Source organism: Pseudomonas sp. AIG, assembly GCF_977020205.1.
Window position 1 is genome coordinate 1 of sequence record NZ_CDROCK010000021.1, and the last position, 100,505, is coordinate 100,505.

Below are 100,505 nucleotides of genomic sequence, written 5' to 3' on the forward strand. Positions count from 1 at the left end.
TTTGGTTACTTTTTCGGCGTCTGGAAAAAGTGACCCGCCGTAAGGGCGGAACCCTGAGCGGCCGTTACCGCAGCAACGGATATGCACTCAGATCGAAAAATGTGTCGCGTTCAAGATCTACCCCCTCACCCCAGCCTTCTCCCCCAAGGGGGCGAGGGGGAAGGGAGCCGATCTCCATGCAGTTCAAAATCCAATTCAACTCGATCTACCCCGAAGAAACCCGCTCACACGCTCGGCGGCGCTGGCCAAATGCTGTTCATGGGTAAACCCGGAAACCTTTAATGGCTTGAGGTCATGATCGCCAGCAGCTAACCACGCCACCTCAATACTCGGTGACAAGGTGTAAGCCTCAACCGCCTCCCGATTGCCCAGCGCATCCCGCTCGCCTTGCACAATCAACGTCCGAGCCTGCAAAGAAGCCAAATGCTCAACCCGTGGTTTCTCCGGCTTCCCCACCGCATAAAACGGATAACCCAAACACACCAACGCATCAGCGCCCAATTCGTCAGCCAAAAGACTGGCCATCCGCCCGCCCATGGACTTCCCGCCAATGGCCAAAACCCCAGTGACATGACGTCGCACTTCAGCAAACACCTCACGCCAACATTCCTGCAATTTCGCAGCAGTATTCGGCGGCCGCTTCACGCCATCCACCCGCCGCTGCGCCATATACGGAAACTCAAACCGCAACACGTTCACACCCAGTGCAGCAAGGCGCCCAGCCATATCGTTCATCCAGTCACTGTCCATCGGCGCACCAGCACCGTGGGCAAGGATCAACGTCGCCGAAGCCTCACCACTGGCGGCGTCCCAAAGCCACCCATGATCACGCACGCACTGCGCCCATTGATCCCCGTCAATACTGGCCTTGTGCTGTTTGTCCATGCTTGCCTCGCTTTTAGTCTGCCTATAACTCCAGACGAAGGATTCGCCGCGTGTCTTGCGCGCGCTCACTTCGGCTGAACCGTGGATGGGGAACCATGAACACTTCTATCAGTACCGCCTACAACTACAAGGTGGTCCGCCAATTCGCCATTATGACGGTGGTGTGGGGCATCGTCGGCATGGGCCTCGGGGTTTTTCTCGCGGCCCAATTGGTCTGGCCCGAACTCAACTTCAATTTGCCCTGGACCAGTTTCGGCCGTCTGCGCCCGCTGCACACCAACGCGGTGATCTTCGCGTTCGGTGGCTGTGCACTATTCGCCAGTTCGTTCTACTCGGTGCAACGCACCTGCCAGACCCAATTGTTTGCGCCAAAAATCGCCGCGTTCTGCTTCTGGGGCTGGCAACTGGTGATCCTGCTGGCGGCGATCAGCCTGCCACTGGGTTACACCAGCTCCAAGGAATACGCGGAGCTGGAATGGCCGATCGACATCCTGATCACCATCGTCTGGGTCGCTTACGCCGTCGTGTTCTTCGGCACGATCATGCAGCGCAAGACCAAGCACATTTATGTGGGCAACTGGTTCTTCGGCGCGTTCATCATCACCGTGGCGATTCTGCACATCGTCAACAACCTTGAGTTGCCGGTGAGTTTCACCAAGTCGTACTCGGTGTACGCCGGTGCAACCGACGCAATGGTGCAATGGTGGTACGGCCACAACGCCGTGGGCTTTTTCCTCACCGCCGGTTTCCTCGGGATGATGTACTACTTCGTGCCGAAACAGGCCGAGCGTCCGGTGTATTCGTATCGCCTGTCGATCGTGCACTTCTGGGCGTTGATCACCCTGTACATCTGGGCCGGCCCGCACCACTTGCACTACACCGCGCTGCCGGACTGGGCGCAGTCGCTGGGCATGGTGATGTCGCTGATTCTGCTGGCACCGAGCTGGGGCGGCATGATCAACGGCATGATGACCCTCTCGGGCGCCTGGCATAAATTGCGCAGCGACCCGATCCTGCGCTTCCTCGTGGTGTCGCTGGCGTTCTACGGCATGTCGACCTTCGAAGGTCCGATGATGGCGATCAAAACGGTCAACGCCCTCTCCCACTACACCGACTGGACCATTGGTCACGTACACGCTGGCGCCCTGGGTTGGGTGGCGATGATTTCCATCGGCGCGCTGTACCACATGATCCCGAAAATCTTCGGCAAAGCGCAGATGCACAGCGTCGGTTTGATCAACGCGCACTTCTGGCTCGCAACCATCGGCACCGTGCTCTACATCGCTTCGATGTGGGTCAACGGCATCGCCCAGGGCCTGATGTGGCGCGCAGTCAACGAGGACGGCACGCTGACCTACTCCTTCGTCGAAACCCTGGTGGCCAGCCATCCAGGCTTCGTCGTGCGGCTGATTGGTGGGGCGATCTTCCTCAGCGGCATGTTCCTGATGGCTTACAACACCTGGCGCACCGTGCGGGCCTCGCAGCCTGCTGACGTCGTTGCTGCCGCGCAGATGGCCTGAGGAGTCCGCCATGAAACACGAAACGATTGAAAAGAACGTCGGCCTGTTGATGTTGCTCATGGTGTTTGCCGTGAGCATCGGTGGCCTGACCCAGATCGTCCCGCTGTTCTTCCAGGACGTCACCAACAAACCGGTGGAAGGCATGAAGCCCTACACCGCGCTGCAACTGGAAGGCCGTGACATCTATATCCGCGAGGGCTGCGTCGGTTGCCACTCGCAGATGATCCGTCCGTTTCGCGCCGAAACCGAGCGTTACGGGCACTACTCGGTCGCCGGCGAAAGCGTCTGGGATCACCCGTTCCTGTGGGGCTCGAAACGCACCGGGCCGGACCTCGCCCGGGTCGGCGCGCGTTACTCGGATGACTGGCACCGCGCGCACTTGTACAACCCGCGCAACGTCGTACCGGAATCGAAAATGCCGGCCTACCCGTGGCTGGTCACGCAAGCGGTCGACAGCAGCCACACCGAAACCAAGCTCAAGACCATGCGCACCCTCGGCGTGCCGTACACCGACGACGACATCAGCGGCGCGGTGGCCAGCCTCAAAGGCAAGACCGAAATGGACGCCCTCGTCTCCTACCTGCAAGTGCTCGGCACTGCGATCAAGAGCAAGAGGTGAGCACGATGATCATTGAAATGAGTGCAGGCCTGATTCGCGGCCTCGGCACGGTCGTGGTGTTCGTCGCCTTCGTCGGTTTGACCTTGTGGGTGTTCAACCGCAAGCGCACCCCGGAGTTTGCCGAAGCACGTCTGCTGCCGTTCGCCGACGAACCGCAAGCCGAAATAACCCAAGCAAATGAAACAAGGAGTACCCGGCCATGACCACCTTCTGGAGTACGTGGATCTGCGTACTGACCATCGGCAGCCTGATCGGCCTGACGTGGCTGCTGATCGGCACCCGCCGGGGCGAAACCAAGGGCAGCGTCGACCAGACCATGGGCCACAGCTTCGACGGCATCGAGGAGTACGACAACCCGCTGCCGCAGTGGTGGTTCATGCTGTTCGCCGGCACGCTGGTGTTTTCCGTGGGCTATCTGATCCTCTATCCGGGCCTGGGCAACTGGAAAGGCATCCTGCCGGGTTACGAGGATGGCTGGACCGGCGTGCACGAGTGGGAAAAGGAAATGAACAAGGCTGATGCCAAGTTCGGCCCGATCTTCGCCAAGTTCGCCGCCATGCCGGTGGAAGAAGTGGCGAAGGATCCACAGGCGCTGAAAATGGGTGGCCGCCTGTTCGCTTCAAACTGCTCGGTGTGCCACGGCTCGGACGCCAAGGGCGCGTTCGGTTTCCCTAACCTCGCCGACAGTGACTGGCGCTGGGGCGGCGATGCCGAGACCATCAAGACCACCATCATGGGTGGCCGGATGGCGGCGATGCCAGCATGGGGCGAAGTGTTGGGCGAGGCCGGGGTGAAAAACGTGGCCGCTTATGTGCGTCATGAACTGGCCGGTCTGCCATTGCCCGCCGACAGCAAGGCTGACCTGCAAGCCGGACAGCAGGCGTTCAGCACCACGTGCGTAGCCTGTCATGGGGCAACCGGCCAGGGCACTGAAGCCATGGGGGCGCCGAATTTGACGCACCCGGCCGGGTTTATCTATGGCACCAGCCTGACCCAACTTGAACAGACCATCCGCCATGGTCGTCAGGGTCACATGCCAGCGCAGAACGAGTTGCTGGGTAACGATAAAGTGCAATTGCTCGCCGCTTATGTGTACAGCCTGTCACATGGATTGAATACAGAAAAACTGATTACTGAAGACAACAAGAAATAAGCATTGCGTACACATCTGCCGCACCATTCTCGGTGCGGCAGCATCCAGCCCCTTTGCGACGCATTGTCGCACCCCTTCACACCCTCTCCTTTCGGTTCCCCTGATTCGGGTCTACGCTTGCTCGATGCGGACTGGCTTGTGCCGGTTCCAGGTCAACGCTGACTGCTGTGTTCTGCGAACCGGCTGACTGATGTGGCCGCAAACGCCGGTAGATACCGGCTGTCGTGCCATTTACCGTCCGTCACCCGAACCGAGCGTTTGAACACACCTCGTTACAAGCGACCTGAACCCCTCGCTTTTTTCGTCCGCTGCGACATTTTGTCCGAGGCTGATTTTGTCCTTACGCGGCGCATGGAAAGGCCGCAGAATCAGCCTTGGAAAGCATTGACCCAGGTCATGGCGCGTTGCAATGACCCCCTGCTCTCTGCATACTTGCGGCCGATTTTAATCCTAATAAAACACCCAAACCGTGGAACCTTAGAATGAGCACAGCAATCAGTCCGACTGCTTATAACTATAAGGTAGTCCGCCAGTTCGCCATCATGACGGTGGTCTGGGGGATCCTTGGCATGGGGCTCGGTGTCTTCATCGCCTCGCAACTGGTCTGGCCGGAATTGAACTTCGGTCTGCCGTGGACGAGCTTTGGACGCCTGCGCCCGTTGCACACAAACCTGGTGATTTTCGCCTTCGGTGGTTGTGCACTGTTTGCCACTTCCTACTATGTCGTGCAGCGAACCTGCCAGACGCGACTGATTTCCGACAGCCTCGCGGCCTTCACCTTCTGGGGCTGGCAAGCGGTGATCGTCGGCGCGATCATTACCTTGCCGCTGGGTTACACCACCACCAAGGAATACGCGGAACTGGAATGGCCCCTCGCCATTTTGCTGGCCATTGTCTGGGTCACCTACGGTCTGGTGTTCTTCGGCACCATTACCAAGCGCAAAACCAAGCACATCTACGTGGGTAACTGGTTCTACGGCGCGTTCATCGTGGTCACGGCGATGCTACACATCGTCAACCACGCGTCCTTGCCGGTGAGCTTCTTCAAGTCCTACTCTGCCTACTCGGGCGCGACCGACGCGATGATCCAGTGGTGGTACGGCCACAACGCGGTGGGCTTCTTCCTCACCACCGGTTTCCTCGGGATGATGTACTACTTCGTGCCGAAACAGGCCGAACGCCCGATCTATTCCTATCGCCTGTCGATCGTGCACTTTTGGGCACTGATCACCCTGTACATCTGGGCCGGCCCGCACCACTTGCACTACACCGCCCTGCCGGATTGGGCACAATCGCTGGGCATGGCGATGTCGATCATTCTTCTGGCGCCAAGCTGGGGCGGCATGATCAACGGCATGATGACCCTGTCGGGCGCCTGGCATAAGCTGCGCACCGACCCGATTCTGCGTTTCCTCGTGGTCTCCCTGGCGTTCTACGGCATGTCGACCTTCGAAGGGCCGATGATGGCGATCAAGACCGTCAACTCGCTCTCGCACTACACCGACTGGACCATCGGCCACGTACACGCCGGCGCGCTCGGCTGGGTGGCGATGATCTCGATCGGCGCGATCTACCACATGATCCCGAAACTGTTCGGTCGTGCGCAGATGCACAGTGTCGGCCTGATCAACGCGCACTTCTGGCTCGCGACGATCGGCACCGTGCTGTACATCGCTTCGATGTGGGTCAACGGCATCACTCAAGGCCTGATGTGGCGTGCAATCAACGACGACGGCACCCTCACCTACTCGTTCGTTGAAGCGCTGCAAGCCAGCCACCCGGGCTACATCGTCCGCGCCCTGGGCGGTGCTTTCTTCGCCAGCGGCATGTTCCTGATGGCTTACAACGTCTGGCGCATCGTGCGCGCCTCGAACCCGGCCGAAGCCGAAGCCGCTGCCCAGATCGCTGTCGTTGGAGCTCACTGATGAAGCATGAAGCTGTCGAGAAGAATATTGGCCTGCTGGCCTTCTTCATGGTCATCGCCGTCAGCGTTGGCGGCCTGACCCAAATCGTTCCGCTGTTTTTCCAGGACGTCACCAACAAGCCGGTCGAAGGCATGAAGCCTCGTTCGGCGCTGGAACTGGAAGGCCGCGACGTCTACATCGCCAACGGCTGTGTCGGCTGCCACTCGCAGATGATCCGGCCGTTCCGTGCTGAAACCGAACGTTACGGCCACTACTCGGTCGCCGGTGAAAGCGTCTGGGACCACCCGTTCCTGTGGGGTTCCAAACGTACCGGTCCGGACCTGGCCCGTGTCGGCGGTCGTTACTCGGATGACTGGCAACGTGCGCACTTGTACAACCCGCGCAACGTGGTGCCTGAGTCGAAAATGCCGGCTTACCCGTTCCTCGTGGAAAACAAGCTCGACGGCAAAGACACCGCCAAGAAAATGGAAGTGTTGCGCACGCTCGGCGTTCCTTACACCGACGAAGACATCGCCGGGGCCAAGGATGCCGTGAAGGGCAAAACCGAAATGGACGCGCTGGTGGCCTATCTGCAAGGCCTGGGCACCATCATCAAAAGCAAACGGTGAATTAGATGGATATCGGGATGATTCGTGGCCTGGGCACCGTTGTCGTGATGGTGGCCTTCATCGGTCTGGCGCTGTGGGTGTTCAGCCCCAAGCGCAAGTCGGAGTTTGAAGACGCGACCTTGTTGCCTTTTGCGGATGATCCCGAAGCCATCAAGCACGTCGAGCAAGCTTCTAGGAGTAACAAAGAATGACTACATTCTGGAGTCTGTACGTCACAGTCCTCAGTCTCGGTACGATCTTCGCCCTGACCTGGCTGCTGCTGTCGACCCGCAAGGGCCAGCGCAGCGAACAGACGGACGAGACAGTCGGGCACTCCTTCGACGGGATCGAGGAGTACGACAACCCACTGCCGAAATGGTGGTTCATGCTGTTTGTCGGCACCATCGTGTTTGCCTTGGGTTACCTGGTGCTGTACCCGGGCCTGGGCAACTGGAAAGGCCTGCTGCCGGGTTACAACTACCTCGATAACGACAAGCAGACTGCGTTCGCCAACGGCCAGACCGGCTGGACCGGCGTGCACGAGTGGGAAAAGGAAATGGCCCGTTCGGACGCCAGGTTCGGTCCGATCTTCGCCAAGTTCGCCGCGATGCCGATCGAAGAAGTCGCCAAGGATCCGCAAGCACTGAAAATGGGGGGCCGCCTGTTCGCCTCCAACTGCTCGGTGTGCCACGGCTCCGACGCCAAGGGTGCTTATGGTTTCCCTAACCTGACCGATGCCGACTGGCGCTGGGGCGGCGAGCCGGAAACCATCAAGACCACCATCATGGGCGGTCGCCACGCGGTGATGCCGGCCTGGGCTGAAGTGATCGGGGAGCAAGGCGTTGCCGACGTCGCAGCGTTCGTCGTGACCAAACTCGATGGCCGCAAATTGCCGGAAGATACCAAGGCTGACCCGGAAAACGGCGGCAAACTGTTCGCCGCCAACTGCGTGGCCTGCCACGGTCCGGAAGGCAAAGGCACCCCCGCCATGGGCGCGCCGAACCTGACCCACCCGGGCGCGTTCATCTACGGTTCGAGCTTCGCGCAACTGCAGCAGACCATCCGTTACGGCCGTCAAGGCCAGATGCCTGCGCAGGAACAACTGCAAGGCAACGACAAGGTGCACCTGCTGGCGGCTTACGTTTACAGCCTGTCCCACGGTGAGAAAGCACCGCAAGCGAACGCCGAATAAGGCCATCGCTTGAAACAAAAAAAGGCCCCGCCAATGTTGATTGGCGGGGCCTTTTTTCATGCTGGCATTCATGACATGAAACGTCACCCGATCTCCTGCGCCCCTGCTCTTTGGCAGGAGCGCTTTCGCCGGTGCCGTTATTCCATGGGTTGATCAGATGAACGCCGCTGAGTTGTGAGAACCCCGGATTAGCCGCCACGCCAAAACCGTCCATACTCAACAAGTCAATTGACCTGCATCAGGCTTTGCTGCATTCGCTACACCATTCAGGTTTTTTCCCCAACGCGACCAAAGGTCGCACCCTTGAGCCAGGGCGACCGGCGTATCATTGCGCCACTGCAACAGCCCTTTTTGACCTTGGTTGGCACGTATCGACCGAGGCATTTTTCCACTGCCGTGGGATGCAATGATGAGCAACCAGATTCCGGTACACGACGTCACACCACCGAGCAAAAACGCGAACAACAGCGTTGATCTTTACGCCTCTCGAGAAAAAATCTACACCCGCGCTTTCACTGGCCTGTTCCGCAATCTGCGGATGATGGGTGGGGCTGCATTGTTCCTGCTGTATTTCGGCACGGTGTGGCTGAACTGGGGCGGCCATCAGGCCGTATGGTGGAACCTGCCGGAGCGCAAGTTCTTCATCTTCGGCGCCACCTTCTGGCCGCAGGATTTCATCCTGCTCTCCGGCCTGTTGATCATTGCTGCATTCGGCCTGTTCTTCATCACCGTGTATGCCGGCCGTGTCTGGTGCGGTTACACCTGCCCGCAAAGTGTCTGGACGTGGATTTTCATGTGGTGCGAGAAGGTCACCGAAGGCGACCGCAACCAGCGCATCAAGCTCGACAAGGCGCCGATGAGCGCCAACAAGTTGCTGCGCAAAGCCGCCAAACACTCGATGTGGCTGCTGATCGGTTTTGTCACCGGCATGACCTTCGTCGGCTACTTCTCGCCGATTCGCGAACTGGTTTTCGAATTCTTTACCGGCCAGGCTGATGGCTGGTCGTATTTCTGGGTCGGTTTCTTCACCCTCGCCACCTACGGCAACGCCGGTTGGCTGCGCGAGCAGGTGTGCATCTACATGTGCCCGTATGCGCGCTTCCAGAGCGTGATGTTCGACAAAGACACACTGATCGTTTCCTACGACCCGCGTCGCGGCGAAAGCCGTGGCCCGCGCAAGAAAGGCGTCGATTACAAGGCCCAGGGCTTGGGCGATTGCATCGACTGCACGATGTGCGTACAGGTCTGCCCGACTGGCATCGACATCCGCGACGGCCTGCAGATCGAGTGCATCGGCTGCGCCGCGTGCATCGACGCCTGCGACAGCATCATGGACAAGATGGATTACCCGCGCGGGCTGATCAGCTATACCACCGAACACAACCTGTCCGGGCAGAAAACCCATAAACTGCGGCCACGCCTGATCGGCTATGCGGTGGTGCTGCTGGCGATGATCAGCCTGTTGGTCACTGCATTCGTGATGCGCTCGCTGGTCGGTTTCGACGTCAGCAAGGACCGTGTGCTGTACCGCGAAAACGCCGAAGGCCGGATCGAAAACGTCTACAGCCTGAAGATCATGAACAAGGACCAGCGCGACCACACTTATGTGCTGGAAGCCGCCGGGTTGCCCGACCTGCGCCTGCAAGGCAAACGCGAGATCAAGGTCGCGGCCGGCGACATCGTCAGCATGCCGGTCGAATTGTCGAGCGCACCGGAACAACTGCCATCGAGCACCAACGAGGTGAAATTCATCCTCAAGGATGCTGATGACGACAGCGTCCACGTTGAAGCCAAGAGCCGATTCATCGGCCCACAAATCCGTTGAGAGAACTGAACATGCCCGCAGCAAACGCCGCAAGTCCTTGGTACAAGCACCTTTGGCCATGGATCATCATCGGGATTCTGGCCTGTTCGGTGACCCTGACCCTGTCGATGGTGACCATCGCGGTGAACAACCCGGATAACCTGGTCAACGACAACTATTACGAGGCGGGCAAAGGCATCAACCGTTCGCTGGACCGTGAACTGTTGGCGCAGAATCTGAAGATGCGTGCGGCTGTGCATCTGGATGATGTTACTGGTGAAGTTGATTTGCGTTTGAGCGGTGAGAGTCAGCCGAAGACGCTGGAATTGAATCTGATCTCGCCGACGCAGCCGGAGAAGGATCGCAAGATTGTTCTGACTCGCAGCGAGACTGAAATCGGCCGTTATATCGGTCAACTGGGCGACAAGGTTGAAGGTCGTCGCTTTGTCGAGTTGCTCGGTAGTCAGGATGATCACGTCTGGCGGATGTTCGAAGAAGAGTTGGTCAGCCATGACAAGGATTTGCTGCTCGGTGACGAGCCGCTGCAAGGTGCGGAAGACCTGAAGAAGTAAGCCTGACTCTGATCGTTCCCACGCTCTGCGTGGGAACGCAGCCAGGGGCGCTCCGCGTCCCAGCCGAAGCGGACGCGGAGCGTCCGGGGAGGCATTCCCACGCGGAGCGTGGGAACGATCATCGGAACACGTGCCATGACCAGCCCACTCCCCTGCTACCACTGCGCCCTGCCCGTCCCGTCCGGCAGCCGCTTCACCGCTGTCGTACTCGGGCAATCCCGCGAGTTCTGCTGCCCCGGCTGTCAGGCCGTGGCTGAAGCCATCGTCGCTGGCGGCCTGGAAAGCTATTACCAACACCGCAGCGAAGCCTCGGCCAACCCCGAAGCGCTGCCGGTGCAACTGACCGACGAACTGGCGCTGTACGACCGCGCCGATGTCCAGCAGCCCTTCGTCCGCCATGAAGGCGAACTGGCCGAAACCACCCTGCTGATGGAAGGCATCAGTTGCGCCGCCTGCGGCTGGCTGATCGAAAAACACCTGCGCACGCTGCCGGCCGTGGCCGAGGCGCGCCTGAACCTGTCCAACCATCGCCTGCACGTGCGCTGGGCCGACGCGCAACTGCCGCTGAGTCAGATCCTCGCCGAACTGCGCCACATCGGCTACGCCGCCCACCCATATCAGGCCGACCGCGCCAGTGAACAACTGGCCAGCGAAAACCGTCTGGCCCTGCGCCAACTCGGCGTGGCTGGATTGCTGTGGTTCCAGGCGATGATGGCGACCATGGCGACATGGCCGGAATTCAACATCGACCTCAGCCCCGAGCTGCACACGATCCTGCGCTGGGTCGCGCTGTTCCTGACCACGCCGATCGTGTTCTACAGCTGCGCGCCGTTTTTCAAAGGGGCGATGCGCGATCTGCGCACGCGCCACCTGACCATGGACGTCTCGGTGTCGCTGGCGATCGGCAGCGCCTACATTGCCGGGATCTGGACCTCGATCACCGGCGTCGGCGAGTTGTACTTCGACGCGGTGGGGATGTTTGCGCTGTTCCTGCTGGCCGGGCGCTATCTGGAACGTCGCGCCCGCGAGCGCACCGCCGCCGCGACGGCGCAACTGGTCAATCTGTTGCCTGCCTCGTGTCTGCGGCTGGACAACAACGGCCAGAGCGAACGCATCCTGCTCAGCGAGCTACGTCTCGGCGAGCGGATTCTGGTGCAGGCCGGCTCGATTCTGCCGGCGGATGGCAAAATCATCGACGGCCAGTCGAGCATCGACGAATCGCTGCTGACCGGCGAATACCTGCCGCAACCGCGCGTACCGGGCGATGCGGTCACCGCCGGCACGCTCAACGTCGAAGGCGCGTTGACCGTGGAAGTGCAGGCGCTGGGACACGACACGCGCCTGTCGGCCATCGTTCGTTTGCTCGACCGCGCCCAGGCGGAGAAACCGCGACTGGCGGAAATCGCCGACCGCGCCGCGCAATGGTTCCTGCTGTTATCACTGATCGCAGCGGCGGCCATCGGCTTGCTCTGGTGGGAACTGGATTCATCCCGGGCATTCTGGATCGTCCTCGCCATGCTCGTCGCGACCTGCCCGTGCGCGCTGTCGCTGGCGACGCCGACCGCGCTGACGGCGGCCACCGGCACCCTGCACAAACTCGGTCTGTTGCTGACCCGCGGCCATGTGCTGGAAGGCTTGAATCAAATCGACACGGTGATCTTCGACAAGACCGGCACCCTCACCGAAGGTCGACTGGTGCTGCGCTCGATTCGCCCGCTCGGCGCACTCGACAGCGAACAATGCCTGAGCCTCGCCGCTGCGCTGGAAAACCGTTCGGAGCATCCGATTGCCCGCGCGTTCGGCCGTGCGCCGCTGGCGGCGGAAGAAGTCCACAGCACGCCGGGACTTGGCCTTGAAGGTCTGGTTGGCGAGCAGCGTTTGCGCATCGGCCAGGCAGAGTTTGTCTGCGCCCTCAGCGGCGCTGCGGCACCGTCAATGCCGGACGAGGCCGGCCAATGGTTGCTGCTTGGCGACGCTCAGGGGCCGCTGGCGTGGTTCGTCCTCGACGATCGCTTGCGTGATGACGCCCCCGCCCTGCTCGCTGCGTGCAAGGCGCGTGGCTGGCGTACGCTGTTGTTGTCCGGCGACAGCTCGCCGATGGTCGCCAGCGTCGCCGCCGAACTCGGTATCGACGAAGCCCGTGGCGGCTTGCGCCCGGACGACAAGCTGCAAGTTCTGCAGCAACTGCACAAGGAAGGCCGCAAAGTGCTGGTGCTCGGCGACGGCGTCAATGACGTGCCGGTACTGGCAGCGGCCGACATCAGCGTGGCCATGGGTTCGGCCACCGATCTGGCGAAAACCAGTGCCGACGCCGTGCTGCTGTCCAACCGCCTCGACGCTTTGGTCCAAGCCTTCACTCTGGCGCGGCGGACCCGCCGGGTAATCATCGAGAACCTGCTGTGGGCGGCGCTGTACAATGGCCTCATGTTGCCGTTCGCCGCCCTCGGCTGGATCACTCCGGTGTGGGCTGCCGTCGGCATGTCGATCAGTTCGTTGACGGTGGTGCTCAATGCCTTGCGCCTGACTCGCTTGCCGAGTCCGCCGCCCGCCAGCACCCGCTCGCAAACCCGCCCGCTGCCGGCCTAAGCCGCACGGGCGTCTGGAGTACAGATGCCAGCTCTCTATGTGATGATCCCGGCCGCGCTGCTGATCGTGGCCATCGCCGTGTACATCTTTTTCTGGGCGGTGGACAGCGGTCAGTACGACGACCTTGACGGCCCGGCGCACAGCATCCTGTTCGACGATCAGGATCCGAACCACACCGCAGCGGTGGACGAAGCCCGCGCCAACAAACCGGACGACAAGGCGCCCCCTCATGCTTGAACTGGCGCCATTGCTGGTCTCGGCATTGATCCTCGGGCTGCTCGGTGGCGGTCATTGCCTGGGCATGTGCGGCGGGTTGATGGGCGCGCTGACCCTGGCGATTCCCAAGGAGCAACGCAGTCGGCGCTTTCGTTTGCTGCTGGCGTATAACCTTGGGCGAATTCTCAGTTATGCCACGGCGGGATTGCTGATTGGCCTCGCAGGCTGGGCGGTCGCGAACAGCCCAGCCGCATTGTTCATGCGCGTGCTGGCCGGGTTGTTGCTGATCGCCATGGGTTTGTATCTGGCCGGTTGGTGGAGCGGACTGACACGCATTGAAAGTCTCGGACGCGGTTTGTGGCGCTACATCCAACCCGTCGCCAACCGCTTGTTGCCGGTGTCGAGTTTGCCTCGTGCGTTATTGCTGGGTGCGTTGTGGGGCTGGCTGCCCTGCGGACTGGTTTACAGCACGTTGCTGTGGTCGGCGAGTCAGGGCAATGCGCTGGACAGTGCGTTGTTGATGCTCGCCTTTGGCCTCGGCACCTGGCCGGTATTGCTGGCGACGGGGCTTGCGGCGGAACGCGTCACGGCCATTTTGCGCAAACGCAGCGTGCGCATGGCTGGTGGATTACTGGTAATTCTGTTTGGCATCTGGACATTGCCGGGGCCGCATCAACATTGGTTGATGGGCCATTAGATCGGCGGCGCGGCCTTCGCGAGCAGGCTCGCTCCCACAGGGGATTTGAGGCGTACAGAAAATCTGTGGGAGCGAGCTTGCTCGCGAAGAGGCCTGCATGATCAACACACCTCCTCCCCCGTTGATGCAAATCAACAGCCCCATCGCCGCCCCCCGATAGACTCGCTCACACTGCCAGCCTATCCGGGGGAATGCCCGCATGCTCGATGCCATTCGTTGGGACTCTGATCTGATCCGCCGCTACGACCTGGCGGGGCCGCGCTACACCTCTTATCCGACGGCCGTGCAATTTCACGGTCAGGTCGGCACCTTCGACCTGTTTCATGCCCTGCGCGACAGCCGCAAGGCCCTGCGCCCCTTGTCGCTGTACGTGCACGTGCCGTTCTGCGCGAACATTTGCTACTACTGCGCCTGCAACAAGGTCATCACCAAGGATCGTGGTCGCGCCCTGCCCTACCTGCAGCGGCTGGAGCAGGAAATTCAGTTGATCGCCTGCCACCTCGACCCGGCCCAGAAAGTCGAGCAACTGCACTTTGGCGGCGGCACCCCGACCTTTCTCAGCCACGACGAACTGCGTCAGTTGATGGCGCACCTGCGCAAGCATTTCAATCTGCTGGATGACGACTCCGGTGATTACGGCATCGAGATCGACCCGCGTGAAGCCGACTGGTCGACCATGGGCCTGCTGCGCGAACTGGGTTTCAACCGGGTCAGCATAGGCCTGCAAGACCTCGACCCGGCGGTGCAGCGTGCGGTCAATCGCCTGCAAAGTCTGGAAGAAACCCGCGCGGTGATCGATGCGGCGCGCACCCTGCAATTTCGCTCGATCAATATCGACCTGATTTACGGCTTGCCCAAGCAGACGCCGGACAACTTCGCCCGCACCGTCGAGGAAGTGATCAGCCTGCAACCGGACCGGCTCTCGGTGTTCAACTATGCGCACCTGCCCGAGCGTTTCATGCCGCAGCGACGGATCAATGGCAATGAGTTACCGGCGCCCGCGCAGAAACTGGAAATGCTCGAACACACCATCGAACAGCTCACCGCCGCCGGCTATCGCTACATCGGCATGGATCACTTCGCCCTGCCCGACGATGAGCTGGCCATTGCTCAGGAAGAAGAAACCCTGCAACGCAACTTCCAGGGTTACACCACTCACGGCCACTGCGATCTGATTGGTCTGGGGGTTTCCGCGATCAGCCAGATTGGCGATCTGTACTGCCAGAACAGCAGCGACCTCAACGAGTACCAGAACACCCTCGCCGCCGCCCAACTGGCGACCAGCCGGGGCTTGGTGTGCAACGCCGATGATCGCTTGCGCCGTGCGGTGATTCAGCAACTGATCTGCAATTTCAGCCTGGAATTCGCCGAGATCGAGCAGCAGTTCAACATCGATTTTCAGGGCTATTTCGGCGCGCTGTGGCCGCAGCTGCAAGGCATGGCCAGTGATGGCCTGATCGAGCTGGATCGCGAGCGGATCGAAGTGTTGCCAGCGGGACGTCTGCTGGTGCGCTCGGTGTGCATGGTGTTCGATGCCTACCTGGAACAGCAGAACCGCCAGCGTTTTTCGCGGGTGATTTAGTTTTTCATCAGCAGCGAGCCGACTTTCATATTCTGATCCGCGGTCAGGCCCGACTGCCCCACCACTTTCGATAAAGCAAGATTGGCCGTGATCAGACCGGTATTCAACGCGGCGATGGCGCCGCGCAGCGCGGCGGTTTTGATGATCTTTTCTTCGTTGGAGAGGCGCTTGTCGGCCATGAGCGCTTCGATGAGCGCCTTTTTCTCGGCGATTTCTTTTTGCAGTTTGCGGATCATCTTCAGCAATTGCTGGATGTTCTCGGGCAAGCCGCTGCTCTCGATGTCGCTGTTCTCGCCACCGGCACTGGCGGACTTTTCGATCGATGCACCGGACAGCGACACTTTGACGCCCTCGACCAAGGTCGGGGTTGCCTCTTCGGTCGAGCCTGGGTCGCGTGCATTGCCAGACGCCGTTTTAAACGTCTCCGGCACTGCCGCAACATCGCTGTTACCCGGGCCCAGCGTGCCAATGGCGGCCATCGAATCGTTCCTTGTATGCACTTTGATACCTGTTTATCGGCTGCTGGCCCTGTGGCTTTATGGCTGTAGGGCAAAGTCGCCCCAGACTGGCCTGAATGTCCTCCCGTGGGTTACCCTTACTGCTTATGTGTGTTTTCCCACAAGGATTTAAGAAATGTCCGAGCCAGTCAAACTGCGCGCTCACAACCAGGCCCATTGCAAGGATTGCAGCCTGGCCCCTCTCTGCCTGCCACTTTCTCTGAATCTGGAAGACATGGATGCGCTGGACGAAATCGTTAAACGCGGCCGCCCGTTGAAAAAGGGCGAGTTCCTGTTCCGCCAGGGCGACACGTTCGATTCCGTTTATGCAGTACGCTCCGGCGCCCTGAAGACCTTCAGCCTGAGCGACAGCGGCGAAGAACAGCTCACCGGTTTCCACCTGCCGAGCGAACTGGTCGGTCTGTCCGGCATGGACACCGAGAAACACCCGGTGTCGGCCCAGGCGCTGGAAACCACCTCGGTCTGCGAAATTCCCTTTGAACGCCTCGACGAACTGGCCCTGCAACTGCCGCAGTTGCGCCGCCAGTTGATGCGCGTCATGAGCCGGGAAATCCGTGACGACCAGCAAATGATGTTGCTGCTGTCGAAGAAAACCGCGGACGAGCGCATCGCCACGTTCCTGGTCAACCTGTCCGCACGCTTCCGCGCTCGCGGTTTCTCGGCCAACCAGTTCCGTCTGAGCATGTCGCGCAATGAAATCGGCAACTACCTCGGTCTGGCGGTGGAAACCGTGTCCCGCGTGTTCACGCGCTTCCAGCAGAACGAGCTGATCGCCGCCGAGGGCAAGGAGATTCATATCCTCGACCCGATCCAGCTCTGCGCGCTGGCCGGTGGCTCGCTCGAAGGTTAATGTCGATCCGCGGTTGAGCGAAGCGTTTCAGCCGCGGGTATACTGCGCCGTTTGCAGCCCTGCCAGGACACCTCGACGATGGTCTTCGACTCCTTCGACATCAAATCGCTTATCCGCCCAGTGATCGACTTCCCGAAACCGGGCGTGATCTTTCGCGACATCACCCCGCTGTTTCAGTCGCCGACGGCCCTGCGCCTGGTGATGGACAGCTTCGCCCACCGCTATGTGGAAGCCGATTTCACCCACATCGGCGCGATGGATGCCCGTGGCTTCCTGATCGGCTCGGTACTGGCCTATCAGTTGAACAAGCCGCTGGTGCTGTTCCGCAAGCAAGGCAAACTGCCGGCGGACGTGCTGGCCGAGGGTTACGCGACCGAGTACGGCGAAGCGTTCCTGGAAGTGCACGCCGACAGCCTGTGTGAAGGCGATTCGGTGGTGATGTTCGATGATTTGATCGCCACGGGCGGCACGCTGATTGCGGCGGCCAACCTGATTCGCCGCATGGGCGCGCGGGTGCATGAGGCGGCGGCGATTATTGACTTGCCGGAGCTGGGTGGCTCGCAGCGTCTTGGGGACATGGGCATTCCTACCTTCTGCCTGACGCAGTTTGCGTTGACTGATAAATAATCAAGATCAAAAGATCGCAGCCTTCGGCAGCTCCTACATTGGGATGTGCGTTTCCCTGTAGGAGCTGCCGAAGGCTGCGATCTTTTGACTTTAAAGCCCCATCTGCTTGCTGATGATCTCGTTCATCACCTCCCGCGTCCCGCCGCCAATCGACAAGATGCGGTTATCCCGATACAGCCGTTCCACCAGACTCTCGCGCATGTAACCGAGCCCGCTAAGAATCTGCACCGCCTCGGTGGTGATCCGGTCCGACGTGTCCGTGGCAAAGTTCTTCGCCATGGAGATTTCCTTGATGACACTCTGCCCCGCCGCTATCTTCGCCGCTTGCCGGTAAGTGAATTCCCGCGAGACCTCCAGCGCCGTGGCCATCTCGGCGAGGCGATGCTTGATCACCTGAAACTTGCCGATCGGCTTGCCGAACGCCTCACGCTCGCGCGCCCATTTCAGGCTCTGCTCCAACGCCAGCTGCGAAGTCATGTTGGCCATCAACGCCAACGCCAGCCGTTCGCTCTGAAAATTGCCCATGATGCAGGCGAAGCCCATATTCTCGGCGCCGATCAGATTGCCCACAGGTACACGGCAGTCATCGAAGAACAACTCAGCCGTGTCCGACGCCCACCAGCCCATTTTCTTGAGCTGACGGCCAACGGTGAAGCCCGGCGTGCCCTTCTCGATCAGCAACAGGCTGATGCCGCCGAAACCCGGCGCACCGGTGCGCACCGCGACGGTGTAGAAATCCGCGCGCACGCCACTGGTGATAAAGGTTTTGCTGCCGCTGACGCGATAGAAATCGCCGTCACGCACCGCGCGGGTTTGCAGGTTGGCGACGTCGGAGCCGCCGCCCGGCTCGGTGACGGCCAATGCGCTGATCTTTTCGCCGCCAAGCACTTGTGGCACGACGCGGTCACGCACGTCGGGACGCGCCCATTTGACGATCGGCGGCAGACCGATGTCCAGCGATCCCAGCCCCGCTACCAGGCCGCCAGAGCCGCAGCGCATCAATTCCTCACTGGCGGCGACCTTGGCGAACAGATCGCCTGCATGGCTGCCTCCCAGCGCTTCGGGATAGCCGATGCCAAGAATGCCCGCCGCGCCCGCCTTCAGGTACAGCTCACGGGGGAAATTTTCGGCTTCTTCCCACTGATCGATGTCCGGCAGGATCTCGCGTTCGACGAAACGTCGGACACTGTCACGGACCAATTGGTGGCTGGGGTCGAAGTATTCCTGAAAGGCAGGCATGGGCGAGCTCCACGGAAGGGTTCGCCGAACTTAACCGAGCGCTTGCTTGGTTTTCAATAAGATTGTGGATGTGAAGCTCGGAAACCGAGTCGCATCGATCGCGAGCAGGCTCACTCCTACAGGGGAACGCATTCCAAATGTAGGAGTGAGCCTGCTCGCGATGGGGCCAGAACAGGCATTACAGTATTAGAGGGAAATCGGTTTACGCCCGGCAAACGAATGCGCCAGCGTGCCGCCATCGACCAGTTCCAGCTCACCACCCAGCGGCACGCCGTGAGCGATCCGCGAAGCGATCAGGCCTTTGTTGCTCAGCAGCTGCGCGATGTAATGCGCCGTCGCCTCACCTTCCACCGTCGGGTTGGTCGCAAGGATGACTTCAGTAAAAGTCCCCGCCTCCTCAATCCGCGTCATCAACTGCGGAATGCCGATCGCTTCAGGCCCGAGACCATCGAGCGGCGACAAATGCCCCTTGAGCACAAAGTAGCGCCCACGGAAGCCGGTCTGCTCGACCGCATACACATCCATTGGCCCCTCGACCACGCAGAGCAACGTGTCGTCACGGCGGGTATCGGCGCATTGCGGGCACAGATCGTCTTCGGTCAGCGTGCGGCACTGGCGGCAGTGACCGACCCCTTCCATGGCTTGGCTGAGTGCCTGAGCCAGACGCAAGCCGCCGCTGCGGTCACGCTCGAGCAACTGCAACGCCATGCGCTGGGCGGTTTTCTGACCCACGCCCGGCAAAGTGCGCAAGGCGTCGATCAGTTGGCGAATCAAAGGGCTGAAGCTCATGGGTAAAAAGTCCGACAAAACAACGAGACGCGGTTTATACCCGCGCCTCTGGCCAGCGTCAAATACTCAGTCCTGGGCAACCCGCACCACCAGTTTGCCGAAGTTGCGCCCCTCCAGCAGACCGATAAACGCCTCGGGCGCCTGCTCCAGGCCATCGACCACGTCCTCGCGGAATTTCACCTTGCCGTCGCGCACCCACGGCACCATGTGGCTGATAAATTCCGGCTGACGGTCGCCGTAGTCGTCGAACACGATAAAGCCCTGAATCCGCACGCGCTTGGTCAGCAGTGTGCGTTGCAGCATTGGCAGACGATCCGGGCCTTGCGGCGCTTCGGAGGCGTTGTACCCGGCGATCAGACCGCACAACGGAATGCGCGCCTTGGCGTTGAGCAGCGGCACCACGGCGTCGAATACATGACCGCCGACGTTCTCGTAATAGATGTCGATGCCATTCGGGCAGGCTTTGGCCAGTTGCTCGGCGAAATCGGGCGCCTTGTGATCGATGCAGGCATCAAACCCCAGCTCCTCGACGACGTATTTGCATTTATCGGCACCACCGGCCACGCCGACCGCGCGCAGGCCTTTGATCTTCGCCACTTGACCGACCACCGAGCCGACCGCACCGGACGCCGCAGCGACCACGAGGGTTTCGCCTTCTTTCGGCTGGCCGATGTCCATCAGGCCCATGTACGCGGTCATGCCGGGCATGCCCAGCACACCGAGGGCCATGGACGGGCTCGGCAACCCGGCCGGGATCGGGATGATATTGCGGCCGTCGCTGATGCTGTGGCTCTGCCAACCGGTGGCGCCGACCACCAGATCGCCTTTATGGAATTTCGGATGACGCGAATCCTCGACACGGCTGACAGCACCGCCAGTCATTACTTCGCCGATTTGTACCGGGGCGGCGTAGGACGGCGCGTCACTCATGCGTCCGCGCATGTAGGGGTCGAGGGACAGATAGAGGGTTTTCAGCAGTACCTCGCCGTCCGCAAGATCGGGCAGCGCTTCGCGTTCGAGGCGGAAGTTTTCCGGGGTCGGCGCACCGACCGGGCGTGAGGCGAGGACAAAGCGCTGGTTGAGGGTGAGAGGGTCGGACATGTCAGCGTCTCCTGTGAAGGGTGAATTCAGCGGGTATAGGGAGCAGACCGTTGAGGCTTTTGCGCGTTCGATGTTTATTCAGTTGGCCGTGATTGATCGTTCCCATGCTCCGCGTGGGAATGCCGCAACGGACGCTCCGCGTTCGGCTCTGGACTTGGAACGCGGAGCGTCCCGGGCTGCATTCCCACGCAGAGCGTGGGAACGATCAGTCAGAAACAAAAATGCCAGGCACAAGGCCTGGCATTTTTGTGTAGCTCATCTGCCGCCGAATGGCGAATCAGAATGGCAGTTTCATACCCGCTGGCAGGTTCATGCCGGCGGTCATGTTGCCCATTTTGTCCTGGCTGTTCTTTTCAATCTTGCGCACTGCGTCGTTGACGGCGGAAGCGATGACCGCTTCCAGCATTTCTTTGTCGTCTTCGCTCATGCCTTCAACCAGGCTTGGGTCGATGCTCACGCTTTTGACGTCGTGACGACCGGTCATCACCACGGTGACCATGTCGCCGCCGGCCTTACCGGTGACTTCGGCGTTGGCCAGTTCTTCCTGCATCTTGGCCATTTTTTCCTGCATCTGCTGCGCCTGCTTCATCAGGCCGGCCATGCCACCTTTCATCATGGGAATCACCTCAAAAGTACTTGGATCAAAACAGCGCCCGGCGAAGATTAGCCGAGCACCTTCAGTTATTAGCCTTGGGCGACCAAGGCATCGACAGGTTCAATAGTATCGTGTCGCACCACCGCGCCGAACTGCTGAACCATCTGCTGGATGAACGGATCGCCGTGAATCGACTCCTCCGCCTCGCGCTGACGGTTGGCACGCCGACGGGACGCGGCCTGGGCCGGGGTTTCTTGCTCGGGCTTGATCAGCTCGATGGTAAGGCCCAGTGTACGACCGTGGAACTGGTTCAACGCATCGTTCAGACGTCGCTGCTGCGTGGCGTTGAACAGAGCGCTGTGCGCCGGGTCGAGGTGCATCAGCCAGTGGTCGCCATCGACCGCGATCAGCGTGCAGTTGGCGGCAATGCTGCCGGTCATGCCGGAGATCGGCAGTTTCGGGAACAGCTCCAGCCATTGCAACGCCAAGCCAGTGGCCGGTGCCGCAGCCGGCTCTGGCTCGGGTTCCGGTTCGGGATCAGCGGCGTGTTCACTGGCCAGTTCATCGAGGTAGCTGTACGCCGAATCCATGTCCGGCTCGATGTAATCCTCGTCCAGCGGCGGTTCGTCGTCCATGTCCATGCCCGGGGTAGCGGCATCGACGTCGGCGACCGACGGCTCGGGAATCGGTGCGGCGGCCCACTCTGGCGCCTCCGGAACGACGCTGTCCGGGGTCGGCAACGGCATCGGCGGCAAATCAGGTTGCTCGGCGGTGGTTTCCAGCACCGGTTCGACGGCAGGTTGCTGCGCGGGTTCGGGCTCTGGCTCCGCCTCGGGCTCTACCGGGTCATTCCACGGCAGGTCGACGACGGCGTCGGCGACGACGGGCGCAGGCTCAGGTTCTGGCGCGGCAACAGGAGCGACCGGCGCGGGCTCGGGAGCCGGTGCTGCCACGGGTGCCGGAGCTGGAGCCGGCGCAACCGCCGCAGCGACTACCGGCGCAGGTTTAGGCGCGGCAGCCACTGAGTTTGCGGAATCAACTGTGGCCTGGCTGATCCCCACTGGCTTTAGCGGTTGCCTCGGGGCGTCCGCCGTATCTGCCGGCCGGAAGGCCAGCATCCGCAGCAAGACCATTTCGAAACCACCGCGCGGGTCCGGCGCCAGCGGCAAATCACGGCGGCCGATCAGGCCCATCTGGTAATAGAACTGCACGTCTTCGGCCGGCAAGGCTTGCGCCAGTGCCAACACGCGATCACGGTCGCCATGCCCGTTGTCGACACCTTCGGGCAGCGCCTGAGCGATGGCCACGCGGTGCAGCACGTTGAGAATTTCCGAGAGCACGCCGTTCCAGTCCGGGCCTTGCTCGGCCAGATGACGCACGGCCTCAAGCAACGCCTTGGCGTCGCCTTCGATCAACGAATGCAACACGTCATAGACCTGACCGTGATCCAGCGTACCGAGCATCGCCCGCACGTCGGTGGCGAGAACCTTGCCCTCACCGAAGGCAATCGCCTGGTCGGTCAGGCTCATGGCATCTCGCATCGAGCCGTCAGCGGCGCGACCGAGCAGCCACAGCGCATCGTCTTCGAACGGCACGTTTTCGGCAGTGAGGACGTGGGTCAAATGCTCGACCACACGCTCGGGCGTCATGTTCTTCAGCGAGAACTGCAGGCAGCGTGACAAAATCGTTGCCGGAAGTTTCTGCGGGTCAGTGGTCGCCAGGATGAACTTGACGTAAGGAGGCGGCTCTTCGAGGGTTTTCAACAGCGCATTGAAGGAATGGCTGGAAAGCATGTGCACTTCGTCGATCAGGTAGACCTTGAAGCGCCCACGGCTCGGGGCGTACTGCACGTTGTCGAGCAGTTCGCGGGTATCTTCGACCTTGGTGCGGCTCGCGGCGTCGATCTCGATCAGGTCGACGAAGCGACCCTCGTCGATTTCCCGACACACCGAGCACTCGCCGCACGGGCTGGAAGTGATACCTGTCTCACAGTTCAGGCATTTGGCAATGATCCGCGCAATCGTGGTTTTACCCACCCCGCGCGTACCGGTGAACAGGTACGCGTGGTGCAGCCGCTGGCTGTCCAAGGCATTGATCAGAGCTTTGAGCACATGGGTCTGGCCGACCATTTCGCGGAACGAGCGCGGACGCCATTTACGTGCAAGAACCTGATAACTCATCGAAAACCGTCGCAGCGAAGGAAGCAGAAGCGGCTAATGCTAGCGGAGCAAGGGCAAAATTGCATCCGGTGTCCTCGTCTAATATGGCTAAGCTGCATCAGCAGAGGCTTTTATCGGCTCGGGATCGGGAATTACCGGAGCGTTTATGCGTTGGGCCTTGGGGGCGTTGCTGGGAATCAGCCTGAATGTGACGGCAGCGGAAACCCCGTTGCGCTTCGCCATGCCTGACAGCTGGGCGATGCCGATGGTGCAATATGAACGCGGGCGACCGACGCAGGGCATTCTTTACGACCTGATGCTCAGCCTGGCCACGCAGGTCGGCGTACCGGCCGAGTTTCACGTGCTGCCCCGCGCACGCGTGCAGAGCGCCATGGAACACGGCGAAATAGATGTGCGCTGCTATGCCGCACAGTCGTGGCTGCCGAATCAGTCGGGGGATTACATCTGGAGTCTGCCGTTGTTCTTCCAGCGCGATCTGTTGATCAGCCGCAAGGATCAACCCGCCAGCGCCGACCCCGCGCTTCTGCCCCGCCAATCCATCGGCACCGTTCTGGGCTACACCTACCCTACCCTGCAACCGCTGTTTGATGCTGATCGACTGCAACGTGAAGATGCGCGCAATCAGGAGCAGGTGTTGGAGAAACTGCTGGCCGGGCGTTATCGCTATGCGGTGAGTAATCAGTGGACGCTGGACTGGTTTAACCAGCGATTGATGCCCGCGCAGCAACTGCAAGGGGTGGCGGTGTTGCAGGAGCAGAAGGTCGGTTGTTATGTGAGGAGTGACCCGAAGGTGCCGGTGCAGCGGATTTTGCGCACGTTGTTGCGGATGAAAATGTCGGGGGAGATTGATGAGATTATCCGGCTATATACCGGGTCCTCCGAAGCCACCCCATAACCCCTGTAGGAGCGAGCCTGCTCGCGATGGCGTCCTGTCCCCAAAAATGAGCTGACTGACACACCGCCATCGCGAGCAGGCTCACTCCTACAGGGGATTTGTGTCGATTTGGCAAATCGCAGGCACAAAAAAACCGCAGTGGGCGAAACCCATGCAGTTCTGGTTGAAGCGTTCGATTGTTCGTTAAGGTGGTAACCCCACCAGCCACACCCCGGCACACAATGTTCCCGCTGTGGCTGCTGCCTTCCGGCTCTGACCAGGTTCACGGGTAATCGTTGCGGGGGGACCGATGGGGTCACCATAACGACGCTTGCCTGTCGGCGAGCCGCGCCATTGTACCTATCTGAGACGAAGTTACAACCGTTGGTTGCAGATTAAAAATATGAACAAGGTCAAAGACATAAAGATCGCAGCCTGCGGCATCGCCTATAGGGCCAACACCTCGTCCGCCCTGCCGCCCGCCTGCTGGATCACCAGATGAATGAAATGCAGTTTGGCAATCGCCGGTGCCGGCAGCACGAACGGGTAGAAATCCGGCTGGCCCATGCTGCGTGACAGCTCATTGAGCATCCCGGCCAGTTCGATCCACGCGTTGACGAACGACAGGAACGCCTCGCCGCCGGGATGCTCGGGGTCATACAACGTGCTGGTCGGAAACGGCTGGTAATCGAAATCCATTTCCCGCGCGCTCATGCCAAAACCCAGCGCTGTGTCCACGGCGTCCATCATGTGCAGGTAATGCGCCCAGGTTTCCGCCCAATCCTCCCAAGGGTGCATCGTCGCGTAAGCGCTGACGTAGTATTGCGGCCAGTCCAGCGGTGCGCCTTGCTGGTAGTGACGGTCCAGCGCCTCGGCATAACTGGCGCGTTCGTCGCCGAACAGGCTGCGGAATGAATCTAGCCAGGGGCCGTTGGCGATCAGGCGATCCCAGTAATAGTGGCCGACCTCGTGGCGAAAATGCCCGAGCAACGTGCGATAGGGTTCATGCATCGCCGCCCGCACCTGCTCGCGGTGGGCGTCGTCGGCTTCTTTGATGTCGAGGGTGATCAGGCCGTTGGCGTGGCCGGTCATCGGCGCATTGCCTTCGAGGTCGACGCCAATGAAATCGAAGGCCAGACCGGTGTCTTCATCCACGGTTTTCGGAATCACCGGCAAGCCGAGGGTGATCAGTTGCGCGACCAGTCGACGCTTGGCGATTTCGACTTTGCGCCAGCGTTCGGGGTTGTCCGGGGCGGACAGGTCGGGAATGGTCCGGTTGAGGCTGCAAGCGATGCACAAGCTGTCGTGGTCATTGGCCGGCAACAGCCAATTGCACGCGGCAGGCGTATCAAGGTTGGCGCAGCGGCGGAACAATCCCGAGTCGGGATCGGCATCGAGCGCCCAGGTGCCTTCGTACGGCCCCGGTTGCAGTGACGTCAGCCGACTTTCTTCCGGCTGATAACCGAGCAAGGCATTGCACGCCAGACACTGGCTGTTGCGAAAGAACAGCGATTGGCCGCAGCGGCACGGCCAGACTTTGCTATTGCGTGAGGATTCGCCCATGAACGGCGCGATGATGCGGGAACTGAGCTGCTCGAAAAAGCGGTGCATGGCGATCTCTCCCTGGGGCTTGCCAAGACTAGATCATTCTTGCAGGTTGATCGTTCCAACGCTCTGCGTGGGAATGCATCCAGTGACGCTCTGCGTCACAGCGGACGCGGAGCGTCCGGCGCGGCATTCCCACGCGGGAGCGTGGGAACGATCATCTTAAACGGCGACGCCGTGAGTTTTGAGGAAGGCGATGAAAGCTTCTTCGTCCATCACTTTCACGCCCAGCTCATTGGCTTTGGTCAGTTTGGAGCCGGCACCGGGGCCTGCGACTACGCAATGAGTCTTCGCCGACACCGAACCCGCGACCTTGGCGCCGAGGCTTTCCAGGTGTTCCTTGGCGACATCCCGGCTCATCAACTCAACCTTGCCCGTCAGCACCCAAGTCTCGCCGGACAGCGGCAAGCCTTCGACGACTTTCTTCTCGCTCTGCCAATGCATGCCAAAATCGCGCAGTTGTTTTTCGGACTCTTCAGCTAACTGACGATGCTCAGGAACAGCAAAAAACTCGCGAACCGAATTGGCCTGCTTCTCCGGCAAAGCCTGACGCATGTCCAGCCAGTCAGCATTCATTACCGCTTCCAGCGAGCCAAACTTGTCCGCCAGTTTCTGCGCGCCACCGGGGCCGACCGAAGGAATGTGCAACTTGTCGAGGAAACCACCGAGCGTGGTGCTGGCGGCAAACTCGGCGCCCAACTCGCCCTGATCCTGAATCTGCAAGCCATGGCCAAGCAACTCGGTAATCACCTGCTGGTTATGCGCATCTTCAAAGAAGCTGTGAATCTCGTGCGCCACTTCCAGACCCACGTCCGGCAGGTAGGTCAGCACTTGCGGCAGCGCCTGCTGCACACGCTCCAGCGAACCCAGCGAGCGCGCCAGCACCTTGGCCGTCTCCTCGCCGACATCGGGAATGCCCAGCGCATAAATGAAGCGCGCCAGCCCCGGTTTCTTGCTGTCCTCGATGGCCGCGAGCAGCTTGTTGCTCGACACCTCGGCGAAACCTTCCAGATCGACAATTTCTTCAAATTTCAGTGCGTACAGATCGGCCGGCGAACTGACCAGACCTTCATCGACCAGTTGCTCGACGCTCTTGTCGCCCAGGCCTTCGATGTCCATCGCGCGGCGCGAGACGAAGTGAATGATTGCCTGCTTCAGTTGCGCGCCACAGGCCAGACGGCCGACGCAGCGGTACACTGCGCCTTCGCTGACGGTTTCCTTGCCTTTGCTGCGCTTGATCAATTGCGTGCGTTCGACATGCGAACCGCACACCGGGCAGTTCTCTGGAATCTGCACCGCGCGCGCGTTTTCCGGGCGGCGATCCATGACCACTTGCACCACTTGCGGAATCACATCACCGGCGCGACGGATGATCACGGTGTCGCCGATCATCAGGCCCAGACGTGCGACTTCATCCATGTTGTGCAACGTGGCGTTGGCCACAGTGACGCCGGCCACCTTGACCGGTTTCAGCCGTGCGACCGGGGTAACAGCGCCGGTGCGACCCACCTGAAATTCAACATCGAGCAGCTCGGTGAGCTCTTCCATCGCCGGGAATTTATGCGCGATCGCCCAACGCGGTTCGCGGGCGCGGAAGCCCAGCTCGCGCTGATCGGCAATGCTGTTGACTTTGAATACCACGCCGTCGATTTCGTAGGTCAGCGAGTTACGCCGCTCGCCGATGTCGCGGTAGTAATCCAGGCACTCGTCGATGCCTTTGGCCAGCTTCAGTTCGTGACTGATCGGCATGCCCCACTTCTGCAACTGCTTGAGGTTGCCGATGTGGGTGTCGGAAATGTCGTGGGAGACCTGACCGATGCCGTAGCAGCAGAATTCCAGCGGACGGTTAGCCGTGATCTTCGAATCGAGCTGACGCAAGCTGCCGGCCGCGGCGTTGCGCGGGTTGGCGAAGGTCTTGCCGCCGATTTCCAGTTGCGAGGCATTAAGGCGCTCGAAACCGGCCTTGGACATGAACACTTCACCGCGAACTTCCAGGGTCGCCGGCCAGCCTTCGCCGTGCAGCTTCAGCGGAATGTTGCGCACGGTGCGCACGTTGACGCTGATGTCTTCGCCAGTAGTGCCGTCGCCGCGTGTGGCGCCGCGTACCAGCACACCGTCCTGATACAGCAGGCTGACCGCCAGGCCATCGAGTTTCGGTTCGCAGCTGTATTCCACCGCCGCACTGCCGCCGAACAGATCGCCGACCGGCATGTCCAGACCTTCGGTGACGCGGCGATCGAACTCGCGCATGTCGCTTTCTTCGAAGGCATTGCCGAGGCTGAGCATCGGCACTTCGTGACGTACCTGAGTGAATGCGGTCAGTGCCACGCTGCCGACGCGCTGGGTCGGCGAGTCGCTGGTGATCAGTTCCGGGTTGGCCGCTTCCAGTGCCTTGAGCTCATGGAACAACCGGTCGTACTCGGCGTCCGGAATGCTCGGCTCGTCGAGGACGTGGTAACGGTAGTTGTGCTGATCGAGTTCAGCGCGTAGCTCAAGAATGCGGTTTTTCGCGGCGGTCATGGGTGTTCTCTCATAAAGCAAAAGAGCAGCCGAGGCTGCTCCAGTTTCATCCTTAAAAGATCGCAGCCTCGTTGCACTCGACAGCTCCTACAGGATCGCGATCCTCTGTAGGAGCTGCCGAAGGTTGCGATCTTTTGATCTTGGCCTTAGCGCTTCTGGGTCAGGGCGCGACGTTCGAACTCGACGATGCGCTGACGGTAGTGCTCGATGGTCTGCGCGGTCAGAACACTGCGCTGGTCATCTTTCAGTTCGCCGTTGAGTTCCTGCGACAGCTTGCGGGCTGCGGCCACCATCACGTCGAAGGCTTGCTTCGGATGACGCGGGCCTGGCAGGCCGAGGAAGAAGCTCACCGCCGGGGTGCTGAAATGGTCGATGTCGTCCAGATCAAAGATGCCCGGCTTGACCGCATTGGCCATGGAGAACAGCACTTCACCGTTGCCGGCCATGCTTTCGTGGCGGTGGAAAATATCCATCTCGCCAAAACGCAGACCGCTTTCGAGAATGTTCTGCAACAGCGCCGGGCCTTTGAAGCCGGCAGCGTCGCGGCAGATCACGCTGATCACCAGCACTTCTTCAGCTTGCGGCTGGTCTTTGTCGACCACCGCCGGCGAAGGCTTGGTGTCTTCGGCGAAATCGTCGTCACGGCTGCTGAAGCTCGGGCCGCCATCCAGATCCAGGTCGAGGTTCAGGTCGCCCTGCGCCGGACCGTTGCTGCCACGCTTGCCACGTTTCGAGCCGGATTCGCGAGGCTCGCGTGCTTCGCGGGCCGGCATGCTCACCGACGGCAGATCGTGTTCGTCCAGCTGTGGTTCTTTATGGTTGTCCAGAACACGGGCCGGGCCCAACAGCTCAGCGCTGGTGTCCTCGTCCGGCAGGTTGGACAGACTTCGGTCAAGACGGAATTTCAGTTTTCCCTTGCCGCCGCGCATACGGCGCCAGCCATCGAAAAGAATACCGGCTATCACAATGATGCCGATGACGATCAGCCACTCGCGCAGACCGATTTCCATGTAATCCCGTGCCTCTATAAAAAATGCTGATAAATAAGGGGTTTACATTGTGCAAACCGCTTTAAAACGTGGCGCCAACTCTATGTTCTGACAGGCGTTTTGCCCACGTATACGAAAAATTGACATTAAACTAGCACGACCAAAGACAACTTTACACCGTCTGTCTCATTTGGCTTGCGCGAATATGTCGATTGGCCAGCAAGTCGCAGTTGGTAAAAAAGTCCTACAACCCTTAATTACCTTTTCCGACACCACGCTGACTCAGGCGTCCACCATCGCCATCGCCTCCTCGACATCCACGGCCACCAGTCGCGAACAACCCGGTTCATGCATCGTTACGCCCATCAACTGCTCGGCCATTTCCATGGCGATCTTGTTGTGGGTGATATAGATGAACTGCACGGTCTGCGACATCTCTTTGACCAAGCGTGCGTAGCGTCCAACGTTAGCGTCATCCAGTGGCGCGTCAACCTCATCGAGCATGCAGAACGGCGCCGGGTTCAATTTGAAGATGGCAAAAACCAGTGCCAGTGCGGTCAGGGCTTTCTCCCCGCCGGAAAGCAAATGGATGGTGCTGTTCTTCTTCCCTGGCGGTTGCGCCATGATCGTTACCCCTGTATCGAGTAGATCTTCGCCCGTCAGTTCCAAATACGCGCGCCCGCCACCGAAAACTTTTGGAAAAAGTGCCTGTAAACCGCCATTGATCTGATCAAAGGTATCTTTGAAGCGATTACGCGTTTCCTTGTCGATCTTGCGGATTACGTTTTCAAGCGTTTCCAGTGCCTCGACCAGATCGGCGTCCTGCGCATCCAGATAACGCTTGCGCTCGGACTGTTGCGTGTATTCGTCGATGGCCGCGAGGTTGATCGCGCCCAGACGCTGAATCCGCGCGTTGATGCGTTCAAGTTCTTCTTCGGCTTCGCGTTCACTGGCTTGCGCCGTCAATGTCGCGAGCACGCCGTTGAGATCGTAGCCGTCTTCCAGCAACTGATCCTGCAAAGCCTTGCGGCGCACGGTCAGGGCTTGCCATTCCATGCGCTGCTGTTCGAGCTGGCCACGAATCAATTGTGATTGCTGCTCGGCCTGGGTCCGGCGTTTTTCTGCATCGCGCAGTTCGCGGTCGGCATCTTCCAAAGCGATCTGCGCGGTCTTGAGTTCTTCGTCGACGGTCATGCGCTTGTCGAGCAGTTCTTCGAGTTTCAGGCGCAGCTCTTCCAGCGGTGCCTCGCCCTCCTCCAGGTTCAGACTCAACTGTTCGCGTTTTTCGGTGAGGCGCTCGGCCTGCATTTCCAGACGTTCCAGCGCCTGGCGCGTGGAGTCGTGCTGCGCACGCAACGAGCCGAGACGCACGGCCAATTGATGCGCGTGATCCTTGTGTTGGCGCGCTTCCTGACGCACGCGATCGAGGCGTTCGCGCAGGCTGTCGCGCTGGGCCAGCAGCAACTCGCGCTGTTCGGTGTCCAGCGCCATGGCATCCAGCGCTTCCTGCAATTGCATGCGCGCTTCGCCGACTTGTTCGTGCTCGAGTTCGCGCTGTTCGCCGAGTTCAACCAGCTCTTCGTCGAGACGTGTGCGGCGCAAAGTCAGCTGTTCGGCCTTGGCTTTACCGGCGGACAGCTGTGCTTTCAATTCGCCTTGCTGACGCGCTTCGTCTTGCAGCAAACGGCGCAAATGTTCGCGGCCGTTTTCCTGCTGACGCTGTTGTGCGCGCAGGGTTTGCAAGCGGGTTTCCATGGCCTCGACCGTGGCTTCTTTTTCTTCGCGCTCAAGGTGCAGCGCTTCGATTTCCTGACCCCGGGCGAGCATGCCGCTTTCTGCTTCGCTGGCGCGTCGTACACGTAAAAAGTGCCTACCGACCCAGTAACCGTCGCGACTGATCAGGCTCTCGCCAGCGCTCAACTGCCCGCGCAAGGCCAAGGCCTGCTCAAGGCTGTCGACCGGTTTGACCTGACCGAGCCACGGCGACAGATCGATCTGCGCGTCGACTTTATCCAGCAAGCTGCCGGCGACGCGCACGCCATCGCTGGCCGGGCTGAGCAGACGCAGATCGCCCTGAGTAAAACCGGACAAATCAAAGCCGCTGAAATCGTCGACCAGCACCGCTTGCAGATCGGCGCCAAGGACGGTCTCTACCGCCAGCTCCCAACCGGCCTGGACCTTCAGGCCTTCGGCCAGACGCGGGCGCTCGGCGAGGTGGTGTTCCTTCAGCCATTCGGCGGTGCCGGTGCCTGGGTCGAGCGCGGCTTGCTGCAAGGCTTCGAGGGACGCAAGGCGACCGTTGAGGCGCTGCAAATCGCCCTGCGCCTGTTGCTGCGCGGTCAGCGCTTGCTGCAATTCCTGGCGCAGTTGTTCAAGCTTTTCGACCTGCGCTTCTTCGCTGGTCTGCAAATCTTCAAGCGTCGCTTCGGACTCGGCGAGCTGCTCGTTGAGTTCCATGATCGCCGCGTCTTCCGGGTCAGCCGAGAGCAACGCGCGCTCTTCGCCGAGGCGCTTTTGCCGGTCAGCGAGGCGCTCCATGCTGGTTTCCAGCTGCTGAATACGCGACTGCTGCACTTCGGCCTGACGGCGCGGTTCGGCGGCGGTCAGGTTGAAGGCGTCCCACTGTTCCTGCCAGCCGTGCATGACCGACTCAGAATCTTCCAGCGCCGCAGCGGCCTCTTCGGCAGCAGCGCTGGTGACTTCCTGCTCGGGGGTGAGCATGTCCAGCTCTTCGCCGAGGGTCAGCAGCAAGGTGCGGTCGTGACCCAGGTGCGATTCGGTTTCCAGACGCGCGCGTTCGGCTTCTTTCAGATCGTCCTGCAACTGCCGCAGACGTTGCTGGCCATGCTGGATACTTTGCTCGACCCGGGCGATGTCGCCGCCGACCGAATAGAAGCGCCCCTGCACCAGATTGAAGCGTTCGGACAGGTCATGGTGACCGTCGCGCAGGCGTTCGATGGCCGCGTCAGCATTTCGCTGCTCGGCGACCAGTGCTTCGAAACTGACTTCCTGAGTGCCGATGATCGACTCGCGCTGGCCGACCTGATCATTCAGATCCTGCCAGCGCAGGGCCGACAGTTGCGCCTTGAGCTGACGTTCTTCGGCTTTGAATTCCTGATATTTCTTGGCGGCCTCGGCCTGGCGGTGCAGGCGTTCGAGCTGACGTTCCAGCTCATCGCGCAGGTCAGTCAGACGCGCGAGGTTTTCGTGGGTGCGGCGGATACGGTTTTCGGTTTCGCGGCGGCGCTCTTTATATTTCGAGATGCCGGCCGCTTCTTCGATGAAGTTACGCAGGTCTTCGGGCTTGGACTCGATCAGCTTGGAGATCATCCCCTGCTCGATGATCGAATAGCTGCGCGGGCCGAGACCGGTGCCGAGGAAGATATCGGTGATGTCGCGGCGACGGCATTTGGTGCCGTTGAGGTAATACGTGGTCTGGCTGTCGCGGGTGACTTTGCGGCGAATGGAAATTTCCGCGTAGGCCGCGTATTCGCCCAGCAGCGTGCCGTCGGAGTTATCGAAGACCAGCTCGATGCTGGCCTGACTCACCGGTTTGCGGCTGGTCGAGCCGTTGAAGATGACGTCGGTCATCGACTCGCCACGCAGGTTCTTCGCCGAACTTTCGCCCATCACCCAGCGGACGGCGTCGATGATGTTCGACTTGCCGCAACCGTTCGGCCCGACGACCGCCGCCATGTTACTGGGGAAGTTCACCGTGGTCGGGTCGACGAAGGATTTGAATCCCGCCAGTTTGATGCACTTGAGCCGCACGCTTAGGCAACCGTCAGGGCGGAAACCACCAGATCGCAGCTGCGCTGGGCGTAAGCCGTCAGCACGATGCGGATCTGCGGCAAATCACGGGCGAGCACAGCGGCCAGCAAGCGTTCGAACAGTTCGAGGAACTCGCTCATTGAGGCCTTGCGCTGTTCGAGGGCGAGGAAATACGCACGGCTCATCGCCGGCTGCAGGTTCTCGACGGTTTCTTGCAGGTACGGGTTGTTGGCGAACGGATAGGCGGCGCGCATCACGCTGAAGCTGTCGTCGACGAAGCTGCGGATGTCCTGACGCTCGTAGCTGGCGGTCAGGCGCTGCTGAATCTGCACGAACGGCGCCATGTCCGACTGCACTTGCCAGCCGTTGGCCACCGAATTGCCGAGCAGGATGTACAGCTCGCTCATCAGCGTGCACAGGCTCTGCACCTTGTGCGGCGTCAGCTCGGTGACGTGCGCGCCACGGCGCGGCAGGATCGCGATCAGGTGACGGCGTTCGAGGATCAGCAAGGCTTCGCGGACCGAGCCGCGGCTGACATTGAGGGCCAGCGTGACCTTCTGTTCCTGGATGCGCTCTCCCGGCTTCATTTCGCCACGAATGATGCGTTCGGCGAGGTGGTGAGCGATTTGCTCGGCGAGGCTGTCCGGCGCCTTGAACGTCATGGTTGTCCTTCAAACTCTATCGATCTGCACAAGCGGCGCAGTGTAGCGCAAATGCACGGTCATGGCGGAGTGCCCACTCAGCGGTTTTTGGCACGAATCCCGCAGTTTTCTTTAGAAAACCAAACAAAAAACCAGGGCGACCGATGAGGGTCAATACTGAATAGACACGTTGTTGATCGACGAAATGCTTTTTCCTGACCTTTAAGTCAGAAAACCATTGACCGAAAAGTCAGACCTGCTAAATTCGGCTCAAGTCGGTTAACAACAATAATGAGTCTGCGAGGCCTTCCGTGATCCAGTTTTTACTTAACCAGGAACTCCGTAGCGAGCACGCCCTGGACCCGAATCTGACTGTGCTCAATTACCTGCGTGAACACGTCGGTAAATCGGGCACCAAAGAAGGTTGCGCCAGCGGTGACTGCGGCGCCTGCACCGTAGTGGTCGGTGAGTTGCAAACGGATGACGCTGGCCGCGAACACATTCGCTATCGCAGCCTCAACTCGTGCCTGACCTTTGTTTCGTCGCTGCACGGCAAACAATTGATCAGCGTCGAAGACCTCAAGCACAAAGGCGAACTGCACAGCGTGCAGAAAGCCATGGTCGAGTGCCACGGCTCGCAATGCGGTTTCTGCACCCCCGGTTTCGTCATGTCGCTGTTCGCCCTGCAAAAGAACAGCGATGCACCGGATCACGCCAAGGCTCACGAAGCACTGGCCGGTAACCTCTGCCGCTGCACCGGCTACCGCCCTATTCTGGCGGCTGCCGAGCAATCGTGCTGCGGCAAGCAACCGGATCAGTTCGATGCCCGCGAAGCGCAAACCATCGCGCGCCTCAAAGCCATCGCACCGACCGATATCGGCGAACTCAATAGCGGCGACAAGCGCTGCCTGGTACCGCTGACCGTCGCCGATCTGGCCGACCTCTACGATGCTTATCCACAAGCACGTCTGCTCGCCGGCGGTACCGATCTGGCGCTGGAAGTCACTCAATTCCACCGCACCCTGCCGGTGATGATTTACGTCGGCAACGTCGCGGAAATGAAGCGCATCGAAACCTTCGATGACCGCATCGAAATCGGCGCCGCCACCGCCCTCTCCGACTGCTATGAAGCGTTGAACGCCGAGTACCCGGACTTCGGCGAACTGCTGCACCGCTTCGCCTCGCTGCAAATCCGCAACCAGGGCACCCTCGGCGGCAACATCGGCAACGCCTCGCCGATCGGTGACTCGCCGCCGCTGCTGATCGCCCTCGGCGCGCAGGTGGTGCTGTGCAAAGGCGAAACCCGCCGCACCCTGAACCTCGACGATTACTTCATCGATTACAAAGTCACGGCCCGTCAGGAAAGTGAATTCATCGAGAAGATCATCGTGCCGCGCGCCACGGCAGAACAGCTGTTCCGTGCCTACAAAGTCTCCAAGCGTCTGGACGACGACATCTCCGCCGTCTGCGCCGCGTTCAATCTGCGTGTGGAAAACGGCGTGATCACCGATGCGCGCATGGCGTTCGGCGGCATGGCTGCGATCCCGAAACGCGCCGCCCACTGTGAAGCTGCGCTGATCGGCGCTCCGTTCAGCAACGCCGTGGTCGAACGCGCCTGCGCCGCCCTGGCGGAAGATTTCACCCCACTCTCGGACTTCCGCGCCAGCAAGGAATATCGCCTGCTCAGCGCGCAGAACCTGCTGCGCAAATACTTCATCGAACTGCAAACACCGCACATCGAGACTCGGGTGACCGCTTATGTCTAACCATCACGGCGTAGAAAAAACCCAGGCTGAACTGGCTGAACTGTTCGCCAAGGACCTGACCTCCGGTGTCGGTCGCAGCGTCAAGCACGACAGCGCCGCCAAGCATGTGTCCGGTGAAGCGCAGTACATCGATGACCGCCTGGAATTTCCGAATCAGCTGCACCTGTATGCACGCATGTCGGACCGTGCCCACGCGAAGATCATCAGCATCGACACTTCGCCGTGCTACGCCTTCGAAGGCGTGCGCATCGCGATCACACACGAAGACGTGCCGGGCCTGAAAGACATCGGCCCGTTGATGCCGGGCGATCCGCTGCTGGCCATCGATGACGTGCAGTTCGTCGGTCAACCGGTGCTAGCCGTGGCCGCGAAGGATCTGGAAACCGCGCGCAAAGCGGCGATGGCCGCGATCATCGAATACGAAGATCTCGAGCCGGTGCTCGACGTGGTCGAAGCCCTGCGCAAACGCCACTTCGTCCTCGACAGCCACACCCACCAGCGCGGCGATTCGGTTTCTGCGCTGGCAACCGCTGAACACCGCATCCAAGGCACGCTGCACATCGGCGGCCAAGAGCACTTCTACCTGGAGACGCAAATCTCCTCGGTAATGCCCACCGAAGACGGCGGCATGATCGTTTACTGCTCGACGCAGAACCCGACCGAAGTGCAAAAACTGGTCGCCGAAGTGCTCGACGTGTCGATGAACAAAATCGTCGTCGACATGCGCCGCATGGGCGGTGGTTTCGGTGGCAAGGAAACTCAGGCCGCCAGCCCGGCATGCCTGTGCGCCGTGGTTGCGCACCTCACCGGTCAGCCGACCAAGATGCGCCTGCCGCGCGTCGAAGACATGCTGATGACCGGCAAGCGCCACCCGTTCTACGTCGAATACGACGTCGGCTTCGACAGCACCGGGCGCCTGCACGGGATCAATATGGATCTGGCCGGCAACTGCGGCTGCTCGCCGGACTTGTCCGCGTCGATCGTTGACCGCGCGATGTTCCACTCGGACAACTCGTACTACCTGGGCGACGCGACCATCAACGGTCACCGCTGCAAGACCAACACCGCGTCGAACACCGCTTACCGTGGTTTCGGTGGCCCGCAAGGCATGGTCGCTATCGAAGAAGTGATGGACGCGATAGCCCGTCACCTGCACCTCGATCCGCTGGCTGTGCGCAAGGCCAACTACTACGGCAAGACCGAGCGCAACGTCACCCATTACTACCAGACCGTCGAGCACAACATGCTCGAGGAAATGACCGCCGAACTGGAACAAAGCAGTCAGTATCACGAACGTCGCGAAGCGATCCGTCGCTACAACGCCAACAGCCCGATCCTGAAAAAAGGCCTGGCGCTGACCCCGGTGAAATTCGGTATTTCCTTCACCGCGAGCTTCTTGAACCAGGCAGGCGCCTTGATCCACATCTACACCGACGGCAGCATCCACCTGAACCACGGCGGCACGGAAATGGGTCAGGGCCTGAACACCAAAGTTGCGCAGGTCGTGGCCGAAGTGTTCCAGGTGGAAATCGATCGCGTACAGATCACCGCGACCAACACCGATAAGGTGCCGAACACCTCGCCGACCGCGGCGTCCAGCGGCGCTGACCTGAACGGTAAAGCGGCGCAGAACGCGGCGGAAATCATCAAGAAACGTCTGGTCGAATTCGCTGCGCGTCACTTCAAAGTCACTGAAGAAGACGTCGAATTCCACAACGGCCACGTGCGTGTTCGCGACCACATCCTGACCTTTGAAGCGCTGATCCAGCAGGCGTATTTCAATCAGGTGTCGCTGTCGAGCACCGGCTTCTACAAGACCCCGAAAATCTACTACGACCGCAGCCAGGCCCGTGGCCGTCCGTTCTACTACTTTGCCTTCGGCGCGGCGTGCTGCGAAGTCATCGTCGACACCCTGACCGGCGAGTACAAGATGCTGCGTACCGACATTCTTCACGACGTCGGCGCCTCGCTGAACCCGTCCATCGACATCGGTCAGGTCGAGGGTGGGTTTATTCAGGGCATGGGCTGGCTGACCATGGAAGAGCTGGTCTGGAACAACAAGGGCAAGCTGATGACCAACGGCCCGGCCAGCTACAAGATCCCGGCGGTGGCGGACATGCCGCTCGACCTGCGGGTGAAGCTGGTGGAAAACCGCAAGAACCCGGAAGACACGGTGTTCCATTCCAAGGCGGTCGGTGAACCGCCGTTCATGCTCGGGATTGCGTCGTGGTGTGCGATCAAGGATGCGGTGGCGAGCCTCGGTGATTACAAGCATCAGCCGCAGATCGATGCGCCGGCAACGCCGGAGCGGGTGTTGTGGGGTTGTGAGCAGATGCGTCAGTTGAAAGCGGTGAAAGCCGTCGAAGCTGAAACCGCGGTTGTTTGATGATCGTTCCCACGCTCTGCGTGGGAATGCAGCCCGCGACGCTCTGCGTCGCATCCTGAACAGCGGACGCGGAGCGTCCAGTGATGCATTCCCACGCAGAGCGTGGGAACGATCTGAGAGGTGTGTATGTACAACTGGATCGACGCCCTCGCCGACCTGCAGAATCAGGGCGAACCCTGTGTGCTGGTGACGATCATCGAAGAACTCGGCTCGACGCCACGCAACGCCGGCTCGAAAATGGTCATCAGTGCCCACCAGAGTTTCGACACCATCGGTGGCGGGCATCTGGAATACAAAGCCATGCAGATCGCCCGCGAGATGCTCGCCAGCGGTAAGCAGGACACCCATCTGGAGCGCTTCAGCCTCGGCGCCAGCCTGGGCCAGTGCTGCGGCGGCGCCACCGTGTTGCTGTTCGAACCGATGGGCCAGGTGCAGGCGCAGATCGCTGTGTTCGGTGCCGGTCACGTCGGCCGCGCCTTGGTGCCGCTGCTCGCCAGCCTGCCCTGCCGGGTGCGCTGGATCGACTCGCGCGAGGCCGAATTCCCCGAACAGATCCCCCACGGCGTGCGTAAAATCGTCGCCGAAGAGCCTGTGGACGAAATCGATGAGCTGCCCGCCGGCAGTTATTGCATCGTCATGACCCACAACCATCAGCTCGATCTGGAACTCACTGCCGCGATCCTCAAGCGCAACGACTTCGCCTACTTCGGCCTGATCGGTTCGAAGACCAAACGCGCGAAGTTCGAACACCGTCTGCGTGATCGCGGCTTCGACAGCGGCGTCGTGCAACGCATGCGCTGCCCGATGGGCATCGGCGAAGTCAAAGGCAAACTGCCTGTGGAAATCGCCATCTCCATCGCCGGCGAAATCATCGCCACCTATAACGCCAACTTCGGCCAGCAGACTGCCAGCGCCGAACCGATTGCCAAACTGCTGCCGGTTTCGCGGCGCAGTCAGGCGACCAAACTCAAAGCCTCAAACTGATTAGAGAACCCTCATGCCTCTGACTCGCAAAGCCTACCGCGCCGCCATCCTGCACAGCATCGCCGATCCCGCCGAAGTCGGGATCGAAGCCTCCTACGAATATTTCGAGGATGGCCTGCTGGTGGTCGATGGCGGCAAGATCAGCGCCCTTGGCCACGCCAGTGATTTGCTGCCGACCCTGCCGGCGGACATCGAAATCGAGCACTACAAAGACGCGCTGATCACCCCGGGCTTCATCGACACGCACATTCACCTGCCGCAAACCGGCATGGTCGGCGCCTACGGCGAACAACTGCTCGACTGGCTGAACACCTACACCTTCCCGTGCGAAAGCCAGTTCGGTGACAAGGCCCACGCTGACGACGTCGCTGATATCTTCATCAAGGAACTGCTGCGCAACGGCACCACCACCGCGCTGGTGTTCGGCAGCGTGCACCCGCAGTCGGTGAACTCGTTCTTCGAAGCGGCCGAGAAGCTCGACCTGCGGATGATCGCCGGCAAGGTGATGATGGACCGCAACGCGCCGGACTATCTGACCGACACCGCCGAATCCAGCTACGTCGACAGCAAAGCGCTGATCGAGCGCTGGCACGGCAAGGGCCGCCTGCACTACGCGGTCACCCCGCGTTTCGCACCGACCAGTACGCCGGAACAACTGACCCTCGCCGGGCAACTGCTGACCGAATACCCGGATCTGTACATGCAGACCCACATCAGCGAGAACCTCAAGGAAATCGAGTGGGTCAAGGAACTGTTCCCGGAGCGCAAAGGCTACCTCGACGTTTACGATCACTACAAATTGCTCGGCGAGCGCTCGGTGTTTGCTCACGGCGTGCATCTGTGCGACGACGAATGCGCGCGTCTGGCAGAAACCGGTTCGGCGATCTCGTTCTGCCCGACCTCGAACTTCTTCCTCGGTAGCGGCTTGTTCAATTTGCCGATGGCCGAGAAGCACAAACTCAATGTCGGCCTGGGCACTGACGTCGGTGGCGGCACCAGTTTCTCGCTGCTGCAGACGCTGAACGAAGCGTACAAAGTGATGCAACTGCAAGGGGCACGACTGAGCCCGTTCAAGTCGCTGTACCTGGCGACACTGGGTGGCTCACGCGCGCTGCGCCTGGAGGACAAGATCGGTAACCTGCAACCGGGTTCTGATGCTGACTTCCTGGTGCTGGATTACAACGCTACGCCGCTGTTGAGTTATCGCCTGAAGCAGGCCAACAACATTGCCGAGACGCTGTTTGTGTTGATGACGCTGGGGGATGACCGCACGGTGCAGCAGACGTATGCGGCGGGTGCGCTGGTGCATCAGCGCTAATTTCCCCCCGCCCTATGATCGTTCCCACGCTCTGCGTGGGAATGCAGCCCGTGACGCTCCGCGTCACTGGACGCGGAGCGTCACCAGAGGCATTACCACGCAGAGCGTGGGAACGATCAGGCATAAAAAATCCCCCGGTGGTGTTCAGCCCCGGGGGATTTTTTGTTGCCTGTCAGATCGTCTTCGCGAGCAGGTCGAATCGTCGCACCGTCGCTCCCACATGGGAATGCATTTCAAATGTGGGAGCGAGCCTGCTCGCGAAGGCCGCGACTCGGTATCAGCTCAGAGCTTGGCCGCAGGACGCCCAGGCTTCTTGGTCTGCAACAAATGCGAAAACACTGCGTGCAGATCATCCGACGCGCCTTCCTCGTCGAGGTTGAGCTTGCTGTCGATGTGATCCATGTGATGCATCATCAGATTCACCGCCAACTCACCGTCGCGTTTCTCGATCGCGTCGATCAACTGGGTGTGTTCGTCGTACGAACAGTGCGAACGGTTGCCGCTTTCGTACTGGGCGATGATCAGCGATGTCTGCGAAACCAGACTGCGCTGGAAGCTGATCAACGGTGCGTTCATCGCCGCTTCCGCCAGTTTCAGGTGGAATTCGCCCGACAGACGAATACCGGCGCCGCGATCGCCACGGGAGAAGCTGTCGCGTTCGTCGTTGACCATCTGGCGCAATTCGGCGATCTGCTCGGCAGTGGCGTGTTGCACCGCCAGCTCAGTGATCGCACGCTCCACCAGACGACGGGCGAGGAACACCTGACGCGCCTCTTCCACACTCGGGCTGGCGACGACCGCGCCACGGTTCGGCCGCAACAGCACCACACCTTCATGGGCCAGACGCGACAGCGCGCGGCGAATGATGGTGCGGCTGACCCCAAAGATTTCCCCCAGCGCTTCTTCGCTCAACTTGGTGCCGGGCGCCAGACGCTGTTCGAGGATGGCCTCGAAGATATGCGCGTAGACAATATCGTCCTGGGTTCCGCTGCGGCCGGCTTTGCCTGCTCGCGGTTGTTTCTTGAGGGGTTGCAACTGTTCGTTCATGGGCACTCGAGTCGGGAGAACTGCGGCGAATAGACCGTGACTGTAATACGGCACAGTAGGTCGCTGGCAAGTATCGCGTAAAAAACAGCGCGATTGTACACAATGAAAGGTGGCAACACGACTGTACGGCTGTTTGTGACTTCGGCTGTATTGCAACGATCCGTTACGATTGAGTTTAGGCTTGATCGCAGAATCCGCCGCCAGAACACCACCTCCCCTGTAGGAGCTGCCGAAGGCTGCGATCTTTTGACTTTGATTTTAAGAAGCAAGATCAACAGATCGCAGCCTTCGGCAGCTCCTACAAGGGTTTGCGTCATGGCGGACATCTTCATTGGTATAAGGAACACCGCCGTCATGAACGACGCCACCCAAACTCGACTCCGCCCACTGACCGACACGTCGCCGTCGGCGATAGTCGCCGGTTTCATCGCGATGATGACCGGTTACACCAGCTCGCTGGTGCTGATGTTTCAGGCCGGGCAAGCGGCAGGCCTGACCAGCGGGCAGATTTCTTCGTGGATCTGGGCGATTTCCATCGGTATGGCGGTGTGTTCGATCGGCCTGTCGCTGCGTTATCGCACACCCATCACCATCGCCTGGTCGACGCCCGGCGCAGCATTGCTGATCACCAGTCTGGGCGGTGTGAGTTATGGTGAAGCCATTGGCGCCTACATCACCTGCGCAGTGCTGGTGACGATCTGCGGGCTGACCGGAAGCTTTGAACGGCTGGTGAAAAAGATTCCGGCGTCACTGGCGGCGGCTTTGCTGGCAGGGATTCTGTTCAAGATCGGCAGTGAAATCTTCGTCGCCGCGCAGCATCGCACCGGTCTGGTGCTGGGGATGTTCTTCACTTATTTAGTGGTCAAGCGCCTGTCGCCGCGTTATGCCGTGCTCGCCGCGCTGCTGATCGGCACCGCCCTGTCGGGCTTCATGGGTCTGCTGGACTTCAGCGGTTTTCATCTGGAAGTGGCGACGCCGGTGTGGACCACGCCGCACTTTTCGCTCGCCGCGACCATCAGCATCGGCATTCCACTGTTCGTCGTGGCGATGACCTCGCAGAACATGCCGGGCATTGCCGTGTTGCGCGCCGATGGCTACAACGTCCCGGCCTCGCCGCTGATCACCACCACCGGTATCGCTTCACTATTGCTGGCGCCGTTCGGCTCCCACGGCATCAACCTCGCGGCCATCAGCGCAGCGATCTGCACCGGGCCGCATGCCCATGAGGATCGCAACAAGCGCTACACGGCAGCGGTCTGGTGCGGGATTTTCTACGGGATTGCCGGGGTGTTCGGCGCCACGTTGGCCGCATTATTTGCCGCGTTGCCGAAGGAACTGGTGCTGTCGATTGCCGCGCTGGCGCTGTTCGGTTCGATCATCAATGGTTTGAGCATTGCCATGACCGAGGTGAAGGAACGGGAAGCGGCGCTGATTACCTTTATGGTCACGGCGTCGGGGCTGACGCTGTTTTCCATTGGTTCGGCGTTTTGGGGGATTGTGGCGGGGGTTTTGACGCTGGTGATTTTGAATTGGCGCAAAGCTTAAGGTCAAAAGCCCCTCACCCTAGCCCTCTCCCGGAGGGAGAGGGGACTGACCGTGTTGGACGCGCGAGCTATACCAAGACGAGATCCCGAGTCGAACTCAAATTTTGAAAAGCCCATAAATCGGCTCCCTCTCCAGGGGGAGAGGGCTGGGGTGAGGGGCAGGCCCAGCGTACAACTCGAGCCGAACACCCAAACCCCAGACGAAAAAAAACGGCGACCCTCAGGTCGCCGTTTTTTTCAGTATCACTTAGCCGCGTTGATCGGCTTTTCCGGATACCAAACGTCCAGCAACGGGCTGACTTCATACTTGGTCAGCTCGGAGCGGGTTTTCAGCCAGGCTTCAACGGCAGCGCGCTGCTCTTCGTTGACCGAGCCACGCTTCTGCAGGCAAACCAGACCGAAGTCGTCGCCGCCAACATAACCCAGACCATTGGCTTCCATGGCTTCTTTGATGAAGGCTTCGAGGAAAGCGTCAATGGCTTCTTCGGACAAGTCTTCTTTGAAGTCCAGGTTCAGTTCGAAACCCAGCTCTTGAAATTCATCAACGCACAGTTTTTTGCGCAGACGCTGGGAACGGTTAGTCGCCATTGGAACAATCCTCATAAGTATTAACGGCCGGCACTTTACCAGTTTAAGCCGCCGATTGCCCGCCTCTCTGGCCCCTGAAGCCGACCGCCTGTAAAAAAATAACGTATTGGCCGGCCCCGACAAGGCACAAGCTGTAACACCTTGGGGCATAATGCCGACACTTTCATGACCGCTGAGGGCTTTTTCATCCATGTCCTCGTTATTTTCCCCTCGACTGTAGGGTTTTATTTCATATGATCAAATCGTTGCGTCCTCTGCTTCTCGCCGGCCTTCTTCTGCCGCTGGCCCTGCCTGTTTCTGCTGCCACCATCAACACCGCCCTCACCCCCAACGTCGAAAAAGCCCTCAAGGCCAGTAAACTGCAGCCCAGCGCCCTGTCGCTGGTGATGGTGCCGCTCGACGGCCCGGGCACGCCGACCGTGTTCAACGCCGACGTGTCGGTCAACCCGGCTTCGACGATGAAACTGGTGACCACTTACGCGGCGCTGGAAATGCTCGGGCCCAATCATCAGTGGAAAACCGAGTTCTACACCGACGGCGACCTCAGTGGCGGCATCCTCAACGGCAACCTCTACCTCAAGGGTGGCGGCGATCCAAAGCTGAACATGGAAAAACTCTGGCTGCTGATGCGCGACCTGCGTGCCAACGGCGTGACGCAAATCACCGGTGATCTGATCCTCGACCGCAACTTCTTCGTGCCGCCGGTGCTGCCGGAATTCAACGATGACGGCAACGACGAGAACAAGCCGTTCCTGGTCAAACCGGATTCGCTGCTGGTCAACCTCAAGGCTCTGCGCTTTGTCGCGCGCAATGATGGTGGCCGCGTGCTGATCTCGGTCGAACCACCGATTGCCAGCATCCACATCGAAAACACCGTCAAGGCGCTGCCGTCCAAGCAATGCACCGGCGGCGTGCGTTACAACCCGGTGCCGCAGGCCGATGGCAGCGTCAACGTGACCGTGGCCGGCCAGTTGGGTGAAGGATGCAGTTCGCAGACCTATCTGTCGCTGCTCGACCACGCGACCTACACCGCCGGCGCCGTGCGCGCGATCTGGAAAGAACTGGGTGGCAGCATTCAGGGCAAGGATCGCCTGGCCTCGACGCCGGGCAACGCCAAACTGCTCGCTCGCGCCTATTCGCCGGACCTGGCGGAAATCATCCGCGACATCAACAAATACAGTAACAACACCATGGCCCAGCAGCTGTTCCTCAGCCTGGGGCAAAAATTCCGCAACGATGCCGACGGTGATGATGCGAAAGCCGCGCAACGCGTCGTGCGCCAGTGGCTGGCGAAGAAAGGCATCACCGCGCCGCATCTGGTGATGGAGAACGGCTCCGGCCTGTCCCGCGCCGAACGTGTCAGCGCCCGGGAGATGGCCGCCATGCTGCAAGCCGCGTGGCACAGCCCGTATGCCGCCGAGTACATCAGCTCGCTGCCGATTGCCGGCACCGACGGCACCATGCGCAAGCGTCTGAAGACCACGGCAATGCGCGGCGAAGCGCACGTCAAGACAGGTACTTTGAACACTGTGCGGGCGATTGCCGGTTTCAGCCGTGATATCAATGGCAATACTTGGGCGGTGGTGGCGATCCTCAACGACAAGGCACCGTTTGGCGCATCGTCGGTGCTGGATCAGGTGCTGCTGGATCTGTACAAGCAGCCGAAACTGCCGCAGACCGCTTCGGTCCTGTAACGCAGTTCAAGCAACACCTCAGACCCCCTGTGGGAGCGAGCTTGCTCGCGAAGGCGTCAGTACAGTCGATATCTTCCTTGACTGTTCGGGCCCCTTCGCGAGCAAGCTCGCTCCCACAGGGGGAATCGCGTCGCGGCTTAGCTCATCTGCTCGACACGATCACGCCCGCGCTGCTTTGCCATATACACACCCGAATCCGCCCGCAACAACAGCGCATCCGCGCCCTCCCCCGGTCGCCAACTGGCGATACCGAAACTCGCCGTCACCACGCCGACCACATCCACCGGCGCACTGCGCAAACCCTGCCACAACTCAACCGCCAACGTGTGTGCATGCTCACCGTCGATGTCCGGGCACAACACCATGAACTCCTCGCCGCCCAATCGACAGAACACATCGGTACGGCGCAAACGATGGCCGATGCGCTCGCACACCGCTTGCAGCACCCGGTCACCGACAGCATGACCATACTGATCGTTGATGCGTTTGAAGTGGTCGATGTCGAGCATGATTACCGACAACTCGCCGCCGCCGCGCTCGACCCGGGCCATTTCGGTGGTCAGGCGCTCCTGAAAGTAGCGGCGGTTATGGATGCCGGTCAGCGAGTCGGTCACCGACAGCGCGCGCAGTTCTTCTTCCACGCGTTTCAAATCGGAAATGTCCGAGATATAGCCATGCCACAGCACACCGCCGCCCGGCAGTTCTTCCGGTGTCGCCTCGCCGCGCACCCAGCGCAGGCCGCGCTCGGGCAGTTGCACACGGTATTCCTCGCGCCATGGGCTGAGGCTGTCTGCCGATGCACGAATTGAGGAACGCACACGGATAACGTCCAGTGGATGAATGCGCGTGAAGATCGCCTCGGCGTTGAACAGCAGCACGTCCGGCTCCAGCTCGTAGATCTCGCGGATGCCGTCGCTGGCGTAGATCACACTGAAGCGCCCGTCGAATTCCATCTTGAATTGATAGATGCCGCCGGGCACGTGGGCGCTGAGCTTTTTCAGCAAGACATCGCGCGCCGCCAGCACCTCGTGCACCCGCTTGCGCTCGGTGATGTCGATGCAGATTGCCAGATGCCCGACCCACAGCCCTTGTTCATCGAGTACCGGCGTGGCGAGCATGTTCACTGGCAAATGACTGCCATCGCTGCGCACCAGCGTCCACTCCCGGGCTTCGTGGCCGCCGACTTCGCCGCCCTCGACCAGCATCGCGTGGCACGTCGGGATGGTCTTGCCGTAGCGCGCACTCAACTCCGCAGCGCGGGTTGTCAGCTCACGAGGCAGATGGAGGTTTTCCAGGGTCATGTGGCCAACGACATCGGCGTTGCTATAGCCAAGCATTTGTTCGGCGCCCGGATTGAAAGTATTGATCACCCCGCGCAAGTCTGTGGCGATGATTGCCACTTGCGTCGCCGCATTCAGCACGCCGCGCAACTGACCGTGGGTGCCGCGCAACTCCTGCTCGCTGGCGTGCAGTTCCTGCGTGCGCTGCTCAACCATACGCAAGGCGCGCTGACGCTGACTGACCAACACGTAGAGCAAGGCGCTGAGCAGCAGACTGAGCAAGCCGCCCAGAATGATCACGCTGCCGACCGACGAATGGTTGGCCTGAACGAACGCGTCGCTCGGCAGAATATCGACCTGATAATCATGATCGGCCATGCGCACCAGGCGCGTCGCGGACAGGTCGCTCGGTGCCGGCTCATTGGTCGACTCGAACAACACTTCGTGCTGATCATTGGTCGACAGGTCGAGAATGCGTACCGACAGGTAGTCATGGAAGGCGTCCGGTAAACCGTCGGCCAGTAACTGACGCATGCTGATCACCGCCATCACGTAACCAAACGACTGCCGCTCGCCATTACGACTCACGGGCGCCACCAGCAGCACACCGCGTGCATAAGACGGCTCGATACTGACCAGATGCATCGGTTGCGACACCGCCAGCCCGCCAAGCTTGTCGGCACGTTGCAGGGTGTCACGCCGCAGCGGTTGCGCCAGCAAGTCATACCCCAACGGTGAACCGAGCCGACTTTGCGTCTGACTGTAGAGCACTGGCACGTAGGCATCGCGCACGCCGGCCAGTTGCAACTCGCCCTGTGCATTCAGCTCACGGATCGTGAAGTTGCTCAGGCCTTCGTCGCGTACGCGCTGCTCGAATGCGGCGCGCTCGACCCCATTGACCTTGAGGGCAAACGAATAGGCCTGGGTACGCATCAATAAGGGGTGGGTGTAACCGTCGAATTCGGCGCGGGATACCGATTCGGAGTTGGCGAAGAAGCGGCGCAGGCCGTCGAGGCGTTGTTCCTGATCCTGAAAGCGTTCTTCGATGCGGGTGTAACGTTCGTTGGCCAGCAGTTGAAAACGCTGACGGGTTTGTTGCTGAAACTGATTGAGGGTGGCCCAGGCGAGCAGCCCCGTGAGAATCCCGCCGGCGAGCAATACCAGCAGCGCGACCAGCCAGGCCGAGACGTCTTCACTGATGAAACCCAGAATCTTTGGGCGCACGGGGTGCAACGACATAAAGACAACTCACACTACGCCAGCATTTACGGGAAAACCCCATTGACCGTGTGTGAGTTATAGCTATTAGCCACTAATTTAGCTAGCGCGGGCAGATCCACGGAGCCTTTAAAAATCAAGGCTCTGTGGATCCAATTGCGCAAAGCGTCAACGAGCCGTGATTTTCCAGGCGCGGTGGATCTTGGTGTTACGGGCGAAATCCGGATCAATGGTCTGCGCGCTGATTTCCTCGACCGCGTAACGCTCAGCGAGGTTTTCTTCCAACTGGAACTTGCGGAAGTTGTTGGAGAAATAAAGCACACCGCCCGGCGCCAGACGCGCCATGGCCAGGTCAATCAACTGTACCTGGTCACGCTGCACGTCGAAGATGCCTTCCATGCGCTTGGAGTTGGAGAAGGTCGGCGGATCGATAAAGATCAGGTCGTACTCGTCGCGGCTGCTTTCCAGCCACGCCATTACATCACCCTGTTCCAGACGGTTCTTGTCCGAGAAGCCGTTCAGCGACAGGTTGCGGCGTGCCCAATCAAGGTAGGTCTTCGACAGGTCGACGCTGGTGGTGCTGCGCGCGCCGCCCTTGGCCGCGTGCACGCTGGCGGTCGCGGTGTAGCAGAACAGATTGAGGAAGCGCTTGCCGGCGGCCTCTTTCTGAATGCGCATGCGCATTGGCCGGTGATCGAGGAACAGGCCGGTGTCGAGGTAGTCGGTGAGGTTGACCAGCAACTTCACGCCGCCCTCGCTGACTTCATTGAACTTGCCTTGCGCAGCCTGACGCTCGTACTGCTTGGTGCCGCTCTGGCGCTCGCGGCGTTTGACCACCACGCGGCTCTTGTCGACATTCAACGCCTGCGGAATCGCCGCCAGGGCGTCAAACATGCGCGCCGAGGCTTTTTCCGGATCAATGGACTTCGGCGCGGCGTATTCCTGCACGTGCACCCAATCGTGGTACAGGTCGATCGCCATCGCGTACTCAGGCATGTCGGCATCGTAGACACGGTAGCAATCGATGCCTTCGCGCTTGACCCACTTGCCCATCGCCTTGAGGTTCTTTTGCAGGCGGTTGGCAAACATCTGCCCGCCTTCGCTCAAGCGCGGCTGCTCGATCACTGGCGCCGGGGCTGGCGTCGGCTTGATCGGGTTGCCGTTCTTGTTGAACTTGCGCTCTTGCGGCTCGTCCGGGGTTTGATCGTAAGCCGCTTGCTCGCGCTCGGCCTGACGCTGTTCCGGGGTACGACGCTCGCCAGTGACGAACTGATCCGGCAGCACTTTGATCAACAGCAGTTTGCACGGCAGCGCGCCGTTCCAGAACGAATACTGTTTGTGGCTGCGGATGCCCATGCGCTTGCCCAGATCCGGCGCGCCGGTGAACACCGCCGCCTCCCAGTTCAGGCAGGCCTGACGCAGACGTTCGCCGAGGTTCTGGTAGAGGTAGAGCAGACTGGCTTCGTCACCAAGACGCTCGCCGTACGGCGGGTTGCAGATGACCAGACCTTTCTGGTTCTGATCCGGACGCGGCTCGAAGGTCGCGACTTCGCCTTGGTAGATCTTGATCCACTCGCTCAGGCCGGCGCGCTCAACGTTGTTGCGGCCTGGCTGAATCAGACGAGGGTCAGCTTCATAACCGCGAATCCACAGCGGTGGTTTGGCCAGACCGGCAGCGGCACGTTCAACGGCTTCTTCGTGAAGTTTTTTCCACAACGCCGGAACGTGACCGAGCCAGGCGGTAAAGCCCCACTGCTCACGACGCAGGTTCGGCGCCATATCAGCGGCGATCATCGCGGCTTCGACGAGGAACGTACCGACACCGCACATCGGGTCAGCCAGCGCGCCGCCTTCGGCAGCAATGCGCGGCCAGCCGGAACGGATCAGGATCGCCGCCGCAAGGTTTTCCTTCAGCGGCGCCGCGCCCTGCTGCAAGCGATAGCCGCGCTGGTGCAGGCTGTGGCCGGAGAGGTCGAGGGAGAGAATCGCTTCGCCGCGATCCAGACGTAGGTGAATGCGCAGGTCCGGGTTGAGCTTGTCGATCGACGGACGGTCGCCCTGCGGCGTGCGCAGTTTGTCGACGATGGCGTCTTTGACTTTCAGGGCACCGAAGTGGGTGTTGTCGATGCCGGAACCGTGGCCGCTGAATTCAACGGCCAGGGTGCCGTCGCTGAGCATGTGATCCTGCCACTCGATGTCGAGCACGCCGTGGTACAGGTCTTCGGCGTCCTTCATCGGGAAGCGCTTGAGCACCAGCAACACGCGGTTGGCCAGACGCGACCAGAGGCACAGGCGATAAGCGGTTTCCATGGTCGCCATGCCACGCACGGCGGAAGTGTGCTCGCGCGCTTCTTCAAGGCCAAGCCCGACGGCTTCCTCGATGAGCAGGCCTTCAAGGCCTTTAGGGCAAGTGAGGAAGAGTTCGAAACGGTCGGACATGGTATTTCCAGAGCCTTTGGCTAGTGAATCGGCAACGCATTGCCGATCCGGTTTTCAATCAGGCGCTTTTCTAAAAGAACGCCCGCGTGGCACGAAGGTGTGCCGTTCCATCCCCGCTGCTCGGGTTAAAAGAGCTTAGATGCCGGGACAGATAAAAAAGTTGATGCAACAAAAAGTCTTAAAGCGACCCTTCGTCGCTTTATACCCCAGCGCAAACGTGGGTCATTCTCACTAAAGAATTAACCCCATCATGCAGCGCGGGGCCGATCATACCGGGGTTTGCTGAAAAACCGTGCATGAAACCCGTCGTTACTTATGGCTGTAGCACTAATTTCGTTACGTCCTTATGACAAAACGATCATTCCCTCGGTGTGACTCATTGGTTAGAACTGAGCACAGGTTGACGTCGCAACGGCGTCAACACCTTGGCTCGCCACGCCGGCAGCGAGCCGCACCATGGCAGGTTTCTTCTGCCAGACCTCAGTTGAGGTCAACGCGACACAAAACAGTCAACAAGTGAGGGAAACACCCTATGAGAAGACTTAAGCGTGATCCGTTGGAAAGAGCATTTTTGCGCGGATATCAATATGGCGTTGGTGGCAAATCCCGTGAGCTTTGCCCATTTACTCTACCGTCGGTACGTCAAGCCTGGATTAACGGCTGGCGAGAAGGACGCGGCGACAACTGGGACGGTATGACCGGCACTGCGGGAATCCACAGACTCAACGAACTTCACGCCGTCGGCTGACACAGGGCATTAATTCCGACACGACAATCTGAATTTGTAACGACTTACCATGCACGTCCTTCCCGGACGGCGGGCTGCGGCCCAGGGGCTCCTTCGAGGAGCCCTTTTTTATGCCTGTCACATTATCTGTGCCATACACAAAACCTGTAGGAGTGAGCCTGCTCGCGATAGCGGTCTGTCAGTCGCTGATGAAGTGACCGAAAGAAAGCTATCGCGAGCAGGCTCACTCCTACAAGGGAACAGTGGTGTCTATGGATCAGCGCAAGGCGGCGATTGCGTCGACCGACTCACGAATCAGCGCCGGGCCCTTATAGATGAAGCCGGAATAGATCTGCACCAGGCTCGCACCCGCCAGAATCTTCTCAGCCGCATGCTTGCCTTCAGTAATCCCGCCGGCCGCAATGATCGGCAAACGCCCCGCCAACTCACCGGCCAGCACCTTCACGGTATTGGTGCTCTTCTCCCGCACCGGCGCACCCGACAAACCGCCCGCCTCGTCGCCATGCTCCATGCCTTCGACACCCACGCGGCTGAGGGTGGTGTTGGTCGCGATCACCGCGTCCATGCCGGTTTCGATCAGCGCTTGAGCCACCTGCGCGGTTTCTTCATCGGTCATGTCCGGCGCAATCTTGATCGCCAGTGGCACATGTTTGCCATGACGCAGGGCCAGTTCGGCGCGACGTGTGGCCAGATCAGCGAGCAATTGCTTGAGCGAATCACCGAACTGCAGGCTGCGCAGGCCTGGGGTGTTTGGCGAGCTGACGTTGACCGTCACATAGCTGGCGTGGGCGTAAACCTTGTCGAGGCAGATCAGGTAATCGTCGACCGCGCGCTCGACCGGCGTATCGAAGTTCTTGCCGATGTTGATGCCCAGCACGCCTTTGTACTTAGCGGCGGCAACGCGCGCCAAAAGGTTATCGACACCGAGATTGTTGAAACCCATGCGGTTGATGATTGCTTCGGCTTCCGGCAGGCGGAAGATCCGTGGCTTTGGATTGCCCGGCTGTGGACGCGGGGTCACGGTGCCGATTTCGACAAAACCAAAACCCAGTTGCGCGAAGCCGTCGATGGCCGCGCCGTTTTTGTCCAGACCCGCGGCCAGACCCACCGGGTTCGGGAACTCCAGGCCCATGACCGTCACCGGCTTCTTCGCCGGCGCCTTGCACAGCAAGCCGTTGAGGCCCAAACGCCCACCCGCGCCGATCAGATCCAGCGACAGATCGTGGGAGGTTTCCGGGGAAAGTTTGAACAACAGCTGACGGGCCAGGGTGTACATGGGCGGCGATGACTCGGGCGGCGAAAAGAGGCGGCGATTATAGCCGGGCATCGACCTGCGGCGCGAGGCACATGCGCAAATCGAGGTGGCTGGCATATGCCTTGCACTTTCATCGCTATCAGCTTGCGGGCCAATGACGGCTTGCAGGCAAGGACAATGGCGTCGTCCCGGGTTTTGCCTGCGCAAAGTCCGCGGCGGCGCTTTTTTTCGAGGTAGCGTTGGATGAATGAATCTTCGGCAGGGCCGCTGGCCTGGGTCAACGGCAGCGATGCCCCGGAAAAGACCGCGATCACCCTCGGTTTCATGGCGCTGAGCGACTGCGCCTCGGTGGTCGTCGCCGCCACGCAGGGCTTTGCCCAGCCTTACGGGTTGACCCTGAATCTCAAGCGCCAGAGTTCATGGGCGAATCTGCGCGACAACCTGGTCAGCGGCGAACTCGATGCCGCGCACAGTCTGTACGGACTGATTTACGCCGTGCATCTGGGCATCGGCGGCGTTGCTCCGACCGATATGGCCGTGCTGATGGGCCTGAATCAGAACGGTCAGAGCCTCAATCTCTCTCACGGCCTGCAGAACCTCGGCGTGACCAGTCCTGAAGCGCTGGATCGGCACGTGCACCAAAGCCGCGCAAAACTCACCTTCGCCCAGACCTTTCCAACCGGCACTCACGCCATGTGGCTGTATTACTGGCTGGCGAGCCAGGGCATTCATCCATTGCAGGACGTCGACAGCGTGGTGGTGCCGCCGCCGCAAATGGTCGCGCACCTGCAAGCCGGGCGTATCGACGGTTTTTGCGTCGGCGAACCGTGGGCGGCCAGCGCGGTGCGGCAGGATCTTGGCTTCACGCTGGCCACCAGCCAGACCATCTGGCCCGATCACCCGGAAAAAGTCCTTGGCTGCACCCGCGAATTTGTCGAGCAGTATCCGAACACCGCACGGGCGTTGGTGATGGCAATTCTCGAGGCCAGCCGTTTCATCGAAGCCAACCCGGAAAACCGCCGCAGCACCGCGCAGTTGCTTAGCGCGCCGGAATATCTCGATGCGCCACTGGCGTGCATCGAACCGCGTTTTCTCGGTGATTACGCCGATGGCCTCGGCAATCGCTGGCAGGATCCGCACGCCTTGCGCTTTCACGGCAACGGCGAGGTGAATCTGCCGTACCTGTCCGATGGCATGTGGTTCATGACCCAGTTCCGCCGCTGGGGTTTGCTGCGCGAAGACCCGGATTACCTCGCCGTCGCCCGCCAGGTTCAGCAGCTTGATCTGTATCGCAACGCCGCTACTGAGGTCGGTGTTGCCGCGTGGGGCACCGACATGCGCAGCAGCCAGTTGCTCGACGGCAAAGTCTGGGACGGCAGCGATCCCGCCGCTTACGCGCGCAGTTTCAAGCTGCACGCGTTGAACGACGACACTCCCCTTCTCGCCCGCCGCTGACAGGAGACCGCGAACATGTTGCGCATTCTGTTGATCAACGACACAGCGAAAAAAGTCGGACGCCTGAAAGCGGCACTGACTGAAGCCGGTTTCGAAGTCATCGACGAATCCGGTCTGACCATCGACCTGCCCGCGCGCGTCGAAACGGTGCGCCCGGACGTGATCCTGATCGATACCGAGTCACCGAGCCGCGATGTCATGGAACAAGTTGTGCTGGTCAGCCGCGACCAGCCACGGCCAATCGTGATGTTTACCGACGAACATGACCCGGGGGTGATGCGTCAGGCGATCAAGTCCGGGGTCAGTGCGTACATCGTTGAAGGCATTCACGCACAGCGTTTACAGCCGATTCTCGATGTGGCGATGGCGCGATTCGAGAGTGATCAGGCGTTGCGTGCGCAGTTGCAGGCCCGTGATCAGCAGTTGGCCGAGCGCAAGCGCATCGAACTGGCCAAAGGGTTGCTGATGAAGATGAAGGACTGCAATGAGGAAGAGGCTTACACCCTGATGCGGCGCCAGGCGATGAGCCGGCAGCAGAAATTGATTCAGGTGGCGGAGCAGATTATTGCCATGAGTGAGTTGCTGGGCTGAAAAGCTCTGGCTGCTTGAAAAGCCCCTCACCCTAGCCCTCTCCCAGAGGGAGAGGGGACTGATTGGGGGATGCTCGCGATGTACGCCGACCTGCAATTTCTGCTGTGAATCCATAATCGACTAGGTCTTTCAGGTCGATGTTTGGCGCAAGACACCTCGGTCAGTCCCCTCTCCCTCCGGGAGAGGGTTAGGGTGAGGGGCTTTTGATTTTCCGGCTGTTGGCACAAATCTCGCTAAGTAAACGCACAGGTAACCAACGGCGGTTGCCCCACCCACGACAAAGACGTCGCTCACCCGTTCGCCCAACCGGCGAATCAGGTAGCGGCGTTTTTGCGTTTTGGCCCCACAGCTCGGGGCCGGTGGTGCGGCCGTGGCGGCGCCCCACCTGCTGTTGCATGACTCCTTTCGAGACTCTTTTCAGCTGAGGTGCGCGATGAATTCAAGCTTCTGGAAATCCGGCCACACCCCGACCCTGTTCGCGGCCTTCCTCTATTTCGATCTGAGCTTCATGGTCTGGTACCTGCTCGGCCCGCTGGCGGTGCAGATCGCTGCTGACCTGCACCTGACCACGCAACAACGCGGCCTCGTCGTCGCCACGCCGATCCTTGCTGGCGCGGTACTGCGTTTCATCATGGGCATGCTCGCCGATCGGCTGTCGCCGAAAACCGCCGGGCTGATCGGTCAGGTCATTGTGATTTGCGCGCTGTTCGGCGCCTGGAAAATCGGCATTCATAGCTACGAGCAGGCGTTGATACTCGGCCTGTTCCTCGGCATGGCCGGCGCATCGTTTGCGGTCGCCCTGCCCTTGGCCTCGCAATGGTATCCACCGCAGCATCAGGGCAAAGCCATGGGCATTGCCGGTGCGGGCAACTCCGGCACCGTATTCGCCGCGCTGCTCGCGCCGGTGCTCGCCGCCGCGTTCGGTTGGAGCAATGTCTTCGGTTTCGCCCTGATCCCACTGATCCTGACCCTGATGCTGTTCGCCTGGCTGGCGAAAAACGCGCCTGAACGGCCGAAAGCCAAAGCCATGACCGACTACTTCAAAGCCTTGGGCGACCGTGACAGTTGGTGGTTCATGTTTTTCTACAGCGTGACTTTCGGCGGCTTCATCGGTCTGGCCAGCGCCCTGCCCGGCTACTTCAACGATCAGTACGGCTTGAGCCCGGTGACCGCTGGCTACTACACCGCAGCCTGCGTGTTCGGCGGCAGTTTGATGCGGCCATTGGGTGGCGCCCTGGCTGATCGCTTCGGCGGCATCCGCGCGCTGCTGGTGATGTACACCGTCGCTGCCGTCTGCATCGCTGCGGTCGGTTTCAACCTGCCAAGTTCCTACGCCGCGCTGGCACTTTTCGTCTGCACCATGCTCGGTCTGGGCGCTGGCAACGGTGCGGTTTTTCAACTGGTGCCGCAGCGTTTTCGTCTGGAGATCGGCGTGATGACCGGGCTGATCGGCATGGCCGGCGGCATCGGTGGTTTTGCCTTGGCGGCCGGCATGGGCGCGATCAAACAAAGCACCGGCAGCTATCAACTGGCGTTGTGGTTGTTCGCCAGCCTTGGCGTGTTGGCATGGTTTGGCCTGCACGGCGTCAAGCGTCGCTGGAGAACCACCTGGGGTTCGGCAGCCGTGACGGCGGCGCGGGTCTGAGGCGTCGATGGCCCTGCATCTGAGTTTCGCCGAAGCCAGCGCCACCGGCCCGCGCGCGGAGAATCAGGACGCTTTGCGTTCGGTGACACCGGCTCCGGCGCTGGCGGCGAGCAAGGGTTATCTGTTCGCTATCGCCGATGGCGTCAGCCAGTGTGCCGATGGTGGACTGGCTGCGCGTTCGACCTTGCAGGCCCTCGCGCTCGACTACTACGCCACGCCAGAAACCTGGAGCGTGGCCCAGGCGCTGGATCGCCTGCTGCTCGCGCAAAATCGCTGGTTGCAGGCCAATGGCGGTGGTCAGCCGCTGCTCACCACGGTCAGTGCCTTGGTCATGCGCGGTCGGCGCTTTACCCTCGCCCACGTAGGCGATTGCCGGGTGTATCGTTGGCACGCCGACAGTTTGCAACGGATCTCTGAAGACCACGTCTGGGAGCAGCCGGGCATGCAACATGTGCTCAAGCGTGCGCTGGGGCTGGATCAGCATCTGGTGCTGGATTTTCTCGACGGTGAACTGCGTGATGGCGAAAGCTTTGTGCTGCTCAGTGACGGCGTCTGGTCGATGCTGGGTGATACCGCGATTGCCGCGATTTTGCGTGATCAGCGGGATCTGCACAGTGCTGCGCAGACGCTCGTTAACGCGGCACATCTGGCGGGCAGTCAGGACAATGCCAGCGCTTTGCTGGTGCGCGTCGATGCGGTGGGTGAAGCGAATATCGGCGATGCATTGATTCATTTGCAGCAGTGGCCGTTGCCGCCAACGCTGAAGCCCGGCCAATCCTTCGAGGGCTGGCAGGTTCAGGGGATTGTCGCTCAGAGTCAGCAATCACTGCTTTATCGGGTGGTCGACGGACAAGGCCAGACGTGGTTGCTGAAAACCTTGCCCTCGCGTTCCAACGACGATTCCCACGCCGGACAGGCGTTGCTGTCCGAGGAATGGTTCCTGAAACGCGTGGCCGGCCGCCACTTTCCTGAAGTCCATGCCTGCCAACAGCGTCAGCATTTGTACTACGTGATGCGCGAATATTCCGGGACGACACTGGCGCAACTCGGGCATCTCCCCTTGGCTCAATGGCGAGACATCGCCGAGCGTCTGCTTCGCGCCGTAGGGCTGCTGCATCGGCGGCAGATCTTGCACAGGGACATCAAACCGGAAAACCTGCACATGGGCGACGACGGCGAATTGCGTCTGCTGGATTTTGGCTTGGCGTACTGTCCCGGCCTGTCCGAAGACGCGCCGTCGACGCTGCCCGGAACCCCGAGTCACATCGCCCCGGAAGCATTTCGCGGCGATCCGCCGAGTGCGCAACAGGATTTGTATGCAGTCGGCGTGACCCTGTACTTCCTGCTGACCGGGCATTTTCCCTATGGCGAGATTGAAGCGTTTCAACGGCCGCGCTTTGGCCTGCCAGTGAATGCCAGTCGCTATCGGCCGGATTTGCCGGAATGGTTGGCGCAGAGTCTGGAGCGTGGCGTGGCGGCTGATCCGCAACAACGGTTTGAGACGGCTGAGGAATGGCTGCTGGTGCTGGAACAGGGCGAGCGGCGCAGTTTGAGCGTGCGGCCTCGGCCGTTACTGGAGCGTGAGCCGTTGAAGGTCTGGCGGACGATGGCGTTGGTGGCTCTGTTGGGGAATCTGTTGCTGCTGATTTTGTTGTTTCACAGTTGAACCGCATCGCGTCATTCGCGAGCAAGCTCGCTCCCACAGGGGATTCGTGTCGTTCGCTAACCCCCTGTGGGAGCGAGCTTGCTCGCGAAGGCGCCCGCCTGATCACCACAAACCTTCCTGTTTGAACGCTCCACGAACGGGCAGTCCGCTTCGATACGGTGCAGAAAAACCTTAATTAGCACTGACGAAACCCAGTAAAACCGCGCTTCTCGTAGTTGGCACAACCACTGCATTACCCCACTCAACACACACATAAAGCCCAACCTTCAACGACGAAGGCTGCGCTTCCCGAGAGAACGGGACCAGGACAAAGGCGTCCTCGCTAGGCAACTAGCGGGACGCCTTTTTTTGTTTGCGCAAAATTTCTCGAGCAAGGCCTGACTGCCCACAAGAGGCCAGCCGCAGCTCCCCGGAGAACCTGATGAAAAAACTCAAACTGGTGATGATCGGCAATGGCATGGCCGGAGTCCGCACCCTCGAAGAACTGCTCAAGCTGAGCAACGAGCTGTACGACATCACCGTCTTCGGCGCCGAACCGCACACCAACTACAACCGTATTCTGCTGTCGCCGGTGCTGGCTGGTGAGCAGACCTTCGAAGAGATCGTGCTCAACGACCTCGACTGGTACCTGCAAAACAACATCAAGTTGCTGCTCAATCGCAAAGTGGTGGAGATCGACCGGGTCAGACGCCGAGTCATCGCCGAGGACGGCACCGAAGCCGAATACGATCGCCTGCTGATCGCCACCGGATCGACGCCGTTCATTCTGCCGATACCCGGCAACACCTTGCACGGCGTGATCGGCTACCGCGACATCGCCGACACCCAGGCGATGATCGACACCGCAAAAACCCACAAGCACGCGGTGGTCATCGGCGGCGGTCTGCTCGGCCTCGAAGCCGCCAACGGCCTGATGCTGCGCGGCATGCACGTCACTGTAGTGCACATCGGCGAATGGCTGCTGGAACGGCAACTGGACAAAACCAGCGGCCAACTGCTGCAAACGGCGCTCGAATCCCGTGGTTTGCACTTTCGTCTGTGCGAACAGACCCAGGCCCTGCACGACGCCGGCAATGGTCGGGTCGGCTCGGTGCAATTCAAGAACGGCGACATCATCCCGGCCGATCTGGTGGTGATGGCGGCCGGCATTCGCCCCAACACCGAACTCGCGGAAAAGGCCGGCATCCCGTGCAATCGCGGGATTCTGGTCAACGACACCCTGCAAACTTACGACCCTCGTGTTTATGCCATCGGCGAGTGCGCCAGCCATCGCGGCATCGCCTACGGCTTGGTCGCACCATTGTTTGAACAGGCCAAGGTCTGCGCCAACCACCTCGCACAATTGGGTTTCGCCCGTTATCAGGGTTCGGTGACCTCGACCAAACTCAAAGTCACCGGCATCGACCTGTTTTCCGCCGGCGACTTCATGGGCGGCGAAGGCACCGAGACCATCACCCTCTCCGACCCGATCGGCGGCGTGTACAAAAAACTGGTGATCAAGGATGACGTGTTGGTCGGCGCCTGTCTGTACGGCGATACGGCAGATGGCGGTTGGTATTTCCGGCAGATTCGTGAGAATCACGCCATCGGCGAGATCCGCGATCACTTGATGTTTGGCGAAAACGCTTTGGGCGACGTAGGACATCAGGGCCAGGACAAAGCCATGGTCATGGCCGACACCGCCGAAGTCTGCGGCTGCAACGGCGTGTGCAAAGGCACCATCGTCAAAGCCATTCAGGAACACGGCCTGTTCAGCGTCGATGAGGTGAAGAAACACACCAAAGCGGCCAGCTCCTGCGGCTCCTGCGCCGGGCTGGTCGAACAGATCCTGATCAACACCGTCGGTGGCGCAGCGGACGTCAAACCGAAAAGCGAAAAAGCCATCTGCGGTTGCAGCGACCTCAACCACGGCCAGATCCGTCAGGCCATCCGCGAACAGCACCTGCTGACCATCGCCGGGACCATGAGCTATCTCAACTGGCGCACGCCGAACGGCTGCGCAACCTGCCGCCCGGCGCTCAACTATTACCTGATTTCCACTTGGCCGGGCGAAGCCAAGGACGATCCGCAATCGCGCCTGATCAACGAACGTGCGCACGCCAACATCCAGAAGGACGGCACTTACTCGGTGGTACCACGGATGTGGGGCGGCGTGACCAATCCTTCGGAACTGCGGCGGATTGCCGACGTCGCCGACAAGTACGACGTGCCAATGGTCAAGGTTACCGGCGGTCAGCGCATCGACTTGCTCGGTATCAAGAAGCAGGACTTGCCCGGCGTCTGGAAAGACCTCGACATGCCGTCCGGCCACGCTTACGGCAAATCCATCCGCACCGTGAAGACCTGCGTTGGTAGCGAGTTCTGCCGCTTCGGCACACAGAACTCGACACAACTGGGCATCGAGCTTGAGCACGACCTGTTCAACATGTGGTCGCCGCACAAAGTGAAACTCGCGGTGTCCGGATGCCCACGCAACTGCTCGGAAGCGGGGATCAAGGATGTAGGAATCATCGGCGTCGACTCCGGTTGGGAGATGTACATCGGCGGCAACGGCGGGATCAAAACCGAGGTCGCCGAGTTCTTCGTCAAGCTGAAAACCGCCGAAGAGGTGCGCGAATACAACGGCGCCTTCCTGCAGCTGTATCGCGAAGAAGCCTTCTACCTCGAACGCACCGTGCACTACCTGCAACGGGTCGGCATGGAGCACATCAAGAAAGCCGTGCTTGAGGACCCGGAGCGCCGCAAAGCGCTGAACGAGCGCCTGCAATTCTCCCTGTCGTTCGAGCAAGACCCGTGGAAAGAACGCATGGCGCAGCCGCAACTGAAAAAAGAATTCGACGTGATCCCTGTGAAAAATCTGGAGGTGCCGGCATGAACTGGCTGGATATCTGTGCCCTCGACGAGATCAACGCCCTCGGCTCGCGGATCATTGCCGGGCCAAAAGGTGACATCGCGATTTTTCGTACAAGTGACGATGAGGTTTTCGCCCTCGACGACCGCTGCCCGCACAAGGGCGGGCCACTGTCGCAAGGACTGATCTACGGCAAACGCGTGGCCTGTCCGCTGCACAACTGGCAGATTGACCTCGAATCCGGCGAAGCTCAGGCGCCTGACATCGGTTGCGCGCACCATCACCCGGCGCGGGTCGAGAATGGTCGTGTGCAACTGGCCCTGCGGGACGCCATCTGATGAACCGCCAGACGACCGCCTCGACCTGCTGTTATTGCGGGGTCGGCTGCGGCGTGCTGATCGAGCATGACGGCGAGCGCATCCTCGGCGTCAGCGGCGATCCGGCGCACCCGGCCAACTTCGGCAAACTGTGCAGCAAAGGCTCGAGCCTGCACCTGACCGGCGACCTCGCGGCCCGCGCGCTGTACCCGGAACTGCGTCTGGGCAAGGGGTTGGCGCGCAGCCGCACCGATTGGGACACGGCGCAGGAACATGCCGCCAACGTGTTCGCCGAAACCATCGCCGAACACGGCCCGGACAGCGTGGCGTTCTATATCTCCGGACAGTTGCTGACCGAGGACTACTACGCCTTCAACAAACTCGCGCGGGCGTTGGTCGGCACCAACAACATCGACAGTAATTCACGCCTGTGCATGTCGTCAGCCGTGGTCGGCTACAAGCGCAGCCTTGGCGCCGACGCCCCGCCGTGCAGCTATGAGGATCTGGAACTCAGCGATTGCGTAATGATCGTCGGCAGTAACATGGCCTACGCCCATCCGGTACTTTTCCGTCGACTGGAAGAGGCAAAGTCCCGTCGCCCACAGATGAAAGTCATAGTTATTGATCCTCGGCGCACCGACACTTGCGACCTCGCCGATCTGCACCTGGCGATTCTGCCCGGTACCGATGTCGCTTTGTTCCATGGGATTTTGCATCTGTTGTTGTGGGAAGACTGGATCGACCGCGACTTCGTCAAGGCGCACACCGATGGTCTCGCCGAACTGAAGAATCTGGTGCGCGACTACACCCCGCAAATGGTTTCGCAGTTATGCGGGATCAGTGTCGAGCAATTGCAGCAGTGCGCCCAATGGGTCGGCACTTCGCCGAGTTTTCTGTCGCTGTGGTGCATGGGTTTGAACCAGTCCACGGCCGGTAGCGCGAAGAACAGCGCGCTGATCAATCTGCATTTGGCCACCGGTCAAATTGGTCGTCCAGGTGCAGGACCTTTCTCCCTCACCGGTCAGCCGAATGCCATGGGCGGGCGCGAAACCGGCAGTTTGTCGAATCTGTTGCCGGGCCATCGAGACGCCGCCAACCCTGAACACCGCGCTGAAGTGGCAGCTTATTGGGGCGTTGATCGGTTGCCGGAAAGTACCGGTCTCAGCGCCATCGAACTGTTCGAGCAAGTGCGCAGCGGCAAGATCAAGGCGTTGTGGATCGCCTGCACCAACCCCGCGCAATCGATGCCGGATCAGAGCGCGGTGCGCGCGGCGCTGGAAGTTTGCCCGTTTGTGGTTCTGCAAGAAGCCTTTCGCACCACCGAAACCGCCGCGTTCGCCGATCTCCTGCTGCCTGCCGCCAGTTGGGGCGAGAAGGAAGGCTCGGTGACCAACTCCGAGCGACGCATTTCCCACGTACGCAAAGCCATCCTCCCACCGGGCGAAGCGCGGCCCGACTGGGCGATCACGGTAGATTTCGCACAACGACTGGAGAAACGTCTGCGCCCCGCTGCACCGAGCCTGTTTACGTTTAACCAACCTGCGCAGTTGTTCGATGAATTCAAAGGGCTGACACATGGTCGCGATCTGGACCTGTCCGGGATCAGTCATGCGCTGATCGATGAGATCGGGCCGCAGCAATGGCCCTTCCCTGTCGGCGCGCGGCAAGGTACGCCACGCCTGTACGAGGACGGGATTTTCCCTACGCCAAATGGACGCGCACAGTTCATTGCCGACCCGTATCGCGCCGCCAAAGAACAGCGTGATGCGCGTTTTCCACTGACGTTGCTCACTGGACGTCTGCGTGATCAATGGCACGGTATGAGCCGCACAGGTACGGCGGCGCAGTTGTTTGGGCATGTCAGCGAAGCGGTGTTGAGTCTGCACCCGGACGAATTGCGCCGGCATCGCTTGCAGCCAGGAGATCTGGTCAACCTCAAAAGTCGTCGCGGTGCGGTGATCGTCGCGGTCGGCAGTGATGACAGCGTGCGCCCGGGACAAGCGTTTCTGCCGATGCACTGGGGCGACCGCTTTCTCAAGGGTGGTGTGAACAGCCTGACCCTCCCGGCCTTTGATCCGCTGTCGAAACAACCGGAGCTGAAACACAGCGGGGTTCGCCTGGAACCGGTCAATCTGCCTTGGCAACTTTTCGCACTGATCGAGGGCGATGTTCAACGGCATTTCGAGGCCCTGAGACCGCTCTGTGAGGCATTTTCCTACGTGAGTCTCAGCCTTGTCGGACGTGAACGATCGGCATTGCTGATACGCGCTGCCAGCAGCGAAGCACCGGATGCGCCTTTGCTCGCTGAAATCGACCGATGCCTGTCACTGATCGACGGCCCGGTGTTGGCCTATGACGATCCACGCCGGGCCATTGGCAAACGCGTGCGCATTGAAAACGGCCGGATCACCGCGATCCGACTGGCCGGCGAAACCCTCGCTCGGCATTGGCTGCAAGGGTTGTGGCTGGAAGGCCGCGCGGACGAACAACTGCGGCGCTGGTTGCTGGCCCCGATGAGTGCGCCACCAGGCAGTGTCGGGACGCAAATTGCTGCGGATAAAACCCTGTGCAACTGCAAGAACGTCAGCCTCAACGCGGTCTGCGCCGGTATTCGCCAAGGTCTGGATCTGCAGGGTTTGAAAAACAATTTGGGCTGCGGCACGCAATGTGGCTCGTGTGTCCCGGAAATAAAACGCTTGCTGGCTGCCGACGTACAGCCAGCCGCCGTCATCTGATGAGGAAAACACCATGAATGCAAAAGTCTGGCTGGTGGGTGCAGGCCCTGGTGATCCGGAACTGCTGACCCTAAAAGCGGTGCGTGCGTTGCGCGAAGCCGATGTGGTGCTGATCGATGATCTGGTCAACGACGCCGTGCTGGAACACTGCCCTGGCGCCCGCATCATTGCGGTGGGTAAGCGCGGTGGTTGCCGCTCGACCCCGCAGGCGTTCATCCATCGACTGATGCTGCGCTATGCCCGCCATGGCAAGTGTGTGGTGCGACTCAAGGGCGGCGATCCATGCATTTTCGGCCGTGGCGGTGAAGAAGCGCAGTGGCTACGTGAGCGTGGCGTCGAGGTGGAGTTGGTCAATGGCATCACCGCCGGGCTGGCCGGGGCGACGCAGTGTGATATTCCGCTGACGTTACGCGGGGTGGCGCGCGGGGTGACGCTGGTGACTGCACACACCCAGGACGACAGCCAATTGAACTGGCATGCGCTAGCGCAGGGCGGTACGACGCTGGTGGTTTATATGGGCGTTGCCAAGCTGGGCGAGATTCGCGATCAGTTGTTGGCGGGCGGGATGGCGGCGGATACGCCGGTGGCGATGATCGAGAATGCGTCGTTGCCAGAGCAGCGCGAATGCCGTAGTGATCTGATGAGCATGAGCGATGACGCAGGAATTTTCGGATTGAAGAGCCCGGCGATTCTGGTGATTGGTGCGGTGGCGGCGGCTGGTGAAGATCAAAAGATCGCAGCCTGCGGCAGCTCCTACAGGACGTATGCAGATTTCATGTAGGAGCTGCCGAAGGCTGCGATCTTTTAAAGCTGCAAAGCCAAATCGCAGGCAAAGAAAAGCCCGGCCTAAGCCGGGCTTTTCTCGGAGCGGCAGCTAATTACTTAGCTTGAGCTTCAACCTGCGCTTCTACGCGACGGTTAACAGCGCGGCCAGCTTCAGTTTTGTTGTCAGCAACTGGGCGGGATTCGCCGTAGCCAACAGACTGAACGCGGGACGATTCAACACCGTACTGGTTGGTCAGAACTTGCTTAACGGCGTTTGCACGACGCTCGGACAGTTTCTGGTTGTAAGCGTCAGGACCGACGGAGTCAGTGTGACCTTCAACAGTAGTGGTGGTGGATGGGTACTGCTTCATGAAGTCAGCCAGGTTCTTGATGTCGCCGTAGCTGTTTGGCTTCACAACCGACTTGTCGAAGTCGAACTTAACGTCCAGCTCAACACGAACAACTTCAGCAACTGCTGGGCAGCCATCAGCGTCAACAGTTACGTTGGCTGGGGTGTCCGGGCACTTGTCAACGTTGTCGCAAACGCCGTCGTTGTCGCTGTCGGAGCAGACTTCAGCTGGTGCTGGAACTGGAGCAGCAGCAGGCTTGGAGCCGCCACCGAAGTTCACACCGATACCAACGCTAGGAGCCCACTCGGTGTCGCCCTGGTCGATGTTGTACTGAGCTTCAACGCCGGCACGGGCGTAGAAGTTCTCGGTGAAGTACAGCTTGGCACCAGCGCCAACGTTGGCGAAGGTGGAGCGGTCACGACCACCGGAACCGTTCTGACCGATGCTCTGATCGGAGAAACCGGCCGATACGTACGGACGCAGCATGTCGCCTGGGTTGTTGAAGTGGTACAGAGCGTCCAGAGCGGTGTTAGCGCCCTTGATGTTACGACCGTCGTCGGAACGCACGTTGTGCACTTCGTCGTAGCCCAGACGCAGTTCAACGTCGTCGGTCAGGAAGTAACCGATCGAGCCGCCGAACAGGTTGCCGTTGTTCTTGAAGTTACGAGCGCTGTCGAATTGTTCTTTCTTTGCGAAGCCTTCGATTTCAACTGCGCCTTGGCCTTGTGCCAGAGCGCCGAACGAAGTGGCGGCAATCAGAGAACCAATGGCCAAGCCCAAGGTGTTTTTCAGTTTCATCCGTTAAATCCCCATCTGGTGATTGTGAAGCAGTCCCGCAAACCGGGGGACAACTCGGCGGCAAGTCTATCAGAACTTGCCTACACGTAAGAGATATTTGCGCTGAACTAAGTTTCAGCAATGCCTGCAAATTTCTCACGCAATTTATCTAGAGCACGTTTGTAACGCATTTTTGTCGCACTCAAACCCATGTGCATGATGTCTGCGATCTCCTGAAATTCCAGCTCTGCGACAAATCGTAGCACCAGAATTTCGCGGTCGATCGGGTTCACATACACCAGCCAGCGATCAAGCCCGCCCTTCTCCTCGGGTTTCGGCGCCTTTTCTTCGGACGCTTCCTCAAGGGGGTCAAGACTCAATGCGTCCATCAAGCGACGCTTTCGCCGTTCCTTCCGATACTGCGTAATACATTCGTTGTACGTGATGCTGTAGAGCCACGTTTTGAACTTCGATTTCCCCTCGAAGTTCTTCAGGCCATACAGCACCTTCAACATGACTTCCTGACAGACATCGTCTGCGTCGCGATCGTTCCCAAGATATCTCGCACAAACGTTAAATAATGTTCGCTGGTAACGCCGCATCAGTTCTTCATAGGCGCGCGTTACGTGAAACAGCTCGGTATGCGAGCGCGCGACCAACTCCTCATCAGAGAGCTCGCGGGGGTCGTAGCGCGTGGATAGCGTTTGGGTTTTATTCAAAACAAGTCGTGCCGACAGTCAGGTCAATGTCCACCGCAACCGGCATCAGCTGGCATTTTGCGGCGGCATACATTAGCAGGGTTTGCCGGATTAGCGGCTACTCACATGCTGTTCCAGCAGGATCCGATTGGAAAGAGAGACTAGCTCACCCTCATCGGTCAGCAATGTGGTTTTAACCGTGCCGATCTCCTCGATCTGCCCTTCGACCTCGCCAACACGCACTTGTTGCCCAACCTGATACAACTCACGCACATAGATTCCCGCAAGAATCTGACCGGCAATTTCCCGGCTTCCCAAACCCATGGCCAGCGCAACGGCCAGACCAACGGTAATCAAAACGATGACGATCACATGGTTCAGCAGGTCGGTCTTGACCTCAAGCTGACTGATCGCGACCGAAATACTGATGATAATCACCAGCCCCTGAGCAATTCGCCCAAGCCCCGAAGCGTAGTCCAGGCCTACGCCTTCTGCCGCCCCGCGCACCAGCCCGTTGGCCAGTTGCGCGAGCAAAACACCTACCAGCAACACCAGCGCCGCACCGAATACTTTCGGCAAATAGAGCGCCAACATATCCAGCGTAGCTGAAACTCGCTCAAGGCCAAGGGATTCTGCTGCAGAAACCAGGAAAATCAGCAGGACGAACCAGTAAACGATTTTACCAATCAGCGTTGAAATCGGAACCTGCAGCCCGGCACGCGACATCAACTTGGTCAGCCCGGTGCCGCCCATCAGGCGATCGAGGCCGAGTTTGGCGAGCAATTTGGACAGCAAGGTATCGAGCAGCTTGGCCACGACGAACCCCAACAGCAGCACGACCAGTGCGCCGAACAGGTTCGGGATGAAATTGGCCACTTTGGTCCACAACGCAGTCATTGCAGTGACGAGGCTCTGAGTCCAGAGGTCGAGTTCCATATTCAATCAGCCTTATCAGCAGTGCGAGCGGTAGGTTTACGAAGACGGGAAACCGGCGAGACATGGGCCGATCCGTTATTCAGGGCGATCATCAGCGCGGGCAGCCAGCGGCCCAGCAGGCTGAACAGATCACCGGCGCCGACCTGGCGGTTGGCGGTTTTGAGTACGCGGCCCAGGCACGCATCGTCGTCGCGGCTGGACGGCGAAGCGTTGAGCATGTCGCGCAAAGACTGTTCAAACGGATCGTGCATACGCACCTCTCGTGATGTCTGTGAAAGACGCGGGCAGATTTGGTCGGGTCACATGCGCCATGTTCAGACCCAGCGCAAACGACGGAATAACCACCACTGACCGAAGGCCAGGGCGAGCACCGTCAAACAGGCAATGAGGAATCCATAGGGGCTGCTGGAGAACGGAATTCCACCAACGTTTATACCCAGCAGACCGGTGATGAAACTCATTGGCAAAAAGATGCAGGTGATGATCCCGAAGCGGTACATCGTGCGATTCATGCGTTCGCTCAAACGCCGGTCTTCAGCCTCAAGCACAAGCCCCACGCGCTCTCGGGTCAATTCGAGCTCTTCCAGATAACGGGTCAGACTGTTGTTCAGCTCGTTCCAGTAATCGGCATCGTCATCGACAAACCAAGGCAGTTTTATCCGCGTCAGTTGTCCGAAAATATCCCGCTGCGGCGCAAGAAAACGCTTCAGCCCGGCCGCCCTGCGACGGATGTGCAAAATGGCGCCATGCTCGGGGGTATACCGTTCGTCGGCATCCATTTTCTCTTCTTCCTCATCGGCGATTTCCGAGAGGCAAGTGACCAGATCCTGCACCTTGTTGGTGAGGAACTGCGCCAGATAAAGGATGAGTTCAGAGGCCGTTTTCGGGCCCTTGCCGTCCGCCAGTTGCACCAACAGTTCATCAGTGGCGCGCAATGGACGCAGACGCAGGGAAATCACCCGCTGGGCGGAAGCGAAAATCCGTACCGAAACCATGTCTTCCGGCTCGGCGCCCGGATTGAGATTGACCCCGCGCAGAAACAGCAGCAGCTCGGAATCAGGCAACGGCAACAGACGCGGTCGAGTGTTCTCTTCCAGCAGCAGGTCGCAGGTGAATTCATTCAGGCCGCTGGATTTACGCAGCCAGGTCTGGGTCTGCGGATGGCTGCGATCCCAATGCAGCCACAGGCTTTCATGGGCCTGCAGCTGCAAATCGTCGAGCTCAGTCCGGGCTATCGAACGCGCACCGCCTTTTCCGTCCAGCACCAGGGCATGCACCAGCCCCCATTGCGCGTTTTCTTCCTCGAACATCCGCATCCCTTTGTCGAAACTATTATTCAGGCATTTTCAGCGGACTCGGCGAAACGATCACGCCGTTGTTGTCCGCATAAATGTAGTGGCCCGGGTGGAACGTCACACCGGCGAAAGTCACCGGGACGTTGAGGTCGCCGATACCACGTTTTTCAGTCTTCATCGGATGGCTGGCCAGCGCCTGCACGCCCAGATCGGTCTGCGCGATGACGTCAACGTCGCGGATGCAGCCGTAAATCACCAGCCCTTCCCAGCCGTTTTTAGCGGCCTTCTCGGCAATCATGTCACCCAGCAAGGCACGGCGCAGCGAACCACCACCATCGACGACCAGCACTTTGCCGTTGCCTTTCAGTTCAGCCTGTTCCTTGACCAGCGAGTTGTCTTCGAAGCATTTGATGGTCACGATTTCGCCGCCGAACGAATCACGGCCACCGAAATTGCTGAACATCGGTTCCAGCACCTGCACCAGCTCCGGATAGGCGTCGCACAGGTCAGGCGTAAGGTAATGGTTCATCGAAAAACTCCTGTAACTAGGAAGACGATCAAGGATGCCGCGTTCTGAAGAGACGAGTTCCGCTGGTCGCTGTTTACCTTAGCTCATTGAATGTTCGCTGAATGAACCTGAACAAACCCTGAAACGTAATCGCTAAACAGCCACCGAATATGACCAGAACCGCACAATTCGTCATATCTTAGCCGCAAGACGACCTGAACGAAATGCTCTTGACCCAGGCCTCATTTCAGACCGCCGTCGCCAGATCCGGCTTGTCACCCATCAACGGCGTGTGCTGATCGTTCAACCAGCGCGCCACCAACGGCCACACCTCAGTCTGCGCCGCTTTGCTCACCAACATCTCGACATGGCCGAAATTATCGTTGAAACCCTGCTCGCGGCCCAGATTGATGAACTGCTTATGCTCGGAACCGATCTGCTCGAACAGTTTGCGACAGGCCCAGGCCGGATCCTGATGATCGCCTGCGGCACTCACCGCCAGCACTGGCACCTGAACATCGGCCAGGCCTGCCCACCAGTCCTTGTCCTTGTCACCGAAACGACCGAACAATCCATACCAGCGCATGCTTTCCAGCGCCAGACCGATCGGTTCGTCTTCCGGGCCCCGTTTTAGGCGTGAGCCCGACAGTTGCGCGAAGCGCTTGAGAATAAAGCGGCTGCTCCACTCCACCGGCGGAATTTTCAGCGGCCAATACGTACGGCTGACCTGCGTACCGAAAAACGCCGCCGAAGCCACGGCAGGTTCGCCGAGGTATTCGCCACCGAGCGCAGCCGCCAGGGTGATGCCACCCAGCGAATGGCCGATCCAGTGCGGAACCTGCCGGCTCTGCTCACGCACGAACGCGGCAATCGCCGGCAAGTCGTAACGGGCATAGTCGGCGACACGGTTGCGACGGTATTCCTCGTTACGCTGCGACAAGCCATGGCCGCGCATCTCCGGAATCCACACATCGAAACCCAGACGCGTCAGATACGCGCCCAAGCCCAGGCCTTTCGGTGAAAACCAGAAGCGCCGATTGGAAAAACTGCCGTGCAGCAGAATCACCGGCACACCGCGAGGCGCCGAGGCATCGGCCATGCCCAACCGGGTCACAGCGATTTCCACGGACCAGTCGGGACTGTTGCCGGGTTTCAGTCGATACACGTCTTCGCTCAGATCGCCGCGCCGCTCGGCGCTGATCAGGGCGACAGGAAACAGGTTGCTACTGCTTTGCATAATGCTCTTGCACAAAAAAGGGCGGCATCCGGAGACCCCCGCCCTGTTTGAATCATAAGGAGCCGAATCGTGTAGGAGTGAGCCTGCTCGCGACGGCGGTGTGTCATTCGAATCAATGCTGACTGTCATGACGCTATCGCGAGCAGGCTCACTCCTACAGGGAGACGCGGCCCGTTCACCTCTTGATCAAGCCGGGGCTTGGCCTTCGGCGAGGAAGAACCAGGTTTCCAGCACGGTGTCCGGGTTCAGCGACACGCTTTCGATGCCCTGCTCCATCAGCCACTTGGCCAGATCCGGGTGGTCCGAAGGACCCTGACCGCAGATCCCGATGTACTTGCCGGCCTTGTTGCACGCGGCAATCGCGTTGGCCAAGAGCTTCTTGACCGCCGGATTACGCTCGTCGAACAGGTGCGCGATGATACCGGAATCGCGGTCCAGGCCCAGCGTCAGCTGAGTCAGGTCGTTGGAACCAATCGAGAAACCGTCGAAGAATTCGAGGAACTCTTCAGCGAGGATCGCGTTGGAAGGCAATTCGCACATCATGATCACGCGCAGACCGTTCTCGCCGCGCTTCAAGCCGTTTTCGGCCAACAGATCAACCACCTGGCTGGCTTCGCCCAGAGTACGGACGAACGGCACCATGATTTCGACGTTGGTCAGGCCCATCTCGTTGCGCACACGTTTCAGCGCGCGGCATTCGAGTTCGAAGCAGTCACGGAACGATTCGCTGATGTAACGCGACGCGCCACGGAAGCCCAGCATCGGGTTTTCTTCTTCCGGCTCGTAGAGTTTGCCGCCGATCAGGTTGGCGTATTCGTTGGACTTGAAGTCCGACAGACGCACGATGACTTTTTTCGGCGTGAACGCTGCAGCCAGGGTGCTGATGCCTTCCACCAGTTTGTCGACGTAGAAGTCGACCGGGTCGTTGTAACCGGCGATGCGCTTGTCGACGCTGTCCTTGATTTCCTGTGGCAGACCGTCGTAGTTCAACAGCGCTTTCGGGTGGACGCCGATCATGCGGTTGATGATGAACTCAAGACGGGCCAGGCCGACACCAGCGTTCGGCAGCTGTGCGAAGTCGAAGGCGCGGTCCGGGTTGCCGACGTTCATCATGATCTTGAACGGCAGCTCCGGCATGGCGTCGACGGAGTTCTTCTTGATGTCGAAACCCAGCTCGCCTTCGAAGATGTAACCGGTGTCGCCTTCGGCGCAGGACACGGTCACGCCTTGGCCATCCTTCAGCAACTGGGTGGCGTTGCCGCAACCGACCACTGCCGGAATGCCCAGTTCGCGAGCGATGATCGCCGCGTGGCAAGTACGCCCGCCACGGTTGGTGACGATGGCGCTGGCGCGCTTCATCACCGGTTCCCAGTCCGGGTCGGTCATGTCGGATACGAGCACGTCGCCCGGCTGGACCTTGTCCATCTCGGACACGTCTTTGATGATCCGCACTTTGCCGGCGCCGATGCGCTGGCCAATCGCGCGACCTTCAACCAGCACGGTGCCGGTTTCTTTCAACAGGTAACGTTCCATGACGTTGGCCTGGGTGCGGCTTTTCACGGTTTCCGGACGCGCCTGCACGATGTACAGCTTGCCGTCGTCACCGTCCTTGGCCCACTCGATGTCCATCGGGCAGCCGTAGTGCTTCTCGATGATCATCGCTTGCTTGGCCAGCTCGCTGACTTCAGCGTCGCTCAAACAGAAACGTGCACGATCAGCCTTGTCGACATCGACGGTCTTGACCGAACGACCGGCCTTGGCCTCGTCGCCGTAGATCATCTTGATCGCTTTGCTGCCCAGGTTGCGACGCAGGATCGCCGGACGACCGGCCTCCAGCGTGCCCTTGTGCACGTAGAACTCATCCGGGTTGACCGCGCCTTGTACGACGGTTTCGCCCAGACCGTAAGCGCCGGTGATGAACACCACGTCACGGAAACCGGATTCGGTGTCGAGGGTGAACATCACGCCGGCAGTGCCGGTTTCCGAACGCACCATGCGCTGCACACCCGCCGACAGGGCGACCAGTTTATGGTCGAAGCCCTGGTGTACGCGGTAGGAGATCGCACGGTCGTTGAACAGCGAAGCGAACACCTCTTTGGCGGCGCGGATAACGTTTTCCACACCACGGATGTTCAGGAAGGTTTCCTGCTGACCGGCGAACGAGGCGTCCGGCAAGTCTTCGGCGGTGGCGGAAGAACGCACGGCCACGGCCACATCAGGGTTGCCGGCCGACAGCGCGGCGAACGCGGTGCGGATTTCGGCATTCAGTTTTTCGGGGAATTCGGCTTCCATGATCCATTGACGGATCTGTGCGCCGGTTTTGGCCAGGGCGTTGACGTCGTCGACGTCGAGCGCATCGAGGGCCGCGTGGATCTGGTCGTTGAGACCGCTCAGTTCGAGGAAATCACGATAAGCCTGAGCCGTCGTGGCGAAGCCGCCGGGGACCGAAACACCGGCGCCTGCCAGGTTACTGATCATCTCGCCCAGGGATGCGTTCTTGCCCCCCACATGCTCAACATCGTGTTTGCCGAGCTTATCGAGGGAAACTACGTACTCTACCAAGGTGATCTCTCCACTAACTGTGTTGGAAAAGCTCAGAAACCGGCGGCCCGGGGGAGCCTTGGCCGGTTGTATGGCCTGGACCTGGAAAATAAGTGAGAATGCGGGCCAATCGCGGCCAACAAATCGCGCCTATCATATCCAGAAATGCTCATTAGCTTAAGGCCCAAGGTGCAAATGAAACGATCTGCTTTCTTCATCTCCGATGGCACCGGCATTACCGCCGAAACCCTGGGTCAAAGCCTTCTGGCGCAGTTCGAAAACATTACCTTCAGCAAATTCACGCGACCGTACATCGACAGCGTGGATAAAGCGCGGGCCATGGTACAACAAATCAACAAAGCCGCTGAAACCGACGGCTTTCGCCCGATCATCTTCGACACCATCGTCAATCAGGACATCCGTGAGATTCTCGCAACGTCCAATGGTTTCATGATCGACATTTTCTCGACCTTCCTCGCCCCACTTGAGCAGGAACTGACTGAGCATTCTTCCTACACCGTTGGCAAGTCCCACTCAATCGGGCACAACTCCAATTACATGGAGCGCATCGAGGCGGTGAACTTCGCCCTCGACAATGACGACGGCGCGCGAACGCACTATTACGACAAAGCTGATTTGATACTAGTGGGCGTGTCGCGATGCGGTAAAACGCCGACGTGTCTGTACATGGCCATGCAGTTCGGCATCCGCGCGGCCAACTACCCGCTGACCGAAGACGACATGGAACGCCTGACCCTGCCGACAGCCCTGCGCGCCCATCAGCACAAGCTGTTCGGCCTGACCATCGACCCGGACCGCCTCACCGCGATCCGCAATGAGCGCAAGCCCAACAGCCGTTATTCGAGTTATGCGCAGTGCGAATTTGAAGTGCGTGAGGTGGAGAACCTGTTCCGCCGCGAGAACATCCCGAACATCAACTCGACGCATTTTTCAGTGGAAGAGATTTCGGCGAAAATTCTGGTGGAGAAAGGTGTGGAGCGGCGGTTCAAATAGGTCTGTATTGCCTGTGCGACCGCTATCGCGAGCAGGCTCACTCCTACAGTTGATCTTCAGCGGGCACAGATCATGTGGACGACAGAGATTCATTGTAGGAGTGAGCCTGCTCGCGATGAACGATTACACGGTGTCTGTTAATGCCCTGGCCAGAGCTTCAAAACCTGCCAGCAACAACCGATCATCCCCCACCGCATTACACACGCTCACCCGAATAAACTGCGGCACCGCCGCATGCCCCACCGCAAACGCCTCAGCGGTGGCGACCAGATAATTGTTTTCCTTCAACTCCGCGGCAATCTGCGACGCCCGCCACAGCTCAGGCACTTCCACCCAGAAATGCGGACTGTAAGGGTGAGTCTTGTAGTTCAAACCCCGCAGAACAGGCGCCACCAAGGCCTTGCGCCGAGCGATCTCGCTGATCTGCTCGTCCAGCAAACGCTCGGCCATGCCGCTTTCGATCCACAGACTGGCCACTTCCATCGATAGCGGATTGGCCATCCAGCACGTTGCACGGATGGCTGAACTCAAACGCCCGATGAGCGCTTGCGGCGCGTGCAGATAACCGACGCGCAATCCGGCGGAAACAGCCTTGCTCAGACTGCCGATCAACACCGAACGCTCCGGCGCGAAATAGCTGAGCGGCAACGGGCGCTGGCGATCCAGAACCGCATGGGCTTCGTCTTCGATAATCAGCAAATTGTGCTGGCGGCAGATATCGGCTATCGCCTCGCGCCGTGGGATCGACATCACGGCGGCTGTAGGATTCTGGATCGTCGGCGTGCAATACACTGCCGACACTCGGTGCTGACGGCAGATTTCCTCCAGTGCCGACGGCACAAGTCCTTCGTCATCCATCGCCGCGCCAATGAGTTTTATCCCAAGCTGGCGTGCGACGCTGATCAATCCCGGGTAGGACAAATGCTCGGTGACCACTGTATCGCCGGCCTTGAGCAAGCCCATCAGCGCGCACAACAAGCCATGCTGCCCCCCGTTGACGCACAACCCCTGATCGGCATGCGGCACGACCGCTTCGTGCTGAAGCCAGACCGCCCCCGCCAATCGGTGCCGTGCCAGCCCACCTTCAGCGGTGTACCCGGTCAGCTGCTGTAACACCCGCGGATCGCTGGCCAGTTCCTGCAGACTCTGGCTCATGAACGTCGCTTCCTGCCCCGGCATTGGCTGATTGCGGCTCATGTCGAAGCAGGCTGACGGCTCATCGCTGACATTGCGAAAGCCTTTGTCCTGCGGTCGTTCCATCCCGCGCTGACAGACATAGGTGCCATCTCCGACGCGGGCGACGACCAATCCCACGCGTTCCAACTCACCGTAGGCACGACTGATCGTACCGATGGTCACCCCGAGGTTGTCGGCCAGCAATCGATGCGGCGGCAACTTGCCTCCCGCGTCGATCACGCCTTCCTCGACGGCCTGCGCGACTGCATCCGCCAAGCGTTTGTACTTCACGCCCACGCCATTGGCGAGGCCGTCACGGAGGATTGACACCATGGCAATACTTACTTTGACAGTCATTCTCGCCCCGAATAGCGTGCTGAAAACAGGTTCAATCAGAAATAGACCGTTTCCGCGATCAGGTCAATTCCACCGTTCGGAGTACCCCCTATGTCGACCGCCGTCAGCACACCGATGCATATCAGCAAACCCTGGCTAGCCTGCGTGATTACCAGCACGCTGTTTCTGATCGTCTGCCTGAGCTGGGGCACGACGTGGCTGGGAATCAAGATTGCGGTGGAAAGCGTGCCGCCGCTGACGGCCGCCGGGCTGCGTTTTCTGATTGCCTTTCCGCTGTTCCTGAGCTTCGCGCTGTTGCGCAAGGAACCGCTGTTGTTTCCCCGGCAAAGTCGCTGGTTTTTTGTGTTCGTCACGCTGTCGTATTTCAGCCTGCCTTACTACCTGCTCAACTACGGCGAAATGCACGTGTCATCGGGTCTGACAGCACTGCTGTTCAGTTGCATGCCGGTGTTTATCCTGTTGTTCTCCGCGCTGTTTCTGCGCGAGAAAATCTACCCGTCACAAATGCTCGGCATCGCCATCGGCTTTGGCAGTCTGTTCATGATCATTCGTAGTCAGGGTCTGCATCTGGATCAGGCCGAATGGCTGGGGGTGCTGGCGATTCTGTGTGCGGCGGTGATGCATGCGCTGTGTTATGTGGTGACGAAAAAACATGGCAGCGCGATCAGCGTGATCACCTACAACACACTGCCGATCGGCATTGCCGGGGCGATGTTATTTATTGTCGGATTGAGCGTCGAAACACCGGTGTTTGCGCAAGTGACAGCACGCTCGTGGGGCGCCCTGTTCTATCTCGGACTGGTGGCGTCGGTCGGCGGATTCATCGTTTACTTTTTACTGCTTAAACGCTTGAGCCCGATCATTCTGTCGTTCGTGTTTATCATTTTCCCGGTGTTCGCCGTGATCATCGGCGCCTGGTACGAGGGGCAAACCCTGTCTCGGGAGCTGATGATCTATTCGGCGATTTTGCTGAGCGGTTTTGCGATCACCAAATTGCCCATCGAAAAATGGCGTACGCGGTCCGTGTAGGAACTGCCGCAGGCTGCGATCTTTTGATCTTGTTTTTAAACATTAACGTCAAAAGATCGCAGCCTGCGGCAGCTCCATGGATCGGTTTCATCCAGTCAGGGCGGCGTCGATCGTCAGATAACGAACAGGTCGACGAAACGGTTTACCGGGGTGGACTCGAGCCGGGTTTGATCCTTGCACAACGCGAAGATTTCGCCGCTGCGCTGGCCGGTGAAACGTGTTGCCAGGTTGGCCTTGAACTTGTCTTCCAGTAATGGAATGCCCTCGGCGCGACGTCGGCGATGGCCGATCGGGTATTCCACCACGACGTTTTCAGTGCTGCTGCCGTCCTTGAAAAACACCTGCACGGCGTTGGCGATCGAGCGCTTGTCAGGCTCCAGATACTCACGGGTGAAACGCGGATCCTCAACGATGACCATTTTCTCGCGCAGCACATCGATGATCGGATGCGCCTTGTGGAAATCATCTTCGTACTGTTCAGCAACCAGATTGCCGAACGCCAGTGGCACGGCGGCCATGTACTGAATGCAATGGTCGCGATCGGCAGCGTTGGCCAGCGGTCCGACCTTGGAAATGATGCGAATCGCCGATTCGTGGGTGGTGATGACGATCCGGTCGATTTCATGCAGGCGATTGCGCACTTGCGGGTGCAAGGTCACCGCGGCTTCGCAGGCAGTTTGCGCATGAAACTCGGCGGGGAAGCTGATCTTGAACAGCACGTTTTCCATCACGTAACTGCCGAACGGTCGCGAGAAACTGAAGGCGCGCTTGTCTTCGGGTTTCAGCGCCAGATCGCTGTTGGTGTGGCTGAACAGCACGTCATAAAAGCCCCATTGCTTTGCGGTTAACACGCCGGGAACGCCCATCTCGCCACGCATGGCAATATCGGCCAGACGCACACCGCGACTCGACGCATCCCCCGCCGCCCAGGATTTTCGCGAGCCGGCATTTGGGGCATGACGATAGGTGCGCAGGGCCTGACCATCGGCAAACGCATGAGACAACGCCGACAACAGTTGCTCGCGATTGGCGCCCATCAGTTTGGCGGTGACAGCGGTTGAAGCGACTTTCACCAGAATGACGTGATCGAGTCCTACGCGATTGAAAGAGTTTTCCAGAGCGATCACGCCTTGAATCTCGTGGGCCATGATCATCGCTTCCAGCACATCGCGAACGGTCAGCGGCGCTTCAGCGTTGGCCACGCATTTTTGCGAAAGATGATCCGCCACCGCGAGAATCGCGCCGAGGTTGTCGGATGGATGGCCCCACTCGGCGGCGAGCCAGGTGTCGTTGTAGTCGAGCCAGCGGACGATACAGCCGATGTCCCACGCGGCTTTCACCGGGTCGAGGCGATGGGAGGTGCCCGGGACGCGTGCGCCGAACGGCACGACAGTGCCTTCGACAATCGGGCCAAGATGCTTGGTGCATTCGGGAAAACGCAGCGCCAGCAAGCCACAGCCCAGCGTGTCCATCAGGCAATTTCGGGCAGTGTCGAGGGCTTCGGCAGAGGTGACGTTGAAGGTGAGGACGTAATCGGCGATGTCCTGCAGGACACGGTCGTAGTCGGGGCGATTGTTCAGGTCGACGTTGGCGCTCATTGCGGTTCTCCTGTGCGGGAATGATGAGTGGTGCGGTCTTCCTCAGGGCTTGGCTGGGGTGGGTTGATTGCAGGTCTGGGGTGCCTGCTTTTTTTGTGTTTCTACAGTGGGTGGCCCCTCACCCTAGCCCTCTCCCGAGGGAGAGGGAACCGATTGGGGGATGTTGTAGAGGTTCACCGACGTGAGCGATATCCATTGAATCCATAATCGATCTGGTCAACGCACAATTTCAAACACCTCGGTCGGCCCCCTGAATCCAAAATCGACTCGGTCTTTCAGGTCGATGTACAACCCTAGACACCTAGGTCGGCCCCCTCTCCCTTTGGGAGAGGGCTGGGCGGGCGGCGTTCCGATGAGGGTGAAAAATCTCAAATCAGAATGAATCGCCCGGAATGCGCACGTAACCTTCCATCAGCACGCGCGCACTGCGGCTCATGATCGCTTTTTTGACGATCCACTCGCCGTTTTCCAGACTGGCCTCAGCGCCAACGCGCAACGTCCCGGACGGATGCCCGAAACGCACGGCATTGCGTTCAACGCCACCCGCCGCAAGGTTCACCAACGTGCCGGAAATCGCTGCAGCAGTCCCAATCGCCACCGCCGCCGTACCCATCATCGCGTGGTGCAACTTGCCCATCGACAACGCCCGCACCAGCAAATCCACGTCACCAGCGCCAACCGCTTTACCACTCGACGCCACGTAATCCGCAGGCTTGGCAACAAACGCAACTTTCGGTGTGTGTTGCCGTTTCGCCGCTTCATCCAGATTCGATATCAGACCCATGCGCAACGCGCCATAAGCCCGAATCGTCTCGAACATCTGCAATGCTTTCGGATCGCTGTTGATCGCGCTCTGCAACTCGGTGCCGGTGTAACCAATGTCTTCGGCGTTGACGAAAATCGTCGGGATGCCGGCGTTGATCATGGTTGCCTTGAAGGTGCCGACACCCGGCACTTCCAGCTCATCGATCAAGTTGCCGGTGGGAAACATCGAACCACCGCCGCCCTCTTCTTCCGCCGCCGGGTCGATGAATTCGACTTGCACTTCAGCGGCGGGAAAGGTCACGCCGTCGAGTTCGAAATCACCGGTTTCCTGCACTGCGCCGTTGGTGATCGGCACGTGGGCAATAATCGTTTTGCCGATGTTGGCCTGCCACACGCGCACCACCGCGACACCGTTGTGCGGAATGCGGCGGGCGTCGACCAGACCATTGCTGATGGCGAACGAACCCACCGCAGCCGAGAGGTTGCCGCAGTTGCCGCTCCAGTCGACGAAGGGCTTGTCGATGGAGACCTGACCGAACAGGTAATCGACGTCGTGATCAGCCTTGATGCTTTTCGACAGGATCACGGTTTTGCTGGTGCTCGACGTCGCGCCGCCCATGCCGTCAATTTGCTTGTCGTACGGGTCGGGACTGCCGATCACGCGCAGCAACAGAGCATCGCGAACCGGGCCGGGAATCTGCGCCGCTTCGGGCAGATCCTTGAGGCTGAAGAACACGCCTTTGCTGGTGCCGCCGCGCATGTAGGTGGCGGGGATTTTTATTTGTGGTGCGTGAGCCATGATGCTCCTTACCGAAGGCATGGGGCCTGAAACCCCATGCCCACATCAGTTGATTTAAACGGCAACCGCCGACTCTTCAAGGAAGTCCTGCGCGAAGCGCTGCAACACACCCCCGGCCTCGTAGATCGACACTTCTTCAGCGGTATCCAGACGGCAAGTCACCGGCACGTCAACGCGCTCGCCGTTCTGGCGATGGATCACCAGCGTCAGATCCGCCCGCGGTTTGCGCTCGCCGATCACGTCGTAGGTTTCGCTGCCGTCGATGGCCAGCGTGTGACGGTCGGTGCCCGCTTTGAACTCCAGCGGCAACACGCCCATGCCCACCAGGTTGGTGCGGTGAATGCGCTCGAAACCTTCAGCGGCAATCGCTTCGACGCCGGCCAGACGCACGCCTTTCGCCGCCCAGTCGCGGGACGAACCCTGACCGTAATCGGCGCCGGCAATGATGATCAGCGGCTGTTTGCGTTCCATGTAGGTTTCGATGGCTTCCCACATGCGCATCACTTTGCCCTCCGGCTCGACCCGCGCCAGCGAACCCTGTTTGACCTTGCCGTTCTCCACGACCATTTCGTTGAACAGTTTCGGGTTGGCAAAGGTTGCGCGTTGTGCGGTCAAGTGATCGCCTCGGTGGGTGGCGTAGGAGTTGAAGTCCTCTTCCGGCAAGCCCATTTTCGCCAGGTATTCGCCGGCGGCGCTGTCGAGCATGATCGCGTTGGATGGCGACAGGTGATCGGTGGTGATGTTGTCCGGCAGCACCGCCAGCGGGCGCATGCCCTTCAACGGACGGGCGCCGGCCAGCGCGCCTTCCCAGTACGGCGGACGGCGGATGTAGGTGCTCATCTCGCGCCAGTCGTACAGTGGCGTGACTTTCGGGCCGGTGTCTTCGTGGACGGCGAACATCGGAATGTAGACCTGACGGAACTGCTCAGGCTTGACTGAAGACTTCACCACGGCGTCGATTTCTTCATCGCTCGGCCAGATGTCTTTGAGGCGAATTTCCTTGCCGTCGACCACGCCCAACACATCTTTTTCGATGTCGAAACGGATGGTCCCGGCGATGGCGTATGCGACCACCAACGGCGGCGAAGCGAGGAACGCTTGCTTGGCGTACGGGTGGATGCGGCCGTCGAAGTTGCGGTTGCCCGAGAGTACGGCAGTCGCATACAGATCGCGGTCGATGATCTCTTGCTGAATCAGCGGATCGAGCGCGCCGGACATGCCGTTGCAGGTGGTGCAAGCGAAGGCGACGACGCCGAAACCGAGCTGCTCCAGCTCCGTGGTCAGCCCCGCTTCGTCTAGGTACAGCGCTACGGTTTTCGAGCCCGGCGCCAGCGAGGATTTCACCCACGGCTTGCGCGTCAGGCCAAGCTTGTTGGCGTTGCGCGCGAGCAGGCCGGCGGCGATGACGTTGCGCGGGTTACTGGTGTTGGTGCAACTGGTGATGGCGGCGATGATCACTGCGCCGTTGGGCATTTGCCCCGGCACGTCATCCCACTGACCGGAGATGCCTTTGGCCGCCAGATCCGACACCGCGACGCGGGCGTGCGGGTTGCTCGGGCCGGCCATGTTGCGCACCACCGAGGACAGGTCGAAAGTCAGACCGCGCTCATATTGCGCACCTTTCAGACTATCGGCCCACAGGCCGGTGAGTTTGGCGTATTGCTCTACGAGCTGCACTTGCTGGTCTTCACGACCGGTCAGTTTCAGGTAATCGATAGTCTGCTGATCGATGTAGAACATCGCGGCAGTGGCGCCGTATTCCGGGGCCATGTTGGAGATGGTCGCGCGGTCGCCGAGGGTCAACGCCGCGGCGCCTTCGCCGAAGAACTCCAGCCAGGCGCCGACGACTTTCTGTTTGCGCAGGTATTCGGTCAGCGCCAGCACCATGTCGGTGGCGGTGATGCCCGGTTGCAGCTTGCCGGTCAATTCGACGCCAACGCTTTCCGGCAGACGCATCCACGACGCGCGACCGAGCATCACGCTCTCGGCTTCGAGGCCGCCGACGCCGATGGCGATCACGCCCAAGGCATCGACATGCGGGGTGTGACTGTCGGTGCCGACGCAGGTGTCGGGGAACGCGACGCCCTCGCGCACCTGAATCACCGGAGACATTTTCTCCAGGTTGATCTGGTGCATGATGCCGTTACCCGGCGGGATTACATCGACGTTCTTGAAGGCCTTTTTGGTCCAGTTGATGAAGTGGAAACGGTCTTCGTTGCGACGGTCTTCAATGGCGCGGTTTTTCTCGAACGCCTGCTTGTCGAAACCGCCCGCTTCCACCGCCAGCGAGTGGTCGACGATCAATTGCGTCGGCACCACCGGATTGACCTGCGCCGGGTCACCGCCCTGCAAAGCGATCGCGTCGCGCAGACCGGCGAGGTCGACCAGTGCGGTCTGGCCGAGAATGTCGTGGCAGACCACGCGCGCCGGGAACCACGGGAAGTCGAGGTCGCGTTTGCGCTCGATCAGTTGCTTGAGGGAATCGGTGAGCGTGGCCGGGTCGCAGCGACGCACGAGGTTTTCCGCCAGCACGCGGGAGGTGTACGGCAGGGTGTCGTAACTGCCGGGCTGAATCGCCTCGACCGCCGCGCGGGCGTCGAAATAATCCAGAGGGCTGCCGGGCAGGTTTTTGCGCAATTCTGTGTTCATCGGGTCAGGACTCGGGTCACGGTAGTTTCAAAGGGTGAGCTGACGCCAGACTCAAGATTCACACCGTCCCTTGTAGGAGTGAGCCTGCTCGCGATAGCGGTGGATCAGTCGACATCGATGGTGAATGTCAGTCCGTCATCGCGAGCAGGCGAAGGCCTACAGGGATTTGCGGTGGTTTCAAGGATCGGGTCAGCTCACCATTTCAGCGACGTTCGATTGGCACGAACTTGCGCTGTTCAACGCCGATGTACTCGGCGCTTGGACGGATGATGCGGTTGTTGGCGCGCTGTTCGAACACGTGCGCAGCCCAGCCGGTCAGGCGCGAGCAGACGAAGATCGGCGTGAACAGCTTGGTCGGGATGCCCATGAAGTGGTACGCCGAGGCATGGTAGAAATCGGCGTTCGGGAAGAGTTTTTTCTGCTCCCACATGGTCTTGTCGATGGCTTCGGAAACCGGGAACAACACCTTGTCACCGACTTCGTCCGCGAGCTTTTTCGACCAGCCCTTGATCACCTCGTTGCGCGGATCGCTGTCTTTATAGATCGCGTGGCCGAAGCCCATGATCTTGTCCTTGCGCTCGAGCATGCCGAGGGTGCCTTTGATCGCCTCTTCCGGCGACGAGAAGCGCTCGATCATTTCCATCGCCGCTTCGTTGGCGCCGCCGTGCAACGGGCCACGCAGCGAACCGATGGCGGCGGTCACGCAGGAATACAGATCGGACAGGGTCGAGGCACAAACGCGGGCGGTGAAGGTCGAGGCGTTGAACTCGTGCTCGGCGTAAAGAATCAGCGAGACGTTCATCACTTTCACATGCAGTTCGCTCGGCTTTTTGTCGTGCAGCAAATGCAGGAAGTGGCCACCGATGGTCGGCTCGTCACTCACGCAGTTGATGCGTTTGCCGTCGTGGCTGAAGCGATACCAGTAGCACATGATCGCCGGGAACGCGGCCAGCAAACGGTCAGTCTTGTCGCGCTGCTCGGAGAAGTCTTTCTCCGGTTCGAGGTTGCCAAGGAACGAGCAACCGGTGCGCATCACGTCCATCGGGTGGGCGTCGGCGGGGATGCGTTCGAGCACTTCTTTCAGCGCTTGCGGCAAGTCGCGCAGCTTGCTCAGTTTGCCTTGGTATTCGTCGAGTTGCGCCTGGGTCGGCAGCTCGCCGTAGAGCAGCAGGTAGGCGACTTCTTCAAATTGCGCATCGGCTGCCAGTTCGCGTACGTCGTAGCCGCGATAGGTCAGCCCGGCACCGGCCTGGCCCACGGTGGACAGTGCGGTTTGCCCGGCAACCTGGCCACGGAGCCCGGCGCCACTGAGTACTTTTGCTTCGGCCATTTCTATCTCCAATCTTGAATTTGTTAGGGAGTGTGGCGAAAAGATCGCAGCCTCGTTGCACTCGTCAGCTCCTACAGGGAATGCGGTTCATGTAGGAGCTGCCGCAGGCTGCGATCTTTTGATCTTTATTTCTTGGCGGCAAACAACGCATCGAGCTTCTGCTCGAACGTGTGGTAATCGATGCGATCGTAAAGCTCCATGCGAGTCTGCATGGTGTCGATGACATTCTGCTGCGTGCCATCGCGACGGATTGCGGTGTAGACGTTTTCCGCGGCCTTGTTCATTGCACGGAACGCCGACAGTGGATAGAGCACCAGCGACACGTCAGCGCCGGCCAATTGCTCGGTGGTGTACAGCGGCGTCGAGCCGAACTCGGTGATGTTGGCCAGGATCGGCGCTTTCACACGGTTGGCGAACAGCTTGTACATCTCCAGTTCAGTGATGGCTTCCGGGAAGATCATGTCGGCGCCAGCCTCGATACACGCCGCTGCGCGATCCAGTGCCGATTCCAGACCTTCCACCGCCAGCGCATCGGTACGCGCCATGATTACAAAGCTGTCATCGGTACGCGCGTCGACGGCGGCTTTGATGCGGTCGACCATTTCCTGCTGGCTGACGATCTCTTTATTAGGACGATGGCCACAGCGTTTGGCGCCGACCTGATCTTCGATGTGAATCGCCGCTGCGCCGAACTTGATCATCGACTTGACGGTGCGCGCCACGTTGAACGCCGAGGAACCGAAACCGGTGTCCACGTCGACCAGCAGCGGCAGATCGCAAACGTCGGTGATGCGGCGCACGTCGGTCAGCACGTCATCCAGACCGGTGATGCCCAGGTCCGGCACGCCGAGCGAGCCTGCGGCCACCCCGCCACCGGACAGGTAGATCGCCTTGAAACCGGCGCGCTTGGCCAGCAGCGCGTGGTTGGCGTTGATCGCGCCGACCACCTGCAAGGGATGCTCGCTGGCGACCGCATCGCGGAAACGCTGGCCTGGAGTGCTGTGCTTGGAACTCATGACTCACCTCGTTCAGTGGCTGTCTTATTGTGAGTGCCGTCCTGGTAGTGACGGGCGATGTTGCGTTTCGAGGCGCCGATGTGACGGCGCATCAACAATTCCGCGAGCTCGCCGTCACGGTCGGCGATGGCATCGAGAATCCGGTGGTGTTCGGCAAAGGCCTGGCGCGGGCGGTTCGGCGTGGTGGAAAACTGGATGCGGTACATGCGCACCAGTTGATAGAGCTCGCCGCAGAGCATCTGCGTCAGCGTGCGGTTGCCGCTGCCCTGGATGATCCGGTAATGGAAGTCGAAATCGCCTTCTTGCTGGTAGTAGCCGACGCCGGCCTGAAACGCGGCATCGCGCTCGTGGGTTTCCAGCACCCGGCGCAGTTCGTCGATTTCTTCGACGCTCATGCGTTCGGCCGCCAGACGGCAGGCCATGCCTTCGAGGGATTCGCGAATTTCGTAGAGTTCGAGCAGTTCGGCGTGGCTGAGCGAGACCACCCGCGCGCCGACGTGCGGGACGCGCACCAGCAGACGCTGGCCTTCCAGCCGATGAATCGCCTCACGCAACGGCCCGCGGCTGATGCCGTAGGTGCGCGCCAGCTCAGGCTCGGAGATCTTGCTGCCCGGGGCGATCTCGCCTTTGACGATGGCCGCCTGAATGCGCCGGAAGACGTTTTCCGAGAGCGTCTCGGAATCGTCGCCGCTGATGACCGGGGGATCGAGTTGATCCAGCATGATTGTCGACACCTTTAAATCCAATGCGGCAAAAACTAGCTAATTCAACCGAATCAGTCAAAGGATAAATGGGTATTGTCGACAATCGTCTAACAACCTTAAAAGATCGCAGCCTTCGGCAGCTCCTACAGGGCGCACGCAAATCCTATGTAGGAGCTGCCGAAGTCTGCGATCTTTTGATCTTTTATAGACCGGTGCCGGCGCTGGCGCCATAAAACCACCGTGCTAGAATGCCGCCCGCATTTGCTGGCCATTTGTACGGCTTGTCATATAAAGCTGATAGGCACACGAAGGGCCTTGCGCAAGTTTTGCCAAGGACCCGAACCGAAAACGGAACGCTGCGCACCAGGATTTATGAGACTCAAGCCTTTTCCCACATTCTTCGCCCTGTTTTGCCTGCCCGGCCTCGCCGCCGCGGGGGAAAAAACCGTGTACGGCCTCAACGAATACGCTTCGCTTGACGGCATCAATCTCGAAGTCGCGGCCAAACTCGACACCGGCGCGAAAACCGCCTCGCTGAGTGCCCGCGACATCAAACGCTTTAAACGCAACGGTGAGTCCTGGGTACGTTTCTACCTGGCGATCGACGCTGCGCATTCGCACCCGATCGAACGGCCACTGGCCCGGGTCAGCAAAATCAAGCGCCGTGCCGGCGATTACGACCCGGAAGAAGGCAAGAAGTACACCGCCCGTCCGGTGATTGAGCTGGATATCTGCATGGGCACGGCGTTGCGCAGCATCGAAGTGAACCTGACCGACCGAAGTGCGTTCCAATATCCGCTTTTGATTGGCTCCGAAGCGCTGAAACGCTTCGATGCGCTGGTCGATCCAAGCCTTAAATACGCTGCCGGCAAACCCGCCTGCACCATCGCCGCTCATACCGCCGAGTAATTTCCATGCGTTCTCTAACCTTCCACCTGAAAATCCTGATCACCATTCTGGTGCTCCTGGGCGTTTCGGTTACGGCCTATCAGATTTTCGTACTCGGCATCCCGGTGACCGAAGATGCCACCGACGACTTGTGGAACATCGACGCCAAGGTCGAGTTCGTCGCCAGCACCAAGGATCCGGTGAAGATCCAGATGTTCGTGCCACCGTTGAGCCGCGACTACGTCAGCCTCAACGAAAGCTTTATCTCCAATAACTACGGCGTCGCCGTCAACCGCGTCGACGGCAACCGCAAGGTCACCTGGTCGGCACGCCGGGCCAAAGGCAACCAGACGCTTTATTACCGTCTGGTGCTGACCAAGCGCTACACCGCGGAAAAATCCAAGATCAAAGGCCCGACCTTCCGCGACAGCATGGCCATCGAAGGCCCTGAGAAAATCGCCGCCGAGGCCCTGCTCGCGCCGATCCGTCAGCACTCGGCCGACGTCGAAACCTTTATTGGCGAGGCGATCAAACGCGTCAACAACGTCAACGATGACAACGTGAAACTGCTGCTGGCCGGCGATCCGTCGACCCCGCACAAAGCCAAAATCGTCGAGCTGCTGCTGTCCATCGCCCACGTGCCGGTGGAAAAAGTCCACACCATCCGCCTCGTCGCCGACCAGCCGCAAACCCCGGAACTGTGGCTGCGCAGCTTCAACGGCAACGACTGGCTGTACTTCAACCCGGAAACCGGCGAGCAAGGTCTGCCAACCGATCGCCTGCTGTGGTGGACCGGCGATGAAAACCTGATCACCGTCGACGGTGGCAAAAAAGCCAACGTAACCTTTAGCCTGAACAACAGCGAGATGAACGCGATTCGTCTGGCCAAACTGACCGACGAAAACACCGACGCCAATTTCCTCGAGTACTCGCTGTACGGCTTGCCGCTGCAGACCCAGCAGACGTTCATGATCATGGTGATGATCCCGATCGGCGTGCTGGTGATCCTGATCCTGCGCAACCTGATCGGCCTGCAGACCCTCGGCACGTTCACGCCGGTGCTGATCGCCCTCGCCTTCCGCGAAACGCAGTTGGGCTTCGGCATTCTGCTGTTTACCGTGATCACGGCGCTGGGCCTGTCGTTACGTTCGTATCTGGAACACCTGAAGTTGCAAATGCTGCCGCGACTCTCGGTAGTACTGACCTTTGTCGTGGTGCTGATCGCGGCAATCAGTTTGTTCAGCCATAAACTGGGCCTGGAACGCGGCTTGTCGGTGGCGCTGTTCCCGATGGTGATTCTGACCATGACCATCGAACGCCTGTCGATCACCTGGGAAGAACGCGGCGCCAACCATGCGCTGAAAGTCGCGATCGGCACGCTGTTCGCCGCCTCGCTGGCGCACCTGATCATGACCGTGCCTGAGCTGGTGTACTTCGTGTTCACCTTCCCGGCGATCCTGCTGATTCTGGTCGGGTTCATGCTGGCGATGGGTCGTTATCGCGGCTACCGCTTGACCGAACTGGTGCGTTTCAAGGCTTTCCTGAAGAAGGCTGACGCCTGATGTTCGGTTTCTGGAAAACCTGGAAGGCGCTGGAGGCGCGGGGCATCATGGGCATCAATCGGCGTAACGCCGACTACGTGCTCAAGTACAACAAGCGCAGCCTGTACCCGATCGTCGATGACAAGATCATCACCAAGGAACGCGCGATCGAGGCCGGCATTCACGTGCCGGAACTGTATGGCGTGATTTCCACCGAGAAGGAAATCGACAAGCTCGACGAGATCATCGGCGGGCGCAACGACTTCGTGATCAAACCGGCGCAGGGCGCGGGCGGTGACGGCATCATCGTGATTGCCGACCGCTTCGAGGGCCGCTATCGCACGGTGTCGGGCAAGATCCTCGCTCATGAAGAGCTGGAGCATCACATCTCGAGCATCCTCACCGGCCTGTATTCGCTGGGCGGTCACCGCGATCGGGCGCTGATCGAATACCGCGTGACCCCGGATCAGATCTTCAAAAGCATCAGCTACGAAGGCGTGCCGGACATTCGCATCATCGTGTTGATGGGCTATCCGGTGATGGCGATGCTGCGTTTGCCGACCCGGCAGTCCGGCGGCAAGGCCAACCTGCACCAGGGCGCCATCGGTGTCGGTGTGGATCTGGCGACCGGTCTGACATTGCGTGGCACCTGGCTGAACAACATCATCACCAAACACCCCGACACCACCAACGCGGTGGACGGCGTGCAACTGCCCTACTGGGACGGTTTCATGAAACTCGCCGCTGGCTGCTATGAGCTGTGCGGGTTGGGCTATATCGGTGTTGATATGGTGCTGGATCAGGAGAAAGGTCCGCTGATTCTCGAGTTGAATGCGCGGCCTGGGTTGAATATCCAGATCGCCAATGACTGTGGGCTGACGTTGCGTACGCATGCCGTCGAGGCGCGTCTGGAAGAGCTGAAGGCGCGTGGGGTAACGGAGACGGCGGAGGAGCGGGTGGCGTTTACTCAGGAAATGTTTGGGCATATTCCAGCCGTCGAGGGCTGATCCCCCCGATGATCGTTCCCACGCTCTGCGTGGGAATGCATCCCGTGACGCTCCGCGTCACAGTGGACGCAGAGCGTCCATGGCGGCGTTACCACGCAGAGCGTGGGAACGATCATTCACTCAGCCTGCCGCCAATCTGCCAATCCCCGACATCCCTCTAGGAGCAATTCCCGCAGAGGACTACAATCCCCACCCCGCCTCAACGGCCGATCTGCCCCGCCCATGCTGACCTGTTCCGTACACCCGCTGCCCTACCGCGCCAATCCCGCCGACTACTTCGCGGCCATCCGCAACGCCTCCGGCGCCGTGCTGCTCGACAGCGGCCGGCCAAGTGCCGACCGTGGCCGTTATGACTTGCTCAGCGCCTGGCCGCTGGAACAACTGGCGGTACTGCCGGACGAGAGCGGCAATCATTTCCTGCAACGTCTGCGTGACAATCTGAGTCGCTTGGGCGAAGCAGATTTGCCAGCGGGTTTCGAGCTGCCATTCGCGGGCGGCCTGATCGGTTACCTGAGCTATGACTTCGGCCGGCATCTGGAAAACTTGCCGAGCCAGGCGCGTGATGACCTGCAACTGCCTGACGCGCGGTTTGGCCTGTATGCCTGGGCGCTGATCAGCGATCACCAGATGGCCACCAGCCAATTGGTTTTCCACCCGTCCGTGATCGACATCGAGAAACAACGACTGATCGCGCTGTTCACCGAGCCGCAAGCTGAGGCACTGACACCGTTCAAACTGAACGCACCGATGGCCGCCGACCTCTCGGCCGACATTTACCGCCAGGCGTTCGAGCGTATTCAGCACTACATCCAGGCCGGCGACTGCTATCAGGTCAACTTCGCCCAGCGCTTCCGTGCGGCGTGCCAAGGTGATCCGTGGCTGGCTTATTGCGCATTGCGCGAAGCCTGCCCTACGCCGTTTTCCGGTTTCCAGAGTCTGCCCGATGGCGGCGCCGTGTTGAGCCTGTCACCCGAGCGCTTCGTCAAAGTCAGCCAGCGTCTGGTGGAGACACGCCCGATCAAAGGCACCCGCCCGCGTGGCCTGACGCCGGCCGAAGATGCCGCCAACGCCGCCGAACTGCTGGCCAGTCCCAAGGATCGTGCGGAAAATCTGATGATTGTCGACCTGCTGCGCAACGATCTCGGGCGCACCTGCCGCATCGGCTCGGTGCGGGTGCCGGAGCTGTTCAGCCTGGAAAGCTATCCGAACGTGCATCACCTGGTCAGCAGCGTGACCGGTGAACTGGCGGATGATCGCGATGCACTGGATCTGATTGCCGGCAGTTTCCCCGGCGGCTCGATCACCGGCGCACCGAAGATTCGCGCGATGCAGATCATTGATGAGCTGGAACCGACCCGGCGCGGATTGTATTGCGGCTCGTTGCTGTACCTGGACGTGCGCGGCGAGATGGACAGCTCTATCGCGATTCGCAGTCTGTTGGTCAAGGATGGACAGGTGTGTTGCTGGGGCGGTGGCGGGATTGTTGCCGACTCGGACTGGCAGGCTGAGTATCAGGAGTCGATCACCAAAGTCAGAATCCTCCTCGAAACCCTGCAGAACCTCTGATGAATGATCGTTCCCACGCTCCGCGTGGGAATGCAGCCCGGGACGCTCCGCGTCCCAAGCGGACGCAGAGCGTCCATTGAGGCATTCCCACGCAGAGCATGGGAACGATCGTCAGGTGGCTGGGCTTACAGGCTGAGGTCGCGGTTGGAGGCCTTGAGGAATTCCTGCTTCAACTCGGCAAACGTATGCACCGCCGGAAACTGCGGAAACTCGCGAATCACATTCTCCGGCGCATGGAACAGAATCCCCGCGTCCGCCTCGCCCAGCATCGTCGTATCGTTATACGAATCCCCCGCCGCAATCACCCGGTAATACAGACTCTTGAACGCCAGCACTGACTGACGTTTGGGATCTTTCTGACGCAACTGATAGCTGGTCACACGGCCAGTTTCGTCAGTAATCAGACGATGACAAAGCAACGTCGGGAAGCCCAACTGGCGCATCAGCGGCTGCGAGAACTCGTAGAACGTGTCCGACAGAATCACCACCTGAAAGCGCTCGCGCAGCCAGTTGACGAACTCCACCGCGCCGTCCAGCGGCTTCAGCGTGGCGATCACTTCCTGAATGTCCGAGAGCTTCAAGCCGTGCTCATCAAGGATGCGCAGACGTTGTTTCATCAGCACGTCGTAATCGGGAATGTCCCGGGTGGTGGCCTTGAGGGCGTCAATTCCGGTTTTTTCAGCGAAGGCGATCCAGATTTCCGGCACCAACACCCCTTCAAGATCCAGGCAAGCAATTTCCACAAGACACTCCCGTTTGTATTGATTATTTGAGTCGAGCGAGCCCGAACTCTAGCGATTCACCTCCACACACGCAACGCACAGCACGCCCCGAGCCGTGCAGCTTTTTGTTACCATCGGCCCCATATAGAGCGCCCAGCGCCACCGACCTGTAGGAAGCCGCCCTGATGAGTGCAACGTTCGACGTCGTGGAACTCGCCACGACCTATGCCAACAAATCCGCGCAAGACATTCTCAAACTCGCGTTTGCCGAGTTCGGCGATGACCTGTGGATATCTTTCAGCGGCGCCGAGGATGTGGTGCTGGTGGACATGGCCTGGAAGCTCAACAAGAACGTCAAGGTGTTCAGCCTCGACACCGGCCGTCTGCACCCGGAGACCTACCGCTTCATCGATCAGGTGCGCGAGCACTACAAGATCGACATCGAACTGGTGTCGCCGGACTACACGAAACTGGAACCGTTCGTGAAGGAAAAAGGCCTGTTCAGTTTTTACAAGGACGGCCACGGCGAATGCTGCGGCATCCGCAAGATCGAGCCGCTGCGGCGCAAACTGTCCGCCGTCAAAGCCTGGGCCACCGGCCAGCGCCGCGACCAGAGCCCGGGTACTCGCAGTGCCGTGGCAGTGATGGAAATCGACACCGCGTTCTCCACGCCGGAGCGCACGCTGTACAAGTTCAACCCGTTGGCGCAGATGACCAGCGAAGAGATCTGGGGTTACATCCGCATGCTCGAGCTGCCGTACAACAGCCTGCACGAACGCGGCTTCATCAGCATCGGCTGCGAACCGTGCACCCGCCCGGTGCTGCCGAACCAGCATGAGCGCGAGGGGCGTTGGTGGTGGGAAGAAGCGACGCAGAAAGAGTGCGGGCTGCATGCCGGGAATATCATTAGCAAGGCATAAACCCCTGCCGTACTGCTTCCCCTTGTAGGAGTGAGCCTGCTCGCGATAGCCGTGTATCAGCCAAAAAATTTATCGGCTGATACACCGCTATCGCGAGCAGGCTCACTCCTACAATGTTATGCGGAGCCATCGGAAAATGTGTACACACAAATGTCACCATCGGTGCCATTTATGTGCGCACTTTTTTGTTTCCGCGCCCTGAAAAGTTACATCCCGCCTGAAATACCTTCTTACTCGCCTGCCGCCAAATTCCCTCGTCAAAAATAAATACCTGTTCAACCGGTCAATTTTTAACCACTTACTTTCAGGTACTTAGCGCGCCTCGATAACTTTTCGAAATGAGTAGCGCTGCGCATAGATCAGCAACTGGCACAAATCTGGCTTTAGTGCATACATGTTTTGTATACAAAACTGCAAAACATAAACCCACTTTCGATCCGCAAGCCTGAAGCGCCCTATCCCGTACAGGCTGCAGATGCCCCGTAACCAGTGATGGTTTCACTGCCGCGACGAAGATTTGTCGAGCCTGACGGCTTATGCACAGTCATCGCGGCCTTGAACATCAGGAGCCTGCCGGAATGCGTACAAGTCTCTCCAACAACATCGCGCTGAATCTGCCCGCCTCTCCCGTTACCCAACCGTTGCCTCATGACGGACTCACCGAGCCGTTACAACTCAGTCCGCGTCTGCATAACAGTGATCTGGCGCCAACCAAGGCCGAAGGTCGACGCTGGGGCAAATACAGCATCTTCGCCCTGTGGACCAACGATGTGCACAACATCGCCAACTACTCGTTCGCCATTGGGCTTTATGCCTTGGGCCTGGGTGGCTGGCAGATTCTGCTGTCGCTGGGGATTGGCGCGGCGCTGGTGTATTTCTTCATGAACCTGTCCGGCTACATGGGGCAGAAAACCGGTGTGCCGTTTCCGGTGATCAGCCGGATCAGTTTCGGCATCCACGGTGCGCAAATTCCTGCACTGATCCGGGCGGTTATCGCCATTGCCTGGTTCGGTATTCAGACGTATCTGGCGTCGGTGGTGTTCCGGGTTCTGCTCACCGCTGTGCATCCAGGCTTCGCCGAATACGACCACAATTCGATTCTTGGCCTGTCGACGCTGGGCTGGGTGTGCTTCGTGGCGATCTGGTTCGTGCAATTGGCGATTCTTGCCTATGGCATGGAAATGGTGCGCCGTTACGAAGCGTTTGCCGGACCAGTGATTTTGCTGACCGTGGCCGCCCTCGCCGCGTGGATGTACTTCCAGGCCAACGCGACCATCGCCTGGTCGACTCGCGAGCCGCTGACCGGTGGCGAGATGTGGCGCAACATCTTCGCTGGCGGTGCGCTGTGGCTGGCGATCTACGGCACGTTGATTCTCAACTTCTGCGACTTCGCCCGCTCTTCGCCGTGCCGCAAAACCATCAAGGTAGGAAACTTCTGGGGTTTGCCGGTGAATATTCTGGTGTTCGCCGCGATTACTGTCCTGCTCTGCGGTGCGCAATTTCAGATCAATGGCCGGATCATCGAAAGCCCGACCGAGATCATCGCCTCGATTCCCAACACCTTCTTCCTGGTGCTCGGTTGTCTGGCATTCCTGATTGTCACCGTGGCGGTGAACATCATGGCCAACTTCGTCGCCCCGGCCTTCGTGTTGAGTAACCTGGCGCCGAAGTACCTGACTTTCCGCCGCGCCGGCTTGATCAGCGCGACCATCGCGGTGCTGATCCTGCCGTGGAATCTCTACAACAGCCCGCTGGTGATCGTGTACTTCCTGTCCGGCCTCGGCGCCCTGCTCGGCCCGTTGTACGGGGTGATCATGGTCGACTACTGGCTGATCCGCAAAGGCCGGATCAACGTGCCGCAGCTCTACAGCGAAGATCCCAACGGTGCTTATTACTACAGCCGGGGGGTCAATTTCCGCGCAGTGGCGGCGTTTATTCCTGCCGCGTTGATCGCCATCGTCCTGGCACTGGTGCCGGGTTTCCACAGCGTCTCACCATTCTCGTGGCTGATCGGCGCCGGCATCGCCGGAATGCTCTACCTGATCATTGCCAAACGCCAACCGCACTACGCCGACATCAGCGGCGAATCGATCGCTGTCGACAACGTCTGCCATTAACTTCCTCGCGGCCCGGATTTCGGGCCGCAGAACTGCCCGCTATAAGGATTTCCCCATGCGTATTCTCGTGGTCAACGTCAACACCACCGAATCCATTACCGAGGCCATCGCCCGATCGGCGCAGGCTGTCGCGTCACCCGGTACCGAAATCGTCGGTTTGACGCCGTACTTCGGCGCCGACTCGATTGAAGGCAACTTCGAAAGCTATTTGGCCGCTATCGCGGTGATGGATCGGGTGATGTCCTACGATCAGCCGTTCGATGCAGTGATCCAGGCCGGTTACGGCGAGCACGGCCGTGAAGGCTTGCAGGAATTGCTCAACGTGCCAGTGGTGGACATCACTGATGCAGCGGCGAGTACGGCGATGTTTTTGGGGCATGCGTATTCGGTGGTGACCACGCTGGATCGCACCGTGCCGCTGATTGAGGATCGGCTGAAACTGTCCGGTCTGTGGGATCGCTGCGCTTCGGTACGGGCCAGTGGTTTGGCGGTGCTGGAACTGGAACACGAGCCGCAGCGTGCCTTGGAAGCCATCGTGCATCAGGCTGAACTGGCGGTGACGCAGGATAAAGCCGAGGTGATTTGCCTGGGTTGCGGCGGCATGGCCGGGCTCGATGAGCAGATTCGTCGACGCACCGGGGTGCCGGTGGTGGATGGGGTGACGGCGGCGGTGACGATTGCTGAATCGCTGGTGCGGTTGCGCTTGTCGACGTCGAAAGTGCGGACGTATGCGACACCGCGGCCGAAGAACATCATTGGCTGGCCGGGGCGGTTTGCCCGCTGAGGTTATCAGCGAAAACCGAGTCGACCCATTCGCGAGCAGGCTCGCTCCCACAGGGGAAACGCATTCCAATGTAGGAGTGAGCCTGCTCGCGATGGCCGCACCTCGGTCAGATGCCTTACTCAAACAGCACTAAACCGCCGCGCCAACCCCCGCTCCACAAACTGCTCAATCAAAAAATCCACAAACGCCCGCGTCTTGCCCGGCAACAATTTATGCTCGGCGTAGTAAATCGAAATGTTGCCATCATCGACAAACCAGTCCGGCAACACCCGCTGCAACGTCCCCGCCTCCAGATACCCCACCGCAAACGGCATGCTCACCAGGGCGATTCCCAAGCCCTGCGCCGCCGTCCTGCAAGCGGCCTCAGAATCGCTCATGGTCATCCGCGTCCTGAGCGTCAATGGCCGACAGTTCTGCGGATTACGCCCGGTCAACTGCCAGGAACGCACACGCCCGGTTTGCGGTGAGCGGATCAGAATCCCGTCGTGATGGCGGAGGTCATCTGGTTCGATGATCTGGGGATTGGCCTGTAAATAGTCGGCGGACGCGACCAATATCCGGTGCGCGGGGCTCAACTTGCGTGCGATCACGCCTTGCGGCAGTTCGAAACCGCCACCGATGGCCGCATCAAAGCCCTGCCCGATCAGATCGACCTGTCGGTTATCGAAATGCCAGTCCGGATTGATCGCCGGGTATCGCTGCAGAAACTCACCGAGCATCGGCACGATATGCAGACAGCCAAACGCGGCGCCCATGCTGACTTTCAGCGTCCCCGCCGGCAGCCCTTCGACACTGGACAGATTGGCCACGGCATTTTGAATGGTGGTCAAACTGCCACTCACCTGATCCAGGAAAAGTTGCCCGGCCTCGGTCAGCGTCAGGCTGCGTGTACTACGCTGGAACAGCCGCACGCCGAGCCGCACCTCGAGTTTGGCCACGCTCTTGCCGACAGCTGCCGGGGTCAGACTCAAGCGCCGTGCCGCTTCGGCAAAGCTGCCGACCTCGGCACTGCGTACAAAGCATTCAATGCTGCTGAAGGTTTCCATGATCGCCACTATAAACTTCTGGTTTACACAGACTATAGCAACCATGGTCTACACAGTTGTCGATAGCACGCCGATACTCGCCACCAATACCAAGGCATTCCCGCCTTGAACACTCTGGAGATCGAACATGACCACTCAACACCTCGGCGGCAAAGTCGCTCTGATTCAAGGCGGTTCCCGTGGCATCGGCGCTGCCATCGTCAAACGTCTGGCCGCTGAAGGCGCTGCAGTAGCCTTCACTTACGTCAGCTCCACCGCCAAAGCCGAAGAGTTGCAGAACAGCATCACCGCCAACGGCGGCAAAGCCCTGGCAATCAAGGCCGACAGCGCCGATGCCGCCGCTATTCGCCACGCCGTCAGCGCCACCGTCGAAGCCTTTGGCCGCCTCGATATTCTGGTCAACAACGCTGGCGTACTGGCCGTCGCCCCACTTGAAGATTTCACTCTGGAAGATTTCGACCAGACTCTGGCGATCAACGTGCGCAGCGTGTTCATCGCCTCGCAGGAAGCCGCCAAGCACATGGGCGAAGGTTCGCGCATCATCAACATCGGCAGCACCAACGCTGACCGTATGCCCTTCGCCGGTGGCGGCGTGTATGCGATGAGCAAGTCGGCGCTGGTCGGTTTGACCAAAGGCCTGGCCCGCGATCTCGGCCCTCGCGGCATCACCGTCAACAACGTGCAACCTGGCCCGGTCGACACCGACATGAACCCGGCGCACGGTGACTTCGCCGAAAGCCTGATCCCGCTGATGGCGGTGGGTCGTTACGGTAAAGCCGAAGAAATCGCCAGTTTCGTCGCCTACCTGGCAGGCCCGGAAGCCGGTTACATCACCGGTGCCAGTCTGACCATCGACGGTGGTTTCGGCGCCTGATATCCCGCGTCGTCTGAACGAAAAACGCCGCCCCTCTTTTCACAGAGGGGCGGCGTTTTTTTTGTCTCAGGGGTTCAGGCCCATTCCAGCGCCGGCAAACCACAGGCACTCGGGGTGAACGCTTTCAGCGTGCGAAGAATCCCGTCAGCGTGTGCGTACTTTTCATCGGCCATGGCGGCATCGGGGATGGCGATCGCGGTCATGCCGGCGGCTTTCGCTGCGGTCACACCGAACGGAGAATCCTCGAACACCAGGCAATCCTCAGGTGCCACGCCCAGGCGCCGGGCAGCGGTGAGGAAAATATCCGGCGCCGGTTTCGCCGCGCCGACTTCCGGATCGTCCGCTGTAACGATGAAATCGAACAGCGCAAACCAGTCACGGTGCAGCGTGGTTTTCTGGCCGAACGATTGCCGCGACGAACTGGTGCCCACAGCGATCGGAATATTGTGCGCCTTGAGGTGGCGGATCAACTCTTCGGCACCCGGCATCGCTTGCGCGGTGGGGAAACGCTCACGCATCAGTGGTTCGCGGATGACCAGAAACTCTTCGGCGGTGATCGGCAGATCCAGCGCCTGCACCACATAGTTCGCCAGATCATTAGCCCCCCGACCAATGATGTTCTGCTTGATACTCCAGTCGAAGGTGCGCCCGTATCGCTGGGCAATCAGCGAGGTGACTTCGGTGTAAATGCCCTCGGTGTCCAGCAGCAAACCGTCCATATCGAAAATCACGGCCTTGATCGGGCCGAACGCCTTCAGCGGTGCATTCATCATCGGATCCGTTAACAAAGACATCCCGGGCGGCACAGTTGGCGCCACTACGCGGATCTGATTAAAGGGTTCAGCAGCATAACGAGCGCGACGGACATTGAGCAACGGCAATGTCCATTGCAGCGATGAACGACTCGCAACAATTCAGCGAAACATCCTACAGGTATTGCCTACTCGCCCGACTTCTTTCCTGATTGATCCCCCGCAAAGTCCCCGCACCTTTTTGATGTGCGCGAGAACTGCGAATGCTTCCAACCGATCGGCTGCTGGCCCTGAACAACAGCATCGGCCTGCTCGTTGTTGCTGCCTTGAATCCCGATGAGCCGGACTTCGAACACCTGATCGGCGAGTTCCGCCTGTGCCTGAACCACTACGACGCCTGGGCCGAGCAGTTCTGGACAGGCACTGCGCTGGATGTCGAGCAGGTGTTCACTGTCGGTAACGACGTGCGCCTCAGCGCGCCGATCAAGTCGCGCCAGCCGCTCAGTTCTTCGGTGGTCAGGTGCTCGGCCAGCGGGTCGCTGACGCTGGTGCATATGTTCGAGGCCGCGCGGTTCGTGCCGATCGGCAACACCCCGGTGACCCTCGAGCCGGTGCTTGCCGATGTCGGCGGCGTACTGACTTTCGGCGAACCACGGCACCACACCATCGGCCCCAGCGGCATTCTGCAGGTGACCGATTGCGATCGGGGCCAGCGTTATCGCATCACCTTCTTTCCCGATGTGTCCACCGACCATGTGCGTGCTCTGTATGCCTCTTATGAGGGTGTCATTGCAGGCCTGGAAGGCTGGCTGCGCGCTGAGTGGGCAGGGTTTCAACCACAGTGGACGGAGTTTTCCAGCGCCGGGTTTCTTCAGCGTTACGGTCAGTTGCAACAGGCCGACTGGCGCGGGTTCGAGAAAGCCCTGAACGGCGTTTGGGATGACATCAAACAGGTATTCGCCCTCCTCGCCGACTTGCAGGCCAACAGCGAAAAATTGCTGGAGTACCTCAGCGAGGCCGAGCTGGAGGCGTTATTGAATGCCTCCAGCGACGCCATTGCCAACGGTCTGCTGATCCTCAGTGACGAACCTCTTCTGTTTATTCATCTGGCCGCGTTCACCAGTTGGCTGAAGATGCTGCCGCCGCAGTATCTGGCCGAAGTGGTGGCCGAGGTTCGGGTCGAACTGCTGATCAGTTTTCTGCTGATGGGCTTGTCGGGTGGCGCCGGCGTGCCGGTGCGCTTGAGCAGCAAAGTGCTGGCGAAGATCAAGTCGCCTCGCGCTCGGGAATGGCTGGCGGCCTCTGCGTTGCGCTTGGCCGAACTGACGTCCTCGGCGGATTTGACGCGGCATGCCAGCGTTTTGAAGCCGCTGATGCTCAATGTGCGTGACGTTGAGTTGAAACCGACACCGTCGATACCGCTGAACATTCGTCAGTCCGATTCGCTGGTGTTGACCGTGCCGAATCCGGCGCCTGTTGTGCGGGACAAGTCTGGCGGTTCGAGCCGGTTGGAACGGCATGAGCCTCACGACGACTCGCCGGATCAGGCGAAAAACCCCAACGGCGACAGCGCCGATTGCGTGCCCTTTACCTGCACCAATGGTTGTCCGGTGTCGATGGTCACCGGTGAAGAACTGCTGACCCTGACTGATGCCGTGCTCGATGGCGTATTGCCGTTTGAGTTCACGCGGTTGTATCGCTCGAGCGCCGTCGAAGTCGATGTTGGGCTGGGCTTTGGCTGGAGCCATTCGCTGGCGCATCGGCTGGAGTTTTTCGCTGATGAGGTTGTTTGGGTCGATCACGAAAACCGGCGTACGCGGTTTCCGTTGCCGAGCGTTGAACGACCGGCGATTCACAACAGCCTGTCGCGGGCGGCAATTTTTCTGGGTGATGAACCGGAGGAACTGATCCTCGCGCTGGCCGGGGAAACGGCGCGGTTCTATCACTTTCGCGCAGGACGGCTGACGGCGATCAGCGATGCCTATGGCAATCGTCTGACGGTGCAGCGCGATCGGTCTGACCGGGTGCAGCGCCTGGACAACGGCGCCGGGCGCTCGCTGCTGTTGCGCTATGACCGTGCGCAGTTGCTGGGTGTGGATTACCAGGTGTTTCGCGAGGGCGTCTGGAGCACTGAACAGGCGCTGGTCAGTTACCGCTACGACGCCTATCAGCATCTGGTCGAAGCCAGCAACGCCGTCGGTGACAGCGAGCGTTACGACTACGACGACGCTCACGTGATTCTGCAGCGGCAACTGGCTGGCGGCGCGAGTTTGTTCTGGGAGTGGGAGCGGTCGGGGAAAGCGGCCCGTTGCGTGCGCCACTGGGCGTCGTTCTCGCAGATGAACACGCGCTACGTCTGGAACGACGACGGCAGCGTCGCGGTGCATTACGTCGATGGCACCGAAGAGACGTACGTCCACGACGAGCGTGCGCGGCTGGTGCGCAAAGTCTCGGCGGATGGTGGCGAGCAGCTCAAGGCCTATGACTCTTCGGGGCGCTTGATCGCCGAGCAGGATGCCTTGGGCGCGGTCACCGAATACCGCTACGACGAGGTCGGACGGCTGATCGCGCTGATTCCGCCGGATGAGGCGCCCACGTCCTACGAGTATCGCAACGGTTTCCTGTTTCGGCGTTCGCGCGGCGAGGCGGTGTGGATCTACCGGCGCAATGCCGAGGGCGATGTCACCGAAGCGGTCGATCCCGATGGCCAGGTCACCCATTACTACTACGACACCCGGGGTCAGTTGCTGTCGATCCGCTACCCGGACAGCAGCCGGCATCGGCTGGTCTGGAATGCCCTCGGCCAGTTGACCGAAGAAACGCTGCCCGACGGTGGCGTGCGGCGTTTTTCCTACGATGCACTGGGGCGGCGGACCACCACCGCCGACGAACACGGTGCGGTCACCCGTCAGCATTGGGACGCCGTCGGCCGACTGATTCAGACGACGTTTCCTACCGGCAGTACTCGCGCCTACAGCTACGGCGCCTACGGCCAGGTCACTGCCGAGCGCGATGAACTCGGGCGCATCACCCGTTATGAATACGACGACGATCTGCACTTGGTCTCGCGGCGGATCAACCCCGACGGCACGCGGGTGCAGTACCGCTACGACCATGCGCAGTTATTGCTCACCGAGATCGAAAACGAGTCCGGGGAAAAGTACCGGTTGGATTACACGCCGACCGGACTGATTCGTCAGGAAAGCGGTTTTGATGGCCGGCGCACGGCGTATGCCTATGACCTCAACGGCCATCTGCTGGAGAAGACCGAGTTCGGCGATGACGGCTCTTGTTTGCTCACTGCGTATGAGCGCGATGCGGCCGGACGTCTTCTGGCCAAAACCCTGCCCGACGGCCTCAAGGTTTTTTATCAATACGACCGCCTCGGCCGACTGATCAGTGTCGACGACGGTCAGCAACACCCGCTGGCCTTCGAATACGACCGTCAGGACCGGCTGATCACCGAGCATCAGGGCTGGGGCACGCTGCGTTACCGCTACGACGCCTGCGGCCAGCTCAAGCGCTTGCGTCTGCCGGACAACAGCGTGCTCGACTACCGCCACGCCAAGGGCGGCGCACT

At 60.1% G+C, this 100,505-nt stretch carries 78 protein-coding genes and 1 other RNA gene; 43 read left to right on the forward strand and 36 right to left on the reverse strand.

Going from position 1 to position 100,505, the window contains the following annotated elements; translation table 11 throughout:
* Positions 1-195: 195 nt before the first annotated feature.
* Positions 196-885, reverse strand: a complete 690-nt coding sequence (locus ACWR1S_RS13870; RefSeq protein WP_454563900.1) for an alpha/beta family hydrolase — start codon at positions 883-885, stop codon at positions 196-198.
* A 95-nt stretch (positions 886-980) separates the two neighbouring features.
* Here ACWR1S_RS13870 and ccoN (ACWR1S_RS13875) point away from each other — a divergent pair, with 95 nt between their 5' ends.
* From ccoN (ACWR1S_RS13875) to hemN, 14 genes are all read left to right on the forward strand, one after another.
* Entirely contained in the window at positions 981-2,405 is a 1,425-nt protein-coding gene (gene ccoN / locus ACWR1S_RS13875) for a cytochrome-c oxidase, cbb3-type subunit I (protein WP_034152830.1), read from the forward strand.
* A gap of 10 nt (positions 2,406-2,415) precedes the next feature.
* Complete coding sequence (ccoO, locus tag ACWR1S_RS13880) at positions 2,416-3,024, forward strand: cytochrome-c oxidase, cbb3-type subunit II (RefSeq protein WP_003223389.1); 609 nt, start codon at positions 2,416-2,418, stop codon at positions 3,022-3,024.
* A gap of 5 nt (positions 3,025-3,029) precedes the next feature.
* Positions 3,030-3,227 carry a cbb3-type cytochrome oxidase subunit 3 gene (locus tag ACWR1S_RS13885; protein ID WP_123592872.1) on the forward strand — a complete coding sequence of 66 codons (198 nt, stop codon included), beginning with the start codon at positions 3,030-3,032 and terminating at the stop codon, positions 3,225-3,227.
* Positions 3,224-4,177 carry a cytochrome-c oxidase, cbb3-type subunit III gene (gene ccoP, locus ACWR1S_RS13890; protein WP_454563901.1) on the forward strand — a complete coding sequence of 318 codons (954 nt, stop codon included), beginning with the start codon at positions 3,224-3,226 and terminating at the stop codon, positions 4,175-4,177. The genes ACWR1S_RS13885 and ccoP (ACWR1S_RS13890) overlap by 4 nt, the downstream gene beginning before the upstream one ends.
* Positions 4,178-4,659: 482 nt before the next feature.
* Positions 4,660-6,102 carry a cytochrome-c oxidase, cbb3-type subunit I gene (gene ccoN, locus ACWR1S_RS13895; RefSeq protein WP_454563902.1) on the forward strand — a complete coding sequence of 481 codons (1,443 nt, stop codon included), beginning with the start codon at positions 4,660-4,662 and terminating at the stop codon, positions 6,100-6,102.
* Positions 6,102-6,710 (forward strand): cytochrome-c oxidase, cbb3-type subunit II, encoded by a 609-nt coding sequence (ccoO, locus tag ACWR1S_RS13900; RefSeq protein ID WP_095047713.1) that lies wholly within the window; start codon positions 6,102-6,104, stop codon positions 6,708-6,710. Before ccoN (ACWR1S_RS13895) ends, ccoO (ACWR1S_RS13900) begins: the two co-directional genes overlap by 1 nt.
* Before the next feature lie 5 nt (positions 6,711-6,715).
* Positions 6,716-6,901: a CcoQ/FixQ family Cbb3-type cytochrome c oxidase assembly chaperone gene (locus tag ACWR1S_RS13905; protein ID WP_003175465.1), complete on the forward strand. Its 186-nt coding sequence runs from the start codon at positions 6,716-6,718 to the stop codon at positions 6,899-6,901.
* Complete coding sequence (ccoP, locus tag ACWR1S_RS13910; RefSeq protein ID WP_454563903.1) at positions 6,898-7,881, forward strand: cytochrome-c oxidase, cbb3-type subunit III; 984 nt, start codon at positions 6,898-6,900, stop codon at positions 7,879-7,881. Before ACWR1S_RS13905 ends, ccoP (ACWR1S_RS13910) begins: the two co-directional genes overlap by 4 nt.
* Positions 7,882-8,290: 409 nt before the next feature.
* The gene (ccoG, locus tag ACWR1S_RS13915) at positions 8,291-9,706 is read left to right on the forward strand and encodes a cytochrome c oxidase accessory protein CcoG (RefSeq protein ID WP_454563904.1); all 1,416 of its coding nucleotides are present in this window, start codon (positions 8,291-8,293) and stop codon (positions 9,704-9,706) included.
* Positions 9,707-9,717: 11 nt separating this feature from the next.
* Complete coding sequence (locus ACWR1S_RS13920; protein WP_454563905.1) at positions 9,718-10,257, forward strand: FixH family protein; 540 nt, start codon at positions 9,718-9,720, stop codon at positions 10,255-10,257.
* 135 nt (positions 10,258-10,392) lie between these two features.
* Positions 10,393-12,843, forward strand: coding sequence for a heavy metal translocating P-type ATPase (locus ACWR1S_RS13925; protein WP_454563906.1), 2,451 nt, complete (start codon positions 10,393-10,395; stop codon positions 12,841-12,843).
* A gap of 24 nt (positions 12,844-12,867) precedes the next feature.
* A complete protein-coding gene (gene ccoS / locus ACWR1S_RS13930) occupies positions 12,868-13,080 on the forward strand; it encodes a cbb3-type cytochrome oxidase assembly protein CcoS (protein WP_322846509.1) in 213 nt (70 codons plus the stop codon).
* A complete protein-coding gene (locus ACWR1S_RS13935; RefSeq protein ID WP_016984739.1) occupies positions 13,073-13,756 on the forward strand; it encodes a sulfite exporter TauE/SafE family protein in 684 nt (227 codons plus the stop codon). Before ccoS ends, ACWR1S_RS13935 begins: the two co-directional genes overlap by 8 nt.
* Positions 13,757-13,955: 199 nt before the next feature.
* Positions 13,956-15,338 (forward strand): oxygen-independent coproporphyrinogen III oxidase, encoded by a 1,383-nt coding sequence (gene hemN, locus ACWR1S_RS13940; RefSeq protein ID WP_454563907.1) that lies wholly within the window; start codon positions 13,956-13,958, stop codon positions 15,336-15,338.
* On the opposite strand, the gene ACWR1S_RS13945 is transcribed toward hemN, so the two are convergent.
* A complete protein-coding gene (locus tag ACWR1S_RS13945) occupies positions 15,335-15,817 on the reverse strand; it encodes a hypothetical protein (protein ID WP_454563908.1) in 483 nt (160 codons plus the stop codon). The two genes, hemN and ACWR1S_RS13945, sit on opposite strands and share 4 nt — an antisense overlap.
* 154 nt (positions 15,818-15,971) lie before the next feature.
* On the opposite strand from ACWR1S_RS13945, the gene fnr reads away from it, so the two are divergent.
* Together fnr and ACWR1S_RS13955 are read left to right on the forward strand one after the other, a co-directional pair.
* On the forward strand, positions 15,972-16,706 hold the full coding sequence (gene fnr, locus ACWR1S_RS13950) for a fumarate/nitrate reduction transcriptional regulator Fnr (protein ID WP_003223347.1): 735 nt from the start codon (positions 15,972-15,974) through the stop codon (positions 16,704-16,706).
* A 78-nt stretch (positions 16,707-16,784) separates the two neighbouring features.
* Positions 16,785-17,333, forward strand: coding sequence for an adenine phosphoribosyltransferase (locus ACWR1S_RS13955; RefSeq protein WP_187681066.1), 549 nt, complete (start codon positions 16,785-16,787; stop codon positions 17,331-17,333).
* Positions 17,334-17,423: 90 nt separating this feature from the next.
* On the opposite strand, the gene ACWR1S_RS13960 is transcribed toward ACWR1S_RS13955, so the two are convergent.
* From ACWR1S_RS13960 to dnaX, 5 genes are all read right to left on the reverse strand, one after another.
* Positions 17,424-18,572, reverse strand: coding sequence for an acyl-CoA dehydrogenase family protein (locus ACWR1S_RS13960; protein ID WP_454563909.1), 1,149 nt, complete (start codon positions 18,570-18,572; stop codon positions 17,424-17,426).
* A 186-nt stretch (positions 18,573-18,758) separates the two neighbouring features.
* Positions 18,759-19,361, reverse strand: coding sequence for a recombination mediator RecR (gene recR / locus ACWR1S_RS13965; protein ID WP_064116893.1), 603 nt, complete (start codon positions 19,359-19,361; stop codon positions 18,759-18,761).
* Between the two features lie 66 nt (positions 19,362-19,427).
* The gene (locus tag ACWR1S_RS13970) at positions 19,428-20,462 is read right to left on the reverse strand and encodes an NADP-dependent oxidoreductase (RefSeq protein ID WP_454563910.1); all 1,035 of its coding nucleotides are present in this window, start codon (positions 20,460-20,462) and stop codon (positions 19,428-19,430) included.
* 277 nt (positions 20,463-20,739) lie between these two features.
* Entirely contained in the window at positions 20,740-21,078 is a 339-nt protein-coding gene (locus ACWR1S_RS13975; RefSeq protein WP_016984747.1) for a YbaB/EbfC family nucleoid-associated protein, read from the reverse strand.
* 68 nt (positions 21,079-21,146) lie between these two features.
* A complete protein-coding gene (gene dnaX / locus ACWR1S_RS13980) occupies positions 21,147-23,237 on the reverse strand; it encodes a DNA polymerase III subunit gamma/tau (RefSeq protein ID WP_454563911.1) in 2,091 nt (696 codons plus the stop codon).
* Positions 23,238-23,382: 145 nt separating this feature from the next.
* On the opposite strand from dnaX, the gene ACWR1S_RS13985 reads away from it, so the two are divergent.
* Positions 23,383-24,132 (forward strand): substrate-binding periplasmic protein, encoded by a 750-nt coding sequence (locus tag ACWR1S_RS13985; protein WP_454563912.1) that lies wholly within the window; start codon positions 23,383-23,385, stop codon positions 24,130-24,132.
* Positions 24,133-24,327: 195 nt separating this feature from the next.
* Here ACWR1S_RS13985 and ffs read toward each other — a convergent pair.
* The 6 genes from ffs to ACWR1S_RS14015 all read right to left on the reverse strand — a co-directional run bounded on the left by ffs (position 24,328) and on the right by ACWR1S_RS14015 (position 33,658).
* An RNA gene (gene ffs, locus ACWR1S_RS13990) (signal recognition particle sRNA small type) lies at positions 24,328-24,424 on the reverse strand.
* A gap of 134 nt (positions 24,425-24,558) precedes the next feature.
* On the reverse strand, positions 24,559-25,722 hold the full coding sequence (locus ACWR1S_RS13995; RefSeq protein WP_454563913.1) for a zinc-binding metallopeptidase family protein: 1,164 nt from the start codon (positions 25,720-25,722) through the stop codon (positions 24,559-24,561).
* Positions 25,723-25,878: 156 nt separating this feature from the next.
* On the reverse strand, positions 25,879-28,236 hold the full coding sequence (gene ligA / locus ACWR1S_RS14000; protein WP_454563914.1) for an NAD-dependent DNA ligase LigA: 2,358 nt from the start codon (positions 28,234-28,236) through the stop codon (positions 25,879-25,881).
* A gap of 146 nt (positions 28,237-28,382) precedes the next feature.
* Positions 28,383-29,246 carry a cell division protein ZipA gene (zipA, locus tag ACWR1S_RS14005; RefSeq protein WP_007916269.1) on the reverse strand — a complete coding sequence of 288 codons (864 nt, stop codon included), beginning with the start codon at positions 29,244-29,246 and terminating at the stop codon, positions 28,383-28,385.
* 261 nt (positions 29,247-29,507) lie between these two features.
* Positions 29,508-32,996, reverse strand: coding sequence for a chromosome segregation protein SMC (gene smc, locus ACWR1S_RS14010; protein WP_454563915.1), 3,489 nt, complete (start codon positions 32,994-32,996; stop codon positions 29,508-29,510).
* Positions 32,997-32,998: 2 nt separating this feature from the next.
* Complete coding sequence (locus ACWR1S_RS14015; RefSeq protein WP_038365421.1) at positions 32,999-33,658, reverse strand: GntR family transcriptional regulator; 660 nt, start codon at positions 33,656-33,658, stop codon at positions 32,999-33,001.
* Positions 33,659-33,948: 290 nt separating this feature from the next.
* On the opposite strand from ACWR1S_RS14015, the gene xdhA reads away from it, so the two are divergent.
* The 4 genes from xdhA to guaD all read left to right on the forward strand — a co-directional run bounded on the left by xdhA (position 33,949) and on the right by guaD (position 40,091).
* Complete coding sequence (xdhA, locus tag ACWR1S_RS14020) at positions 33,949-35,403, forward strand: xanthine dehydrogenase small subunit (protein ID WP_454563916.1); 1,455 nt, start codon at positions 33,949-33,951, stop codon at positions 35,401-35,403.
* Positions 35,396-37,789: a xanthine dehydrogenase molybdopterin binding subunit gene (gene xdhB / locus ACWR1S_RS14025; protein WP_454563917.1), complete on the forward strand. Its 2,394-nt coding sequence runs from the start codon at positions 35,396-35,398 to the stop codon at positions 37,787-37,789. Before xdhA ends, xdhB begins: the two co-directional genes overlap by 8 nt.
* A gap of 126 nt (positions 37,790-37,915) precedes the next feature.
* Positions 37,916-38,773: a xanthine dehydrogenase accessory protein XdhC gene (xdhC, locus tag ACWR1S_RS14030; RefSeq protein ID WP_454563918.1), complete on the forward strand. Its 858-nt coding sequence runs from the start codon at positions 37,916-37,918 to the stop codon at positions 38,771-38,773.
* A 13-nt stretch (positions 38,774-38,786) separates the two neighbouring features.
* On the forward strand, positions 38,787-40,091 hold the full coding sequence (gene guaD, locus ACWR1S_RS14035) for a guanine deaminase (RefSeq protein ID WP_454563919.1): 1,305 nt from the start codon (positions 38,787-38,789) through the stop codon (positions 40,089-40,091).
* A gap of 282 nt (positions 40,092-40,373) precedes the next feature.
* On the opposite strand, the gene ACWR1S_RS14040 is transcribed toward guaD, so the two are convergent.
* Complete coding sequence (locus ACWR1S_RS14040; protein ID WP_007918375.1) at positions 40,374-41,138, reverse strand: GntR family transcriptional regulator; 765 nt, start codon at positions 41,136-41,138, stop codon at positions 40,374-40,376.
* Positions 41,139-41,492: 354 nt separating this feature from the next.
* On the opposite strand from ACWR1S_RS14040, the gene ACWR1S_RS14045 reads away from it, so the two are divergent.
* The gene (locus ACWR1S_RS14045; RefSeq protein ID WP_454563920.1) at positions 41,493-42,683 is read left to right on the forward strand and encodes a benzoate/H(+) symporter BenE family transporter; all 1,191 of its coding nucleotides are present in this window, start codon (positions 41,493-41,495) and stop codon (positions 42,681-42,683) included.
* A gap of 242 nt (positions 42,684-42,925) precedes the next feature.
* Here the strand turns inward: ACWR1S_RS14045 and ACWR1S_RS14050 are convergent, their stop codons facing one another.
* Positions 42,926-43,270 carry a YggL family protein gene (locus ACWR1S_RS14050; RefSeq protein ID WP_007916365.1) on the reverse strand — a complete coding sequence of 115 codons (345 nt, stop codon included), beginning with the start codon at positions 43,268-43,270 and terminating at the stop codon, positions 42,926-42,928.
* Positions 43,271-43,503: 233 nt separating this feature from the next.
* Here ACWR1S_RS14050 and dacB point away from each other — a divergent pair, with 233 nt between their 5' ends.
* Positions 43,504-44,964, forward strand: coding sequence for a D-alanyl-D-alanine carboxypeptidase/D-alanyl-D-alanine endopeptidase (dacB, locus tag ACWR1S_RS14055; RefSeq protein WP_454563921.1), 1,461 nt, complete (start codon positions 43,504-43,506; stop codon positions 44,962-44,964).
* Between the two features lie 137 nt (positions 44,965-45,101).
* Here dacB and ACWR1S_RS14060 read toward each other — a convergent pair whose 3' ends face one another.
* Together ACWR1S_RS14060 and rlmKL are read right to left on the reverse strand one after the other, a co-directional pair.
* Positions 45,102-47,483, reverse strand: a complete 2,382-nt coding sequence (locus ACWR1S_RS14060; protein ID WP_454563922.1) for a sensor domain-containing diguanylate cyclase — start codon at positions 47,481-47,483, stop codon at positions 45,102-45,104.
* A 147-nt stretch (positions 47,484-47,630) separates the two neighbouring features.
* The gene (gene rlmKL / locus ACWR1S_RS14065) at positions 47,631-49,901 is read right to left on the reverse strand and encodes a bifunctional 23S rRNA (guanine(2069)-N(7))-methyltransferase RlmK/23S rRNA (guanine(2445)-N(2))-methyltransferase RlmL (protein ID WP_454563923.1); all 2,271 of its coding nucleotides are present in this window, start codon (positions 49,899-49,901) and stop codon (positions 47,631-47,633) included.
* 532 nt (positions 49,902-50,433) lie between these two features.
* Between rlmKL and rmf the strand changes: the two genes are divergently transcribed.
* Entirely contained in the window at positions 50,434-50,649 is a 216-nt protein-coding gene (gene rmf, locus ACWR1S_RS14070) for a ribosome modulation factor (RefSeq protein ID WP_003223300.1), read from the forward strand.
* A gap of 256 nt (positions 50,650-50,905) precedes the next feature.
* Here the strand turns inward: rmf and ACWR1S_RS14075 are convergent, their stop codons facing one another.
* Positions 50,906-51,925: a quinone-dependent dihydroorotate dehydrogenase gene (locus ACWR1S_RS14075; RefSeq protein WP_034152862.1), complete on the reverse strand. Its 1,020-nt coding sequence runs from the start codon at positions 51,923-51,925 to the stop codon at positions 50,906-50,908.
* A gap of 222 nt (positions 51,926-52,147) precedes the next feature.
* On the opposite strand from ACWR1S_RS14075, the gene ACWR1S_RS14080 reads away from it, so the two are divergent.
* The 8 genes from ACWR1S_RS14080 (at position 52,148) to cobA (ending at position 63,945) form a co-directional block, all read left to right on the forward strand.
* Complete coding sequence (locus tag ACWR1S_RS14080) at positions 52,148-53,359, forward strand: CmpA/NrtA family ABC transporter substrate-binding protein (RefSeq protein WP_454563924.1); 1,212 nt, start codon at positions 52,148-52,150, stop codon at positions 53,357-53,359.
* A gap of 15 nt (positions 53,360-53,374) precedes the next feature.
* On the forward strand, positions 53,375-53,950 hold the full coding sequence (locus tag ACWR1S_RS14085; RefSeq protein ID WP_007916390.1) for an ANTAR domain-containing response regulator: 576 nt from the start codon (positions 53,375-53,377) through the stop codon (positions 53,948-53,950).
* Between the two features lie 433 nt (positions 53,951-54,383).
* Positions 54,384-55,595, forward strand: a complete 1,212-nt coding sequence (locus ACWR1S_RS14090; RefSeq protein WP_454563925.1) for a nitrate/nitrite transporter — start codon at positions 54,384-54,386, stop codon at positions 55,593-55,595.
* A gap of 7 nt (positions 55,596-55,602) precedes the next feature.
* Positions 55,603-57,261, forward strand: a complete 1,659-nt coding sequence (locus ACWR1S_RS14095; RefSeq protein WP_454563926.1) for a protein kinase domain-containing protein — start codon at positions 55,603-55,605, stop codon at positions 57,259-57,261.
* Between the two features lie 421 nt (positions 57,262-57,682).
* Positions 57,683-60,136, forward strand: a complete 2,454-nt coding sequence (gene nirB, locus ACWR1S_RS14100; protein ID WP_454563927.1) for a nitrite reductase large subunit NirB — start codon at positions 57,683-57,685, stop codon at positions 60,134-60,136.
* Positions 60,133-60,450 carry a nitrite reductase small subunit NirD gene (nirD, locus tag ACWR1S_RS14105; protein WP_016985592.1) on the forward strand — a complete coding sequence of 106 codons (318 nt, stop codon included), beginning with the start codon at positions 60,133-60,135 and terminating at the stop codon, positions 60,448-60,450. The genes nirB and nirD overlap by 4 nt, the downstream gene beginning before the upstream one ends.
* The gene (locus ACWR1S_RS14110) at positions 60,450-63,164 is read left to right on the forward strand and encodes a nitrate reductase (protein WP_454563928.1); all 2,715 of its coding nucleotides are present in this window, start codon (positions 60,450-60,452) and stop codon (positions 63,162-63,164) included. Before nirD ends, ACWR1S_RS14110 begins: the two co-directional genes overlap by 1 nt.
* Before the next feature lie 13 nt (positions 63,165-63,177).
* Positions 63,178-63,945, forward strand: a complete 768-nt coding sequence (gene cobA, locus ACWR1S_RS14115) for a uroporphyrinogen-III C-methyltransferase (RefSeq protein ID WP_454563929.1) — start codon at positions 63,178-63,180, stop codon at positions 63,943-63,945.
* A 97-nt stretch (positions 63,946-64,042) separates the two neighbouring features.
* Here cobA and ACWR1S_RS14120 read toward each other — a convergent pair whose 3' ends face one another.
* The 8 genes from ACWR1S_RS14120 to ppsA form a co-directional block, all read right to left on the reverse strand.
* Positions 64,043-65,077 (reverse strand): OmpA family protein, encoded by a 1,035-nt coding sequence (locus tag ACWR1S_RS14120; RefSeq protein WP_103303880.1) that lies wholly within the window; start codon positions 65,075-65,077, stop codon positions 64,043-64,045.
* Positions 65,078-65,184: 107 nt separating this feature from the next.
* Entirely contained in the window at positions 65,185-65,775 is a 591-nt protein-coding gene (gene sigX / locus ACWR1S_RS14125; RefSeq protein WP_034152870.1) for an RNA polymerase sigma factor SigX, read from the reverse strand.
* 90 nt (positions 65,776-65,865) lie between these two features.
* Complete coding sequence (locus ACWR1S_RS14130) at positions 65,866-66,690, reverse strand: mechanosensitive ion channel family protein (protein WP_007916401.1); 825 nt, start codon at positions 66,688-66,690, stop codon at positions 65,866-65,868.
* A gap of 2 nt (positions 66,691-66,692) precedes the next feature.
* Complete coding sequence (locus ACWR1S_RS14135; protein ID WP_008076827.1) at positions 66,693-66,941, reverse strand: hypothetical protein; 249 nt, start codon at positions 66,939-66,941, stop codon at positions 66,693-66,695.
* A 63-nt stretch (positions 66,942-67,004) separates the two neighbouring features.
* Positions 67,005-68,000 carry a zinc transporter ZntB gene (locus ACWR1S_RS14140; RefSeq protein WP_077571829.1) on the reverse strand — a complete coding sequence of 332 codons (996 nt, stop codon included), beginning with the start codon at positions 67,998-68,000 and terminating at the stop codon, positions 67,005-67,007.
* 22 nt (positions 68,001-68,022) lie between these two features.
* On the reverse strand, positions 68,023-68,514 hold the full coding sequence (rraA, locus tag ACWR1S_RS14145; RefSeq protein WP_095120045.1) for a ribonuclease E activity regulator RraA: 492 nt from the start codon (positions 68,512-68,514) through the stop codon (positions 68,023-68,025).
* Between the two features lie 226 nt (positions 68,515-68,740).
* Positions 68,741-69,730 (reverse strand): alpha/beta fold hydrolase, encoded by a 990-nt coding sequence (locus ACWR1S_RS14150; protein ID WP_454563930.1) that lies wholly within the window; start codon positions 69,728-69,730, stop codon positions 68,741-68,743.
* Between the two features lie 186 nt (positions 69,731-69,916).
* Positions 69,917-72,292 carry a phosphoenolpyruvate synthase gene (gene ppsA, locus ACWR1S_RS14155; protein WP_454563931.1) on the reverse strand — a complete coding sequence of 792 codons (2,376 nt, stop codon included), beginning with the start codon at positions 72,290-72,292 and terminating at the stop codon, positions 69,917-69,919.
* Positions 72,293-72,466: 174 nt separating this feature from the next.
* On the opposite strand from ppsA, the gene ppsR reads away from it, so the two are divergent.
* Entirely contained in the window at positions 72,467-73,285 is an 819-nt protein-coding gene (gene ppsR, locus ACWR1S_RS14160) for a posphoenolpyruvate synthetase regulatory kinase/phosphorylase PpsR (protein WP_007916411.1), read from the forward strand.
* 123 nt (positions 73,286-73,408) lie between these two features.
* Here ppsR and ACWR1S_RS14165 read toward each other — a convergent pair whose 3' ends face one another.
* Positions 73,409-74,818, reverse strand: coding sequence for an aminotransferase-like domain-containing protein (locus ACWR1S_RS14165; RefSeq protein ID WP_454563932.1), 1,410 nt, complete (start codon positions 74,816-74,818; stop codon positions 73,409-73,411).
* A 114-nt stretch (positions 74,819-74,932) separates the two neighbouring features.
* Here ACWR1S_RS14165 and ACWR1S_RS14170 point away from each other — a divergent pair, with 114 nt between their 5' ends.
* Positions 74,933-75,847, forward strand: a complete 915-nt coding sequence (locus ACWR1S_RS14170; protein WP_454563943.1) for a DMT family transporter — start codon at positions 74,933-74,935, stop codon at positions 75,845-75,847.
* 113 nt (positions 75,848-75,960) lie between these two features.
* Here the strand turns inward: ACWR1S_RS14170 and prpD are convergent, their stop codons facing one another.
* From prpD to ACWR1S_RS14200, 6 genes are all read right to left on the reverse strand, one after another.
* Positions 75,961-77,445, reverse strand: coding sequence for a 2-methylcitrate dehydratase (prpD, locus tag ACWR1S_RS14175; protein WP_454563933.1), 1,485 nt, complete (start codon positions 77,443-77,445; stop codon positions 75,961-75,963).
* A gap of 373 nt (positions 77,446-77,818) precedes the next feature.
* Entirely contained in the window at positions 77,819-79,009 is a 1,191-nt protein-coding gene (gene prpF, locus ACWR1S_RS14180; protein ID WP_454563934.1) for a 2-methylaconitate cis-trans isomerase PrpF, read from the reverse strand.
* A gap of 54 nt (positions 79,010-79,063) precedes the next feature.
* Positions 79,064-81,658, reverse strand: a complete 2,595-nt coding sequence (gene acnD / locus ACWR1S_RS14185; protein WP_454563935.1) for a Fe/S-dependent 2-methylisocitrate dehydratase AcnD — start codon at positions 81,656-81,658, stop codon at positions 79,064-79,066.
* 202 nt (positions 81,659-81,860) lie between these two features.
* Complete coding sequence (gene prpC, locus ACWR1S_RS14190) at positions 81,861-82,988, reverse strand: bifunctional 2-methylcitrate synthase/citrate synthase (protein ID WP_311997767.1); 1,128 nt, start codon at positions 82,986-82,988, stop codon at positions 81,861-81,863.
* A 125-nt stretch (positions 82,989-83,113) separates the two neighbouring features.
* A complete protein-coding gene (gene prpB / locus ACWR1S_RS14195) occupies positions 83,114-84,004 on the reverse strand; it encodes a methylisocitrate lyase (protein WP_007916432.1) in 891 nt (296 codons plus the stop codon).
* On the reverse strand, positions 84,001-84,723 hold the full coding sequence (locus ACWR1S_RS14200; protein WP_174244498.1) for a GntR family transcriptional regulator: 723 nt from the start codon (positions 84,721-84,723) through the stop codon (positions 84,001-84,003). Before ACWR1S_RS14200 ends, prpB begins: the two co-directional genes overlap by 4 nt.
* A 357-nt stretch (positions 84,724-85,080) precedes the next feature.
* Here ACWR1S_RS14200 and rloA point away from each other — a divergent pair, with 357 nt between their 5' ends.
* The 4 genes from rloA to pabB all read left to right on the forward strand — a co-directional run bounded on the left by rloA (position 85,081) and on the right by pabB (position 89,710).
* Complete coding sequence (rloA, locus tag ACWR1S_RS14205) at positions 85,081-85,617, forward strand: retropepsin-like aspartic peptidase RloA (RefSeq protein ID WP_008081000.1); 537 nt, start codon at positions 85,081-85,083, stop codon at positions 85,615-85,617.
* Between the two features lie 5 nt (positions 85,618-85,622).
* The gene (rloB, locus tag ACWR1S_RS14210) at positions 85,623-87,158 is read left to right on the forward strand and encodes an osmotic stress tolerance membrane protein RloB (protein ID WP_454563936.1); all 1,536 of its coding nucleotides are present in this window, start codon (positions 85,623-85,625) and stop codon (positions 87,156-87,158) included.
* Positions 87,158-88,144, forward strand: coding sequence for an alpha-L-glutamate ligase-like protein (locus tag ACWR1S_RS14215; protein ID WP_397482665.1), 987 nt, complete (start codon positions 87,158-87,160; stop codon positions 88,142-88,144). The genes rloB and ACWR1S_RS14215 overlap by 1 nt, the downstream gene beginning before the upstream one ends.
* 222 nt (positions 88,145-88,366) lie before the next feature.
* A complete protein-coding gene (gene pabB, locus ACWR1S_RS14220; protein WP_454563937.1) occupies positions 88,367-89,710 on the forward strand; it encodes an aminodeoxychorismate synthase component I in 1,344 nt (447 codons plus the stop codon).
* Between the two features lie 125 nt (positions 89,711-89,835).
* Here pabB and thrH read toward each other — a convergent pair whose 3' ends face one another.
* On the reverse strand, positions 89,836-90,453 hold the full coding sequence (gene thrH / locus ACWR1S_RS14225) for a bifunctional phosphoserine phosphatase/homoserine phosphotransferase ThrH (protein ID WP_454563938.1): 618 nt from the start codon (positions 90,451-90,453) through the stop codon (positions 89,836-89,838).
* Positions 90,454-90,617: 164 nt separating this feature from the next.
* Between thrH and ACWR1S_RS14230 the strand changes: the two genes are divergently transcribed.
* The 3 genes from ACWR1S_RS14230 to ACWR1S_RS14240 all read left to right on the forward strand — a co-directional run bounded on the left by ACWR1S_RS14230 (position 90,618) and on the right by ACWR1S_RS14240 (position 94,253).
* Positions 90,618-91,352: a phosphoadenylyl-sulfate reductase gene (locus ACWR1S_RS14230; protein WP_038365501.1), complete on the forward strand. Its 735-nt coding sequence runs from the start codon at positions 90,618-90,620 to the stop codon at positions 91,350-91,352.
* Positions 91,353-91,930: 578 nt separating this feature from the next.
* Positions 91,931-93,469 (forward strand): NCS1 family nucleobase:cation symporter-1, encoded by a 1,539-nt coding sequence (locus ACWR1S_RS14235; RefSeq protein WP_454563939.1) that lies wholly within the window; start codon positions 91,931-91,933, stop codon positions 93,467-93,469.
* Between the two features lie 55 nt (positions 93,470-93,524).
* Positions 93,525-94,253, forward strand: coding sequence for an aspartate/glutamate racemase family protein (locus tag ACWR1S_RS14240; RefSeq protein ID WP_007916448.1), 729 nt, complete (start codon positions 93,525-93,527; stop codon positions 94,251-94,253).
* A gap of 119 nt (positions 94,254-94,372) precedes the next feature.
* Here ACWR1S_RS14240 and ACWR1S_RS14245 read toward each other — a convergent pair whose 3' ends face one another.
* Positions 94,373-95,299: a LysR family transcriptional regulator gene (locus tag ACWR1S_RS14245; RefSeq protein WP_454563940.1), complete on the reverse strand. Its 927-nt coding sequence runs from the start codon at positions 95,297-95,299 to the stop codon at positions 94,373-94,375.
* A gap of 127 nt (positions 95,300-95,426) precedes the next feature.
* Here ACWR1S_RS14245 and ACWR1S_RS14250 point away from each other — a divergent pair, with 127 nt between their 5' ends.
* The gene (locus tag ACWR1S_RS14250; protein ID WP_454563941.1) at positions 95,427-96,173 is read left to right on the forward strand and encodes a 3-oxoacyl-ACP reductase family protein; all 747 of its coding nucleotides are present in this window, start codon (positions 95,427-95,429) and stop codon (positions 96,171-96,173) included.
* 74 nt (positions 96,174-96,247) lie between these two features.
* Here ACWR1S_RS14250 and ACWR1S_RS14255 read toward each other — a convergent pair whose 3' ends face one another.
* Entirely contained in the window at positions 96,248-96,943 is a 696-nt protein-coding gene (locus tag ACWR1S_RS14255; protein WP_064116942.1) for an HAD-IA family hydrolase, read from the reverse strand.
* A 245-nt stretch (positions 96,944-97,188) separates the two neighbouring features.
* Between ACWR1S_RS14255 and ACWR1S_RS14260 the strand changes: the two genes are divergently transcribed.
* A partial coding sequence (locus ACWR1S_RS14260; RefSeq protein ID WP_454563942.1) for a DUF6531 domain-containing protein occupies positions 97,189-100,505 on the forward strand: 3,317 nt, incomplete at its 3' end.

Bases quoted from the DNA above. Each gene is read 5' to 3' on its own strand.
- ACWR1S_RS14140 (WP_077571829.1), bottom strand. From the start codon at position 68,000: ATGTTCGAGGAAGAAAACGCGCAATGGGGGCTGGTGCATGCCCTGGTG.
- ACWR1S_RS13905 (WP_003175465.1), top strand. From the start codon at position 6,716: ATGGATATCGGGATGATTCGTGGCCTGGGCACCGTTGTCGTGATGGTG.
- ACWR1S_RS14255 (WP_064116942.1), bottom strand. From the start codon at position 96,943: ATGAATGCACCGCTGAAGGCGTTCGGCCCGATCAAGGCCGTGATTTTC.
- ACWR1S_RS14130 (WP_007916401.1), bottom strand. From the start codon at position 66,690: ATGGAACTCGACCTCTGGACTCAGAGCCTCGTCACTGCAATGACTGCG.
- ligA (WP_454563914.1), bottom strand. From the start codon at position 28,236: ATGACCGCCGCGAAAAACCGCATTCTTGAGCTACGCGCTGAACTCGAT.
- ACWR1S_RS14075 (WP_034152862.1), bottom strand. From the start codon at position 51,925: ATGTACACCCTGGCCCGTCAGCTGTTGTTCAAACTTTCCCCGGAAACC.
- ACWR1S_RS14080 (WP_454563924.1), top strand. From the start codon at position 52,148: ATGAATGAATCTTCGGCAGGGCCGCTGGCCTGGGTCAACGGCAGCGAT.
- ACWR1S_RS13870 (WP_454563900.1), bottom strand. From the start codon at position 885: ATGGACAAACAGCACAAGGCCAGTATTGACGGGGATCAATGGGCGCAG.
- ACWR1S_RS13970 (WP_454563910.1), bottom strand. From the start codon at position 20,462: ATGTCCGACCCTCTCACCCTCAACCAGCGCTTTGTCCTCGCCTCACGC.
- ACWR1S_RS14240 (WP_007916448.1), top strand. From the start codon at position 93,525: ATGCGTATTCTCGTGGTCAACGTCAACACCACCGAATCCATTACCGAG.
- ACWR1S_RS14040 (WP_007918375.1), bottom strand. From the start codon at position 41,138: ATGAACGAACAGTTGCAACCCCTCAAGAAACAACCGCGAGCAGGCAAA.
- ACWR1S_RS14245 (WP_454563940.1), bottom strand. From the start codon at position 95,299: ATGGAAACCTTCAGCAGCATTGAATGCTTTGTACGCAGTGCCGAGGTC.
- nirD (WP_016985592.1), top strand. From the start codon at position 60,133: ATGAACTGGCTGGATATCTGTGCCCTCGACGAGATCAACGCCCTCGGC.
- ACWR1S_RS13955 (WP_187681066.1), top strand. From the start codon at position 16,785: ATGGTCTTCGACTCCTTCGACATCAAATCGCTTATCCGCCCAGTGATC.
- ccoO (WP_095047713.1), top strand. From the start codon at position 6,102: ATGAAGCATGAAGCTGTCGAGAAGAATATTGGCCTGCTGGCCTTCTTC.
- ACWR1S_RS13960 (WP_454563909.1), bottom strand. From the start codon at position 18,572: ATGCCTGCCTTTCAGGAATACTTCGACCCCAGCCACCAATTGGTCCGT.
- prpC (WP_311997767.1), bottom strand. From the start codon at position 82,988: ATGGCCGAAGCAAAAGTACTCAGTGGCGCCGGGCTCCGTGGCCAGGTT.
- ACWR1S_RS14050 (WP_007916365.1), bottom strand. From the start codon at position 43,270: ATGGCGACTAACCGTTCCCAGCGTCTGCGCAAAAAACTGTGCGTTGAT.
- acnD (WP_454563935.1), bottom strand. From the start codon at position 81,658: ATGAACACAGAATTGCGCAAAAACCTGCCCGGCAGCCCTCTGGATTAT.
- ACWR1S_RS14045 (WP_454563920.1), top strand. From the start codon at position 41,493: ATGAACGACGCCACCCAAACTCGACTCCGCCCACTGACCGACACGTCG.
- ACWR1S_RS14215 (WP_397482665.1), top strand. From the start codon at position 87,158: ATGTTCGGTTTCTGGAAAACCTGGAAGGCGCTGGAGGCGCGGGGCATC.
- ACWR1S_RS14165 (WP_454563932.1), bottom strand. From the start codon at position 74,818: ATGACTGTCAAAGTAAGTATTGCCATGGTGTCAATCCTCCGTGACGGC.
- ccoP (WP_454563901.1), top strand. From the start codon at position 3,224: ATGACCACCTTCTGGAGTACGTGGATCTGCGTACTGACCATCGGCAGC.
- ACWR1S_RS14235 (WP_454563939.1), top strand. From the start codon at position 91,931: ATGCGTACAAGTCTCTCCAACAACATCGCGCTGAATCTGCCCGCCTCT.
- ACWR1S_RS14150 (WP_454563930.1), bottom strand. From the start codon at position 69,730: ATGCAAAGCAGTAGCAACCTGTTTCCTGTCGCCCTGATCAGCGCCGAG.
- guaD (WP_454563919.1), top strand. From the start codon at position 38,787: ATGCCTCTGACTCGCAAAGCCTACCGCGCCGCCATCCTGCACAGCATC.
- ACWR1S_RS13920 (WP_454563905.1), top strand. From the start codon at position 9,718: ATGCCCGCAGCAAACGCCGCAAGTCCTTGGTACAAGCACCTTTGGCCA.
- ACWR1S_RS14120 (WP_103303880.1), bottom strand. From the start codon at position 65,077: ATGAAACTGAAAAACACCTTGGGCTTGGCCATTGGTTCTCTGATTGCC.
- ccoN (WP_034152830.1), top strand. From the start codon at position 981: ATGAACACTTCTATCAGTACCGCCTACAACTACAAGGTGGTCCGCCAA.
- zipA (WP_007916269.1), bottom strand. From the start codon at position 29,246: ATGGAAATCGGTCTGCGCGAGTGGCTGATCGTCATCGGCATCATTGTG.
- ACWR1S_RS13975 (WP_016984747.1), bottom strand. From the start codon at position 21,078: ATGATGAAAGGTGGCATGGCCGGCCTGATGAAGCAGGCGCAGCAGATG.
- fnr (WP_003223347.1), top strand. From the start codon at position 15,972: ATGTCCGAGCCAGTCAAACTGCGCGCTCACAACCAGGCCCATTGCAAG.
- rraA (WP_095120045.1), bottom strand. From the start codon at position 68,514: ATGAACCATTACCTTACGCCTGACCTGTGCGACGCCTATCCGGAGCTG.
- hemN (WP_454563907.1), top strand. From the start codon at position 13,956: ATGCTCGATGCCATTCGTTGGGACTCTGATCTGATCCGCCGCTACGAC.
- cobA (WP_454563929.1), top strand. From the start codon at position 63,178: ATGAATGCAAAAGTCTGGCTGGTGGGTGCAGGCCCTGGTGATCCGGAA.
- dacB (WP_454563921.1), top strand. From the start codon at position 43,504: ATGATCAAATCGTTGCGTCCTCTGCTTCTCGCCGGCCTTCTTCTGCCG.
- ccoP (WP_454563903.1), top strand. From the start codon at position 6,898: ATGACTACATTCTGGAGTCTGTACGTCACAGTCCTCAGTCTCGGTACG.
- recR (WP_064116893.1), bottom strand. From the start codon at position 19,361: ATGAGCTTCAGCCCTTTGATTCGCCAACTGATCGACGCCTTGCGCACT.
- ACWR1S_RS14085 (WP_007916390.1), top strand. From the start codon at position 53,375: ATGTTGCGCATTCTGTTGATCAACGACACAGCGAAAAAAGTCGGACGC.
- ppsR (WP_007916411.1), top strand. From the start codon at position 72,467: ATGAAACGATCTGCTTTCTTCATCTCCGATGGCACCGGCATTACCGCC.
- ACWR1S_RS13945 (WP_454563908.1), bottom strand. From the start codon at position 15,817: ATGGCCGCCATTGGCACGCTGGGCCCGGGTAACAGCGATGTTGCGGCA.
- ACWR1S_RS13985 (WP_454563912.1), top strand. From the start codon at position 23,383: ATGCGTTGGGCCTTGGGGGCGTTGCTGGGAATCAGCCTGAATGTGACG.
- xdhB (WP_454563917.1), top strand. From the start codon at position 35,396: ATGTCTAACCATCACGGCGTAGAAAAAACCCAGGCTGAACTGGCTGAA.
- xdhC (WP_454563918.1), top strand. From the start codon at position 37,916: ATGTACAACTGGATCGACGCCCTCGCCGACCTGCAGAATCAGGGCGAA.
- pabB (WP_454563937.1), top strand. From the start codon at position 88,367: ATGCTGACCTGTTCCGTACACCCGCTGCCCTACCGCGCCAATCCCGCC.
- ccoS (WP_322846509.1), top strand. From the start codon at position 12,868: ATGCCAGCTCTCTATGTGATGATCCCGGCCGCGCTGCTGATCGTGGCC.
- ACWR1S_RS14250 (WP_454563941.1), top strand. From the start codon at position 95,427: ATGACCACTCAACACCTCGGCGGCAAAGTCGCTCTGATTCAAGGCGGT.
- rlmKL (WP_454563923.1), bottom strand. From the start codon at position 49,901: ATGTCCGACCGTTTCGAACTCTTCCTCACTTGCCCTAAAGGCCTTGAA.
- ccoN (WP_454563902.1), top strand. From the start codon at position 4,660: ATGAGCACAGCAATCAGTCCGACTGCTTATAACTATAAGGTAGTCCGC.
- prpF (WP_454563934.1), bottom strand. From the start codon at position 79,009: ATGGCTCACGCACCACAAATAAAAATCCCCGCCACCTACATGCGCGGC.
- ACWR1S_RS14135 (WP_008076827.1), bottom strand. From the start codon at position 66,941: ATGCACGATCCGTTTGAACAGTCTTTGCGCGACATGCTCAACGCTTCG.
- rloA (WP_008081000.1), top strand. From the start codon at position 85,081: ATGAGACTCAAGCCTTTTCCCACATTCTTCGCCCTGTTTTGCCTGCCC.
- ACWR1S_RS14170 (WP_454563943.1), top strand. From the start codon at position 74,933: ATGCATATCAGCAAACCCTGGCTAGCCTGCGTGATTACCAGCACGCTG.
- ACWR1S_RS14090 (WP_454563925.1), top strand. From the start codon at position 54,384: ATGAATTCAAGCTTCTGGAAATCCGGCCACACCCCGACCCTGTTCGCG.
- ACWR1S_RS14110 (WP_454563928.1), top strand. From the start codon at position 60,450: ATGAACCGCCAGACGACCGCCTCGACCTGCTGTTATTGCGGGGTCGGC.
- prpB (WP_007916432.1), bottom strand. From the start codon at position 84,004: ATGAGTTCCAAGCACAGCACTCCAGGCCAGCGTTTCCGCGATGCGGTC.
- ccoO (WP_003223389.1), top strand. From the start codon at position 2,416: ATGAAACACGAAACGATTGAAAAGAACGTCGGCCTGTTGATGTTGCTC.
- nirB (WP_454563927.1), top strand. From the start codon at position 57,683: ATGAAAAAACTCAAACTGGTGATGATCGGCAATGGCATGGCCGGAGTC.
- ccoG (WP_454563904.1), top strand. From the start codon at position 8,291: ATGAGCAACCAGATTCCGGTACACGACGTCACACCACCGAGCAAAAAC.
- dnaX (WP_454563911.1), bottom strand. From the start codon at position 23,237: ATGAGTTATCAGGTTCTTGCACGTAAATGGCGTCCGCGCTCGTTCCGC.
- ACWR1S_RS14060 (WP_454563922.1), bottom strand. From the start codon at position 47,483: ATGTCGTTGCACCCCGTGCGCCCAAAGATTCTGGGTTTCATCAGTGAA.
- ACWR1S_RS13925 (WP_454563906.1), top strand. From the start codon at position 10,393: ATGACCAGCCCACTCCCCTGCTACCACTGCGCCCTGCCCGTCCCGTCC.
- rmf (WP_003223300.1), top strand. From the start codon at position 50,434: ATGAGAAGACTTAAGCGTGATCCGTTGGAAAGAGCATTTTTGCGCGGA.
- ACWR1S_RS13995 (WP_454563913.1), bottom strand. From the start codon at position 25,722: ATGCACCGCTTTTTCGAGCAGCTCAGTTCCCGCATCATCGCGCCGTTC.
- ACWR1S_RS13935 (WP_016984739.1), top strand. From the start codon at position 13,073: ATGCTTGAACTGGCGCCATTGCTGGTCTCGGCATTGATCCTCGGGCTG.
- ACWR1S_RS14095 (WP_454563926.1), top strand. From the start codon at position 55,603: ATGGCCCTGCATCTGAGTTTCGCCGAAGCCAGCGCCACCGGCCCGCGC.
- rloB (WP_454563936.1), top strand. From the start codon at position 85,623: ATGCGTTCTCTAACCTTCCACCTGAAAATCCTGATCACCATTCTGGTG.
- ACWR1S_RS14015 (WP_038365421.1), bottom strand. From the start codon at position 33,658: ATGACGTTCAAGGCGCCGGACAGCCTCGCCGAGCAAATCGCTCACCAC.
- ACWR1S_RS14230 (WP_038365501.1), top strand. From the start codon at position 90,618: ATGAGTGCAACGTTCGACGTCGTGGAACTCGCCACGACCTATGCCAAC.
- ACWR1S_RS13885 (WP_123592872.1), top strand. From the start codon at position 3,030: ATGATCATTGAAATGAGTGCAGGCCTGATTCGCGGCCTCGGCACGGTC.
- prpD (WP_454563933.1), bottom strand. From the start codon at position 77,445: ATGAGCGCCAACGTCGACCTGAACAATCGCCCCGACTACGACCGTGTC.